Source organism: Micromonospora sp. MW-13, from assembly GCF_003434305.1.
Lineage (GTDB): Bacteria > Actinomycetota > Actinomycetes > Mycobacteriales > Micromonosporaceae > Micromonospora.
In genome coordinates this window covers 57,672-171,300 of sequence record NZ_QKKX01000017.1, presented here as the reverse complement: position 1 = coordinate 171,300, position 113,629 = coordinate 57,672, and the positions used below count along the sequence as shown (strand labels likewise).

Genomic DNA, 113,629 nt, shown 5'->3' with positions numbered 1-113,629 from the left:
GCGCGGGCCGGGTCCGGGGTGGACAGGGCCCGCCGCCAGGACAGCGACCGGCTGACCTTGGCCACGGTGACCGCGAGGCCGGCCGCCTCCCGCAGGTCGGTCAGGTCGTGCCGGTCGGTCCAGGCGTCGAGGTACGCGTCCCGCAGCCGGGCCAGCATCGGGTCACCGGCCGGCAGCTCGAAGGTGCCCGCCACCGAGTTCAGCGTCACCAGGAGGGTGCCGAAGGGGTGGGCCACCGAGGCGTCGCCCCAGTCGAAGACGCGGTGGTCGGCCGCGAAGACGTTGCCGTCGTGCAGGTCGTCGTGCTGCACGCCGGCCGGGACGCCGAACGAGGCGAGCCGGCGGCAGCGCGCCTCGAACTCCGGCAGGAACGCCCGCAGCCGCTCGTACGTCTGCGGGGTCAGACCGTCCGGGGCGCCGACGCGCATCGCCTCGCGGTCGTCGAGCAGCTCGGCGAGCAGGCCCGGCATCGCCTCCGGGCGGTGGTCCGGCACGCCGAGGGCCAGCAGCTCGCCGGCCCGGGGCACGGTCGCGCGCTGGAGCGCGGCGTACCCGGTCAGGACCCGTTCCCAGGCGGCCGGGTCGCGCTCCCGGGCCAGGCTGTCCCGCAGGGACTCCCCACCGTCGGGCAGCAGCGTCCAGCCCCGCTCGGCGTCCACCGCCACCGGCTCGGGCACGCGCCCCGGGGCGATCCGGGCCAGCGCGCCGAGCAGCCCCGCCTCGAAGCGGGTGCCGGCGTTGACTGCCTTGAACCAGTACGGGCCGGCGTCGGTGGGCAGCCGCCAGACCAGCGACCAGGGCCGCAGCCGGCTCTGCACCGGGCCGGTGATCCGGCGGCCGGCCCTGCCGAGGTGGTCGGCGGCCCAGTCGTGGGCCAGATCCTGCCACCGCTGGTCGGACCAGTCGGCGAGCGGCGTCGAGGAGGCGGTCACAGTGGGCAGACTATGAGCCGCGCTGGCGCGGGGCGAGGGGGTTTCCGCCGCCCGACCGGGTCGGAGGGCCGCAAGCCCGGTGCCGGCCGGCGGCCCGGTGGGCAGGACGCTTCCGGCCGGCGGGGACGGTCAGAGCAGCTCGACGATGGTGGCGTTGGCCATGCCGCCGCCCTCGCACATGGTCTGGAGGCCGTAGCGGATGCCGTTGTCCCGCATGTGCTGGAGCATCGTGGTCATGATCCGGGCTCCGGAGGCGCCGAGCGGGTGCCCCAGGGCGATCGCGCCGCCGCGCGGGTTCAGCCGCTCCGGGTCGGCCTCCGTCTCGGCCAGCCAGGCCAGCGGGACCGGGGCGAACGCCTCGTTCACCTCGTACACGCCGATCTCCTCGATGCCCAGCCCCGCGCGGCGCAGCGCCTTCGCGGTGGCCGGGATGGGGGCGGTGAGCATGGCGACCGGGTCGTCGGCGGCGACCACGGCGGTGTGCACCCGGGCCAACGGACGCAGGCCGTGCCGGCCGGCCCACTCGGCGGTGGTGACGGCGAGCGCGGCGGCGCCGTCGGAGATCTGGGACGCCGAGCCGGCGGTGACCACGCCGTCGGACCGGAACGGGGTCTTCAGCTCGCCGAGCTTCGCCAGCGTGGTGTCCCGGCGGATGCCCTCGTCGGCGGCGAACTTGCCGCCGTCGGGCAGGACCACCGGGGCCAACTCGGGATCGAACGCCCCGGCGTCCTGCGCGGCGGCGGCCTTCTCGTGGCTGGCCAGGGCGAACTCGTCGAGCTGGGCGCGGGAGAAGCGCCAGCGGGCGGCGATCAGCTCGGCGCCGGCGCCCTGGTTGAACGGCAGCGGGGAGTCGTCGGCGAAGCCCTCGACCCCCCGGTAGCGGTCGCGGATCTGGTCGCTGAACGGTGAGCCGTCGCCGACGCTGGAGCCCATCGGCACCCGGGTCATCGACTCGACGCCGCCGGCCACCACCAGTTCGGCCTGGCCGGACGCGACGGCGGCGGCGGCGAAGTGCAGGGCCTGCTGGCTGGACCCGCACTGCCGGTCCAGCGTGGTGCCGGGAACCGACTCCGGCCAGCCGGCGGCGAGCACGCCGTTGCGGGCGACGTTCCACGACTGCTCGCCGACCTGGGACACGCAGCCCCAGACGACGTCGTCGACCTGCTCGGGGTCGATCCCGGTGCGCTCGGCCAGCGCGCGCAGCACGTGGGCCGAGAGGTCGACCGGGTGCACGGTGGCCAGGCTGCCCTTGCGCCGCCCGACCGGGGTCCGTACCGCACCGACGATGACCGCGTCACTCATATTTACTCCCCGGTAACCTGGCAGGCCTCGATACTACGTCCTGTCCCGGCCGGCCGTCCCCCACGTCGGCCGGTGGCGGCAGGCCGGAGCGGTCCCGGCAGGGCATGCTGTACGCATGCGGCCAGAGCGGAGCCCGGAGTCGTCGGCGGCGGTGCGGCAGTGGCGGGTGCCCACCGGGGTGCCGGTGGTCAAGCTGGTCGGCGCGGCGGCGCTGGTCGGGCTCGGGCTGGTCTTCGTCGACGGCGACCGGGTGCGGCTGGTGCTGGCCGTGGCGACCGCCGTCGGGCTGGCCGGGTGGGCGGCGCGCGACCTGCTGGTGCCGGTGCGGCTCGCCGTCGACCCGGCGGGGATCACGGTGGTCCGGGGCCTCGCCGGCCGGCGCCGGCTCCCCTGGGACGCCGTCGAGGCGATCACGGTCGACCGCCGGCCCCGGCTCGGGCTGGCCACCGAGATCCTGGAGATCGACGCGGGCGACTCGCTGCACCTGTTCGGCCGGTACGACCTGGACGCCCCGCCCGCCGAGGTGGCCGAGACGCTGCGCGCCGCCCGGACCGAGCCGTCCTGACTGACTGCACGCCACGGGCACCGAGCCACCGTCGGGGCGGCACGGTGTACGACACGACGCGGCTTCCCGCCGTCGTGAGGCCACCTTGTACCGCACCCAAAGCCGATCATGGGCGGGCCCCGACCGGCCCGGCGGGGGTCAGCCCGCGAGCGTCGCCGTACGGACGACCGCGAGCCCGATCAGCGCCACCAGCACCAGCACGGTGCCGGCGGCCTGGAACAGCCCGCGCCGGGACCGGGGCGCGTACGCCAGCAGCAGGGCCATCGCCCCGCCGGTCACCAGCCCGCCGAGGTGGCCCGGGATGGAGATGCCCGGCACGGTCAGGGTGAAGACCAGGTTGATCACCAGGACCGGGAGCACCGAGGAGATGTCCCGCCCCATCCGGCGTTCGATCACGATCAACGCGGCGAACAGGCCGAAGATCGCGGTGGACGCGCCGGCGGTGGTGGCGTTCTCGGCGCTGAACAGGTAGGCGGCCACGTTCCCGCCGAGCCCGGCGACCAGGTAGAGGGAGAGGAAGCGCAGCGGCCCGAGGTTGGCCTCCAGCGACCGGCCGAGCACCCACAGCGCCCACATGTTCAGCAGCAGGTGCAGCACGCCGTAGTGCAGGAACATCGCGGTGACCAGCCGGTACCACTCGCCCTGGGCGATGCCGTGCACGCTGCCGTCGGCGAACAGGGCCTGGCCGAGCACCGAGCCCCAGTCGGTCAGTGGCGTGCTGCCGCCCATCAGGCCGCCGAAGCCGGAACCGCCCGCCACCGCGTCCCCGCCCCGGTCGGAGGCGATGGACAGGACCATGAGCAGCACGTTCAGCGCGAGGATGGCCTTGGTGACGTAGCCGTGGCGGCCGACGGTACCGCCGCCGAAGGCGGTACGCGCCGGCCGCACGCTACGGCGTCCCTCGTTCACGCACTCGGGGCACTGGTGCCCGACCGAGGCGGCCCGCATACAGTCCGGGCAGATCGGCCGGTCGCAACGGGTGCACCGGACGTACGTCTCCCGGCCGGGGTGCCGGTAGCAGATCGGGGTGGTCGGCGGGGACTCACTCACGGCTGCTGCCTCCCGGTGCCGGCGGGGCGCTCAGTCATGCGAGCAAAGGTACCTCGCGCCCGGGTCAGGCCGGGGTGCGCTCGATCTCGACCCGCTCGATGACCACGTCGGAGAGCGGGCGGTCGCTCGGGCCGGTCGGGGTGTTGGCGATCGAGTCGACGACCTTCGCCGACGCCTCGTCGGCCACCTGGCCGAAGATGGTGTGCCGGTTGTTCAGGTGCGGGGTCGGCCCGACGGTGATGAAGAACTGCGAGCCGTTGGTGCCCGGCCCGGCGTTGGCCATGGCGAGCAGGTAGGGCCGGTCGAAACGCAGCTCGGGGTGAAACTCGTCACCGAACTTGTAGCCCGGGCCGCCGCGCCCGGTGCCGGTCGGGTCGCCCATCTGGACCATGAAGCCGCTGATCACCCGGTGCGAGATCGTGCCGTCGTAGTACGGCCCGCTGCCCGGCTGACCCGTACGCGGGTCGGTGTATTCCTTGTTGCCCTCGGCCAGGTCCACGAAGTTGCGGACCGTCTTCGGAGCGTGGTTGGGGAAGAGCTCCAGCCGGATCGGGCCAGCGTTGGTGTGCAAGGTGGCGTAGACAGCCTCGGCCACGGGTACTCCTCACTCGTTGGTCAGTTCCATGCGGATCCTCCCATGTGCCCGATCTGGCAGTGCGGAGGCATCCGAAGGTGGAGGATGACGAAGGAACAACTCCCAGGAGGTGGGACCGTGTTTGGAATCGGGCGGCGTAGGACCCAGGGACAGTTGGCCAAGGTCGAGCTGAACCAGGGCATCGGTCACCTGAAGCAGGCCGCCACGCACGCGGCGAGGGGCGCCGGCGCCACGGTGGGCCCGCGGGTCCAGGCGGCCCGGGGCGCCGTCGCACCGACCGCCCTCGTGGTGCGGGACCGGGCGGCGAGCGGTCTCGCGTCGACGGCCGCAGCCCTGGCGCCGCTGGCCCTGGCCGTGCGCAACGTGCAGGCCGAGGCGGCCGGCAAGGCCATCGCCGGCAGCAAGGCCGCCGCCGGGCGGAAGGCCGCCGCCGGGCGGAAGGCCGCGCTGAGCAAGAAGGCCAGGGCGAAGAACCTGAAGGCCGCGCGGCGGAAGCAGAAGAAGACGTCGGGCGGGATGATGGTCGGCCTGCTGGCCGCCGGCACCGTCGCCGGCCTGGCCGGCGCGATGGCCCTGCGCCGCCGCCGGGAGCAGCAGGAGTGGACCGAGTACGAGCCGGCCCAGACCGTGGAGCCGGCGCGCGACGAGGTGGACACCCTGATCGTGGAGACCCCTTCGGCGAACGGCGCGAAGCCGACCGACTCGTCCACCCGGCCCGGCGGGCCGACCGGGGCCGACGGCAACAGCGCCGCCACCAGCGCCCCGGGCACCCAGCCGGTGATCCAGCCGAACGACAAGGTGCCCTCGGTCGCCGAGGGCGCCCGGGACGTCTCGGGCCGGCCCGCCGACGACCTCACCACGGCCCTCGGCAAGGAGAAGACCGCGCGGTCCGGCAGCCGTCGCTGACCCCGCCTGCCCTCGCCCGCGGCGCGGCGACGACCCCCGTCGTCCCGCGCCTCGGGCGTTCCGGCGCCGTCCGGTCCGCCGACCCCGCAGCCGCGACGGGCGGCGCCGGCGGGCGACGGGGCGGCGTCGGCGGGCGACGGGGCGGCGTCGGCGGGCGACGGGGCTCAGAGCCAGCCGTTGCGGCGGAACCAGCGGTACAGGGCCAGCGAGACGACCAGCATCAGGGCGAGCACGACCGGGTAGCCGTACGTCATTTTCAGCTCGGGCATGATCTCGAAGTTCATGCCGTAGATGCCGGCGATCGCGGTCCAGACCGCGGCGATGCCGGCCCATGCGGCGATCTTGCGCATGTCGTTGTTCTGGTCGACCGTGACCTGGGCCAGCCGCGCCTGGAGGATCGAGTTGAGCAGGTCGTCGTACGAGTTGACCTGCTCGACGGTGCGGCTGAGGTGGTCCTGCACGTCCCGGAAGTAGCGCCGCACCTCCTGCGGCACCTCCCGGTTGACCTGGGCGGTGAGGGTCATCAGCGGCCGTTGCAGCGGCGCCACCGCCCGCTTGAACTCGACCAGTTCCCGCTTCATCTGGTAGATCCGCTGGATCCGGCCGCTGCCCTGGCGGTCGAAGACGTCGGCCTCCAGCACGTCCAGGTCGTCCTCCAGCCGGTCGGCCACCTCCAGGTAGACGTCCACCACCCGGTCGGTGATCGCGTACGCGACGGCCCAGGGGCCATGCGCCAGCAGTTCGTGCCTGGCCTCCAGGTCGGCGCGGACCGGGGCGAGCCGGCAGGCGTCCCCGTGCCGGACGCTGATCACGAAGTTCGGGCCGATGAACAGCATCACCTGCCCGGTCTCGACGACCTCCGAGTTCTCGGTCAGCTCGTCGTGCTCGCAGTACCGGGCGGTGCGCAGCACCAGGAACGCGACCTCGCCGAAGCGTTCGAGCTTGGGCCGCTGCTGGGCCTTCACCGCGTCCTCGACGGCCAGTTCGTGCAGGCCGAAGGTGTCGGCGATGGCGGACATCTCGGCCAGCTCGGGCTCGTGCAGGCCGACCCAGACGAACCCGCGCTCGCGGCGGGCCGCGGCCAGCGCCTCAGCGTAGTGCCACTCACCGGGCTGCCGCCTGCCGTCGACGTAGAGCCCGCAGTCCATCACCGCGCTGCGCCCCGGCCCGGCCGGCTCGGGGACGCGCTGGCTGCCGTCGGCGTTGAGGATCCGGGTCATCGCCCGCACCGGGGCCCAGGCCCGCGGCTTGATCGCCCGCCCGCCGTCCGGCGACGTGGCCCGGCTCCGCTCCGCCCGGTCCGACATGGCGACCCCCTCCCCACGCTGTCGCGGCAGCCGCATGCCGTCGCGGGTTGCAGGGTACGCCGGCCCGGCGCGGGCCGGCCGGTGTCGGCCGCCGCCCCGGCGGGTGGCCGGTGGGCGTCCCGGGCGCGGGATGGGGGCGGCGCCGGGTGGGCCGGGCCGCGTCAGGGGGGTGAGGGGGCGACACGGCCCACCCGGCGCCCTTGGGGGCGGGGGTTGTGCTGCGTGCGCCACCGGTCGGGCGTCGAGGCCCGCATCGGGGCAGGTCGACCGGTCGACGTGAATGGCGCTCGCAGCATTGTGGGCCGTGGACCGGCCGGGCGGGAGTCCCGACCCGGCCGGCATCGCGCTTCTGTCAGAAATCTGACAGAAGATCAGCCTCGGACGGCCGCCACCGCCTCCGCGAGGCGACGAACACCCTCGTCGATGCGGTCCGCGGTGACCGCCGAGAACGCCAGCCGCAGCGCGTGCTGCCCACCGTCGAGCACGAAGTCGCTGCCCTTGACCACCGCCACGCCCCGCTCCGCCGCCGCCGGGGCGAGCCGGTCCACCAGCACGTCCTCCGGCAGCTCCACCCAGAGGAAGTAACCGCCGTCCGGCTCCACGAACCGCGCCTCGGGGAGGTGCCGGCGCAGCGACTCGGCGAGCACCCGGGCCCGCTCGCCCAGCGCGGTGCTGACCGTCCCGATCGAGCGGGTGATGTCGCCGGAGACGCAGAACTGGTGCACGATCGCCTCGGACACCATGCCGGGCGAGATGTAGAGGCTGGTCGCCTTCTTCGCGATGTCGGCGATCAGGTCCGCCGCCCCGATCAGGTAGCCGACCCGCACCCCCGGGCAGACCGTCTTGGTGAAGCTGGAGGCGTGCACCACCACGCCCCGGGTGTCCAGCGAGAGCATCGACGGCAGCGGCTCGCCCCGGAACCGGATGTCGGCGTACGGGTCGTCCTCGAAGATGATGAAGCCGTACTCGGCCGCCAGGTCGAGCAGCTCCCGCCGCTTCTCCAGCGACAGGGTGACCCCGGCCGGGTTCTGGTAGTTCGGGATGACGTGCGCGAGCTTCGGGCGGACCCCGGCCTCCAGCAGCTTGCGCAGCTCGGCGGTGTCCAGGCCGTCCGGCTGGATCGTCACGCCGTGGATCTCGCCACCCATCCGCTGGAGGTTGAGCAGCGTCCGGTCGTACGTCGGGCGCTCGACCACGACCGCGTCGCCGGGGCGGACCAGGTGGTCGAACAGGAACGCGTCGGCCTGGAGCGAGCCGTTGGTGACCAGCACCTGGTCGGCCTCGACGCCGTGCTTCTCGGCGATCCACCTGCGCAGGGGCGGGTAGCCGACGGAGGTGCCGTAGGCGGTGACCCCGGCGGGATCGGCGTCGAAGGCACGGACGGCGGCGGCCTTGAGCCCCTCGACATCAACGATGTCCAGCGAGGGAGCCCCACGGGCGAAGGAGATCAGCTGCTCGGCGGTCATGCGGACGAGCCTAGGGCCTGGCCCGGGCGGTCCGACCGGCATACACGCCAAGTTCAACATGCGGGCAGCGGACCGGCGGCGGAACGGCCGACGCGGAAGCGGCCGGTGGTGCGCGAGACTCAGGTGTCGATTATCGGACCGGTCCCTGGCCGCATGCCCGCGACCGCCGAAGGATGGGCCTCCGCGCGGCGCCGACGGGCGGCACCGGCACCCGAGGAGTGGTGAGGTTCACGTGACCGAGGACGGTACGGGTCGGCTCGACGACCAGGCCTTCGCGGAGTGGCTGGCCGACGCGGCCGGTGCGGCGCTGACCGCGCTGCGCGCGGAGCAGGGCTTCGCCGATCCGGCGGCGCTCAAGGACGCCGGCGACAAGGTCTCCCACGACCTGATGTCGACCGCTCTGGCCCGGTGGCGGCCCGCCGACGCGGTGCTCTCCGAGGAGCAGGCCGACAGCCGGCGCGCCTGGGCCGGCGACCCGACCGCCGGGGCCCGTCCCGCGCGGCTGGAGGCGGACCGGGTGTGGATCATCGACCCGCTCGACGGCACCCGCGAGTTCTCCGAGTCCGGGCGCGACGACTGGGCGGTGCACGTGGCGCTCTGGCAGCGCTCCGCCGGCCCGGACGGCGCGCTGGTGGCCGGCGCGGTCGGCATGCCGGCCCGTACCGCACCGGACGGCAGGCCGCTGGTCCTCGGCACCGCCGTTCCCGCCGCGCCCGCCGTGGCCGGGCCGCTGCGGATCGCGGTGAGCCGCAGCCGGCCGCCCGCGTTCGTGGGCGAGCTGGTGGAGGGCATCGGCGCCCGGGCGGTGCCGATGGGCTCAGCCGGCGTGAAGGTCTGCGCGGTGGTGACCGGCGAGGTCGACGCGTACCTGCACGCCGGGGGCCAGTACGAGTGGGACTCGGCGGCCCCGGTCGCGGTCGCCCTCGGCGCCGGCATGCACGCGTCCCGGATCGACGGCTCGCCCCTGCGCTACAACCGGGACGACCCGCGCCTGCCCGACCTGCTGGTCTGCCGGCCGGAGCACGCGGAGCCCCTGCTGGCCGCCATCGACCGTCACCGTTGACCGGCGGCCCTGCCGCCGCCCGACGGGCGCGTTCGTGGTGCTCCCGCCCGGCCCCACCGACACCGCCGCCCCGAGGAGGGTCATGAGCCCCGGCCCCACCACCGCACCCGCCCCGCCCCCCACCCCGACGGAGCCCGACGGCCCGCGCCGCCGGCTCGGCCGCTGGCTGCTGCTCCCGCTGGCCGCCGGCGCGGTCGCGCTGGGCACCACGGTCGCCCTGGCCACCAACGGGGACCTGCCCGGGGGGCCGGCCCCGACGGTCACCGACGCCGGGTCCGAGGGCGCGGGCCTCGGCCCGGCCGCCCGGCCGACGCCGGGCGGCGACGAGGGCTTCGGCAGCAGCCCGAGGTCCGTCTCGCCGAGCCCGGGCGCCAGCGACGGGGCGACGGCCGGCGCGTTCCCGGGCGGCCGGAACACCCTCCCGGGGGCGAGCATCCACCTCCAGGGCGGGGAGAGCTTCGCCGCCGGGCTGGCCCGGTCCGACCGCAGCTACGGTCCGCTGCGCATGGTCCGGGTCTTCTACCCCGGCCTGCCGCCGGCCTGGTCCGGCAGCCGCGCCGACGTCGCCGACCGGACCGTGGTGGTCTCCTTCAAGGCGCCGCCCGGCGAGGTGGCCGCCGGCCGGCACGACTCCCGGCTCGCCGCCTGGTTCCGCTCCGTCCCCGGCAACTTGGACGTCTACTGGTCGTACTTCCACGAGCCGGAGGACGACATCGCCCGGGGCTCGTACACCGCCGCCCAGTACCGGGCCGCGTGGCAGCGGCTCGCCGGCCTCGCCGACCGGGCCGGCAACGCCCGGCTGCGGGCCACGCTGATCCTGATGTGCTGGACGCTCAACCCGAGCTCGCACCGCACCTTCGAGGACTACTGGCCGGGCGGCGACGCGATCGACGTGCTCGGCTGGGACTGCTACAACAGCGGCGGCAAGTTCAACCGGTACACGGACCCGGCGCAGGTCTTCTCCCCGATGATCGCCAAGTCGAAGGCGCTGGGCAAGCCGTGGGGGCTCGCCGAGACCGGCAGCGTCCGGATCGCCGGCGACAGCGGCGCCGGGCGGGCCGCCTGGATCCGGGCCATGAGCCGGTACCTCGACGGTCAGCGCCCGCTGTGGGTGGCGTACTACGACTACCAGGTCGCCGGGGGCGACTTCCGGCTCACCGACGCGCCGAGCCGGGAGGCGTGGCGGGCCTGGTGCGCCGCCTGACGCTCAGATCCCCCGGCCGCGTTTGTGCAGCGTACGCAGGACGCGGTCGGGGTCGACGGCCCGGCTGGCCACGGCGAGGGCCAGGTACGCGCGCGGCTCCCGGGGGTTGCGGGACAGCGTGCGTCGGGCCCAGCGGACCGCCTCGCCCCGGTTGCCCAGCGCCGCCTGGGCGAAGGCGATCTGCCCGCTGACCCGGGCCTCGCCGGCCGGCACGGTGGCGAACTCCGGGTACCGGCCGAGCAGCCACTGCAGCGCCGTGGCGATGGTCTCCCAGCGCTGGGCGAAGTACGACCGCTTGTGCCAGCGCACCGTCACGTACGGCTCGACGACGTTCACCAGCGGGGCGTGCCGGGCGGCCCGGAGCAGGAACTCGTAGTCCTCCGCGTAGCTGCCCGGGATCTCCTCGTCGACCAGCCCGATCCCGTCGAGCAGCGCGCCCCGGCGGATCAGGAACGTCGACGGGTGCAGCTCGGTGTGCCGGTCCCGCAGCAGGGCCGCCAGCGGCACCCGGTCCACCGGGAGCACCCGGTCGACCGGGGGGCGGCCGTCGTAGTCGACCCGGATGCCGCAGCTCACGAACGCCCCGTCGGGGGCGGCGCGCAGGGCGGCCACCTGGGCGGCGAGCTTGCCGGGCAGCCACTCGTCGTCGTCGTCGCAGAACGCCACCAGGTCGCCGGTGGCGGCCAGGATGCCGGTGTTGCGGGCACCAGCCAGGCCCGGGGTGCGCTCGTTTACCAGCACCGTCACCCGGGGATCGTCGGCCAGCGAGCGGTCCGGCTCGGACTGGTCGTAGACGACCACCACCTCGACCGGGCCCGGGTGGTCCTGGCCGAGAATCGCGTCGAGGGCCTTGCGCAGCAGTTCGGGGCGGTCCCGGGTGGGGACCACCGCGGTCACCGACGGGTGCTCGTTCAGCGACTGGGTCATGGTGCCTCCGTGGGGCCCGGGCGGCCGAGGCCGACGTATCCGTACCGCAGCCGCAGCGGCAGCGTCGCGGCGCTCACCACCGCCCGGCTGCGCGAGGGCAGGGCCGTGCGCCAGGCGTCGTCCTGCCGGACCCGCAGCGGCCCCGCGTTGAACCGCAGCGGGTTGCCGGCGATGCTGTGCGCCCTGACCAGCGGCGTGGGCGACGGGTCGAGCACCCGCAGCGCCTCCGGGGTGTCCGCCAGGCCGGCGAAGCGGCGGACCCGGGCGACGGTGCCGCGCGGGTCGGCGGTGAAGTCCTCGTAGCGCAGCCGGACCACCGGCGCCCGCGTGGCGAGCAGGTGGAACGCGGCGTTCTGCGCCGTCCACAGCTTGCTCACCGTGAACGGCGAGAAGGTCGGCATGTACGCCTCGGCGTCCACCACCTCGGGCCGGCGCACCTGCTTCGCCCACGAGTACGCCACCGCCCGGCTGTCCCGGACCAGGTGCAGCACCCGCAGGTCGAGGTCGTCGGCCCAGCGCAGCGCGAACGCCGTCGAGGCGTGCTTGCTGGAGTCCACCACGAGCTGTGCCCCGGTCACCGCCATCGCGGCGGCGTAGATCCGGGTGTAGAGGTCGGCGTAGCGGCGCACCTGCGCCAGCTCGGCGGCGGGCAGGTCGCCCCTGGCCAGCCGGGGGATGTGCCGGGTCCGGTCGACGGTGGCCTTGAGCGCGAGCACGTCGGCACGGTCGACGGCCGACCAGCCGCCGAACGCGTGCTCGCCGACCCGCTGCCAGAAGTCGCAGGCGGTGAACCGCTCCCCGCAGCCGCACCGCTCGTCGCCGCCGAGGGCCCGCTCCCACAGGTGGACGACCTCGCCGACGGCGCAGACGTCGGGGTGCTGGGCGAGGATCAGCTCCAGCAGCGTGGAGCCGCTGCGGCCGAGGCCGCCGACGAACAGCACCCGGGCGCTCACCGCCACCACCTGCGCCGACCCGGCTCCCGGCTGGTCCGGACCAGGTCCTCGACGATCCGGCCCACCGCCGTGGCGGCGGCGACCCGGGAGTCGGGCCGGCCCGGGTCGGCCGACAGCGCGTACACCCGCGGGTCGGCCACCCCCCGGTCCAGGGCCGCGACCAGGTCGGCCTCGGACTCGACCAGCCGGACCATCCCGGCCGCGCCGAGCCGGCGGGCGAAGAGCTGCTGGTGGTCGTCGACGTGCTCGTCCCGGGTCGGGTCCCGGGGCACCACGATCGGCAGGTGCCCGTGCCGGCGCGCCTCGGTGATGGTGGCCGGCCCGCCGTGGCAGACCACCAGGTCGGCCTCGGTCATCGCCCGCTGGAGCTCGTCGTGGGCCAGGAACGGGGCCGCGTCGGGCAGCCGGGGCGCGCGGCTGCGCCCGTGCTGGACGACGAGACGGACCTCGGGGGCGAGGCCGTCGCGGCCGGCGTGCCAGCGCTCCAGCCACTCGACCAGCCGGTCGAACCGGTGCACGTCGGTGCCGACCATGGCCAGCACGGTACGCCGGAATGGTGAGTTGGTGCGCTGGCGGGGGACCGGCAGGCTCACAGCAGGTTTCCCACCACGGTCGCCTTCGGGTAGAGCCGGCGCTGTTCCTCCCACTGCACGAGCATCGCGGAGAGGAACGGCCGGCACAGCCGGGCCGACAGCGTCGGGGTGTCGATCCGGTCGTACACCTCGATGTAGACGGTGGGGATGCGGCGCAGCCGGGCCACCACCACGAACGGCACGGCGACGCCGGCTCCGGTGGTGACCACCGCCGCGACGTCCCGACCGCGGAACACCCGGACGGCGAGCCACATGTTGCGGGCCAGGTTCCGCACGTTGCGGGTGGTCGGGTGGTGCGCCCAGACCACGTCCTCGCCGTCGAGCAGCGACCGGGCGTCCGGGGTGTCGAACGTGACCCAGGAACGGGACCGGTCGCGGTACCACGGTTGCAGCGCCACCAACTGCGCGAGGTGCCCGCCGCTGGATCCGACGAGCATGACTTCACCAGACTCCACGCCACCCGCCTCCCACGGCCCGGCCGCGCCCCGGGACGCGCCCGACGAGGGCGGTCGACCGGACGGCGCGGCGCCGCCACAATGTATCGGCCACCCCACAGAGAACATAAGTGGCTTCCACCACCATCGGACCTGTCGGATGGTTGGCTGCGGCCCTTCCGCCAATGCCTCACTCCGCCGTCCCGTGCCTAGACTGCCGCTGACAGCCACCGGGGCGAGAGGATCGCGGATGACCGACACGGCCGAGGCGGCGCAGGGCAGCGGCACCCGGGCGGTCCCCGACCCGGTCACCGTCCTCTACGTCTGCGGGATGCCGCGCAGCGGCTCGACCCTGCTCGACCTGATGCTCGGCCAGTTCGTCGGGCACTGCGACGTCGGCGAGCTGTTCTACCTGTGGCAGTCCGGCGTCGAGCGGAACTTCCGCTGCGCCTGCGGGGAGCACTTCGACGCCTGCCCGTTCTGGGGCGAGGTCGGCCAGCGGGCGTACGGCGGGTGGTCCCGGGTCGACGTAGCCGAGGTGCTGGCGCTGCAACGCCGGGTCGACGCGACCGGCCGGCTGCCGCTGATCGTGGGCCCCCGGATGTCCCCGGCGTTCCGGCGCGACCTCGACCGCTACACGGAGTTGCTCACGAAGCTCTACCGGGCGGTGGCCGAGGTGTCCAGGGCGAAGGTGGTGGTGGACTCGACCAAGCGCCCCTCGCTGGCGTACATCCTGGCCCGGGCCCCGCAGATCGACCTGCGGCTGGTGCACGTGCTGCGCGACCCGCGCGGGGTGGCGTACTCCTGGAGCCAGGTCGTCGAGCTGCCCGAGGGCACCTCCACCAAGGGTCGGATGAACCAGCGCTCGGCCCGGCTGACCGCCCGGCGCTGGGTCACCGTCAACGCGATGGTGGCCGCGCTGGCCCGCCGCGGCGTCCCCCGGGTCACGGTCCGGTACGAGGACCTGGTCCGCGACCCGCGCGCCGAGCTGGGCCGGATCGCCGCGCTCACCGCCGACGTGACCGGCGTCGTGGACCCGCTGGAGTTCCTGCGGGACAACGAGTTCGAGCAGGCCGGATCGCACGCGGTCGCCGGCGGCCGGATCCGGATGCGCAGCGGCTCGATCACCCTGGCGCTGGACGAGAGGTGGCGCCGGGAGTACGCCCCGGGTCACCGCCGGCTGGTCGGCGCGCTGACCTGGCCGCTGCGCCGCCGCTACGGCTACCGCTGACCGGTCCGCCGCGCCGCTCAGGAGCGGGCGGCGGCGGCCAGGTGGGCGTCCAGGGTGTCCAGCAGCTCCGGGGCGCGCTCGTAGTCGAACTTGCGGGCGAAGTGCGCCCCGCTGGCCAGCGCCCTGGGCAGGTCCTCGGCGGTCAGCGACTTCGGGTGGTTGAAGGTGCTGCCCCGGAAGTCGAAGTACCGCTTGCAGTCCGGCACCAGGTCGAACCGCCCGGAGCTGCACACGATGGTCTGGAAGACGGCCTCCACCGGGGAAAGGCAGCGTCGGAAGTACGACACCACGTCCGGCCGCCGGTCGAAGTACTCCCGCAGGTACGCCACCACCGGCCAGCTCAGCGAGGTGAACGCCGACCCGCCGTGCAGGCGCAGGTCGGGCCCGAACGGGGTACGGGCCCGGCGGCCCACCGCCAGCCCGTACGACACGTGCACCCGGACCAGCGGCTGCACCCGGTTGACCGCCTGGAGCGGGCGGAGCAGCTTCTTGCCCCGGGGGGTGAGCGGGAGCAGCCGGCGGTGCTGGAAGTGGTAGCGGGACCGGACCCGGCGGCTCGGCCAGTGGCTGTCCGGGCCGAACGCGTCCCAGTACTCCATGAACCCGTCCGCGCCCGAGCCGACCAGCTCCGCCTCGCACTCGCCGAGCGGCCGCAGGGGGTAGTCCTGGCCGGTGATGTTCGCCAGCCAGTCGACCCGCACCCCCTCGTCGTTCAGCCAGTCCACGGCGGCCATGTAGCGGTCGACATGACTGAAGTCACCGTAGCCGCCCTCGTGCGTCTGCACGACGACGTCGGGCAGCGAGCGCAGCTCGGCGAGGTCCAGCGGGGGGCCGTTGACGTCGTGGCTGATGTGCACCACGCTGTCTGGGCTGTACCGCTTCACGGCGTGGACCAGCCGGTTCATCTGCTCGGGCGACCGGTGGCTCTGGATGTGGTAGCAAAACCGCACCCACCCATCCTGCCCCCGCGCCCCGCCGGGTGAGAAGCGCACCTTCGTCGGCTTCCCCTCGTCGCCCGGATCAGGGAGACTCAGGGTTCCGCCGTGGTGCCGCCCGCCACGGCCGACTGGCCGGTCCCGGTCCAAAGGAAGCGACACAGCCCGATGCCCTCGCCTCACCACACCGATCTGCGCGACTCAGACGGCCCCACGCTGATGACCTACCTTGAGTGGCTGCGCCGCCGGTGGTGGATCCTCGTGGTGGCCGCGCTGCTGGGCGCGGGCGCCGGCATGCTGGTCAGCCAGGTGCAGACCCGCACGTACGTGTCGACCACGTCGCTGCTGGTCCGCCAGGTCGGCCCGGACGCCAACCAGGGCACCAAGGTCAACCTGGACACCGAGGCCCAGGTGGTCCGCTCCCTGGTGGTGGCCGAGCGGGCCCGGGCCCTGCTGAAGACGACCATCCCGCCGGAGGACCTGGTCCGCTCGCTGTCGGTCACCGTGCCGCCGAACAGCCAGGTGCTCCAGATCGTGTACGAGGCGCAGAGCCCCGCGGCGGCGCAGGCCGGTTCGCACTCCTTCGCCCAGGCGTACCTGGACCTGCGGCTGGCCACCGCCACCCGGTCGCTGGAGAACGAGACGACCGCGCTCAAGCAGCAGATCGCCGAGACCAACAAGCAGCTCGCCGCAGTCGCCGGAAAGATCGCCGGGACCCCGTCCAACTCGGTCGAGCGGGCCCGCGCCGAGGCCGACCGGAACGTGCTGACCAACCAGCTCGCCAGCCTCAACAGCCGGCTGAGCCCGCTGCTGAGCACCGCGCTCGACCCCGGCGAGATCATCTCCGACGCGGCGCTGCCCCGGAAGCCCAGCTCCCCGAACACCACCCTCAACCTGGCCAGCGGTCTCGGCGCCGGGCTGCTCTTCGGCATCGTGGTCGCCCTGGTGCTGGACCGGCTGGACACCCGGGTCCGGCGCGGCCGGGACGTGGCCGACCGGCTCGGCCTGCCGATGCTGCTGGAGCTGCCCGCCCGGTCGACCGGGCTGACCGTCCTGCCGGCGGCGCACGAGGTCTCCCGGGAACTCGGCCGGCTGCGCAACGTGCTGCTGTCCACCATGCCCGAGCCGCAGCCCGGGCGGGGCCGTCTGCTGCTGCTCACCGACACCTCCCCCGGCCCGGCCGCCGGCTTCGTCGTCGGCAACCTCGCCGCGGCGTACGCCCGCACCGGGGCCCAGGTCGCGGTGGTCACCACCAAGCCGGACTCCCCGCTGGGCGGGATGCTCGGCGGGGTCCGGCCCCGGCACACCCTCGCCGACGTGCTGCGCCACGACGTCTCGGCGCTCACCGCGCTGACCCCGGCCCCCGGCCTGAACCAGCTCCGGGTGCTGCTCCCGGGCAACCTCGACACCGAGGTGGAGCTGCCGGTCGCCACCATGCTGGAGATCCTCGCCGAGTTGGCCGCCCGCTTCGACCACGTGCTGATCGAGACGGCCCAGCCGACGGCTGCGGTGGAGGCGCAGGCACTGGCCCGGCACGTGGACGGCGTGATCCTGGTGGTCGAGGGCGGGCAGACCCGCAGCAGCGAGATCACCGCCGCGATGCGGCAGTTCGAGCAGGTCGACGCGCCGGTCCTCGGCGCGGTGCTGGCCCCCCGGCTGGCCGACCGGGGCCCGGCGGTCCGGCCTGCCCCGCCCACCCCGCCGGCCCGCCGGCTGGGCCCGCCGTCGCCCCGCCCGCGGCCGACGCCCGCCGGGCGGCCCCAGCCGGGCATGCCCAACATCGAGACCACGATGATCCTGCCCCGCGCCGGCGCCGGCGCCCGGGACACCGCCGCCAAGCCGGCCCCCGCCCGGACCGGGGTGGCCAAGCCGCCGCCGGTGCAGCCCCCGCCGCCCCCGCCGCCCGGGTCGCCGAAGCCGGCAGCCCAGCAGAAGCCGGCCGGCAAGTCCACCGTCTACCGCTCCGCCCGGGACGCCGACGGCCCAGACCCCGACCGGTACACCATGGCCTTCAACCCGCTTGAGGACCGGGAGTGAACCGCCGGCGGGCGCTGGGCACGACGCTCGCGGCCGTGCTCGTCGCCGCGCTCGGCGCCGGCTGCGCCGAGGAGCAGGCGCCCGGCGCGGCGAACGTGGTGGACCCGGGCTCCCCTGCGCCCCGGCCCAGCCCCACCCCGAGCCTGCCGGCCGCGCCGCTGTCCGGAAAGCCGGTCGCGGCGGCGACGGCCGCCCGGCAGGCCGTGGTGGTGCCGCTGCGGGTGACCGCCGGCACCAGCCCGGCCGGACTGGCCGAGGCCGACCTGGTCTACCAGGAGTTCGCCGAGTCGGAGAGCCTGCACCTGACCGCGGTCTACCAGTCCCGCGACGCCGCCCGGGTGGGCCCGGTCGCCGAGATCCGGCCGGTGGACATCCGTACGGTCGGCGTGCTGCACCCGTTCGTCGGCTACGCCGGCGGGCCCACCGGGTTCCTCCGCCAGTTCGAGGCGGCGGAACTGCCGGGGGTGACCCCGGCGCAACGCTCGGCCGCGTTCCCGTCCGGCCAGGCGTCCGTCGCCGCGCTGAGGCAGGCGGCCCCGAAGGGCGGCGCCGCGCCGACCCAGGTCTTCGACCACGCCACCCCGGGGGCCCCGCTGGCCAGCCAGGGCGTGACCCCCGCCGGCAAGCTGACCGTCACCGCGCCCGGCCATCCCGCCCAGACCTGGGCGTACGACGCGGCCAGCTCGTTGTGGCGCGGCCGGGTCGGCAAGGCCACGGTGAGCGTCGCCGCGGTGGTCGTGCTGACGATGGAGTACCGCACGATCGACGTCCGCAAGCCCAGTCCCCGCTCACTGCCGGGAGCGAACGTGTACGGGTCCGGGGCCGCGGTGGTGGTGTCCGGGCCGTCCAGCGCGAGGGCGCAGTGGAGCAAGCCCGGCCAGAAGCTGGTCTGCAACGTCACCGACGCGGCCGGCTACCAGGTCCGCCCGCAGCCCGGTCCGGCCTGGGTGATCTACGCCCCGAAGACCGCCAAGGTCAGCGTGACATGACCACGGCCGCCCCGCTGCGGTCCGTTCCCGGGCCGGAGCCGGCACCGGCGGGCCGCCATCCGGCCGACCCGCCGCAGAGCCCGCCGCCCGGCGCGACCCGCCGCTGGTCGCTGCGGCTGCCCGTCGCCTGGCCGGTGACCGCCCTCTTCGTGCTGTACCCGCTGTGGTGGGCGCTCGGCCTACCCTCGTTCATCTTCGCCATCCTGGCCGTCCCGATGGCCTTCCAGCTCTACCGGCGCGGCACCGTGAAGGTGCCGCCGGGCTTCGGGATCTGGCTGATCCTGCTGGCCTGGGTGGTGCTGTCCGGGCTGATGCTCGACATCACCGCGCCCAACACGCTCACCCCGAACGGGTTCGGCCGGTACATCGGCTGGGGCATCCGGGTGATGAACTACACCGCGCTGACCGTGACGATGCTGTACGTGCTCAACCTCAGCGAGCGCGAGCTGCCACGCAAGCGGCTGGTGAAGCTGTTCGGCTTCATGGCCGTGATCACCGTCGTCGGCGGGTATGTCGGCGCGCTGTTTCCCCAGCTCAAGTTCGTCGCGCCACTGAACTACATCCTCCCCGCCGCCATCGCCAAGGAACCGTTCGTCAACCGGCTGATGCACGTCGAGGTCGCCCAGGTGCAGGAGGTGCTCGCCGGGGAAGCCAGTTCGCCCCGCCCGGCCGCCCCCTTCGAGTACACCAACACCTGGGGCGAGAACATGGCCATCCTGCTGATCTGGTTCATCGTCGGCTGGGTGGTCCTCGGCCGGGGGCCGCGCAAGCTCACCGGGTACCTGGTGGTGGCCGCCGCCATCTTCCCGATCGTCTACTCGCTCAACCGGGGGCTGTGGATCGGCCTGGTGGTCGGCGCGGTGTACGTCGCGGTGCGGATGGCGCTGCGCGGCCGGATCGTCGTCCTGGTCGGGCTGGCGCTGGCCACCGGCCTGGTCGGGGTGGCGGTGCTCGCCTCGCCGCTGGGCACCCTGCTCAACGAGCGGATGGCGAACGGGCACAGCGACGACATCCGGGCCACCCTGTCCAACGGGGCGGTGGAGGCGGCGAACCACTCGCCGGTGCTCGGCTACGGCGGCAACCGGGCGCTGATCGGCAGCAACCGGTCCATCGCGATCGGCAAGTCGGCCGACTGCAAGCAGTGCGGCAACCGGGAGCTGGGCAGCAACGGCCAGGTGTGGAACCTGCTGGTCGGCCAGGGGTGGGTGGGCGCGTTCTGCTACAGCGCGTTCTTCCTCTGGTGCCTGTGGCGGTTCCGGCACGACCACACCCCGATCGGCATCGCCGGCAGCCTGGTGCTGATCCTGATGCTGTTCTTCCAGTTCCTCTACGGCTCGCTGAACACCACCCTGGCGTACGGGCTGATCAGCGTGGCGCTGCTCGCCCGCAACGACCTGCACCTGCGCGAACTGCGCCGCGAGGCCCGGTTCGCCGCACCGGAGACGACGGCCCCGCGCGCGGGGCCGGAACGGTGGTCCCGCTGATGCTCATCCCACCCCCGGGCGCGGACGCGCGCGGCGCGTACCTGCCCGAGCTGGCCGGCGTGGTCTGGCCGGAACCGGCCCAGCCGGCGCTGCGGCGCGGCGGCCGGGCCGGGTTCGCGGTGGTGCCGTCGGCCGCGCGACCCCGGCTGCTGGTCCCGGCCGGCTCCCGGCGGGCGGCGGCGGGCGCGGTCCGGCACTCCACCGAGGCGCAGGGGGCGAAGGCCCGGCTGCGCCGCGCCGTGCTGGCGACGGCGTTCCGCACCGGGCTGGGCCGGCTCGCGTTCCGGGACCGACTGGTGGTCGACGCCGCCGCCGACGGGCTCGACGCGCACCTCGCCGCCGTGCTGGGCCGCCCGGCGCTGCTGAGCATCCACATCGGCCCGGCCCGGGCCAACCGCAAGCCGGTGGTTCAGCTCCTCGACGCCGCCGGCACCCCGATCGGGTACGCCAAGCTCGGCGTCGACCCGCTCACCCGGGCGCTGGTAGCGGCCGAGGCGGCGGCGCTGGGCCGGCTGGCGACGCTCGACCTGCCCGGGATCGGAGTGGCCGAGGTGCTGCACCACGGCGCCTGGGGCGGGCACGCCCTGCTGGTGCAGAGCGCCCTGCCGGTGGGGCTGCCCCGGGCCGCCCCCGCGCGGGCCGCCGAGGCCGAGCGGGCCGCCATGGTCGCGGTGAGCCGCTGCGCCGGCATCGACCGCCGGTCGTACGCCGACAGCCCCCACGCCCGGCGGCTCGCCGACGAGCTGGCGGCGCTCGGCGACCGGCCGGAGGCGGCCCGGCTGCGCGCCGTGCTGGCCGAGGTCCGGCGGGCCGACCCGGTGCTCGACCTCGGTGCCTGGCACGGCGACTGGAACGGCGGCAACAGCGCGGCCCTGGCCGACGGCCGGGTGCTGGTCTGGGACTGGGAGCGGTTCGCCGACGACGTGCCGGTCGGCTTCGACGCCCTGCACCGTCGGGTGCAGACGGCGATCACCCGGGCCGGCGTGGAGCCGCGCGCGGCGGCCGGGCGGCTCATCGTCGACGCGGCCGGGACGCTGACGGAGTTCGGGCAGCCGGCCCGGGCGGCCGACCTGGTGGCGGTGCTCTACCTGGTCGAGCTGGCGGCGCGGTACCTGCGCGACCGGCAGGCCGAGGCGGGCGCCCGGCTGGGACACGTGGCCGACTGGCTGTTGCCGGCGGTGGAGGATCACCTGGCCGGTCGGCCTGGTGCGGGAGGAGTGGCGAAGTGACGCTGGTCAAGGCACAGGCGCGGCGCGCGGTGCGGTCGGTGAGCCGGACGTACGGCCGGTGGACCGCCGGGTCGCGGCTCGCCCCCGACTTCCTCATCGTGGGCGCCCAGCGGTGCGGCACGACGTCGCTGTTCAAGACCCTCTCGCAGCACCCGGCGGTGCTGCCGGCGGTCTACCACAAGGGCGTGCACTACTTCGACACCGGCTACGACCGGGGGATGGACTGGTACCTGGGGCACTTCCCGACGGTGCGCCGGGCCGAGGCGGTCCGGGAGCGGGCCGGGGTGCGCGGGGTGACCGGCGAGTCGAGCCCGTACTACATGTTCCACCCGCTGGCCGGCGAGCGGATCGCGCGGGACCTGCCGGACGTGCGGCTGCTGGTGCTGCTGCGCGACCCGGTGGAGCGGGCGTACTCGGCGCACTCGCACGAGGCGGCCCGGGGCTTCGAGCCGGAGGGCTTCGAGCGGGCCCTGGAGCTGGAGGAGGAGCGGATCGCCGGGGAGCGGGAGCGACTGCTCGCCGACCCGACCGCGCACAGCCACCACTACCAGCACAACGCCTACCTGACCCGGGGTCGCTACGTCGAGCAGCTCGAACGACTGGAGTCGATCTTCGGCCGGGACCGGCTGCACGTGGTCGACGCGGACGACTTCTTCGCCGACCCCCGGCCGGCGTTCGACGCGGTCTGCGACTTCCTCGGCCTGCCGCGCTGGGCGGAGATCTCGTTCGGCAAGCACAACGCCCGATCCCGCTCGCCCATGGACCCGACGCTGCGGGCCCGGCTGGAGGAGCACTTCGCCCCGTACGACGAGCGGTTGAGCACCTGGTGGGGACGCGTGCCGTCGTGGCGACGGTAACGCCGGCCCGGTCCCCGGCCGGCGAGCTGGGCGGGGCAGCCCGGCACGGGGTCGCGAACCTGCTCGGGGTGGCGGTCGCGGCGGTCGCCGGATTCGGCCTGAACATCGTCGTCACCCGGGCCTGGTCCATGGCGGACGCGGGCCTCTTCTTCGCCGCCACCAGCGCCTTCATGATCGCGTACGCGGCGGCCCGGCTGGGCACCGGCGTCGGCTCGGTCTACTTCCTCAGCCGCTACCGCACCCTCGGCCAGCCGGAGCGCATCCGCGCGTCGGTGCTGGTCGGGCTGCTGCCGGTGGTGCTGTTCGGCACGCTGATCGCGCTGGCCGGCTGGTGGGCCGCCCCGCGGATCGTGGCGCTGACCTTCGACGAGCCGGCGCCCGGGGCGGTGCGGGCCCTGCGGGTGCTGCTGGTCTTCGTGCCGGTGGCCGCGCTCTGCGACTTCGCGTTGGCCGCCTGCCGGGGGTTCGGCAAGATGCGCCCGCTGCTACTGGTCGAGCGGCTCGGCCGGACCGGGCTGCAACTGCTCGGGGTGGGCCTGGCCGCCCTGTTCGGGCTCTCCGCCACCACCGCCCTGCCGCTGGCCTGGGCGCTGCCCTACCTGCCCGCCGCGCTGCTCGGCACCGTATGGCTGGCCCGGCTGGTCCGGCGGGCCGAGCGGGGCGCGCAGGCCCCGCCGGTGTCGCTGCGCGACGAGTTCTGGCCGTACTGGCGCTACAGCGGCCCCCGGGCGCTGAGCGGGCTGGCCCAGATGGCGGTGCAGCGGCTCGACATCGTGCTGCTCGGCGCGCTGCGCGGGCTGTCGGAGGCGGCGCTCTACACGGCGGCCACCCGGTTCCTGGCCCTCGGGCAGCTCTCCGGGCAGGCGCTGTCCACCGCCGTGCAGCACCGGCTGGCCGAGCACCTGGTCCGCGACGACCGGGCCGCCGCCGGCCGGCTCTACCAGGCCGCCACCGGGTGGCTGGTGCTGCTGGCCTGGCCGGCGTACCTGCTCTTCGCGATCTTCGCCGAGCCGATGCTGCACCTGTTCGGCGACGGGTACGCCGCCGGCCGGCGGGTGACCGTGTTCCTGGCGCTGACCATGCTGGTGGCCACCGGCTGCGGCATGGTCGACACGGTGCTCAACATGGCCGGCCGGACGTCCTGGACGTTCTACAACGCGCTGGCCGGCACGGTGGTCAACGTGGTGCTCAACGTGCTGCTCATCCCGCGCTTCGGCATCATGGGTGCGGCGGTCGCCTGGTCGGCGTCCATCCTGATCACCAACCTGGTGCCGCTGCTCCAGTTGCACCACGCGTACCGGCTGCACCCGTTCGGCCGGGGCACGCTCGCCGCCGCCGGGCTGGCGGTGGCCTGCTTCGGCGTGCCGGCGCTGCTGGCCCGCACCGTGGCCGACGCCGGGCCGGTCACGCTGGCGGTGTTGGCCGTGCTCGGCGCCGCCGGGTACGCCGCCGGGATGTGGCGGCTGCGCCGGGTGCTCCAGCTCGACGCGCTGCGGGCGCTGCGCCGGGGCCGGCGGCGCTGAGGTCCCTGCCACGGGCCCGTCCACGAAACGTCCACCACCGGCGCGCCGGTGGCCTCAGCACGAGGAAGGTGCGGCAACGATGAAGCGGTTCCAGACGGCGGTGGTGCTCCTGCTCGGGTCGGCGCTGGCCGTGTCGGCGTGCTCCGAGGCGGCTCCGGACTTCGTGCCGCCACCGGCCGCGCCGACCGCCACCGCGCAGGCCACGAGCCCTGGCGCGGCGGACGGCCTGCGCACCACCGGTCGGGGCCCGGAGCTGCCCGAGAAGGGTGTCTGGCTGGGTGCCTGGGTGAAGCCGGATTGGCAGACCCCGGAGGGCCGGGTCGAGGCGCTGACCGCGTTCGCGGACCAGACCCGGGGCGAGGTCGTCCTGGCGCACATGTTCCACGCCTGGGAGGACGACTTCCCCGGCCCCACCGAGCACGCGTTCCAGGCGGCCGGGAAGCTCCAGATGATCTCCTGGTCCGGCGCCGACACCCGGTCCATCCGGGACGGGGTGTACGACCAGCTGATCCGGCAGCGGGCCGAGAAGATCAAGCAGTTCGGGGTGCCGCTGCTGCTGCGCTGGCGGTGGGAGATGGACCGCCCCAACCTGACCCAGAGCGTGCACTCCCCGGAGGACTACGTCGCCGCCTGGAAGCGGATCCGAGGCATCTTCACCGAGGTGGGGGCCACCAACGCCGGCTTCGTCTGGTGCCCGCACGTGCAGGGTTTCGTCGACGAGAAGCGCAACGCCGCCGCGTACTACCCGGGCGACGACCAGGTCGACTGGCTCTGCACCGACGTGTACCCGGGCAGGGAGTTCGACGGCTTCGCCGAGCAGATGGACACCTTCATGGCGTTCGCCGCCCAGCACCCCCGGCCGGTGATGATCGGCGAGTTCGGGGTGACGTACCCGGGCGGGCCCGGCCAGCGCGCCGCCTGGCTGAGCGAGGCCCGCGACTACGTCAAGCAGCACCCGCAGATCAAGGCGGTGGTCTACTTCGCCGCGAAGCAGACCACGAAGCCCGTGTACGACAGCACGTTCGACGAGGACCCGGCGGGGTTGGCCGCGTTCCGGGAGCTGACCGCCGACCCGTGGTTCGCCGCGCCGCCCCCGCCGGTTCCGGCGCACGGTCCACGTACCCGGTGACCTCGTCTCCGCGTACGACCGGCCCGGCCGGCGGGGGGCGGATAGACCGAATGGACGGACAGAACGGGCACCCCGGGGTAGACGCCGCGCGCCGCATGCGCCATCGTGGTGCAGAGACTTGTGTCCCGGTCGTCGCCTCCCGGCCGGGGATCACCAGGATCACCGACCGGCCGGGCCGGTCGGGTGGAGGCGCCCGCATCGTTCTCTCCGCCGTTCATCCGGAGTTGCCCGTGGCCCGTATTCCGGCACTCAGTCGCCGACCACTCGCGGTCCTAACCGCCGCCGCACTCACCGTCACCGGTGCCCTCGTCGCCAGCCCGGCGCCCGCCGCCGCCCCAGGCCACGCCACCGTGGTGGGCGCGGTGCCGTCCACCCTCACACCGGACATCGTGGACGGCACCGTCTTCGCCATCCACGACGCCGGGAGCAAGGTCGTCGTCGGCGGCTCGTTCACCGGGGTGGAGAACCGCGGCTCGGACGTGAAGATCCCGCGCAATTTCGTGCTGGCCTTCGACAAGGCCACCGGCCAGGTGGACACCGCGTTCGCCCCGGTGGTCGACAACGAGGTGCTGGACATTCTCGCCGGCCCCACCGCCGGCACCGTCTACCTCGCCGGCAAGTTCAACACCGTCAACGGGACGAACCGCCGCAAGCTCGCCCTGGTCAACCTGTCCAACGGCAGTCTGGTCGCGAGCTTCCCGAACCTGGCGTTCAACGGCCTGGTCAACGACATCGCCAAGGTCGGCAACCGGCTGCTGGTGGGCGGCATCTTCACCACCGCCGCCACCAAGCCGCGCGGCGGCCTCGTCTCGCTCGACGCCACCACCGGCGCCGTGGACGAGTACCTGACCGCCACGCTGACCGAGCACCACAACTACGACGGGGTGAGCGGCGCTAGCGCGGGCGTCGGGGCCGAGAAGCTGGCCGTCTCGCCCGACGGCACCCAGCTCGTGGTGATCGGCAACTTCAAGAAGGCCAACGGGGCGCTGCACGACCAGGTGGTCCGGCTCACCCTCGGCACGAGCGCGGCGACCGTCTCAAGTTGGAACACCAACCGCTACGAGCCGCGCTGCAACGCGAAGGCGTTCGACTCCTACGTGCGGGACGTCAGCTTCTCGCCGGACGGCCGGTACTTCGTCGTCGCCACCACCGGCAGCCCGTACAACGGGACGCTCTGCGACGCGGTCGCCCGCTGGGACACCTCCTCCACCGGCACGGCCGTCCAGCCGACCTGGGTCAACTACAGCGGCGGCGACACGTTCCTCTCCGTCGGCATCACTGAGCAGGCGGTCTACGTCGGCGGCCACTTCCGCTGGGTGAACAACACCTCCGCCACCAACTCGGCGTACCCGGGCGCCGTCGCCCGGCCCAGCATCGCCGCGCTCGACCCGCTCAGCGGCCTGCCGCTGGCCTGGAACCCGGGCCGGCACCCGCGCGGCTACGGCGTGGCCGAGCTGCTGGTCACCGCGCAGGGCCTGTGGCTGGGCTCCGACCAGGAGTGGATCGGCAACTTCCAGCACCGCCGGGAGCGGATCGCGTTCTTCCCGCTCACCGGCGGCGCGGCCCCGCACTCCACCGCCACCACCACCCTGCCGGGCAACGTCTACTTCGCCGGGCCCGGCGCGACGAACACGATGCGCACCCGGGCGTACGACGGCATCCTCGGGGTGAGCAGCTCCGCGCCGGTCGCCAGCCCCGACGGCACCGCGTGGTCGGCCGTCCGGGGTGCCTTCTGGGTGGGCGGCACCCTCTTCTACGGGGTGCAGGGCGCGCTGTGGCGGCGCACCTTCGACGGTGCCGCCTTCGGCACCCCGAAGCTGGTCGACCCGTACCACGACCCGCTGTGGGACAAGGTGGTGACCGACTCCGGGCCGGAGGGTCAGACGTACGCCGGCAACACGGTGAACTTCTACCCGGAGCTTCCGAACGTGACCGGCGCGTTCTACACCAACGGCCGGCTCTACTACACGCTGACCGGCCAGAGCGGCCTGTTCTGGCGCTGGTTCAGCCCGGACAGCGGCACCGTGGGCGCGGACAGGTTCACCGTGGCCGGCGCCACCGGCTTCGCCGACGCCGGTGGGATGTTCGTCTCCGGATCCAGCATCTACCTGGTCAGCCGCAGCACCGGCAACCTCTCGTCGGCCGACTGGGTCGGCGGGGCGCCGACGGGCGGCTGGACGACGCGCAGCGGCCCCCAGGTCGACACGATCGACTGGCGGGCCGCGGCGGTCTTCACCGGCCCCGACAGCCCGACCCCGCTGCCGACCAAGCGGATTCCGGTCAAGCGGACGCTCAGGCAGAGCCGCTGACCCCGAGCCCACGGCCCGGTCCCCGCCCGGGGGCCGGGCCGTGGGCGTTCCCGCCAGCAGCGTCCCTGGTCACCGGGCATCGCCCTACGGGGCCTCGGCTCGCTACTGTCGACGGGTGTCCACCGAGCCTCTCCGCTGCGCCGGCGCCCTGATCGTCGACGACGACGGCCGCATCTTCATCCAGCGCCGGTCCCCGCAGCGGGTCCTGTTCCCCGACACCTGGGACATCGTCGGTGGCCACCTGGAACCGGGCGAGGAGATCGAGGACGCGCTGCGCCGGGAGGTCACCGAGGAGACCGGCTGGACCGTGTCGCACATCCTCGGCCCGGTCGGCGAGTACCGCTGGACCGGCGCCGACGGGCTGGACCGGATCGAGAGCGACTTCCTGGTCCGGGTCGACGGCGACCTGGGCCGCCCCCGGCTGGAGGTGGGCAAGCACACGGAGTACCGCTGGCTGGCCGAGCAGGACGTCGCCCTGCTGGACGAGCACCGCGACGTCAACGACGGGCTGATCCGGCGGATCGCCGAGGACGCCTTCGCGGCCCTGCACTCGATCGGTCTGTGAGCGAAGAGGTCGAGCTCGCGCCGCACCGGTTCGCCGGGCTGGTCGCCCCGGCGGTCGACCGGGTCTTCGTCGCCGGCATCCTCGCCGGCCACGACGGGGGCGGCGAGGAGCTGAGCCAGCGGTACGGCGGGCCGGCGGCCACCAGCTCCCTGGTCGAGTTCCGCACCCGGCTGGCCGCGCCGGGCGGGACCGTCGACCCGGCAGGCTTCGCCGCAGTGACCCGGTACCGGGACCCGGGGTCCTGCCAGCGGGCGCTGGACAAGCAGGTCGCCTACGGCATGCTGCACCGCCGCACCGACGGCTGCTTCTCCGCCACGGAACGCGGGCACACCTTCCTCGCCGAGATCTACCAGGTGCACGCCGAGGTGACCGAGGAACTGTGGGCCGGGCACCACGACCGGGTGCTCCGGCTGGTCGAGGCGCTCGGCCGGCTGCTCGCGTTCGCGCTGGTCGCGGCCGAGGAGGAACCGGGCTCGGCCGGCGAGGCGTTCGCCGTGATGGCGCCCCCGCACGAGCCCGACGGCGCCCCGCCGGGGCTGCTGCTGCTCAACCGGCTGGGCACGCTGCGCTACCACCGGGCCGACGCGCACGAGGCGGCGTGGACGGCGGCCGGGCACACCACGCTCAGCATCACCGAGCTGCCGGCCGGCCCGGAGCGGCTGGCCATCGAGCAGGAGACGGACCGGCGGGCGGCGGGCCCGTACGCGGTGCTGACCGCCGAGGAGCGGCTGGCCATGCTCGCGGACCTGGCCGCGCTGCCGGGGTGAACCCCTGGTTGACGGCGGGCGTGATCCGTCCCGGCGCTATCCTCCACCGGTGACCCGGAGTCGTACGAGGGAGGCGGTCGCATGATCGGGATGGTGCTCGCGGCCGGTGCGGGGCGCCGACTGCGCCCGTACACCGACACCCTGCCCAAGGCGCTGGTGCCGGTGGACGGTGAGACCACCATCCTGGACATCGCGCTACGCAACCTCGCCGAGGTCGGGCTGACCGAGGTGGTGGTCGTCGTCGGGTACGCCGCGGACGCGGTCGTCTCCCGCCAGGCGGAGCTGGAGAAGCGCCACGGCGTGCGGCTCACCCTCGTGCACAACGACAAGGCCGAGGAGTGGAACAACGCGTACTCGCTCTGGCTGGCCCGGGAGCACTTCGCCCGGGGGGTCCTGCTGGTCAACGGCGACACCGTGCACCCGGTGAGCGTGGAGAAGACCCTGCTGGCCGAGCGCGGCCCGGGCATCCTGCTCGCGGTGGACACCATCAAGCCGCTGGCCGAGGAGGAGATGAAGACCACCTTCGACGCCGCCGGTCAGCTCACCCGGATCACCAAGCTGATGGACCCGGGCGAGGCGTACGGGGAGTACATCGGCGCGACGCTGATCGAGCCGCAGGTGGCCGACGCGCTCGCCGACGCCCTGGAGACGACCTGGCGACGGGACCCGAACCTCTACTACGAGGACGGCTACCAGGAGTTCGCCGACCGGGGCGGGGAGGTGCGGGCGGCGCCGATCGGCGACGTCTCCTGGGTCGAGGTCGACAACCACGACGACCTGGCCCGGGCGTGGGAGATCGCGTGCCGCTACTAGCCCGGACGGTGCTCACCCCGCTGCACATCGACGTGCGGCGGGGGGCCGTGGCCGACCTCGCCGCGATCCTCGCCGACGGCCGGATCTCCTCCGGCGGCGACGTGGCGGTGGTGGTCGGCCCGGGCCAGGGTGCGCAGATCGCCGAGCTGATCCGGCCGTCGCTGCGCTCCGCGGACGTGTTCACCGTGGCCGGTGGCACCCTGGAGGCCGCCGACGACCTGGGCGGCAAGCTCCGCGCCCGCTCGTACGACGCCGTGGTCGGCATCGGCGGCGGCAAGACGATAGACGTCGCCAAGTACGCGTCCACCCGGCGCGGGCTGCCGATGGTGACCGTGGCGACCAGCCTGGCCAACGACGGCATCGCCTCCCCGGTGGCCAGCCTCGTCAGCGAGGGGATCAAGGGCTCCTACGGGGTGCACATTCCGATCGCGGTCATCGTCGACCTGGACTTCGTGGAGGCCGGCCCGGAGCGGCACAACCGGGCGGGCATCGGCGACGTGGTGAGCAACATCAGCGCGCTGGCCGACTGGGAGCTGGCCCGTCAGGTCCGGGGGGAGCCCGTCGACGGGCTGGCCGCCTCGCTGGCCCGGATGGGTGCCGAGGCCGTCCTCGCCCATCCCGGCGACATGACCGACGACGCGTTCGTCATCGTGCTCGCCGAGGCGCTGATCTCCAGCGGGCTGGCGATGGCGGTCTGCGGCACCAGCCGGCCGGCCAGCGGCGGCTGTCACGAGATCATGCACGCGGTCGACGCCCTCTTCCCCGGCACTGCCTCGCACGGTGAGCTGGCAGGGCTCGGGGCGCTGTTCTGCACCTGGCTGCGCGGGGACCGGCGGCGCTTCGGGGAGATGTCGGCCTGCCTGGCCCGGCACGGCCTGCCCCGGCTGCCGGCCGACGTGGCGCTCGACGACGACCAGTTCGTCGAGGCGGTGCAGTTCGCCCCGGCGACCCGGCCGGACCGGTACACCATCCTGGAGCACCTGGCGATGTCGCCTTCCGAGACGCGGGAGCGGCTGGCAGACTACGCCGGTGCACTCCGCGACCTTGGCTGAGCCGTCCCGCCCCTCCGTAGCCGACTTCCACCGGGTCAACCGGGGCGGCGGCCTGTTCAGCGAGTCGGTCAGCCAGTGGCTGGGCGCGGTGTTCGCGCTGGTCGCCCAGCGGCTCGGGCTGCGCCCCACGGCGCTGACCATCGCCAACCTGGTGCTCGGCCTGGCCGCCTCGGTGACCGTGGTGGCCCTCGCCGGCCGGGTCGCCGCCGGGGACGTACCGGCCTGGGTGGTCGGCCTGGCCGCGCTGGTCGGCTGGCAGGTCGCGTACGCCCTGGACTGCGCCGACGGGCAGCTCGCCCGGGTGACGGGGCAGGGCAGCGCGGCCGGCGCCCGGGTGGACGTGCTCTGCGACGTGGCCGCCCAGATCGCCCTGGTGGCCGCCCTGTCCGCCACCGCCGTGGCGCAGCGCCCGGAGACGCCGAGCTGGCTGGTCGCGGTCTTCGCGGGCACCTGGATGGTCAACCTGGTGACCTCGGTGATGCAGGCCGGCCCGAACGCGGCCAGCATGATCACCTCGACCTCGCTGCCGGTCCGGCTGGCGAAGCTGGTCCGCGACTACGGCGCGGTGATCTTCGTGGCCGGGCTGGTGCTGGCGTTCGCCCCGGCCCTCGTCTTCTGGGTGATCGTGGCGTTCACGATCGTCAACGGCGGCTTCCTGCTGGCCAGCATCGCCTTCTCGGCCCGCGCCTCGCTCCGCTGAGCCGCCGGGACCTGTCTCGTCACATCCGGCTGCCAAGCTTCGACTGATCGCTCAAAGAGGAAACGTGCCCCGGCTCCGAAGATGGGAGCCGGGGCACTTCACTGCCTCATCGCTCGTGTCCGGTGCCCGGCGCCCCGTCCCTACGGGGCCGGGTCATCGGTCCGTCAGGGGCACTCACCGCCCGCACGCCCGCCGCTTCGGGGCGCAGACCCCTTCAGCCTTGTCTCAGGGCATCACCGTGTGCCAGTTCTTCTCGCAGTGGATGATCTTTCCGGCCGAGTTCGCGTGGCAGGCTCGGGAGTTCAGGTTCCCGATCGGATACGAGCTGTAGAAGTACGCCTTGGCCGTGCCGGCACCGTTGGTGGAGCAGTCCAGCACAGGGACGGTGCGGAAGTGCCAGTGGTCACTCTGCCATCCGCCGTGCGTGTAGGCGATCTCGATCGTCGCGCAGTAGCCGTCGGTGGCGGTGTCCTCCACGTACGCCTGGATCGCGGAATATTCGACGGAGGTGGTCCACTCGTCCACCTCTTGATATACGCCGCCAGCAGTGCTGCGCGCGTCCCCGGAGTATCTGTACCCGTAGCCGCCGGGGGAGTTGGTGTCGTAGAACCAGTCGTCGGTGCTGTGTGCGCTTGCCGCGCTGGGGACGGCGATCACCAGGCCCAACACTGCAACGAGCACGAGCGACATGCGTTTCACAGCTCTCTTCTCGTGTCTGGCCAGTCCGGCTGTGGACAGCAGTCTGGTGAGTCTCCGTACCATGGCGGGTTCCCTTCTCTGGAGCGAGAATCGGTCGTCGTTGCTGAGACCACCATCAGACCGTCGGGTATCGGCTGTCACCTTGCTTCGGTCTGAGCCGAAAGGCCACCATCAATGGGCGTTTGAGGAGAGTTGCTGTTGGTTCTGGATGGGAAGGGTCACGGGTGGTCTACCGGATTCACTTCACGGCAGAGGACCTGGGACGCACCCGGCTGATGGGGTCGCCGTCGCCGCTGGTGGAGACCATGCGGGTGGTCCGTGGCTTGTGGAAGCCCTCGTTGATGCGGCATGTCCCCTGGACGGAGCCGGTGGTTCCACGTCTGCCGGCCGAAACCCGCTTGGTCCTCGATCTGGCGCCGGCTCGTGGCTACTCGCCGAACTTCCTGTCCCTGGCACGGCTCGGCGGCGCGCAGGAGTGCCTGGAGCAGGTCCGGTCCACACCCCGATCGCTGATCCGCCGGGAGATGACGCGCTTCGCCGAGGAACGGCCAGTGCCGGGCTGGGCACGCCGACTCGACGACGACCCGCAGGCCCTCCAACTCCTCGCTGATGCCCTCGGCCAGCTACACGCCACGCTGATCGCCCCATACTGGGACCAGGTGACCGCCTGGGTCGCCGCCGACCGGGCCGCCCGGGCCCGGGACCTGGTCGACCACGGGATCGACCACCTGTTACGCCATCTGTGTCCGCCCCAGATCCGCTGGAACCCGCCCGTCCTGGAGATCCATACCGGGCTCACCGGCGAGTTGCATCTCAGCGGCCGCGGGCTGCTGCTGATTCCCTCGGTGTTCGGCTTCGGCAGGCCCAGCGTCGACTGCGACGCCGAACCCCAACCCTGGCTGAGCTTTCCCATCCCCCACAACGGGCAGCGCTTTCCCGGCACGCCGACGCCAGCGGAGTCGGAAGCGGCACCTCGGCAGATGGTCGCGCTGCTGGGCCGTACCCGCGCGACCGTCCTGCACGTCATCGCCCAGCAGCCCGGTTGCACCACCGGTGAACTTGCCGCCACCGCCCGCATCAGCGCCAGCAGCGCCAGCGAACACGCCACCGTGCTCCGGGCCGCCGGACTCATCACCACCACCCGCCGCAGACAAAGCGTCCTCCACGTCCTCACCCCAACCGGCCGGTCTCTCCTCGACACGGGCCAGACCCGCGTTACTTCGGCTGGCCGGCGGTGAACCACACCGCAGCGAGGACGAGCAGGAACTGGCCGAGAGGCTAGCCCGCCCCGCCCCGGTGATCATGAAGTTATCGCCATCCGCTCCGGCGTTTTCTGCCGCTAACTTCATGATCACCGGCGGTCCCGGTCCGCCCCGCTCTCCTAGTCGCTCAACTCTCCGGCAGCGGTGGTTCGTCCGCTCCCCGGGCCTTCCACGGCTGATGTTCGGTGATCCAGGCTTCCACGTCCTCCACCAGCCAGACCGCCCCACCAGCCAACCGGTCGAAGGGCTCCGGGAAATCGGGTCGGCTGGTGAGCTGAACGACCCGGACGCGCGACACGCCCAGGCGCTCCTGAAGCTCCGCGCTCCTCAACTCCGTCCGGGACACCGCCGCCCCTGCGAGCGAGGTGGCTTAGCGGGGCGGGGCGGTAGCCGAGACGCCCGCGTACACGTCGATCAACTGGCGGGTGACCACGTCGGGGTGAAGGTGCGCTCGTAGCGGGCCCGGGCGGCCGGGGCGAGCCGCGCCGTGCCCGCGCGGGCCACCGGCAGGGCGGCGGCCATGGCGGCCGGCTCCGGGGGCCACCACCCAGCCCGCCTCGCCGGCCTGCACCCCGACCGGCAGGGCGACGTGGCCCGCCCCGGGGTGGCCGTGGCGACGGCGGCCGGGCCGGTGCCGGCGGGCTCGCGCGGGGCGTCCGCGCCGAGGAGGTACGGGATACCGTCGAGGGCGGTGCCGAGCACCGGACGGCCGCTGGCCAGCGCCTCGATGATCACCGTGGGCAGCAGCCAGACCGCCCCGCCCGCCAACCGGTCGAAAGGCTCCCGGAAATCGGGTCGGCTGGTGAGCTGGACGACTCGGACGCGCGACATGCCCAAGCGCTCCTGAAGCTCCGCACTCCCGTACAGCGCAGCGGAAGTGCAGGCAGCGAACGACGAACTGTCGTAGCCGAACGGACCGGGCCCGGCGGTTTCCCGCCGGGCCCGGTCGATGGTGGTACGTGTCGTCGAGGATCAGCTGTAGACGCCCCAGTACTGGCCCGAGTTGGGGCCCAACTGCCCAACGTGGCCGCCGTTCACCGGGGTGGCGTCCAGGCGGCTCAGCCGCAGGCCGCTCTTGTGGTTCTTACGCAGGTAGCCCTCCTGGGACCAGCCTTGCTCCAACGCACCGTAGACACAGGTCACCTGGACGGCGTGGGCGCCCGCCGCGATGCTGCCGCCCTCGATCGAGAGGCATTTGCCGCTCTTGGCGTTGACGAGCTGAGCGGATCCGTCCCAGTCCCAGCGCTGCTCGGCGCCACCATTACAGGTCGCGACGATGACGTGGGCGCCATTGGCCACACTGGCGCCGGCGACCGCCAGGCACAGGTCGTAACCAGTGGGACGAAGCGTGAAGCCGCTGAGGACGGCGGCCTGCGCCGGTGCGGCCGTGGACAGCAGAACAAGGGCGGCGGCGGCGAGGCCGGTCGCCACCCTACGGCTCTTCTTGAACACAGTTGCCTTTCGATAGACGGGCCGCGCCGGGACAGCCGACACGGGTCGCGCCTCGAGACTTCTGGCCAGCACGGAGGCATTCATGCCACCCCTCGGACTGGCTGGTTGGCAGCGGCCTTTTCGGACCGAACCATGATCAATATAGCGCCGGGGGGGAAAAGCCGGGCAACGTTGTTTCCAGCTCGACAGACACCGTCTGCACCACCAGCCCGCCGTGTTTGTGTGCGGTCCGCAACACCCAGGGCGAGCGCAGCGGGTACGGGTTGTGCAGGTGCAGCACGTCCGGCCGGTGCTCGGTGATCAGCCAGCTCAACGCCGAGGCCAAGTGACGTTGGAGCACTGAGGGCGGCACCTGGCTGGGTGGGTCTGGCGGCACCCCTGATGTTGCGCAGGGTGGACCTATTTCCTACCGCCGAAGACCTTTGAGCGTGCCAGCCTGCGGTCCGGTAGTTACGCCCGGAGCAGCTCCACCAGGACGACAACGGCCCCGGCTACCTCGTGCGCGTCGACGACCTCGCCGAGCGGATCCCACCGCCGAGTGGCAGCAGCACAGCTGCTGGCGGCTGCCCAGCAGCCCGACGCCGACCCGGAGATCATCACGTTGACCGTCGCCGAGATCCGCCGACTCCTCAACGCCTTCGTCCTCGCCACACCCCTACCACCAGAGCACACCCTGCACTGGTCGATCTGGCGACGAACATTCCAAGCCCGAGCCCGACAATCCCACTACCAGCGCAGACTCGCTCACGACGTGTGGCCTCGTTTCGGGTAGGGCAGGGCGATTGCGAAGTCGGGCGGGAGCGCTTCGATCAGGAGGTCTCGGGGGTCCTGGCGTGGGCGCCGCTCCACGGCAGGTATGCGTCCCGGCGCCTGTGGAGCTGAGTCGGATACGACATCAGCCATGCCCGCCGCGATCGGCGACCGCAAGCGACGACCCGACGGGGCGGTGGGTAACGCGACGGCGGTGGGCAACGCGACGGCGGTGGGCAACGCGACGGCGGTGGGCAACGCGACGGCGGTGGGCAACGCGACGGCGGTGGCCCGACCGGCGGTGATGACGTAAACGACTCAGCTCCATAGGCGCAGCCCACGGCATCGACCGCCTCGCCCACAGCTCCGCCCCGGCCACGGCCCCCCGGGCCAACCAGGGACGTGCTTGCCTGCCGCCGGAGACGTGGCCGTGCGTCTCCCGCCTCGACACACGCCCTGGCTAGGCGTCCTCGGCCTCGCTGAGGTCCTCCACCCGCACCGGCCGGTCCCGGTCGAACGTGACGATGATCCCGTACGGGTCGCAGATCGGCATGCTGTCCTCCGCGAACCGCAGATCCCACTCGTCGCCGGTGCGGAACGTCAGTTCCGGCTCCGACAGCGGTAGACCGTGCGGCTCCAACCCCTCGTACGCCGTTACGTGGTCCACGCTCAGCCCGAAGAGCCCCGGGTCCGCCAGCAGCGAGGCCCGCAGGTAGGCGAGCGCAGCGTGCACGTACCCGTCGAGGTTCTGCACGACGCCGCGGATCAGGCCGAGATCGATGCCCTCCGGGAAGTCCGGACCGCCGCGCTCACGCACCACGTAGACGCGCACGCCCCGCCCGCCGGCCCAGCGCACCGCCGGCTCCGCTGAGCGGTCAACCGAGAGAGGCGTACACGTCGATGAGCTGCCGCGTGACCACGTCGGGGTGGAAGGTGCGCTCGTAGCGGGCCCGGGCCGCCGGGGCGAGCAGCGCCGCGCCGGCCATGGCCACCGGCAGGGCGGCGGCCATGGCAGCCGGCTCCGGGGGCACCACCCAACCCGCCTCGCCCGCCTGCACCCCGGCGGGCAGCGCGACGCGGCCCTCCCCCGGCGCGGCGGTGGCGACGGCGGCCGGGCCGGTGCCAGCGGGTTCGCGCGGGCCGTCCGCGCCGAGCAGGTACGGGATGCCGCCGAGGGCGGTGCCGAGCACCGGACGTCCGCTCGCCAGCGCCTCGATGATCACCGTGGGCAACACGTCGTGCCAGGTGGACGCAGCGATGATCACCGCGCTGGCCTCGATCGCCGCGCGCACCCCGGCACGGTCCAGCGGGCCGAGGTAGGTGACGTCGGCGCGCTCGGCGGCGGCGGCCTCGGCCAGCGGGCGCAGCTCGCCGTCACCGGCGATGCGCAGCGGGCCGAGCGAGCCGTCCGGGTGTCGCCGCCAGGCGTCCAGCAGCAGGCCCAGCCCCTTCTCCGGGGAGAGCCGGGCCATGTACAGGAAGCCGTCGCCGAGCGGCGCGGGTGCCCCCGGATCGGGGATGCCGTTCGGCTTCACCACGATCCGGTCCGCCGGGACACCGTAGTCGCGCAGGTGGTCGGCAACCGCCGAGGTGAGCGCGACGAACCGGTCCACCGACTTCCAGGTGCCCCGGTGCACCGCCAGCGTGGTGGCCATCAGCGCGCTCTGCGCCCGCGAACCCCGGTAGCAGCGGTGCACGATCGCCGGCACGCCGAGCGCCCGGCCCCGGCAGTCCTGGCAGATCATGCCGTCTCGGAAGTACAGCCCGGAGGAGCAGACCTGCCGGTAGTTGTGCACCGTCTGCACCACCGGCACGCCGTGCTTGTGCGCGGTCCGCACCACCCAGGGCGAGAGCAGCGGGTACGGGTTGTGCAGGTGCAGCACGTCCGGCCGGTGCTCGGTGATCAGCCGGCTCAGCTCCTGCTGGGCCCGGGGGGCGTAGATCGGGGAGACCGGCAGCAGCGCCTTGGCCGACTTCGGCATGGTCGGGATCTCGTCGGAGCTGCGCAGGAACGGCAGCACCTCGACCCCGGCCGCCGTGAGCTGGGCGATCTCCGCGTCGACGATCGTGTTCTCGCCGGAGGGTTGGGCTTCCCGGTACCGGTTGTGCGCCACCACGATTCTCACGGGAAAGAAGGCTACCGTTGGCTGATGCCTGAACTTCCCGAGGTGGAAGCGCTCGCCGGCTACCTGCGGGAGCGCGCCGTGGGGCGGCGCGTCGACCGGGTCGAGGTCGCCGCGATCAGCGCCCTGAAGACGTACGAGCCGGCGCCGGCCGCCGTGTCGGGCCGTACGGTGACCGACGCCCGGCGACACGGCAAGTTCCTGGACGTGGTGTTCGGCGACGACCTGCACCTGGTGGTGCACCTGGCCCGGGCGGGCTGGCTGCACTACCGGGAGTCGTTCTCCTCCGGTGGGCCGTTGCGCCCCGGCAAGGGGCCGATCGCCCTGCGGGTCCGGCTCGACGACGGCTCCGGCTTCGACCTGACCGAGGCGGGCACCCAGAAGAAGCTGGCCGCTTACCTGGTCACCGACCCGGCGGCGGTGCCCGGGGTGGCGAAGCTCGGCCCGGACGCGCTCGCCGCCGACCTGGCCACCTTCGCCGAGCGGATCCGTAGCCGCCGCGGCCAGGTCAAGGGGGTGCTGACCGACCAGACGGTGCTGGCCGGGGTGGGCAACGCGTACTCGGACGAGATCCTGCACGCCGCGAAGCTGTCCCCGTTCGCGCTGTCCGACCGGCTGACCGACGAGCAGGTCGCCGCCCTGCACGAGGCGACCCGCCGGGTGCTGGGCGACGCGGTATCCCGCTCACTGGGACAGAAGGCGGCGGAGTTGAAGGGCGAGAAGCGTTCCGGGCTGACCGTGCACGCCCGGGCCGGCCTACCGTGTCCGACCTGCGGTGACACGGTCCGGGAGGTCTCGTTCGCCGATTCCAGCCTCCAGTACTGCCCCACCTGCCAGACCGGCGGCAAGCCGCTCGCTGACCGTCGGTTGTCCAGACTCGTACGGTGAGTGACGACACAGGGTGGTTACGGAGTGGAATCGCCGGCCGAGCGCCGATCCTCCCGGTCCGCACCTCTACCGGGGCCGCCATCCATCGGTATAGTGGCTCGGTCCCCGGCTTTCGCACCTGAGGTGGAGCCGGCCGGATCCCACGCGGCACACCGGGCGAGAAGTCCCTCGGGTCTACATCCGGTGCGGGCCCCGCGTGGGAAACTGAACGGTGGGCGACCCGTGCCCTCACTGCGAGTGAGCGGCGCGCGTCATGCGGGAGGACATGGGTGAGGTGACGACAAGCCTCCAGCGCCCGGTAACCAGCGAAGGCCGGAGCGAACTCGTGCGGCACGTCGACAGCTTCGAGATCCAGCCGCCGACGCCGCCGTCACACAACGGCGTGCCTCGGTCGGCCTGGGCCCGGGCACGTCGGCGGGTGTCACGCTGGCACCGGCCCTACACCACCGCCCTGCTGCTGCTCGACTTCGGGGCGGCGGCGCTGGCGAGCTTTCTCGCCATCCAGATCTTCGACCAGGCGGCCTCCGGCTTCTACGGCGTGGAGGAGGATCCCACCTGGTTCTACACGGTCGCCTTCGTCCTGCTGCCGCTCGGCTGGGTGGTGATCCTGTGGGGCAACCGGGCGTACGACCGCCGCTACCTGGGCCTGGGCCCGGACGAGTTCAAGCGGGTGATCCGGGGCGGCGTCGCGGTCGCCGCGACGGTCTCCTTCCTCGCCTTCGCCACCGTGACGCAGCTCTCCCGGTGGACGGTCGGCTTCGCGCTGCTCGGGGCGTTGCTGCTGATCCTGTTCGGCCGCATCCTGGCCCGGTCCACGCTGCACGCGCTCCGCCGCCGGGTCGGCCAGGCCGGGCACCGGATGGTGCTGGTGGGCACGCTCCCGGAGTGCCTGGAGGTCTACACCGCAGTCACCCGCAACCCGAGCGCCGGGCTGGTGCCGGTGGCCATCCACATCACCGACGGGTACGCCGCCGCCCGGGGCATGCAGACCCCGGTCCCGGTGTACGCCGGCCGGGACGTCCTCGCCCTGGTCCGGGAGGTCGGCGGCGACACGATCGCGGTCTGCGGCTCGGCCAGCGCCGAGCCGGGCGAGTTGCGCCGGCTGGCCTGGCAGCTGGAGGGCTCCGGCGTCGACCTGGTGGTGGCCCCGCAGCTCACCGACATCGCCGGCCCCCGGGTGCACATCCGCCCGATCGAGGGGCTGCCGCTGCTGCACGTCGAGGAGCCGACCCTGTCGGGCCCGGCGCTGCTGGTCAAGAACCTGATGGACCGGGTCGCCGCCGGCGTCGGCCTGCTGCTGCTCGTCCCGGCCTTCCTGGCCATCGGCGTGGCGATCCGGCTCTCCGATCCCGGCCCGGTCTTCTTCCGCCAGCCCCGGGTCGGCCACGAGGGCCGCACGTTCCGGGTGTGGAAGTTCCGCACCATGTACGTCGACGCCGAGGACCGGCTGGCCGGCCTGGTCGACCAGAACGAGACCGACGGCATGCTGTTCAAGATTAAGGAGGACCCCCGGGTCTTCCCGGTGGGCCGCTTCCTGCGGGCCTCCTCGCTCGACGAGCTGCCCCAGTTGATCAACGTGCTCTGGGGCGAGATGTCGCTGGTCGGGCCGCGTCCGCTGCCCGCCGACGACGGCGACTTCCTCGGCGACGTGCGCCGCCGGCTGCTGGTCCGGCCGGGCATGACCGGGCTGTGGCAGGTCTCCGGCCGCTCCGACCTGTCCTGGGACGAGGCGGTCCGGCTGGACCTCTACTACGTCGACAACTGGTCGCTGGCGTACGACCTGAGCATCCTGTGGCGCACGGTGGGCGTGGTGTTGGCGAGCAAGGGCGCGTACTGACGGTCTTGGCGTAGCGGCCGGGACACGCCAGGATCGCTGCGTGGGTGGCAACGTCTCCGCCGTGGTCGGCGTGGTCTCGCTGGTGACCGCGCTGGCCGCGGCGCTGTACGCGGTGGTCCGGCTGCGCGCCCGACGGGGCATCGCCACCGCCACCCAGCGGGCCACCTACGAGGTGCTGCACACCGCCGGGCTGGCCGCCGAGTCGCTGCGGGCCGGCCTGAGCACGGCAGGCGCGGCGAAGGCCGTACGCCACCTGCGGGCCCTGGTCGGGGCGGCCGGGCTGGCCCTGACCGACCGGGACACCCTGCTCGCCCTCGACGGGCGCGGGACGCACCACACCGGCCAGCTCGTCGCGGCGGCCCGGCGGGCGGTCTCCGGCGGGCGGTCGACCGTGCTGGGGGAGCCGGAGCTGCACTGCGACCGGGTCGACTGCCCGGTCCGGGGCGCGGTGGTCGCCCCGTTGCGCGCCGACGGCCGGGTGGTCGGGGCGCTGGTCGCGGTCGCCGACGGCCCGCCCGCGCCGGGGCTGGTGCAGGCCACCCTGGAGACCGCGCACTGGGCCGGCAACCAGCTCGCCCTGGCCGAGCTGGACGCCTCCCGGGAGCGGCTGGCCCGGGCCGAGGTGCGCGCGCTGCGCGCCCAGATCAGCCCGCACTTCATCTACAACGCGCTGACCGCGATCGGGTCGTTCGTCCGGACCGATCCGGAGCGGGCCCGGGAGCTGATCCTGGAGTTCGCCGAGTTCACCCGGTACTCGTTCCGCGCGCACGGCGAGTTCACCACCCTGGCCGAGGAGCTGCGCTCGATCGACCGGTACCTGACCATCGAGCGGGCCCGGTTCGGCGACCGGCTCCAGGTGCGGTTGCAGATCGCCCCGGAGGTGCTGCCGGTGACGCTGCCGTTCCTCTGCCTCCAGCCGTTGGTGGAGAACGCCGTCCGCCACGGGTTGTCCCGCAAGCCCGGCACCGGCATGGTGAGCATCGAGGCCCGGGACGCGGGTGCCGAGTGCCACATCACGGTGGAGGACGACGGAGTGGGCATGGACCCGACGACGCTGACCGCCGGGATCGCCGAGCTGGCCGGGGCCGGCAGCGACCCGACCGACGACCCGGGCCAGCACGTCGGCCTCTCCAACGTCGACGAGCGGCTCCGCTCGGCCTTCGGGGACCGGTTCGGCCTGGTCGTCGAGACCGGCCTCGGCTCGGGTACGAAGGTGAGCATGCGGGTGCCGAAGTTCCACCCCGGCGTGCGGGCGGGCTCGTGACCGAGCGGTCCGGCCCCGCCGGGCTGGCCACCGGCGCCTTCCTGCGGGTGCTGGCGGTCGACGACGAGCCGCCGGCGCTGGACGAGCTGGCGTACCACCTGCGGGCCGACCCCCGGGTGGCCCGGCTGCACACGGCGGGGGACGCCACCGAGGCGCTGCGGGTGCTCCGCGACGGCGACGTGGACGTGGTCTTCCTGGACATCCGGATGCCCGGGCTGGACGGCATGGAGCTGGCCCGGGTGCTGCGCCGGTTCGCCCGGCCCCCGGCGATCGTCTTCGTCACCGCGTACGACGACGGCGCGGTGGACGCCTTCGACCTGGGCGCGACGGACTACGTGCGCAAGCCGGTACGGGCCGAGCGGCTGGCCGAGTCGCTGCGCCGGGTCGTCGGCGCCCGGGTGGTGCCGACGCACCCGGCGGCGCTGGCCCGGGCGGAGGAGGACCCGACGATCCCGGTCGAGCTGGCCGGCACCACCCGGATGCTGCCCCGCTCGGCGGTGCGCTGGGTGGAGGCGCAGGGCGACTACGCCCGGCTGCACACCGCCGACGGTTCGCACCTGGTCCGGGTCTCGCTGGCCACCCTCGCCGAGCGCTGGGCGGACGCGGGATTCGTGCGCATCCACCGGTCGTACCTGGTGCAGTTGAAGCTGATCGCCGAGCTGCGCCTGGTCAACTCCGGCTACGTCGTGGTGCTCGACGGCACGGAGCTGCCGGTCAGCCGGCGGCACACCAGGGAGCTGAAGGACAAGCTGGTCCGCGCCGCCAAGCAGGACTGGAACCGCTGAGCCGGGAACAGCCGGAACGCCGCCGTACGTTGTACGGTAGACGTCCGACTCCCGGGAGGCCACCGTGACCGTCATGGACCGCACCACCGACCCAGACCGCACCACCGACCTGGACCGCACCGGCGTCATCGAAACCGGCGTCATCGAAACCGGCGGCTTCGACCCCGGCGTCGAGTTCGACCGGCAGGTCGCCAACCTCGTCCGCCTCGGCTACCCGGCCCTCGCCGGCTGGACCGTCGACCGGTTCACCGAACTGGTCGCGCCGCTGCGGGCCGCCGCCGTGGCCGGCGCGGCCGAGCTGCCGCCGCCCACCGAGGCGCGGGTGCCGTTCCTGCTGGTGGTCACCCGCGACCTGGTGCCCGTGCCGGACCGCCTCGCCCTGACCACCCTCGCCGGCAAGCGCAAGCCCGGCTTCCTCGACAGGAACTTCCCCCTCGACGACCTGCCGAAGTTCGAGCCGATCAGGGAGTTGGAGCTGCCGGCCGGGCCGGCCTACCTGCTGTTCGACGTCAACCGGGGGGAGGAGTTCCGCAACCTGACGCCCGCCGCCGCCGTCGAGGCGATGACGCCCGTCGGCCGGCTGCCGATCAGCATCGACGAAGGGATCGCCTTCGTCACCCACTTCCCGGCCGCGCTGGCCCCGAACAAGTGCTTCTCGCTGGTCGGGTCGCGGTGCGGGGACCGCCGGGTGCCGGCACTGTGGATCAGCCAGGGCGCGCCGAAGCTCGGCTGGTGCTGGCACGGCAACCCGCACACCTGGCTCGGCTCCGCCTCCGCCCGCCCCGAACGGATCGGCCTGGACTGAACCTACGGGGACCTTCGTCCCGTTCGTCCACGGCGACCTTGCCCGAAGGCTGGCTCACCCGCGTTGTCCACCGGGTTATCCACAGGTGTGGAGAGTTCTCCACAGGTTGTTCACAACGTGCCCCACCGATCTCCACGGCCCCTGCCTACAGTCACCTCCCATGAGGGAACGCAGGGTGCTGGTGGTCGAGGACGAGCGGACGATCGCCGAGTCGGTCGCCACCCGGCTACGGGCCGAGGGCTTCACGGTGGAGATCGCCGGGGACGGGCCCAGCGCCGTGGACCGGTTCCGGACCTGGCAGCCCGATCTCGTCGTCCTCGACGTCATGCTGCCGGGCTTCGACGGCCTGGAGGTGTGCCGGCGGATCCAGGGCGACCGGCCGGTGCCCGTCCTCATGCTGACCGCCCGCGACGACGAGACCGACCTGCTCGTGGGGCTGGCCGTCGGGGCGGACGACTACCTCACCAAGCCGTTCTCGATGCGGGAGCTGGCCGCCCGGGTGCACGTGCTGCTACGCCGGGTCGAGCGGGCGGCGGCCGGCGGACCCGCGACGCTCACGGTCGGCGACGTCGAGATCAACCAGGCCGAGCGCCGGGTGCTGCGGGACGGCGTCGAGGTGCACCTGACCCCCACCGAGTTCGACCTGCTGGTGCACCTCGCCGGCCGGCCGCGTGCGGTGCTGCCCCGGGAGCGGCTGCTCGCCGACGTGTGGGGCTGGGCGGAAGGCGCCGGCACCCGGACGGTGGACAGCCACGTGAAGGCGCTGCGCCGCAAGCTCGGCGCGGACCTGATCCGCACCGTGCACGGCGTGGGCTACGCGCTGGAGGCTCAGCCGTGACCACCGACCGGCTGGTGACCTGGCTGAACCGGGTGCTGCCCCGGCCGCTCGACCCGGTCCGCTCGATCAAGGTGAAGCTGGGCGTCCTGCTGGTCACCTCGGGCGCAGCCGGCCTGGCCTACTTCTGGCACGCCATCGGCTGGCTGCCCCCGATGACCTCGGCGACGGCGATCGGCCTGGCCCTGCTCACCTCGCAGGTGCTCGCGCACGGGATGACCTCCCCGCTGCGGGAGATGACCGCGGCGGCCGGGGCGATGGCCCGGGGCGACTACTCCCGGCGGGTCCGGGCCACCTCCCGCGACGAGGTCGGCGAGCTGGCCCACGCGTTCAACAAGATGGCCGCCGACCTCGCCGCGGCCGACCAGCGCCGGCGGGAGCTGATCGCGAACGTCTCGCACGAACTGCGTACACCGATCACCGCGCTGCGGGGGGTGCTGGAGAACCTGGTCGACGGCGTCGCCCCGACCGAACCGGCCGCACTGCGCACCGCACTGGCCCAGACCGAGCGGCTCAGCCACCTCGTCGCCGACCTGCTCGACCTGTCCCGGCTGGACGCCGGGGTGGTGCCGCTGCGCCGCACACAGATCGACGTCGCCGACTTCCTTGACGAGGCCGTGGAGCACGCGGCGGCGACCGCCGCCGGGGTCGGGCGGGACGTCCGCTTCCGGCTCGACCCGCTGCCGGCCCCGCTGACCGTGTACGCGGACCCGTCGCGGCTGCACCAGGTCTTCGCCAATCTGCTGGACAACGCCGCCCGGCACAGCCCGGCGGGCGGAACGGTGCTGGTCGGCGCGGAGGAGCAGGACGGCCACCTGCACTTCGAGGTCACCGACGAGGGCGAGGGCATCCCGGTCGCCGAGCGCTCCCGGGTCTTCGAGCGGTTCACCCGGGGCGACCGGTCGGGGGGCGGCGGGACCGGACTGGGCCTGGCGATCGCGCGCTGGGTGGTGGAGCTGCACGGCGGCGCCATCGCCGTCCTGGACCCCCACCCACCCCACCCAGGCGCCCACCCCGGCTGCCGCATCCGCGTGTCCCTCCCCCACCCCACCCACCCCTAACCTCCCTCCCCTCCCTCCCCTCCCTCCCTCCCCTCCCCCTTCCCCTCGGCGTCGATCAAGGAGTTGTGGTGCCCGACAAGAGCGACAAATCAGCAGACGTACCCCAGCACGAGTCCATGATCGAGGGGGGAGTGGCGGTCGCGAGCGGGCAGCAGGTGGTGGCGGGCGGTGGGGGGCAGGTGGCCTCCGGGGTGCCCCGGCCGGGGGTGCCGCCGCGGCCACCGTCCTTCTTCGAGCGGCGGTGGCCTGGGCCGAACGGGCCGGCCCGGCCCGTGGTGCTCGGCGCGGTGGCCGTGGCCGCCGTGGTGGCGGCGTTCTCCGTCCCCTTCGACCGACCCGGGCTCGGCTGGCTGGTGGCGGTGCTCGCCGCGACCGCCGCGCTCGTCCCGGCCGGCACGGGACACCGGAACCCCGCACCGGACGGCTCGACGCACGGCCCGGTGCCCGATCCACCGCCCGGCCCGATCAGCTCCCCTGAGACGACGGTCCGAACCGCCGCCCGTCCCGACGCCACGGGGGCACCGGGGCGGGCGGCGGGGCGGGCCCCGGGCCGAGCACGGCTGGTCTGGGCGACCGCCACCATCGCCCTCGTCTCGGTCGGGTACGTCCGGGCGGCCGGCTGGCTCTTCGTGCTCTGCCTGCTCGCCGCCGTGGTCACCGGCGTCCTCGCCGTGGCGGGTGGCCGGACACCGCTGGGCATGCTCACGGCCGCTTCGATCACCCCGGCGGCCCCGTTCCGGGCGCTCCTCTGGGCGGGACGCGGGCTGCCCCGGTCCGGCCCCGGCGGATCGACGGTCGGGCGCGGCCTCGCCACCGTCGCCGCGTCGGTGGCGCTGCTGCTCGTCTTCGGCCTGCTCTTCTCCTCGGCCGACGCGGTCTTCGCCGACCTGGTGACGGACCTGCTGCCCGAGGTGTCGGTGGGCGCGACGGTCGGCTGGCTGTTCCGCTGCGCGCTGATCGGCGCCGGCCTGCTCGGCGCGGCGTACCTGCTGGCGGCGCCGGCCGACCTGGACGGGCTGCGGGCCGCCCCGGCCCGGCCCGTGCGCCGGCTGGAGTGGGTGGTGCCGCTGGCCCTGCTCGACGCGCTGTTCGCCGCGTTCGTGCTGGTGCAGCTCACCGTGTTGTTCGGCGGCTCCGCCCACGTGCTGCGCACCGCCGGCCTCAGCTACGCCCAGTACGCCCGGGGCGGCTTCTGGCAACTGCTGGCGGTCTCCGCCCTCACCCTGCTGGTGATCGCCGGGACCGCCCGGTGGGCACCCCGGACCACCCGAGCCGACCGGCTCCTGTTCCGGCTCCTGCTCGGCACGCTCACCGCGCTCAGCCTCGTCGTGGTCGCCTCCGCGCTGTACCGGATGCAGGTGTACGCCGACGCGTACGGAGCGACCCGGCTACGGCTGGTGGTGGCCGCCGTCGAGCTGTGGCTCGGGGCGCTGTTCGTCCTGGTCGGCGTGGCCGTGGTGCGACTGCGGGCCGGCTGGCTGCCGCCGCTGGTGGTGGGTACGGCGGTGCTCGCCCTGCTCGGGCTGGCGGCCGTCAACCCGGACCGGCTGATCGCCGAGCGCAACGTCGACCGGTACCGGCTGACCGGAATGATCGACGTGGAGTACGTCTCCCGGCTCTCCGCCGACGCGGTGCCGGCGCTGGACCGGCTGCCCGAGCCGCTGCGCTCCTGTGCGCTGCGGGACATCGCCTTCGAGCTGCCGATCGACCACGTCCGGACGGCGAACCTGGGCCGGGCGGCGGCCCGCGAACTGCTGGGATCGGCGCCGACAGGGGCGACGGCCCTGACCTGCCCCACCCCCCGCTACCGGTGAGGCCCGGCACGCGGACGGCCGGCACGGACCCGGCACCGCGCGGTGGACGGCCACCGCACGGGCGCCCTTGACAATCCCGCCGTTCGGGCGAGACTGCCGGGGTGGCCGCACCCGACGATCCCGTACCGCCACCCCGGGCCCCAGGCCCGGCCGGGTCACCGGACGCCCCGAGCCGGACGCCGGTGGCCCGAGGCGAAACGCCGGGCCGGACGCCGGTGGCCCGAGGCGAAACGCCGGGCCGGACGCCGGTGGCCCGAAGCGAAACGCCGGGCCGGACGCCGAAGGCCCCCGGCGGGACGCCCGGCCGGGTCCCATCGCCCCGCAGCGGAACACCCGGCCGGCCGCCGGTGACCGTGACCGGGCCGTCGGGTCGGGTGCCGGTCGTGCCGGGCCGGACCCGGATCGTGCTGGCGGAGGTGTCCCGCCGGGAGCCCGGCGCGGACCGGGCCCGGGCCGAGCTGGCCCAGCAGACCCGGGTGGGCGAGGCGCTGGTCCGGGGGCTGGTCCGGGCCCAGCTCGCGTTGGCGCTGCGGCTGAGCCTGGTGGTGCTGATCGGGCTGGGCGGCCTGCCCTGGCTGTTCGCCATCGCACCGGCGGTGGGCCGGGTCACCGTGTTCGGGGTGAACCTGCCCTGGCTGCTGTTGGGGGTGGTCTCCTTCCCGTTCCTGATCGCGGTCGGCTGGGCGTACGTGCGGCTGGCGGAGCGCAACGAGCAGGACTTCACCGACCTGGTCCAGCGGCCGGAGCGCTGAGATGGCCAACGGGTACGTCGTTCCGGCGATCGTCGCGGTCACCCTGGTCACCGTCGGGATCGGCTTCTACGGGCTGCGGCTGGCCCGCACCACCTCCGACTTCCTGGTCGCCTCCCGCTCGGTCAGCCCGACCTGGAACGCCGCCGCGATCGGTGGCGAGTACCTGTCGGCGGCGAGCTTCCTCGGCGTGGCCGGGCTGATCCTCAAGTACGGCGTGGACGTGCTCTGGTACCCGGTCGGCTTCGCCGCCGGCTACCTGGCGCTGCTGCTGTTCGTGGCCGCGCCGCTGCGCCGCTCCGGCGCGTTCACCCTGCCGGACTTCTGCGAGCTGCGGCTCGGCTCGCGCCGGCTGCGCACCCTGGCCACCGTGTTCGTGATCTTCATCGGCTGGCTGTACCTGGTGCCGCAGCTCCAGGGGGCGGGGCTGACCCTGGCCACGCTGACCGGGGCTGCCTACCCGGTCGGAGCGGTGCTGGTGGCGGTGGTGGTCACCGCGAACGTCGCGCTGGGCGGGATGCGGGCGATCACCTTCGTCCAGGCGTTCCAGTACTGGCTGAAGCTCACCGCGCTCGCCGTACCCGCGATCTTCCTGGTGTTGCAGTGGCAGGCCGACGCCCGCCCGGCGGTGACCCCGCCCGACGGGCCGGCGTTCCGGACCGCGACCACCGTCGTGGTCGAGCACCGCGCGACCCTCACCTTCCCCGACGGCGACGCCCGGGAGGTACGCCCCGGCGACCGTCTCGACTTCGCGGCCGGCGACCCGGTGCCGCAGGTCTCCGGCACGGCCATCGACGCCGCCGACTGGCTGCTGCCGGACACCGCCGGGGACGACGACCGGGGGCTGTTCGCCACCTACTCGCTGATCCTGGCCACGTTCCTGGGCACCATGGGGCTGCCGCACGTGCTCGTCCGGTTCTACACCAACCCGGACGGCGCGGCGGCCCGGCGCACCACCCTGGTGGTGCTGGCCCTGGTGGGCGCGTTCTACCTGCTGCCCACCCTGTACGGGGTGCTGGGCCGGATCTACACTCCGCAACTGCTTGTCACCGGGCAGACCGACGCGGTGGTGGTGCTGCTGCCCGGGGCGGCGCTCGGGGACGGCACGACCGGCCGGCTGCTCGCCGCGCTGGTCGCCGCCGGGGCGTTCGCCGCGTTCCTGTCCACCTCTTCCGGGCTGCTCACCAGCGTGGCCGGGGTGATCTCCACGGACGTGCTGGGGCGCGGCTCGGTACGCGGCTTCCGGCTGGCCACGGTGATCGCGGGCGGGGTGCCGGCGCTGCTCGCGCTGAACGTCTCGGGGCTGGAGGTCTCCCAGGTGGTCGGCTTGGCCTTCGCGGTCGCCGCGTCCAGTTTCTGCCCGCTGCTGGTGCTGGGCATCTGGTGGCGCGGCCTGACCGACGTGGGCGCCGCCGCCGGGGTGCTGGTCGGCGGCGGCGCGGCCGTCGGGGCGGTGCTGGTGACGGTGCTCGGGCCGCCACTGTCCGGCTGGCCGGCCACGCTCACCACGCAGCCGGCCGCCTGGACGGTCCCGCTCGCCTTCACGGTCATGGTCGCGGTGTCGGCGGCGACCCGCCGCCGGCTCCCCGCCGACATCGCCGGCACCATGCTCCGCCTGCACTCCCCCGAGGCGCTGCGCGCCGAGGGAAGGGCCCCTTCCTGACGCCCGCCGTAGCGGGAGGAGGGCGTGCTGCCCCTGGACGGCCTGGTCAGCCGCGCGCCGGACCCAGCCTCCTGCCAGAGGAGGAGGCCGGGCTCGTCCCGTGGCGGGAGCGGTCGCTCGTCCCGGCCGGATACCGTCGGAGCATGACTGATCAGCACCCCGCGCTCGCGCTGCGTGGCCTCGCCAAGCGGTTCGACGGCAAGGTGGCGGTGGCCGGCGTCGACCTCGACGTCCCGGCCGGCTCGTTCTACGGGCTGCTCGGCCCGAACGGCGCCGGCAAGACCACCACCCTGTCCATGGCGGTCGGGCTGCTCCGCCCGGACGCGGGCGGGGCGTGGGTGCTCGGGCACGACGTGTGGACCGACCCGGTCCGGGCAAAGCAACTCTTCGGCGTGATGCCGGACGGCGTGCGCCTGTTCGACCGGCTCAGCGGGGCGGAGCTGCTGGCGTACCACGGCCTGCTGCGCGGCATGGACCCGGCGGTGGTCGACCAGCGGGCGGCGGAGCTGCTCGACGTGCTCGCCCTCGGCGACGCCGGCCGGACCCTGGTGGTGGACTACTCCGCCGGCATGAAGAAGAAGATCGGCCTGGCCTGCGCGCTGCTGCACGGGCCCCGGCTGCTGGTGCTCGACGAGCCGTTCGAGGCGGTCGACCCGGTGTCGGCGGCGCTGATCCGCGACATCCTGCACCGGTACGTCGTCGGCGGCGGGACGGTGGTCTTCTCCAGCCACGTGATGGAGGTCGTGGAGCGGCTCTGCTCGCACGTCGCGATCCTCGCCGAGGGGACGATCAAGCAGGTCGGCACCCTCGACCAGGTGCGCGGCGACCGCTCGTTGGAGGACGTGTTCGTCGAGGTGGTCGGCGGGCGCACCGCGACGGGCGAGGAGCTGGCATGGCTGTCCCGGTGACCGCGCCCGCCGAACGGTCCCGACCGGTCTCGGCCCGGCACTTCGTCCGGCTCAAGCTGCGGGTGATGGGCAACAACTTCCGCGGCCAGGGCTGGCGGATCGCGATGTTCGTGGGCGGCGTGATCGCCGGGCTCTGGTTCGCCGCCACCGGGTTCTTCCTGTTGGCGGCCCCCGGGCTGGCCGGCGAGCCGAAGTACGCGCTGATGGTCGCCGCGTTCGGCGGGGGCCTGCTGGTGCTCGGCTGGCTGCTGCTGCCGCTGGTCTTCTTCGGCGTGGACGAGACGCTCGACCCGGCCCGGTTCGCCCTGCTGCCGCTGACGCGACGCACCCTGGTCACCGGGCTGCTCGCCGCCGCGCTGGTCAGCGTCCCGACGGTGGCGGTGCTGATCGCGACCCTCGGTCTGGTGCTCACCGCCGGCATGCTGGGCGGGTGGGCGGCGGCGCTGGTCGCGGCCGTCGGGGTGGCCGCCGGGCTGGTCCTCTGCGTCGCCGCGAGCCGGGCGGTGACCAGCGCGTTCGCCACCATGTTGCGGTCCCGCCGGGTACGTGACCTGGCAGCCGTGCTGCTCGCGGTGCTCGCCGCGCTGCTGGGCCCGTTGCAGCTCGTGGGGCTGGCCGCCCTGCGGCAGGCCGACTGGGACCGGCTGGCCGGGGTGGCCCGCGTCGTCGGCTGGACCCCGTTCGGCGCCCCGTGGACGGTCGGCATCGACGTGGCCGAGGGGCGGGCGTGGGCGGCCCCGCTGAAGCTGCTGATCACGGCGGCGGGCATCGGGGCGCTGCTGTGGTGGTGGTCCCGGTCGCTGGAGTCGGCGATGGTGGGGGCGGCCAGCGGGGGCACGGCGAAGGCCCGCGGCGGCCCGGTCGGCGGCGCGGTGACGCAGCTCTTCCCCCGGGCTCTCGGCTGGGCCCGGCGGGACCGGTTCGGCGCGCTGGTCGCGCGGGAGTGCCGCTACTGGTGGCGGGACGCCCGGCGGCGGGCCAACCTGATCACGCTCGCGGTGATCGGGATCTTCGTGCCGGTGATGGTCAACTTCGGCGGGACGAGCTTCTCGACGGAGAGCGGGATGGAGTTCGCCGCCCCGAGCTCCTCCCCGGTGCTGGCCAGCCTCTCGGTCCTCTTCGTCGGGGTGCTCGCCTCGGTCACCCTGGCCAACCAGTTCGGTTTCGACGGCAGCGCGTACGCGGCGAACGTCGTCGCCGGGGTGCCGGGCCGGCTGGAGCTGCGCGCCCGGGCGACGGCGTTCTCGGTGTACGTGCTGCCGATCCTGGCCGTCGTCGCGGTCGTCCTGGTGGTGGTGCTGGGCCGGCCGGCGTGGCTGGGCCTGCTGGCCGGCACCCTGCTCGCCTCGTACGGGGTGGGGCTGGCGATCAACTCGCTCGTCTCGGTGCTCGGGGCGTACTCGCTGCCGGAGACGAGCAACCCGTTCGCGATGAACAGCGGGGCCGGGCTGGCGAAGGGCCTCCTCACCGTGCTGTCGATGATCGGCTCGGCAGCCGCCGCGGTGCCGATGGTGGTCGCGGCGGCGCTGCTCGGCGACGCCTGGCTCTGGCTGGCCCTGCCGCTGGGCCTCGCGTACGGGCTGGGCGCGGCGCTGCTCGGGACGTACCTCGCCGGGGACGTGCTCGACCGGCGGGCCTCGGAGCTGCTGACGGCCGTGACCCCGCGCCGCTGACGCCCCTCGCCGACGGCGGCGTGCGGGCCACGGGTCAGCGGCGGCGTAGGAACGCGTAGAAGAGCGGGTTCCCGTCGGTGACGTTGACCAGCTCCCACCCGAACTGGCACAGGTACTCGACGCCCTCCATCAGCTGGGTGACGCCGCTGTGCGTCAGGCCGGGGCGGGCGACCAGGACGAGGTGCCGGTGCGGGTAGGTCCGCAGGTCCACCTCGTTGCGGGCCAGGGCGTTGACGTCGAGGATGCGGGTCTGGGCGAGCTTCTGCGGCGTCATTGGGGTCATGCCCGGCACGATAAGGCCCCCGCGCACCCGCCGCCGGCCGTCCTCCTGCGCGGGTTGGCGGGCGGCGGCACAATGGGCCGATGCCCGTCGTCGAGTCGCTGGTCACCGTCCCGGTGCCGCCCGAGCTGGCCTTCGCGGTGTCGCAGACCGTCGCCCCGGTCCGCTACCGCTGGGACCCGTTCGTCCGCGAGCAGCACTTCACCGACGGGGCCACCCGGCCGGGCAAAGGGGTGCGCACCTTCACCCGGTCCCGGCACGGCCTGACCATGGTCAGCGAGTACGTCTCCTTCGCGCCGCCGAGCCACGTCGGGATGAAGATGGTTCGGGGCCCGTGGTTCTTCGAGATGTTCGCGGGCGGCTGGCGGTTCGCGCCGGGCCCGGAGCCGGGCACGTCGGTCGCCACCTGGCGGTACAGCTTCCGCTGCCGACCGGCGCTCCTGCGCCCGCTCGCCGACCGGGTCGGGGTGTGGCTGCTGGGCCGGGACATCCGCCGCCGGATCGCCGGGTACGCCGCCGGCTGCGCCGACCCGGAGGTGCTGGCCGCCGCCCGCCGCTCCCTCACCACCGACGAGTGACGTTTCCTCGATCGTCTGTCGAAAAACGACAAGAACACGGCGTGTCGTTCTCCATTACGTGCAAACGATCATTGGTGCTAGGACTTCGCCCGGTGGATGAAGCTGCGCCAGGCGTCGGGTGGAGTACCGAGGAAACCGGACGGCGCTGCTGGTTTACCTGGGACACCTGATGGCGGAGGCGGGCGACCAGCTCGCGCAGCTCGGAGGCCACGAGCGCCGGGCCGGCCTGCACGAGCGGTTCCTGGGCTGGGCACGCGCCCGGGGCGGCACAATGTTTCACGTGAATCATCAGCCGGGTGCCGAGATCCACCACACCGACCCGTTCGCCGTGCCCGCCGGGCAGAGGTCCCCGGCCCGTCGGCTGCGGGGCCGCCTCGCGGCTCCGGTGACGCTCTGGACCGCGCCCGGGCCGGCCGGCCTGACCGTGTCGTCCACGCTGGTCGCCGAGGGCGAGCCGGACCGGCTGCTCGGCCTGGTCGACCCGGAGTCGGACCTGTGGGCGGCGGTCGAGGAGGCGGGACGGTTCGCGGTCACGCCGCTGGGCCCGGCGCACCGGCAGCTGGCCGACCGGTTCGCCGGCCTGTTCCCGTCGCCGGGCGGCCTGTTCGCCACCGGCGGGTGGACCGACACGGAGTACGGCCCGGTCCCCGCCGACGCCGGCGGCTGGACCGGCTGCCGGCTCGACACCGCCCGCGAGTACGGCTGGGCGCTGCTGGTCGAGGCCACCATCGAGGCCGTCACCCTGGCCGAGGAGACCACCCCCCTCCTGCACTACCGGGGCCGGTACCACGAGCTGACCTGAGCGGTTGGACCAGGTCGGCGACGCGGGCGGGGGAGGCCGCCACCTCGCCGACGTGGGGACTCTCACCGGCCACCGGTCACCGGAGTGACGTGTGTCACTCGGCGCAGACAGGCGACCGTTCGGCGCAGTGGTCGACCGGGGTCGATCCATGCCTTCCCGGCTGAGGGGCGCGGTTCCTACCGTGCGCGAAACTCCCCACGCCTGTGAAGGTGGTGATCCACAGATGTCCACGGACACACCCGCGCCGGACGCGCCGTCGCCGGCCGCGCCGGAGACGGCGTCCGCCGCTGACCGGTACCTCGCCGTGCAGCGGTCGGACGAGTTCGCCGGCCTGCGTCGCGCGCTGCGCGGCTTCGTCTTCCCGATGACCGTCGCGTTCTTCCTCTGGTACGCGCTCTACGTGATCCTCTCCGCGTACGCGCGGGACTTCATGGGCACGCGGCTGTTCGGCAGCCACATCAACGTCGCCCTGGTCTTCGGCCTGCTCCAGTTCGTCTCCACGTTCCTCATCGCCTGGCTCTACTCCCGGTTCGCCGACCGGAAGATCGATCCGGTCGCCGACCGGATCCGCGCCGAGATCGGGGAGGTGCACCGTGAACACGGTCCTCGCGGCTGAGGCGGGCGGCGGCACCGCCCGTAACCTGACCATCACCCTGTTCCTGGTCTTCGTGGCGATCACCCTGGCCATCACCGTGTGGGCCAGCCGGCAGACCAAGACCGCCACCGACTTCTACGCGGGCGGCCGGTCCTTCTCCGGCTTCCAGAACGGCATGGCGATCGGCGGCGACTACATGTCGGCGGCGTCCTTCCTCGGCATCGCCGGCATCATCGCCCTCTACGGCTACGACGGCTTCCTCTACTCCATCGGGTTCCTGGTCGCCTGGCTGGTGGCGCTGCTGCTCGTCGCCGAACTGCTGCGCAACTCCGGCCGGTACACGATGGCGGACGTGCTGGCGTTCCGGATGCGCCAGCGCCCGGTCCGGACGGCGGCGGCGGTCTCCACCATCACCGTGTCGATCTTCTACCTGCTGGCCCAGATGGTCGGCGCGGGCGCGCTGGTGGCGCTGCTGCTCGGCATCCGGCCGGGCACGACGTTCCTCGGCATGGACGCCGACACCGCCAAGGTCGCCACGATCATCATGGTCGGCGCGCTGATGATCATCTACGTCACCGTGGGCGGCATGAAGGGCACCACGTACGTCCAGATCGTCAAGGCGTTCCTGCTGATGACCGGCGCGCTGGTGATGACGCTGCTGGTGCTGGCGAAGTACAGGTTCAACCTGTCGTCGCTGCTCGGCGACGCCGCCGCCGCCTCCGGCAAGGGCAGCGCCTTCCTGGAACCGGGCCTGCGGTACGGCGTCGAGGTGGCCGGCGACGCGACGCAGACGTTCTACAACAAGGTCGACCTGCTCTCGCTCGGCATCGCGCTGGTGCTCGGCACGGCCGGCCTGCCGCACATCCTGATCCGCTTCTACACCGTGCCGACGGCCAAGGCGGCCCGCAAGAGCGTGCTCTGGGCGATCGGCATCATCGGCGCGTTCTACCTGCTCACCCTGGCCCTGGGCTTCGGCGCGGCGGCGCTGGTCGGCGGCAAGGACATCGTCGCCCAGGACAAGGCCGGCAACACGGCCGCGCCACAGCTAGCCGAGGCCCTCGGCAGGGACTTCTTCGGCGGCGACCTCGGCGGCGCGACCCTGCTGGCGATCATCGCGGCGGTCGCCTTCGCCACCATCCTGGCGGTGGTCGCCGGACTGACCCTGGCCTCCTCGTCCAGCCTGGCGCACGACTTCTACGCCAACGTGATCAAGAAGGGGCAGGCGTCGGAACGCCAGGAGGTCCGGGTCGCCCGGCTCTCGGCCCTGGTCATCGGCGCGGTGTCGATCGCGCTGTCGATCTACGCACAGAGCCTGAACGTGGCCTTCCTGGTGGCGCTCGCGTTCGCGGTGGCCGCCTCGGGCAACCTGCCGGCGATTCTCTACAGCCTGTTCTGGAGGCGGTTCAACACCTCCGGCGCGGTCTGGTCGATCTACGGCGGCCTGCTCGCCGCGGTGGTCCTGGTGTTCTTCTCGCCGGTGGTCTCCGGGGCACCGAACTCGATGTTCCCGGACCACGACTGGCAGTGGTTCCCGCTGTCCAACCCGGGCATCCTCTCCATCCCGTTCGGCTTCCTGTGCGGGTGGATCGGCACCATGATCTCGAATGAGCACGACGAGAAGAAGTACGCGGAACTGGAGGTGCGCGCGCTCACCGGTGCCGGCGCGCACTGAGTCGGACCCGCTCGGCACCGCACCGGCCGAGCTGTCGAGGGGCCCCCTGCCACGCCGAGGCGTTGGCAGGGGGCCCCTCCTCACCTCTGTAGGCTGGCCGCATGAAGGTCGCTCCGCGCTTCGGCTCCGGTCACCGTGTCCTCGTCACCGGCGGTGCCGGCTTCGTGCCGTCGCACCTGGTGGACTCCCTCGTCGCCCGCGGCTGCATGGTGGTGGTGCTGGACAACTTCGTCACCGGCTCCAAGGACAACGTCGCCCACCTGCTGGAGAAGCCGACCTTCACGCTGGTCGAGGCGGACATCTCCGACGGGCTGCCGACCCACCACCCGGCGCTGGCCGAGCGGTTCGACGCGATCCTGCACATGGCCTCGCCGGCCAGCCCCACGGACTTCGCCACCCTGCCGGTGGAGATCCTCCGGGTCGGCTCGGTGGGCACCCTGCACCTGCTGGACCGCGCGGTCGCCGACGGGGCCCGGTTCCTGATGGCCTCCACCTCCGAGGCGTACGGGGACCCGAAGGAGCACCCGCAGCGCGAGACGTACTGGGGCAACGTCAACCCGATCGGCGTGCGCAGCGTCTACGACGAGGCGAAGCGGTTCTCCGAGGCGGCCACGATGGCGTACCACCGGTACCGGGGGCTGGACGCCGCGATCGTGCGGATCTTCAACACGTACGGCCCTCGGATGCGGCCGGACGACGGCCGGGCCATCCCGACGTTCATCTCGCAGGCGCTGCGCGGCGAGCCGATCACGGTGCACGGCACGGGCAACCAGACCCGGTCGATCTGCTACGTCGAGGACCTGGTGCGCGGCATCCTGCTGCTGCTCGACTCGACCGAGACCGGCCCGGTCAACTGCGGCACCGAGCACGAGCTGACCATGCGGCAACTTGCCGAGTTGGTCGTGTCACTCTCCGGAAGCACGTCACAGGTGACGTACGTCACCCGGGCCGCCGACGACCCGGAGATGCGCCGACCGGACCTCACCCTCGCCCGTGAACTGCTCGGCTACGAGCCGTCGGTGGCGCCCGAAGACGGCCTCCGGCGCACCATCGAGTACTTCCGCGAGCGGCTAGGGTAGCCGCCCGGCGAAGGTCGCCCCGCCGGGCGACCTGCACTTCGCGGCGGCGCTCGACGGAGCTACGTACCCTCGGGTACATGTCAGCGACCACTCCCGCCGGCGTCCCGCTCCCGCACCTGCTTCGCAGCGCCGGACGCGCCTCGGTCCCCGGCCCCGGCCAGGGCTCCCCGGGACGCGCCCGCGTGCCCGACGCCCAGCGGTACCCCTCGCCCGGCGACCGGTCGCCGGGCGGTGGCTTCGGCGGGCCGGGCGGCCCCGGCGGCCCCACCGGTCCCCGCGGGCCGGGGCGGCCGGGCGGGCGCGGGCCGCGCCCGCAGTGGCGCCGGATCGGCCTGGTGGCCGGCGTGGCGGTGCTGGTGCTCGCGCTGCTCGGCGGGGCGGGCGCCTGGCTCTACACCCGCAACCTGAACAACGACCTGGCCCGCACCGACCCGTTCTCGGAGTTGACGGGCGGTCGCCCGGCCAAGGCGGTGGACGGCGCGCTGAACATCCTGCTGGTCGGCAGCGACTCGCGGGACCCGGACGCCCCGGTGGACCAGCAGAGCCAGTGGCGGGCGGACACGATCATCGTCATGCACATCCCGGCCGACCACAAGTCCGCCTACCTGGTCTCCATCCCCCGCGACCTGTACGTGCCGATCCCCGAGAACGCCCAGTCGGAGTGCGGCTCGGGCCAGCGGGCGAAGATCAATGCGGCGTTCGCGTTCGGTGGCCTGCCGCTGGCCGTGAAGACGGTGGAGTGCTTCACCGACGTGCGGATCGACCACGTGCTGGCGATCGACTTCGCCGGGTTCAAGCAGGTCACCGACGCCCTCGGCGGGGTCGACCTGAAGGTGGAGCGGTCGGTCACGTCGATCCACAAGCCGTTCCGGAAGTTCACCAAGGGCACCATGCACATGAACGGCGCCGAGGCGCTGGACTGGATCCGGCAGCGCAAGCAGTTCCCCGACGGCGACTTCGCGCGGATGCGCCACCAGCAGGAATTCCTGAAGGCGCTGATGGACAAGGCGGCCAGCACGGGGACGCTGACCAAACCGAAGAAGCTGAACGCCTTCCTCCAGTCGGTGACCGACGCGGTCACGGTGGACCAGGGATTCTCGCTGGTCGACATGGCATTGCAGTTCCGCAGCCTGCGCGGGGAGAACCTGATCTTCGTCACCAGCCCGAACTCGGGCAGCGAGACGATCAATGGGGAGTCGGTGGTGGTCTCCGACCGGGAGAAGGCCCTGACCATGTACCAGGCCATGTCGGCGGACACGATGGCCGACTGGGTGAAGGCCAACCAGCCGGCCGACGGCACGGGTAACGGGAACTGACACAGACACCCGTTACTTCGACGGACGTCATCGCCGGTCGGCGGTCGAACCCCCTTCACCGGGGGCCAAACCGCCGACCGGTTGCATCGACCTGGACGTTCGGGCAATTCCCACAAGAGACGGCCGGGAGAACGACAAATAACCGCGTGACGAACTCGCCATGACGGGAAGCGGTACGTACAGTGGTCCCGCCCCCGCCCCCCGAAAACGCGAGCTGGAGCACGCATGCCGGTTCAAGCCAGCCGTCGCCCCCCGTCGCTGGAGCCCGTCGGCGCAGCCGCACGGATCCCGTCGGTCGTCTCCTCGCAGCCCCGCCGCGGCGGCAAGCGCCCCGGTGGCGGCCCCGCGAAGAAGCGGACCCGCCGCAAGGATCCCCTGTGGGCGCGCCTCACCGTGGCCTTCGGCGCGGTGCTGATGATGACCAGCGGCATCGCCATCGTGGGCAGCAAGGCGCTCATCGGCCAGGCCACCGGCAACATCGCCCAGCGCAACCTGCTCGGCGACGCCGGCAAGTCCGACGCCGAGGGCGGCGCGAACCTGGAGGGCCCGATCGACATGCTGCTGCTCGGCGTGGACGCCCGGGAGCGCTGGGCCGCCGACGACGTCCGGGCGGACACCATCATCGTGCTGCACATCCCCGCCTCGCACGACCAGGCGTACCTGATCTCGATCCCCCGCGACACCGAGGCGGAGATCCCGGGCCACGGCCTGGACAAGATCAACTCTGCGTTCCAGTTCGGCGCCCAGAACGGGGGCGGCTGGGAGGGTGGCGCGCAGCTCATGGCGAAGACGATCAAGAAGATGACCGGCATCAGCTTCGACGGTGCGTCGATCATCAACTTCGGCGGATTCAAGGGCGTCATCGACGCCCTGGGCACCGTGCGGATCTGCGTGAGCCACGAGGTCAAGTCGCACCACATGTCGTACGTCGACGGCAAGCCGATGTGGAACGCCGACGCCAAGAAGACCGGCAGGACGATGACCCCGGTGGTGCACAAGAAGGGCTGCCGGGAGATGAAGGGCTGGGCCGCCCTCGACTACGCCCGGCAGCGCTACGGCCTGCCGAACAGCGACTACGATCGGCAGCAGAACCAGCAGCAGCTCATCAAGGCGATGGCGAAGAAGGCGACCGAGAACGGCACCCTGACCAACCCGGTGAAGCTCAACGGGCTGATCAAGGCGGCCGGCAAGGCGTTCGTCCTGGACACCGGCGGGGTACCCGTCATCGACCTCATCTACACGATGCGCGGTGTCACCGGCAACGACCTGACCATGCTGCGGACCAACGGCGGCACCTTCCACGCCAACGCTTCGGGCACCAAGGAGTCGCTGAGCCCGCAGACCATGGAGATGTTCCAGGCGATCAAGGAAGACAAGCTCGCCGAGTTCGTGTACGCCAACCCGGGCGTGCTGTCGACCCGCAAGTAGCCGTCCGACCTGAGCGAAAGCCACCCGCCGGCCAAGCCGCCCCCCGTAGCCTGATGTGAGCGAGTTTCACGTACGGCGACGGGGGGCGTCACGGTCAGGTCAGGGCGAACCGGACAGGGGCGGCGCGGGCCGACCCGCCGGGGCGTACCCCGGTGGAGCCGGGCCCTGCTCGGGGCCGGCCTGGCCCTGGCCCTGCTGGCCGCCGCCGCGGTGGCCGGGATCAAGATCCTGAGCCACCGGTACGAGCGCACGGTGACCCGGGAGCAGCTGCTCGACCCGGCTGCCCGGCGGGACCGGACCCACCTCGACGACGCGCTGAACTACCTGCTGGTCGGCTCGGACCAGCGGCCCGGCGCCACCGGGGACGACCAGCGGTCGGACACCGTCCTCGTGGTGCACGTGCCGGCCGGCACGAAACGGGCGTACCTGATCTCCATTCCGCGCGACCTGCTGGTGGCCATCCCGCCCGCGCCGAACGGCTGGGCCGGCGGCAGCGACAAGATCAATTCCGCGTACGAGCACGGGGGCGGCGGCGAGGCCGGGGTCCGGCTGCTCTCGGCCACCCTCGCCCGGCTCACCGGCCTGCGCTTCGACGGGGCCGCGCTGATCGACTTCGCCGGGCTGCGGCAGGTCGTCGACCTGCTCGGCGGGATCCGGATGTGCGTCGACACCGAGGTCCGCTCGATCCACACCAGGACCCTGTTCCCCGTCGGCTGCCAGCAGATGGACGGCGCCCGGGCGCTGGACTACGTCCGCCAGCGGTACGACCTGCCCGGCGGCGACTACGACCGGCAGCGCCACCAGCAGCAACTCCTGCGGGCGATGCTGGACCGGGCCGGCGAGACGAACCTGCGACGCGACCCGGTGCGGCTGGACCGGCTGATCCGGGCGGTCGGCGCGTCGCTGACCATCGACACCAACGGGGTGCCCCTGGAGGAGTTGGCGCTCGCCCTGCGCGACCTGCCCCCGGACGCGCTGACCGGCGTCCAGGTCCCCTCCCACCCGGAGACCATCGACGAGGTCTCCTACGTGGTGCTCGACGGCGGGGGGAACGACCTGTTCGACGCCGCCCGGCGGGAGCGGATGCCCGACTGGGCCCAGGCCAACCCCCGGTGGATCACCCGGCTCTGACCGCGCCACGGGCCGGGTCGCACGGCGCGCCGACCTCTTCCGCACGTCGCCCGCCGCTCCGGTCCGGTGAGGATCTAGGCTTGGTGACCGTGTTCGGACCCCAGGTTCCCACCGTGCCCGTGACCGAGATCACCGACGACACCTACCTGCTCGACGTCCGGGAGGACGACGAGTGGACCGCCGGGCACGCGCCCGGCGCCCACCACCTGCCGATGATGGAGCTGCCGGCCCGGCTGGCCGAGGTCCCGACCGATCGCGAGGTGGCGGTGATCTGCCGCTCCGGCGGCCGTTCGGCGCAGGTGGTGGCCTACCTGATGAACAACGGCTGGGACCAGGTGCGCAACGCCGACGGCGGAATGCGCCAGTGGGCCGCCGTCGGGCGACCTGTGGTCGATACGGGCGGGCGGCCGGGCCAGGTCATCTGAGAGCGACGGGCATGGGTCCCCTCGTCTTCGCCCACCGCGGCTCCTCGGCCGACCTGCCGGAGCACACCCTCGCCGCGTACCTGCGGGCCCTCGACGAGGGCGCCGACGGGCTGGAGTGCGATGTCCGGCTGACCCGGGACGGTCACCTGGTCTGCGTGCACGACCGGCGGCTGGACCGGACCAGCAACGGCACCGGCCTGGTCAGCGCCCGCACGCTCGCCGAGCTGGAGGCGCTGGACTTCGGCTCCTGGCACCCGGGCTGCGCCCCGCCGGACGGCGACGAGCCGCCCGACGAGTCGCACACCCGGCTGCTCACCCTGGAACGGCTGCTGGACGCCGTGCTGGCCGCCGGCCGGCCGGTCCGGCTGCTGGTCGAGACGAAGCACCCCTCCCGGTACGGCCGGGACGTCGAGCGCCGCCTGGTGGCCCTGCTGCGCCGGTACGGCCTGGCGGAGCCGGGGGCGGGCAGCCCGGTCGGGGTCACCGTGATGTCCTTCTCCCCGCTCGCCGTGCGCCGCGTCCACGACCTGGCGCCCGGCCTGCCCACGGTGCTGCTGCTGGACGTGCTGCCGCGCTGGCTGCCACCCGGGCGGCTGCCGCCCGGCACCCGGATCGCCGGGCCGGGGATCGGGCTGGTGCGGGCCCGACCGCGGCTGGTGCCCGCGCTACGCGCCGCCGGCAACCAGGTGTACGTCTGGACCGTCAACGAACCCGCCGACCTGGAGCTGGTTCTCGACGCCGGGGTCGACGGGATCATCACCGACCGGCCGGCCCACGCGCTGGCCCGGCTGGGCCGATGAGTCCCCGGGGCGGAATGACCCGCTGGCTCGGCGGCCCGGCCCGGGTGACCGAGCAGCCAGGGGTGTCGATGTACGGGTCAGCACGGCACACTCGGGACATGCCGGAGCGCACCGACCTCGCCGCTCTCATCGCCGGCCATGGCAGGGTGATCGAGATGATCAACTCTGGCGAGGCCGGGCTGCCGGTCCTGAACCGGCTGCTCCAGGTGGTGCAGCCGACCGTCGGGGCGGTCAGCACGGCGTTCGTGGAGTTCGCGCCCGCGGGCGGCCGGGTGATCGCCGCGACCGGGGGCGCCGAGTGGGCCGTCGGCCGCCCGGTGTCGCCCACCGACCCCGCCACCGTCTGCCTGCTCTCCGGTGCCCGCGTCCGCGACATCCGAGTGGACCGGATCCCCGGCCCGATCGGCGAGGAGCTGACCGACCGGGGGCTGCGTCGGATGGTGGTCGCGCGGGCCGAGATCGGCGGGCTCACCGTCGGCAGCCTGCACGCCTTCTACCTCGACCACGACGACTCGACGGCCGACCGGCAGCACGAGGTGATGGCGTACATCGCCGCCTGCATCGCGCACATGTACGGCGACCAGAGCGGCCTGCCGGTGCACGGCGACGGCCCGGTGGTGGCGGCGCTGGCCGACGGGCTGGCCGTGGTCGACCGGGGCGGCCACGTCCGGCTGTGGAACCCGGCCGCCGCCGAGGTGACCGGCCTCTCGGTCGCCGAGGCGCTGAACCGTCCGCTGCCGTTCCCGCTCCCCCCGTCCGGTCAGGTCCTCGATCACCGGCTGCCGGACGGCCGCTGGCTGAAGATCACCTCGGGTGAGCTGCCCGGCCCCGGCGCGCTGCGGGTGGTCACCTTCCGGGACATCACCGACCAGCAGCTACGCGACCAGGACCGGGACCTCTTCGTCGCGGTCACCAGCCACGAGCTGCGCACGCCGGTAACCGTCATCAAGGGGTACGCGGACACCCTCACCGACCACTGGGACTCGCTGACCGATGTCGACCGGCGGCAGGCCGCCCAGGTCATCGGGCAGCGGGCCAACGAGCTGGCCCGGCTGGTCGACCGGCTACTCGCCTCCGCCACCGAGGGACGCCCCGGTGAGCCGCCGGCCCAGTTCGACCTCGGCGACGCGCTCCGGTCGGCGGTGGCGGACCTGCCCGCCGACCTGCGCCGCCGGATCGTGCTGAACGTGCCGGCCGGCCTGCCGAAGGCGGTCGGCGACCGGCAGAGCCTGACCACGGTGCTGACCGAGCTGGGCACCAACGCCGACAAGTACTCCCCGCCCGACTCCCCGATCGAGATCGCCGCCACCGGCAACGACCAGACCGTGTCGTTCCGGGTCAGCGACCGGGGCATCGGCATCCGGCCGGAGCACGTGGAGCGGGCCTTCGACCGGTTCTGGCAGGGCGAGTCCGGCGACCGCCGGGGCTACCCGGGCGCCGGGCTCGGCCTGTACCTGGTCCGCCGGATCGTCGAGCAGCAGAATGGATGGGTATCCCTCCGGCCGAGGGCAGGTGGCGGTACGGTCGCGGAGGTGCGGCTGCCGCGCGCGTGAGCGCGGCCGGGCCGCCACCCGGAGGGCGTGAAGGAGCGCGGTGACTTCAGGGTCGGTCGAGCGGTCGTGGTGCGTGGTGGTGCCGCACCACCCCACCGGCGCGCGCCTGGCCCGGCACCGGCTCGCCGACGAGCTGACCGGTCTCGTCCCCACGGTGCTCCTGGCCGACCTGGTAGCCGTCCTGGCCGAGCTGGTCGGCAACGCGATCCGGCACGCCGACCCGCTCCCCGGCAGGGTGGTGCGGGTGGCCTGGCGGCTGAGCCCGGTCCCCGGCGACGGGCACCTCGTCCAGCTCCGGGTCACCGACGGCGGGGCGGGCACCGGGCCCCGGATGCGGGCCGCCAGCCCGGACGCCGTCGACGGTCGGGGCCTGCACATCGTCTCCGGCCTGGCCACCCGGTGGGGCGTCGACCGGGACGGCCTCGGGCAGAGCGTCTGGGCCGAGTTCGACCCCGCCGGCACCCCCCGCCCGGACCTCGTCGCCGCCGGCTGACCCGGTCCCGCCCCGAGCGGGTCGGGGCGTTCCGCGAGGCGGGCCGGGTCCGTGGCCGGTCGGGGCGTTCCGCGAGGCGGGCCGGGTCCGTGGCCGGTCGGGGCGTTCCGCGAGGCGGGCCGGGTCCGCCGCCTCCGGCGGGGCCTCTAGGCTGGTTCGCCGTGAGCAAGCGTCGAAAGAGCCAGCGGCCCGCCGAAGCCACCCCCAAGCGGGAGAAGGTGCGGGACATCTTCGTCCCCCGACCGTTCGAGGGGCTGACCGACGAGCCGGAGTGGATCGCGCTGCGCGAGCTGGTCCCGGCCGCGTCCGCGCCGCTGCGGCTCGCCCCCGAGCTGGTCGAGGAGCACGGCGACCGGCCGGTCACCCTGGCCACCGTGCTGCCCATGGCGGCCCCGGCGATCGCGAAGGCCGACGGCCGGGTCCTCGTCGGTCTCCAGCGTCACCAGCAGTCCGGTGACGTCTCCCGGGACCTGGCCGAGGCGCTGCTCTGCGCGCTGCGCGCCGAGCCCGGCAAGCCGGTCGCGGTGCCGCCGCTGCCGGGACCCGGACCCCGGCTCCAGGACATCCTGGTCGACGGGCCGCTGGACGTCACCATGCACGAGGGCTTCGAGTTCTGGCTCGACCCGGGGGCGGCCGACGACCCCACCGTCCAGGCCTCGCTGGAGCGGGCCAACGCCGCGATCTACCCGACCGTGCGGCTCGCCGCGGCCCGGGCCGCGTACTGGTGCCAGGTGCCGGAGAAGGCGCACGTGCGCTGGGTGCTCCCCGACGACGAGGACGCCGCCCTGGACGCGCTGGCCCGGCTGAGCGCGGCGGGCACGCTGCCCCTCGGCGGGAACACGAAGTTCGCCGGCATGTTCCGCGCGCACGGCCGCCTCGTGCCCGTCTGGGACCTGCCCGAGGACGTCCCGGCCGCCGAGTGGGAGGAGCCGGTGACCGAGTTCGCCAAGCGCTACGCCGAGGCGCTGGAGACCGGGGAGCCGCTGGACGCGGCGGGCCGCCGGGCCCGGCACGGCCTGCTCGGCCGTCAGCTCACCCTCCGCTGAGCCGCCCGTCCCGGGCCGGCGGGCCCCTGCCGACGCCTGGCGTCGGCAGGGGCTTCCACCCCCCTACCGGTTCAGGGGCTCGCGGACCAGGGGGCAGGACATGCACCTCGGGCCGCCCCGGCCGGAGCCCAGCTCGGAGCCGGCGATCGGGATGACCTCGATGCCGGCCCGTTCGAGCTGGGCGTTGGTGCCGGTGTTGCGTTCGTAGCCGACGCACAGCCGGGGGGCCAGGGCGAGGGTGTTGTTGCCGTCGTCCCACTGTTCCCGCTCGGCGGTGACCGGGTCGAGGCCGGTGTCGATGACCCGGAGCTGGTCGAGGTCCATCGCGTCGGCGGCGGCGCGCAGGAACGGCGCGGGCCCGTCCACCCGCAGCTCGCCGTCCGGCCCGGCCACCACCGTGTACGCGGCCAGGGTGCTCGCCACGTTCGCGTACATCAGCACGGCGTCGGCGTCGACCATCGTGCAGATCGTGTCCAGGTGCATGGTGGCCCGTTCCTGGGCGATCGGGACGACCAGGATGGTGTGCGCCAGCCCGGCGGCGAAGACCTGCCGGCCGAGCCGCTCCGCCCCGGCGGGCGTGGTCCGCTCGCCCACCCCGACCGCCAGCACCCCGGGGGCCAGCAGCAGCACGTCGCCGCCCTCCAGGTGCTCCAGCCCGGGGTGGTAGACGAACTCCGTGCCGACGAAGCGCGGGTGGTGCCGGTAGATCGCGTCGGTGATGGTGGTCTCCCGGCGCCGGGCCGGCATGGCCAGGCTGGTCACCCCGACCCGGTCCCCGATCCACAGTGAGGAGTCCCGGGTGAACAGCAGGTTGGGCAGCGGGTCGATGACGAAGTCGTGCCGGTCCATCAGGGCGTAGACCAGCCCGCCCGGCCGCTCCTGGCTGATCCGCAGCTCCTCGTGGGCGAGCCCGGCGATGAGCACGTCGGCGAGGGCGGCCGGGTCGAGGTAGGCGAGGTGGTCGGCGACCCGGCGGCGCAGGGTGTCGCCGAGCCGGGGCGAGCTGAGCACCTGCTCGGTCAGCTCGGCGCGGGCCTCGCCGACGGCCAGCGTCTCGGCCAGTAGGCTGGCGAGGTGGAGCACCTCCACCCCGCGCTCGCGCAGCGCGGCGGCGAACCCGTCGTGCTCCTCCTGCGCCCTTCCCACCCATGGGATAGCGTCGAAGAGGAGCGAGTCGTTGTTGCGCGGGGTGAGTCGGGCCAGTTCCGGGCCGGGTCGGTGCAGCAGCACCGTGCCGAGGCGGCCGACTTCGCTGTCCACGTAGTGGGTCACTCGGCCTAGGGTAGGGCAGGGTTTGGCGGCATCCGGTAAAACGTCTGTGGATGAATATGGCATTCATCCACACTCACTCCGGCGCTCCGACTTGCCGGGTACCCGGTACGACGACGTAGGGTAGTGAGGACATAACTTCGAGGGACCTTTTGCCGGAGGTCGCGATGACTGTCTTTCCCGCACGTCGAGCCGCACCCACCTCGCGGGCACTGCCGCCCGTCTCGGTGCCGCACCCCCGCGCCGAGGCGTCGGGGGCGCTCGAGCCGGTCCGTCCGAGCCCCCTGGAGTGGGCTCGCCGCCGGCGCGCCGAGCGCGGCGCCCGCCGGTTGGAGGCGGCCGGGGCACGCGCCCTCGGCCGGCTCGACCACCTCGGGCCGGCCTGGCACGTCATCGAGTGGCCCCGCACGGACACATCGGACCTCCTCCTCGACCAGGGGCAGGACGACCGGGCCGGCTTCCTCGCGATCGGCCCGAGCGGCCTGTTCGCGGTGACCATCGCCGACCACGGCCGGGCCCGGGTGCTGGTGGCGGGGGATGTCGTCCAGATCAACGGCAAGCGTCCGCCCTACGTGGCCGAGACCCGTCGGGACGCCAAGCGGGCGAGCAAGGCGCTCTCCGAGGCGGTAGGGCTGCCGATCCCGGTGACGCCGGTGCTGACCTTCGTCGGTTCCGGCGTCATCAGCGTGTACGGCCTGCCGAAGGACTGCCTGATGGCCACCCACCGCGAGCTGGACCGCCTGCTCGTGGCCGGGGGCAACCGGATCAGCCCCGCCACCGCCGACAAGCTGGCCCGGGTCGCGCAGCACCCTGGCACCTGGATGAACGGCACGTACCGTCCCGCCGCCGACTACCGGTGGTATGACGACGGCCGAACGGCGGCTGACAAGCCGGCCAACCGCCGGTAACGTCTCCGGCGACGCCACGCGGTCCGGTCACCACCCGGAGCACCGGCCGCGCCGTCGTCGGCCGCCCGAGTCGGAACAACTGATCACCGGCGGCCCGGTGGCTGGAGCGCGGTCGGCGGTCCCGCGACGACCGGTTAGCGTGGACAGACCGTCGGTGTACATAGGAGGCGCGGTGGCCCACGTCGAACTCTCGCTCTCGGAAGCGTTCGTGCCCGTCGCCGGGACGCCGCTGGAGCAGGAGTCCGACAATTTCGGCCAGTGGTCCGCCACCGTGTCCCACGCCTCCGAGCCCTGCCTGCTGATCGATGCCGACACCCGCGTCGTCGCGGTCTCCACGGCCGGCTGCGAGTTGCTCTGCCTGGGCCGCCCCGAGGATGTGATCGGCCTCCCGCTGCTCGACGGGTGCCTGCGCCTGCTCGACTTCACCGCCAACCGGGGCGAGCTGACCGAGCAGGAGACCGACAAGATCCCACCGCTGCTCGCCGTGCACTCCGGGCGCCTCGCCCGGGGGCTGCTCCGGGTCCAGGCCTCGGCGGCGGGCCGGTCGGACGCCACGGTGGACGCCATCTCCACGCCGGTGCTGACCCACGGCAAGGTGGCCGGCTCTCTCACGTTCTTCTCCGAGATCTGATCCGCCCATCTCCGGCCTGAACTGCGCGAATGTGGCGCTCGCCGCACCCTTTGACGCTGGGTCGGGCCCGCCTCCAGGCCGTAGGGTGCCCTCATGCTCGATGTCGTTCTGCTGCCGGGGGAGTACGCAGTGTGCCGGCTGGCCGCCGGTTCCGCCCTGCGGCCCGCCCTCTGGAGCGACCTGGGCGACGGCGAGGTGGTCAGCGTGAGCTGGTCCTCCGACGGGGTCTCGGTCATCTGCCCCGCGTCCCGCGCCCCGGCCGAGGTCGAGACCGACTGGCGGTGTCTGCGGATCGTCGGTCCCCTCGGCCAGCCGGTGACCGGCACCCTGACCGCGCTGGTCGCCCCGCTGGCCGAGGCGCGGGTCAACGTGGTGGCGTTCTCCACCTATGACACGGACCACGTGCTGGTCCCGGCCGTTCGGCTGGACGAGGCGACCGCCACGTTGCGCCGGGCCGGCCACCGCATCCTCGACTGAGGATCCGTTTGCCGGCCTTCACCGGGGCGTCGGTGGCTCCTACGATGGGCTCGGCCACCCGGCCGTCACGACGTCCTCCGATGCAAGGATCGGCTCGTGCCGCCCACCGCACCGCACCGCGCCGCAGCCCGCCGGCCGCCCCGCCCGGCCGTGCTGCTCGCCGTCGCGTCCCTCGCCCTCGCGTCCGCCGGCTGCGGCACGCCGCCGGAGCTGCGCCGACCGGTCCCGGTGCCGACCACCTCCGCCGGCCCGACCGCGACCGCCACCCCGACCGTCCCACCGGCCCCGGTCTCCCCGCCGCCGGCTGTCCCGTCGCCCACCGCCGGCTCCGACCTGGTCGCCACCACCTGCCGCGAGGGCCCGTCCGGGGACCGGGTGATCATGCTGCTGCGGGGCTCGGCCGACGTGCTGCCCCGGTCGGTCGGGGTGCGGGTGCGCACCGGCCCGCTCTGCGCCGGGGAGTGGCAGTACACCGTGCTCCGGGTGACCGGGCACGAGGAGCTCCAGGTGGTCACCCGGAACCGGTCGGGCGCGCTGGAGCTGGTCACCGCCGGCACCGACGTCTGCACCATCGAGGTACGGGTGGCCGGGCCGACCGGCATCCGGACACTCGCCTGCGACGCCGTCCCGGGGGGCGTACCGGGTGCGTAGGCTGGGCGACATGCCCGGAACACCGCCCACCCGCTTCGTCTACCTCGGCCCCGAGGGCACCTTCGCCGAGCAGGCGCTGCGCACCGTGCCCGCCGCCGAACGCGGCACCCGCACGCCCGCCCGCAGCGTCGGTGAGGCGCTGGAGAGCGTCCGGGCGGGGGACGCCGACGCGGCCCTGGTGCCGCTGGAGAACTCGATCGGCGGCGCGGTCGGGGTGACCCTGGACGAGCTGGCCGAGGGCGAGCCCCTGGTGATCACGCGGGAGGTGATCCTGCCGGTCGAGTTCGTGCTCGGCGCCCGCCAGGGGACGTCCCTGGCGTCGGTGCGGTCGGTGGCCGCCCACCCACAGGCGTCCACCCAGTGCCGGGGGTGGCTGCGCACGTACCTGCCGGACGCCGTCGTGGTCGACGTGCTCTCCAACGGGGCCGCCGCGGCCGGCGCTGCGGGTGGCGAGTACGACGCGGCGATCTGCGCCCCGATCGGGGCCGTCCGGCACCGGCTCGCCGTGCTGGCCGACAAGATCGCCGACCACGCCGACGCGGTGACCCGGTTCGCCCTGCTGTCCCGCCCCGGCCCGCCGCCGCCCCCCACCGGGGACGACGTGACGTCGTTGGCCGTCTACATCGCCCACGACCGGGTGGGCGCCCTGCTGTCGGTGCTGATGGAACTGGCGGTGCGCGGGGTCAACCTGACCCGGATCGAGTCCCGCCCGACCGGCGAGGCGCTGGGCCGGTACGTCTTCTTCCTCGACTGCACCGGTCACGTGGCCGACGTCCGGCTCGGGGAGGCGTTGCGGGGGCTGCGCCGGGTCTGCGCGGACGTCCGCTTCCTCGGGTCGTACCCCCGGCACCGCTGGGTCGACGGGGCGGGCGAGCGGCCGGTCCCCGCGCCGGCCGGCCTCTCGGACGCCGACTACGCCGACGCGGCGGCCTGGCTGGCCCGGCTGCGCGCCGGCGAACTGAGCTGAGACCGGGGCAGCCGGTTGCCCGGACACCCCGCCCCGGACCTCCCGCCCCCGGTCAGCTCAGCAGGCCGCCGAGCAGGCCGCCCTGCTGCTCCTGGGCGCCGCTGCCGGCGACCGGCGGCTCCTCGGAGGGCTGCACCACCACGAAGCCCTGCCCGGCGAAGCTCATCGTGAACGCCTCGCCGGTGGTGCGACCCAGCAGCGAGCCCAGGCCGAACTGCTCGGCCCGGTGGTAGCCGGTCTGGAGGTTGGCCGACCAGCAGACGGCGGCCTGCGGGTCGACGTACGTCGGGGCGTCGACGTTGAGCACCACCGGGGTGCCCTTCGTGGTGATCGCGATCCGGCCGTGGCCGGTGAAGACACAGTTGAACAGGCCGGACGAGGAGGCCATCCCGGCACCGCCCACCATCCGGATGTCGTACTGGAGGGTGGAGTCGAAGGCCAGCACGCTGGAGCCGTTGATGGACAGGGAGTCGCCCGGCTCCAGGTCGATGATGTGCACGTCCTTGGCCAGCTCGGCGAGGAAGACGTCACCCCGGCCGCTGAGCTTCATCAGCGGGACGCCCTCGCCGGTGAGCTTCTGCTTGAGGAACTTGCCCAGGCCGCCGGAGCCGAGCGCCTGGAACTGCACCTGACCCTGGTAGGCGACCATCGACCCGACCCGGGCCATCGCCTCGCCGTTGAGCTCGATCTTCAACATCTTGGAGTTCTGCAGCCGCATGCCGGGCTGGGCGGACTCCTTCTCCAGGTTCTCCGCAGAGAACAGCGCGCTGCGCATGGAAGTGCCTCCTGATTCGGGGTACCTGCCCGGAGGGTAGGTGGCCGGCGCAACCGGCGGCGGCCCGGCGGGGCCGCCAGGCGATGGGCCAGCCGGGTGACGTTCGACCCGGTGCAGGCGCGTCTCAGCCCCAGCCGAGGTCGTGCAGCCGGTCGTCGTCGATGCCGAAGTGGTGGGCGATCTCGTGCACCACGGTCACCGCCACCTCGTCGACGACGTCCTCCTCGCTGTCGCAGATCCGCAGGATGGGCCGGCGGTAGATGAGGATCCGGTCCGGCAGGACGCCGGAGTAGTCCCAGCCCCGGTCGGTGAGCGCGTGCCCCTCGTAGAGGCCGAGCAGGTCACCGTCGCCCGGGGGCGGGTCGTCCTCGACCAGGATCACCACGTTGCTCATCAGCCCGAGCAGTTCCTCGGGCACCTCGTCGAGGGCGTCGCCGACCAGCTCCTCGAAGCGCTCCCGACTCATCTCCACCGCCACGCCCCCCATTCTTCCCGAGCCGCCCCGCCCGCCGAACCCAAGATCCGGCCCGGGCGCGGAGGCCCCATCGGGTCGGGCCTTCGCGTCCGGGCGGGCGCGGTGCGCCGGGGTCAGGAGGCGAGGCGGGCGGTGAGGCTGATCTGGGCCCCCGGGGAGAGCAGTCGCGAGATGGGGCAGTTCTCCTTGGCGGTCTTGGCCAGCTTGGTGAACTGGGCCTCGTCGAGGCCCGGCGCCTGGCCGACCGTCTCCAGGTCGATCCGGGTGACGGTCATCCCCGCGTCGGTCTTGTCGAAGTGCACCTTGGCGGTGGTCTCCACCGAGGTGCCGGTGACGCCGGCGTCGGCGAGCTGCTTGGAGAGGGCCATCGAGAAGCAGGAGGCGTGGGCGGCGCCGATCAGCTCCTCGGGGTTGGTCCCCTCGCCCTCCTCGAAGCGCGACTTGAAGGAGTAGTTCCCCTGGAGGCCGCCCTTGCCGGTGCGGACCGTGCCGGAACCCTCGGTGAGATCGCCCTGCCAACGTGCGGATGCGGTACGGATAGGCATGCACCGACGCTAACCGAAAGCCGGGCGGCGGGCGAGCGACTGCGTCCGATCGGACCCGGTCCCGGGCGACCCCGCGCACTGGCGGGCCTCGGCGTGGCACCGACCGCCGGTCGTCCCGCCACGGGACCGGGCGGATCCGGTTCCCGGGCGCGCGGTGTCGGCTGTGTCATGATTCGGCTCTGGCCCGCGAACGGCGGAGAGGTGGCCGATGTCCCAGGATCTCCCCATCCCCCGGCAGGACACCCGGTCCGACGGCGTCGCCGTCGTGGAGTGGGGTGGGCCCGAACCCACGCCTCCCGGGCGGGCCGGCCGGTCGCTGGCGGGGCTGGGGCGGGACCGGCGGCTGCCGCTGCTGCCGGCCGGCCTCGGCGTGGCGGCGGCCTTCGCCTCCCTGGTCGGTGAGTGGCTGGTGATGACCGTGCCCAACGGCGGCCCCGAGGGCAACGCCACGCTGCGGGTGCCGGGCGGGGTGTCCGACGTCGGCGGGTTCGGGGTGGGTTACCTGGTGGGACTCTTCGCGCTGGCCGCGGCGGTGGCCCTGGCCCTGCGGGGCACACCCGCCGTACGGCACAACGCGCGGGTGGCCGGCCTCGCCCTGGCGGCGGCCCTGCTCGGCGTCCTGGTCGCCACGGCGTTCTCGCTCGACGACTCCGGCCAGCGCACCTTCTTCTACTCCCCCGAGGACGGCTTCCGGATCGAGTACGGCCGGGGCCTGGTGATGGCCTTCGTGGCCTGCGCGCTGCTGGCGGCGGCGCTGCACCTCGCCGGGCGGGTGCCGGTCCCGGGCCCGACCGGCCGGGAAAGCGCCCCGGTCGACGGGGCCGGGCCGGCGGACCCGGAGGCCGAGCCGGAGCCGGGCCACTGGGGCTGGCGGGGCGGCCCGCCCCGGTCGGGCCGCGACGCCGACCTGCCGGCCGCGCCGGCGGACCTCACCGTCCAACCCACGGTGCCGTTCGCCCGCCCCGAACCACCCGCCTGACGGCCGTCACAGCGCCCCCGCCAGCCCCGCCCGGCACGGCTGCACCACGCCGCTCACGGCCGGCTGGTCGGACACCGGGTGGCCGCCCGTCGTTGCCGGCCGGTTCGTCGGGAAGCAATGGCTGCGACCTGCTCGGCGAGGTACGGTTGCTGCCCGCCGTCACTCCCGGTCGAGGCACCGACGACCCAACGAACGGGCCGGCGCGACGGCGGCGGGCGAAGGAGGAACGATGACCCGCCCGGGACTGCCCAAGCTGGTCGCCACCGACCTCGACGGAACCCTGGTCCGCAGCGACGAGACGGTCTCCGCGTACACGCACGAGGTGCTCGACCGGGTACGGGCCGCCGGCATCCCCGTGGTCGGCGCGACCGGCCGCGGGCCACGACTGACCGAGCTGACCCGCAACGACATCCGCGCCGCCGACTTCCTGGTGATGGCCGGCGGGGGCCGGGTGGTCGACCAGAGCGACCCGGCCGGCCCGCTGGTGCTGCGCGACGAGCGACTTCCCGGCGAGGTGCTGGCCCGACTGGTCGCCGACCTGGAGACCGCGGTCGGCCCGCTCACGGTGATGGTCGAGGCGTCCGACGAGCACGACGCCCCGCTCTGGGGCGACTACCACCCGAGCTGGCCGTACCCGGACCGGTTCGAGGCCCGGACCCGGGACGAGTGCCTCTCCGGCGACGTGATCAAGGCGTTCGCCCGGACCGCCGACCACCACGTGGACACGCTGCTGGAGGCCGCCCGCCGGATCGTCCCGGCGGAGGTCGCCTCGCTGACCCAGGCCGGGCTCGGCTTCATCGAGATCTGCCCGCCCGGGGTGGACAAGGCGTCCGGGCTGACCGTGGTGGCGCAGCGGCTCGGGGTGGACCCGGCCGAGGTGCTGGTCTTCGGCGACATGCCCAACGACCTGCCGATGTTCGCGTGGGCCGGGTGGGCCCGGGTGGCCGTCTCCAACGCCCACCCGACGGTCCGCACCGCCGCCGACGAGGTGACCCTGCGCAACGACGACGACGGAGTCGCGGTCTACCTGGACCGACTACTCTCCCGGTGATGGGAGAGACACCTCGGCTGGTCGCCACCGACATCGACGGCACGCTGCTCGGCGACGACCGCGCGATCAGCCCGCGTACCCGGGACGTGCTGGCCCGGATGTCCGCGCGGGGCACGCCGGTCGTGCTGGTCACCGGCCGTCCGATCCGCTGGCTCTCCCTGGTGTACGAGCAGCTCGCCGAGCCGCTGCCGGCGATCTGCGCCAACGGCGCCGTGGTGTACGACCCGGTGACCGACGAGGTGCTCCGGGCCGACCCGCTCGCCCCGGAGTTGCTCGCCGAGGTGGCCCGCCGGCTGCGCGCCGAGGTGCCCGGGGTGAGCTTCGCCGTGGAGATCGTCGACAGCCGCGAGATGCGGCACGAGGCGGGTTACCCGCTGCGCTGGGACGCCGACGCCGAGGCGATCCGGGCGGTCACCTCGCCCGAGGAGCTGCACTCGGTGCCGGCGGTGAAGCTGCTGGCCCGGGCCGGTGAGCAGGACCCGGACGTGTTCGTCCAGGTGGTCGCCGGGGCGCTGCGCGGGCTGGCCGAGGCGACCCACTCGTCGTACACCGGGCTGGTGGAGGTCTCGGCGGCCGGGGTGACCAAGGCCGCCGGCCTGGCCTGGTACTGCGCCCGCTCGGGCATCGACCAGCGGGACGTGCTGGCCTTCGGCGACATGCCCAACGACGTGCCGATGCTGACCTGGGCGGGCCGGGGGGTGGCGGTCGCCAACGCGCACCCCGCCGTCCTGGAGATCGCCGACGAGGTCACCTCGGCGAACTCGGAGGACGGCGTGGCCGCGTACCTGGAGAAGGTGTTCGGGGTGGGGTGAGCCGCGCCGGGCCGCGGACGGCCCGGCGCGCGGCGGTCAGAGGTACTGGCCGGTGCTGTGCCCCTCGCCGCCCTGCGGCTGGCCCATGCCCGGCATGCCCGGCACCAGCCCGGCCGGGCCGCTGGGCAGCGCCTGCCGGCCGGAGCGCATCTGCTCCAACTGCACCCGGGCGGCCATCTGCTGGGCCACCAGGGCCGCCTGGATGCCGTGGAAGAGCCCTTCCAGCCAGCCGACGAGCTGGGCATGGGCGATCCGCAGCTCGCCCTCGCTGGGCGCCTTGTCCTCGGCGAAGGGCAGCGAGATCCGCTCCAGCTCCTCGCGCAGCTCGGGGGCCAGGCCCTCCTTCAACTCGACGATCGAGCGCTCGTGGATCTCCCGCATCCGGTGCCGGCTCGCGTCGTCGAGGGGGGCGGCCTTGACCTCCTCCAACAGCTGCTTGATCATGCTGCCGATCCGCATCACCTTGGCCGGCTGCTCCACCAGTCGCGTCGGGTCCTCCCCGGCGGCCTCGTCGGTCTGCACGGTGCCGACCGGCCGGCCGTCCGGGCCGACCACCACCACCGTGCCGGCGCCCCCGGCGCCCTCGTGATCCGGCTCGTCGTTCTGTTCAGTGGAGTGCGCTTCGGTCATGCGTCCCATCTTCACCCAGCCGACGGGGGGCACGCTCGCCGGGACCGATCCCGGCCGGCGGTTTCCGCGCTACCGTCGCCGGCATGCCCGCCGACCCCCGTGCCGTGCTCGACCGCCCCGCCCCCGCCCCGGACGCCACCGTCGCCTACGGCGGACATCCGGACCAGGTCGCCGACCTGCGCCGCCCGGCGGGGAACGGCCCGCCCCGGCCGCTGGTCGTCGTGGTGCACGGCGGCTTCTGGCGGGCGGAGTACGACCGGGCCCACACCGGTCCGCTGGCGGCGGCCCTGGCCGGGCTCGGTCACCCCGTGGCCCAGCTGGAGTACCGGCGGACCGGGCAGCCGGGGGGCGGCTGGCCGGGCACCCTGACCGACGTGCTGGCCGGGGTGGCGGCGCTGCCGGGGCTGGCCGGGCCGGTGCTGGGCGAGCGGCTGAGCCCCGGTCCGCCGCTGCTGGTCGGCCACTCGGCCGGCGGCCACCTCGCGCTGCACGCCGCCGCGTCCGCCCCGGACACGGTGGCCGGAGTGCTGGCGCTGGCGCCGGTGGCCGACCTCGCCGAGGCGTACCGGCTGGACCTGGACTCGGGCGCGGTGGCGGCGCTGCTCGGCGGCGGCCCGGCGGAGCGCCCCGAGCGGTACGCGGACGCCGACCCGGCGGCTCGGGTACCGCCACCGACACCGACCGTAGTCGTGCACGGCGCGCTGGACCAGCAGGTGCCGGTGGCGATGAGCCGGTCCTACGTCGCCGCCGCGCGGGCGGCGGGAGGCCGGGTCCGACTGATCGAGCTTTCCGAATGCGAGCATTTCGGGCTCATCGATCCGGAGTCGCCCGCCTGGCCGGAAGTGGCCCGTGCGCTGCGTTCCTTGCAGGTTGATTACTGATCATTGACGCAGCGTCGCGGAGGGGGTAGAACGCCGAGGGGGCGGTATCGGCCCTGCTCAGCTCCCGGAAGGAACTCGGTGTCCCAGATGAACCGTAGGCGGGCGCTCCAACTGTTGGCCGCTCTCGGTACCACCGGCCTCACCGCCGCCTGCGCCACGGAGGACGAGGACTCCTCGGCCCCCACCGGCGCCCCCGTCAAGATCGGCCTCATCGCGCCACAGTCCGGCGGCCTCAAGGCCATCGGCGACGAGGTCGTCAACGGCTTCCAGCTCTACCTCACCCTGCACGACCAGCTACTCGGCGGCCATCCGGTGACCCTGCTGACCGCCGACGAGGGCGACAGCGCCAAGACCGGAAATGCGGCCGTGGACAACCTGCTCAAGCAGGGCGCGCTGGCGCTGACCGGGGTGGTCAACTCGACGGTCATGGCCGGCATCCGGGACACCGTGGAGAAGGCCCGGGTCCCGCTGATCGGTTCCAACGCCTCCCCGAAGAGCCTGCAGAGCGTCGTCTACATCTGGCGCACCTCGTACGTGCTGGACGAGCCGGGCCGGGCGCTCGGTCCGTACATGGCGCAGCGGCTGCCCGCCGGCAGCCGGGTCGCCCTGATCGCACCGGACAACCTGGGCTCCCGGGACGTGATCCAGGGCCTCCAGGCCCAGTTCAGCACGGCCGGGTCGGCGGACCCGCGGATCTCCGACCCGGTGATCTGGACCGACCCCACCAGCACCCCGGGGAGCACCACATACGCCGCCGACATCCGCCGGGCGCTGGGCCGCGACCCGGACGCGGTCTTCTGCCACTTCGCCGGGCCGTCCGCCGTGCAGTTCATCAAGCAGCTCCACCGGGAGGGGTACACCGGCCCGATCTACGCCCCCGGGTTCCTCACCGAGGGCACGGTGCTCAGCGAGGTGCAGGAGGTGGAGTCGCGCAACATCGTGACCGCGCTGAACTACTCCGCCGACCTCAACAACACCGCGAACCGCACCTTCGCCTCGGCGTACCGCAAGACGCACGGCGCGTCGCCCACCACCTACGCGATGGCCTCGTACGACGCGGCGCAGGTGCTGGACAAGGCGATCCGGCAGGCCGGGCCCAACCCGACCTCGCAGCAGGTCAACCTGGCGCTGGGCAAGATCGGCCAGATCGACAGCCCGCGTGGGGCGTGGCAGTTCAACCAGCCGCGTACCCCGCAGCAGAAGTGGTACCTGCGCAAGGTCCAACGGGACGGCCGGCTGCTGTCCAACGTGCTGATCAACGAGCTGGCCACGCTCGGCTGAGCGGGCCGCGCCGCCGCCGGCAGGTGGCGAGCGGCGCGGCGCACGCGTGGACGGGCCGGTCTCCCCCCAGGTGAGACCGGCCCGGGTCGTCGGTACGCCCGTGCGGTGCTGCGGCCGTCGGGCGCCGCCGCGGTCAGTGGCGCAGCTCGGCGACGCAGCACTTCACGCTGCCGCCACCCTTCTTCAGCTCGGACAGCTCGACCGGAACCGGCGTGTAGCCGGCGGCCTTGAGCCGGCCGGCGAGCCGGGTCGCGTCCCCGTTGAGCACGACGTTCGCGCCGTCGCTGACCAGGTTCAGCCCGAAGGCCAGGGTGTCGGCGTCGTCGGCGAGCACCGCGTCCGGGAAGAGCTGGGCGAGGACCTTCTGGCTGGCTGCCGAGAAGGCGCCCGGGTAGTAGGCGATGTTGCCGTCGTCGATCGAGGCCAGCGCCACGTCCAGGTGGTAGAAGCGCGGGTCGACCAGGTGCAGCGACACCACCGGACGGCCGAGTGCCTCCTGCGCCTCGGCGTGCGCGGGCAGCTCGGTGCGGAAGCCGTGGCCGGCGAGGATCAGCCCGCCGTACGCGTCCGGCAGGTACGCGAAGTCGCCCTCACCCTCGTTGGTCTCGCCGGGGGCGATGAACCGCCAGCCCTGGGACTCGTAGAAGGCCCGGTGCAGGGCGGCCTCGGCGGCCCGCTGCTCGTGCTTGAACCGGGCGCCGTACACCGTCCCGTCGACCACGAACGCGCCGTTGGCGGCGAACACCATGTCGGGCAGGCCGGGCTCGGGAGTGAGCAGGTGCACCTCGTGGCCGAGGGCGACCAGGGTCTCCCGCAGGCGGCCCCACTGCTTGACCGCCAGTTCCACGTCGACGGGGGTGGTGACGTCCATCCACGGGTTGATCGCGTACTCGACGGCGAAGCGCTCGGGCGAGCACAAGAGGTATGTCCGCTTTCGCGGGACTCGCTGCTGGTTCACGGTGACCAAGAGTAGGTACCGTACAACTTTGGTAACAGCCACAACCATTGCTTCCCGAAGGCGGAACGTTGCAGATAGACGCCGTGGACCAGCGAATCATTGCGTTACTGGTGGCAGACGCCCGCGCGTCGTACGCCGACATCGGCACCCGGGTGTCACTATCCGCCCCCGCCGTCAAGCGCCGGGTCGACCGGATGCGGGCCGCCGGGGTGATCAGAGGGTTCACGGCCGTCGTCGACCCGGCCGCCGTCGGCTGGACGACGGAGGCGTTCGTCGAGCTGTTCTGCGCCGGGCGGACCACCCCCGCCCAGATCGGCGTGGCCGTCCGCCGACACCCCGAGGTGGTCGGCGCGTACACCGTCTCCGGGGAGGCGGACGCGCTGGTGCACCTGCGCGCCGCGGACATCGGCCACCTGGAGGAGGCCCTGGAGCGGCTGCGCGCCGAGTCCTTCGTCACCTCGACCCGGAGCACCATCGTGCTGTCCCGCCTGGTCGAGTCCCCCGGCGTCGGGCCCTCCGCGTAGCGGCTCGGGGCCTTCAGGGTGGCTCCAACCCACGACGGGGCCGGGAACCGGAGCCGGACATGCGGCGTCGAAGCGGGCATGACTCGGGGACACCTCACCGCCGCGGCCGGCACGCTGGTCGCGCTGGCCCTGCTGGCCGGGAGCGCCGCCGCCCTCCCACACCGCGAACCGGAACCGTCGCCGGGCCCGCTCCGGCTGGTCTCCTTCGACACCTGCGCCGAGGCGCTGACCCGCCTGCGCGCCGCGGCCTCCGCCTCGGTCGGGCCGTGGGGCTTCCAGCCCGGCTGGCGCAGCGGCATGGCGCCGGGCGGGCTCGCCGAGCCGGCGATGGTGCCCAAGACGGCGGACGGCGCGCGGGCGGCCGGCGCGGCGGCGGAACACTCCGGCACCAACAACCACGAGCCGGGCGCCGACGAGCCGGACCTGGTGAAGACCGACGGCCGGCGGATCGTCACGGTCACCGGGGGCGTGCTGCGGGTGGTGGACCCGGCGACCCGGCGGGCCACCGGGCAGCTCGACCTGACCGGCGGCGGCCGGTTCGGCTGGTCGCCGGACAGCCTGCTGCTGCACGGGGACCGGGCGCTGGTCCTCGCGCGGTCGGCGGCGGTCCGCCCGACCCCCGGCCTGCCGGGTGTCCGGCGCCCGGCCACCGCGCCTCCGGCCGACGTGCCGGCCGGGCCCCGGCTGCTCCTGGTGGACCTGGCCGGGCGGCCCACGCTGACCGGGACGTACCGGGTCGACGGGAGCCTGCTCGACGCTCGGCTCACCGGCCCGACGGCCCGGGTGGTGGTCCGCTCGCAGCCCCGGCTGGGCTTCCCCGTCCTCGGCGAGGACGCCACCGACGCGCAGCGGCTGGCGGCGAACCGGGCGGTCATCGCCCGCGCCGGCCTGGACGCCTGGCTACCGACGTACGACTGGACCGAGGGTGGCCGAAGCGGCGACGGCCAGGTCGGCTGCGACCGGCTGAGCGCGACGGCCGACAGCACCGGCACCGTCGTGCTCACCGTGCTGAGCTTCGACCTGGCCGCAGGCCGGCTCGGGGACGGGGACCCGGTGAGCGTGGCCGGCGACGCGGACACCGTCTACGGCACCGCCGGCAGCCTCTACCTCGCCGGACAGCGGCAGCGGCCGGGCCAACTCCGGCCGCGGGGCTGGCTCGGGTCCGGCGACCCGACCACCGTGATCCACCAGTTCGACACCGGCGCCCCGGGCCGGCCCCGCTACCTGGCCAGCGGCGCGGTGCCGGGCACGCTGATCAACCAGTACGCCCTGTCGGAGTGGCAGGGCCACCTGCGGGTGGCCACCACCAGCGGCGACGAGCGCGGGGCGCGGCCGGCGACCGAGTCCGCCGTGTACGTGCTGACCCGCCGGGACGGCGCCCTGACCCGCATCGGGGCGGTCAGCGGGCTCGGCCGGGGCGAGCGGATCCACTCGGTTCGCTACCTCGGCCCCACCGGGTACGTGGTGACCTTCCGACGCACCGACCCGCTCTACTCGCTCGACCTGACCGACCCGGCGGCCCCCCGGGTCACCGGCGAGCTGAAGATCACCGGGTACTCGGCGTACCTGCACCCGGCCGGCGAGGGGCGGCTGATCGGAGTGGGGCAGGAGGCCGACACCAACGGACGGGTGCAGGGCCTCCAGGTCTCCCTGTTCGACGTGGCCGACCCGGCCCGGCCCACCCGGCTGGCCCAGTACCACCTGCCGAGGGCCGGCGCGGCGGCGGAGTTCGACCCGCACGCCTTCCTCTACGACCCCCGGACCGGCCTGGTGGCGCTCCCCGTCCACGACGGCTCCGTACTGCTGCTGCGGGTCACCGACGGGACCGTCACGCGGGCCGGCGCGATCGCCCACCCGGGCCGCGCCCCGGTCGCCCGGTCGGTGCTGGTCGGCAGCACCCTCTGGACCGTCTCCCACGCCGGCCTGCGGGCCAGCGAACCGTCCGGCGGCACCGCACTGGCCTGGCTGCCGGCGACCTGAGCCGCCTCCCCGCCGACGGGTGGGACCCGGGCCGCCCGGGTCCCACCCGCCCCTGACCTCATCCCCGGTTGCGGCGACCCACCCGCCGTCAGAGGTACATGCCGGTGCGGTGCTCGTCCTGCTCCCGCCGGCCGGGCTTGTCGCCCTCGCCGAAGAAGCGCTTCCCGCCGAACTCGCCGTGCAGCCGGTCGTCCAGTTCGTCGGCGAGACCGGTCATCACCTGCACGGCGAGCATCAGGTGGGTGGCCTGGAAGTTGCGGCCGAAGACCGGGATGGACGCCCACACCGTGTCGTCGGCGCAGTAGAGCCGCCCGATCGGCATCCGGTTGGTCAGCTCGGAGAGCTTCACGTAGAGCCGCTCGGTCGGCTCGACCTCGGTGAGCACCGGCGAGAAGACGTCGACCAGGGGCGGGTTGTCGCGGACCCGGACGAAGACCATCGCCGAACCGGCCCGGATGTTGATGTCCCCGTCCGAGTCGACCTGCAACTGGTCGGAGTTGGACTTGAGCATGGTGGAGACGACGGTGCGGACCCGCTCCGCCAGGTCCAGCACGTCACCCTCGGCCGCCTGGGCGCTGGCGGCGGCCAACGCCTCGTCCAGGTCGGCCTCGACGTCCTGGTCCGGGCCGAACTCGCTACGCGCGGTGCCCAGCGGGTCCACCGGCACGGGCTCGCCCCCGGCGTCGTGCACCAGGTAGACCAGGAACGCCGGGTGCGGCGCGCCGTAGACGTCCCGCAGGGTACGGGAGAGCAGCGCGGCAAGCCGGGTCGCCTCCGCGGTGTCGCCCTCCAGGCCGAAGTGCTCGCCGGAGCCCGGGACCACCCCGGGTGGGGACCAGCCGAGCGCGACCATGTCGGCGACGGCGGACCGGTCCAGCCGGTAGCCCTGTGGGAGGGTCGCGTTGCCGACGGCCCGCGCCGAGAGCCGGCCCTCGGCGGTGAGGTCCGCGCTGATCGAGTAGACGGCGTCCCCGGTGCCGGAGGCGGTGGGGTCGAGGGTCAGCTCGACGTGCGTCCCGACGGGCAGCTCGCGCAGCCGTTCGGCCAGGGCCCGGGCGAACTCACGCCATGCCTCGGTCACCTTCGCCCGCAGGTCAGCCGTGGTCGGCTCGTCGAGCAGGATCGACTCGTGCTGCTCGGGCGTGCCGCCGGGCGGTTCTCCGGCCGAGGGGTGGCCTACCGTCATGATCGCCTCCGTCCGTCACGGTCACCCTACCCAGGACGGGCCGGGGGCGAATCAGGCCGACCAGGATCGGACACCGGCCGTGGCCGACGCCGGACAGCGGCCACGCCCGATGGTGGGCGGGGAGCGGGCCGGGAAGGCTCAGGCGGGAGGCTGGTCGCCCAGCTCCACCGGCCAGGTGCCGGCGAGCGCGCTCAGCCGGCCGGCCGTCGCGGCCGGGTCGGCCCCGCGCCCCACGGCCAGGCCGAGCAGGTACGCGCTGACCGGCGCGCCCGGGCGCAGCACCTGGTGGGCGACGTCCTTCGCCAGGTCGAGCACGACCGGCACGGGCACCTGGTCCGGATCGAGGCCCAGCTCCGCGCAGGCCGCCGTGACCCAGTCGTCCAGCACCGTCATCGCGTCCACTCCTCCGCCCGGCGTACGTCCTCGTCAGTGTCGCAGTCGAACCAGGGCGGCGGGCCCGTCCCCGACCAGGGCAGGTCGCGCACGACCAGGCCGGCGAGCAGCGCCCGCACGGCCGCGCCGTCGAGCGTCCCGCCCCGGGCGGCGGCGAGCCGGTCGAGGGCGGCCCGCAGCGGCGCGACCCGCCACACCCCGCACAGCGGCTGCCGCCGGCCGTCGGGGTCGGCGAGGCAAGCGCCGTCCACCGTCGGGTCGGCGAGCTGGTCGCGCAGCACCCGCACCGCCGCCCGGGTGAGCAGCGGCAGATCGGCGGCGAGCAGGGCGACGGTCGGCGTACCGGCGGGCAGCAGGGACAGGCCCGCGGCCGTGGCGGCGACCGGACCACCGCCCGGCGGGCTCTCCCGGGTCAGCCGGACCCCCGGCGGCACCGGGCCGGCCGGGCCGACCAGGACCCGGACGTCGGCGTCGGCCACGGCGGCCAGCACCCGGTCGCGCATCGGCCGGCCGCCGACCAGCCGGGCTGGCTTGTCCACGCCACCCATCCGGCGCGCCGATCCACCCGCCAACACGACCGCCGCCCAGCCCGCCACGCGGTCACCGTACCGCCCGCCCGCGCCCGGGGGCGCATGTCGCGGAGTCGACAGCCAGGACGGGTGCGGACTCCTCCGGACGGGTCTGTAAATCTTGTTAATTCCTTCATAGGGTGACGACTCAGGAACGCTCCGTCCGAAGCCTCGTGGCGCCCGTGGCCGAGCCGGTCCGCAGCGCTTCGGGGCCGGGGCGCCACGCTCTTCGACGTTGGACGGAGGGACAGGTGCACATGCCAGCAGGAGAGCATCCGGAACTGCCCACCCTGGTCGGCCGGGACCGGGAACGCGCCCTCCTGCACGAGGCGCTGGCCCAGGCCCGGCGGGGCTGCGGCGGCACGATCTTCCTGGTCGGCGGCGACGGCATGGGCAAGTCCCGGTTGACGTTGGAGGCGACCCACCAGGGCCGGCGGTCCGGGATGGGCGTGCTGCTCGGCCGGGCGGGCTCGACCTTCCGGGCGGTGGCCCTGCGCCCCCTGACCGAGGCGCTGGCCCTGCTGTTCCGCACCGAACCGATCCTGGAGCACGCCAGCCTGCGGCCCTACCGGTCCGCCCTCGGCGATCTCATCCCGGAGTACCGGTCGGCGGAGACCGCGGCGACCGCGCCGCCCCCCGTGCTGCTCGCCGAGGCGGTGCTGCGGCTGCTCTCGGTAACCGGCACCGGCCGGGGCTGCCTGCTCGCGCTGGAGGACCTGCACGACACCGACCCGGCGACGCTGGCGGTGGTCGAGTACCTGGCCGACAACATCGCCGACCAGGGCACCCTGCTGCTGGCCACCCTCCGGCCCGAGCTTGGGCCGGCGTGGGACCTGGCGCAGGCGCTAGGCCGGCGGTGCAGCGGCACCATCCTGCGGCTGGAGCCACTGGGCCGCCGGGCCGTGCACCTGCTGGCGGCGTCCCGGCTGGGCCTGGAACCGGAGCGGATACCGGAGCCGGTCCTGGACCGGCTCTGCCGCGACAGCGCCGGCAACCCCTTCCTGGCCACGGAGCTGCTGCGCGCCATGCGCGACAGCGGCACGCTGGTGGTGGAGTCCGGCGGGTGCCGCCTGGTCGACGAGGTGCACACCGAGATTCCGCCGACCGTGCGGCACAGTGTCACCGACCAGGCCGACCGGCTCGGTCCCGCCGGCCGGCACCTGCTCACCGCCGCGGCCGTGATCGGCGAGCGGTTCCCGATCTCCGTGCTCGGCCGGGCGCTGCGGATGGAACAGGACGACCTGCTCGGGCACCTGCGCGCCGCCGTCGCCGCCGGCCTGCTCGCCGCCGAGGGGCACGACCACGACTGGTACGCCTTCCGCACCATGACGACAGCCGTCGCGCTGCTCGGCCAGCTCACCCCCACCGACCAGGCCGCGCTCGCCTACCAGTCGGTCGACGCGGTGAACGAGCTGCACCCGGGCCTGCCCGGGGAGTGGTGCCGGTTCACCGCCCGGCTCACCCAGCTCGCCGGTGACGTGCGGGGCGCCGTACGGCTGCTCGCCCTGGCCGGGCGCCGGGACCTCAACGCCGGGCGGCTCCGGGCGGCGACCGAGACCCTCGACCAGGCGTGGCGGCTGGCGCAGGCGTCGGCCGACAGCCCGCTCCGCGCCGACGTGCTGCACGAGCTGCTCTGCGCACTGGTGGAGAGCGGCGAGGCCCGGCGCGGGTTACGGCTGCTCGACAACCTCGACGACCTCTGCCATCCGGCCGTCCCGCCCGAGCGGCTGGCGGCGGTGCACGTCCTGTTCGCCCGGCTCGCTCTCCTCGCCGGCCGCCGCGCCGACGCCGCCACGCAGCTCGACGCCGCCCGTACGGTGCTCGGCCCCGGCGCCCACGAGCGGCAGACCGCGGCCGTCGACGCCGTCGCCGCCGCCCACCTCGGCCCGGACGCGCCGGAGCGGGCCGCCCGGCTCGCCGCGCACGCCGTGCAGAAGGCCGAGCGCGCCGGGCTGCCGGGCGTCGCCTGCCTCGGCTGGCAGGTGCGCGGGGTGCTGGCCCGCCGGCAGGGCGCGGACGAGGCCCAGTCCTGCTTCGCCCGGATGAACCGGCTCGCCGAGCGGCACCACCTGCCGCTGTGGCGCAACCGGGCCGCGGTGCTGCTCGCCGAGCAGCGGTGGCTGCTCACCGGGGACACCGACGCGCTGCTGCGCGCCACCGAGCGGGCCCGACGGACGGGCGCCTCGGCCGTGCGGCACGCGGTCGACGTCCGGCTCGCCTGGGACCACGCGCTGCGGGCCGAGTACACCGAGGCCGAGCGGCTCGTCCAGGAGAGCGCGGCCGAGGCGCACCGGCTCGGGCTGGGCGACAGCGCGCCGCTGCTGGCGCTGGTCCGCGCCGTGTGCGCCGGACACCGGGGGCGGCGGCACGAGCTGGACGCGGTACTGGCCGGCCTCGCGGACGACGGAGAGTGCCAGCCGTTCGCCGCCCTCGCCCACGGCATGGCCGCCGCGGTGTGCGCCCTGCTGGAGGAGGACCCGGGGCGGGCCCGCCGAGAGCTGGACCGGGCGGCGGCGTACGACGCCGAGCGACCGGCGCCCTACCCGCTCACCGGCCACCAGGGACTCGGCCTGCTGCTCGGGGTGCTGGACGGCGACGCCGACTGGCGCCGGTGCTGCGAGGTCGGGGCGGCGCCGGCCGGGCGGCTGCACTGGAACCGGCAGTTCGTGCTGCTGGCGAAGGCGGTGCTGCTCGGCCGGCAGGGCGAGCGGGAGGCGGCCGGGGCGACGGTGACGGCGGTGCGGCGGGCCCAGGCCCACCCGGTGGCGGTCCACCTCGGCCTGCGACTCGTCGCGCCGGCGGCCCACGCGGACCGGTGGGGGGACCCGGTCGACTGGCTGCGCGGCGCCGAGGAGTACTTCTGTCGGGCGGGGCTGCCGGCCCCGGCCCGCGCCTGCCGGGCCCACCTGCGCCGCCTCGGCGTGGTGGTGCCGTACCGCCGCACCACGAGCCGGGTGCCGCAGCCGCTGCGGATGATCGGGGTCACCGAGCGGGAGTACGAGGTGCTCCAACTCATGGCGGACTGGTCCGACAACCGCAGCATCGCCAGCGAGCTGTTCATCTCGCCGCGTACCGTCGAGAAGCACGTGGCGAGCCTGATCGCCAAGACCGAGCAGGCGAACCGGGCGGCGCTCAGCCGTTACGCCGCCCGGGTCCGGGACGAGGTCACGCCGGACTGACCGTCCGGTAGCGGCCACCGAGGAAGAGGGCCGGGTCCGCGTCGTCCCCGGCCTCGCACCAGTACGGGGAGCCGAGCACCAGCATGTGGTCGGCGGCGCCGATGAGCTGGGTCACCGCGCACACCGCCACCGCCATGGCCCCGTCGAGCAGGGGCAGCCCGTCGACCGTGCGGTGCGCCACCCCGGCGAAGCGGTCCCCGGTGGCGGTCGCGAAACGGTCGGCCAGGTCCCGCTGCCGGCGGTCCAGCAGGTTCACCGCGAAGCCTCCCTCGGCGGTGATCGCGGTCAACGTGCGGCTCGTACGGGCCAGCGAGACGAGCAGCAGCGGCGGGCGCAGCGAGACCGAGGTGAACGCGTTCACCGTGCAGCCGACCGGCCGCCCGGCCAGCCGGCTGGTGACCACCGCCACGCCGGTGGCCCAGTTGCGCATGAACTCCCGCAGCTCGGGGCCACTGACCGGGGCCGCCCGCGCCGGCTCGGGGCGGCCGGCCGGGGCGGAGCGGGTCGGCCCTGAGCCGCCGGAGGGGGCGCTCCGGGCCGGCTCGGCCCCGGGGGACGGCGGCGCGGCCGGGGCGGGGTCCGCCGGTGGGACCCGGACGGCCCCCGCCCCGGCGCGCCGGGAGGCCGTGGTGGTCATCGCGCGCCGGCCAGGTTCGGCTGCCCAGCACCGGCCGCCCGGTCGGCCAGGTTCGGCTGCCCGGCGCCGGCCGCCCGGTCGGCCTGGGAGGCCTCGGCGTCGCCGAGTTCGGCGTGGCAGCGGGCGCGCCGGCTGAACAGTTCCTCCCGGTCCGCGCCGGGCACCTCCAACGCCCGGCTGTAGTCCGCGACCGCCTCGGCCCACCGGCCCGCCGCCTCGTGGACGAACCCGCGGTTGTACAGCAGGTCCGGGTTGTCCGCGTCCACGGCGAGGGCGGCCGTCAGGTCGGCCACGGCCCGCTCGTGGTCCCCGCCGTCGAAGGCCAGGGCGGCCCGGCTGGCCAGCGCGGCGACCAGTTCCGGGTCGGCCGCCAACGCCTCGTCGAGGTACCGCCGGGCGTCCGCCTCCGCGCCGTCCGTCACCGCCAGCACGCCGCGCAGGTGCAGCAGCCGGGCGTCGCCGGGGTGGCGGAGCAGTCCCTCCTCGACGTGCGGCCGGGCGGCGTCGACCGATCCCTCGTCGAGCAGCAGGCTGATCAGGTTCACCCGGGCGTCGAGCTGGTCGGGTTCCAGCTCGACCACGTAGCCGAAGTCGGCGATCGCCCCGGCCAGGTCGCCCAGCTCGGCCTTGAGGTCGGCCCGGTTGTAGTACAGCTCGAAGAAGGGCGGCGACAGGCTGATCGCCGTGTCGCAGTCGGCGACCGCGCCGGTCAGGTCGCCCAGCCGCCGCCGCACGTCGGCCCGGTCGAAGTAGTAGTCGGCGTAGTTCGGGTCCAGCTCGATGACGTTGGTCAGGTCCGTCAGCGCCTCGTCCAGCCGGCCCAGGGCGAGGTACGCCTTGCCCCGGTTGTGCACCAGCACCGAGCGGTGCAGCCGGTGCTTGTCGCCGGGCAGTTCCCGGTCGAGCCGGTTGAGCCCGTCGTCGACCAGGCGCAGCGCCGCCGGCAGCCGGCCCAGCCGCATCTCGATCAGCGCCAGGCCGTTGTTCTGGAACACGGAGTGGAAGGCGCGTTTCTGCGGGTCGGGCAGCAGCGAGGCGATCGCGATGGAGTTGTTGATGTAGCCCCGGGCCAGGTGGTGGTCCCTCAGCTCCGCCGGGTGGAAGCGGGTGTAGAGCATGGCCAGCGCGTAGCCGGTGGACATCTGCAGCTCCGGCTCCGCGTACCGGCTGCGCAGGTCGAGGTAGGTCGGCTCCGCCTCGACGGTGCGGCCGAGCACCACCATCGCCGAACTCGCCCGCGTGCTGAGCAGCCAGAACCGCTCCATCTGCGTGTCGGGATCGACGATGGCCCGGCCACGGGTCCCGTAGTCGATCACCGCGTGGTAGTACCCCAGCGCACCGCAGTGCCGCGCCGCCTCGTACAGCGCCTCCGCGCCGGCCCCGGCGGGATCGCTGCCGCGTTCCAGGTGCCAGGGGATCGCGCCGAGCTCCAGGCTCCACTCGCCCCGCCCGCGCAACAGCGCGGCGCGGGCGTCGTGCAGCGCCACCCGCGCCTGCGGGTCGGCCTGCCGGTACGCGGCCAGCTCGGCCGGGTCCGTGGAGGTGCCGTCCGCGTCGACGTACGCCCGGAGCAGTTCCGCCGGGCCGCGTCCGGGCCGGCCGGCGACCCGGGTCAGCTCCGGCAGCCGCCCCGCGTACCGGTCGAGGGCCGCGGTCAGCTCGGGCTCCAGCGCACCGCCGTCGGTGCCGATCAGCATCCGCACCACGTCCGGCCGCACCCGGCGCAGGAAGATGGCGAGGAACTCCTGGTCGGTGGGGTCCGCCTGGTCCACCCGGTCGAACGCGAGCCGCAGCGGGAGGCGGCCGGCGCGGGCGGCGTACCCGGCGAGGAACTCCGTCGCGCCGTGCGCCAGGCGGCGGGTGCGGTTGGCGGGGTAGATCCGGGTCCGCTCCTCGGGCACCGCCAGGGAGGTGAGCGTCTCGGGCGCCGCGTCGATCGCCCCGCGCAGCTCCGGGGCGGCGGACAGGATCTCGGTCAGGTGCCGCTGGACGAGGTCCGGCCAGCGTCCGTTCGCCTCAGGTACGACCAGCCGCAGCAGGCTGCCCAGACCGGTGTAGGGACCGCGCAGCCCCCGGTGACAGTCGACCGCGATATCGACCTGCTCGCCGTCGACCGGCGCCGGCCCGATCCGCCATTGGTGTGCAGTCATGCCTTGCTCCTCCGTTGGGATGGACCTTGCGTCGCGGTGGGTGTCGGGGGTGGCCGGGCGGGGCGCCGTCAGCCCGCCGGCGCCGGGTCCGGTGCGGGGGCGGCCCGCCGCCGGGAGCGGCCGGCGAGCAGCGGCAGCAGCACGATCTCGAAGGCGACCAGCAGCAGCGACCCGATCGAGTCCCAGAAGCCGGGGCCGGTGGGGGAGCCGTTCACCAGGGCGGAGACGACCCGGGAGGCGAACTCCAGCACCAGCGGAGCGGTCCACAGCGTGACGGTCACCAGCAGCGCCACGACCCCGCCGCAGGTGATCAGCGCGAACCAGGGCGCGAGCTGCCGGTCGCGCGGGGACCAGTCGTCCGGGGGCTCGTCGGACGGGCGCACCCAGGGCAGCCAGGCGAACCGGTCGCGCAGCCAGGCCCGGCTCACCTCGTGCAGGTTGGTGCAGCCCAGTGCCGTGGTCGCCACGTAGTACAGGTCGGTGCGCAGGAAGACGTAGAACTGCCAGGACATCCGCAGCAGGACGGTGTACGCCACCGCCAGCGCCAGCCGTCCCGGCCAGGACAGGCCGTCGGACAGGCCGGCCCAGGCGACGAGCACCAGCGCGCCGAAGAGCACCGCGTCGGCCAGCAGCCCGGCCAGCATCGGCAGGTAGCGCTGCCGGGCGGGAACGGTGAGCAGGGCGTCCAGCTCGGTCTCCACCACCGCGTAGTAGAGCCGGCGGCCGACCCGCATCCGGGTGGGCAGGCCGAGCCTGCGGGCGGCGAGCAGGTGGTACCACTCGTGCCACAGGATGCCCGGCGACTGGCACAGGGCCAGCCCGAGCTGCACGGCGAGCAGTGACGGGACGAAGAAGACGTTCCGGGCGTGCGGACGCAGCTCCGGCCGGCTCACCATGGCCACGGCGGCGGCGATCACGATCAGCGCGTACGCCGCCCAGGCCAGCGGGGAGAAGGCCGCGCGGCCGAGCCGCCGGAAGCGGACCTCGGGCGGCCGGGCCGGTGGTTCCCCGTCGGCCCGGATGAAGCCGAGTTCGCGCAGCGTGTCGACGAAGTCGGCCATGTCGACGGGCTCCCCGAAGGTGCGCCGGTACCACTGCTCCGCCTCGCCGACCGGCATCCCGTCGGCGAGGCGGCGCAGCAGCGCGACCCCGTCCTCGGGCAGCACGGCGAAGGACGCGGCGTCGATCCGGCCGACCGTGACCCCGTCCCGCTCCGTCACGTAGGTGAGCGGATGGAACTCCAGGCGGGTGGTTGACATGGTTCCTCCAGGGCGTGGGCCCGGCGACGGCCGTCCCGGCACGCAGACGCGCCGGGACGGCCGGACCGGTCAGCAGCAGTCCGTGCAGTACAGCGGCGCCGACGTGGTGAGCTTGATGGAGCCCGTCTTGCGGATCGTGATCTTCTTCATGCCGTTCACCTCCTCGGCCGGCGGGTCGTGGGGGCGGCCGGCTGAGGACGAACCTGCCAGCCGGACGCCCCGGGCGGCATGGGGAACAGCCCCCAAACTCCCGCCCTGGAGGCGCGGCGAAGATGGGGTCGTTCCCCCATGTCCGCGGCGTCCCGCCGCCGGAACGCTGTCCGCATGCGAGACGACGCGCTTTCGGTCATCATCTGCGGCTCCAGCGCCGCGATGGCGGCCTCCGGGTACCTGTCCTGGCTGCGCCAGGAGATCGATCTGCCGTTACGGGTGCTGCTCACCGCCAGCGCCGAGCGGTTCGTGCAGCCCCAGGTGGCCGCGTGGTACGCGGACGAGGTGTTCGCCAGCGGCGATCCCGCGCTGAACCCCACCGAGTTCGCCAAGCGCTCGCTCGGCATCGTCGTGCTGCCGGCGACCGCCGGCACGATCGCCGCGGCGGCGCTCGGACTGGCCGGCACCCCCGCGCAGACCGTCCTGCTGGCCAGCGAACGGCCGGCGATCTTCTTCCCGAGCATGAACAAGTCGATGTGGACGAAGCGGATCACCCAACGCCACGTGGAGACGCTGCGCGACGAGGGCCACACCGTCGTCGAGCCGCAGGAGCGGGTGATCTTCGAACTGTGGCAGCGCGAGAACGCCGTCGGCATCGCCATGCCCCCGCCCGACGCGGTCACGGAACTCGTGGTGAGCTGGCTGGAGAGCAGCCTGTCCGGCGAGGCCGAGGAGCCCGCCGGCCCGGCCGCCACCTCCTGACCGCCGGACCAGCCGGGACCTCCTGACCCCGCCGGACCGGCCGACACCTGCCGACCCGTCCGGCCGACGCCACGGGTGGACACGTGGTCCCGTCCGGGCCGTTGCGGCAGGATGGCGGGATGGGACGGGCCACTGACCGGCGCAGCGTGCTGCGGATCGACCTCGAAGCGGCCGACCCGGCCCGGGGTGCGGTACGCCGGCCGGACAGCCTCTCCGTGGAGGAGCCGCTGGAGATCCGGGTCGGGCCGGGTGGCCCCGGCCGGCGGCGACCGCTGGCGGTGACCATGCGCACCCCTGGCGACGACCTGGACCTGGCGATCGGGTTCCTGCTGACCGAGGGACTGATCCGGTCCGCCGCCGACGTGCACACCGCCCAGCTCTGCGCGGGCGCGGACACGCCGAACACGTACAACGTGGTGGACGTGGTGCTCGCCCCCGGCGTGCCGGAACCGGCCGCCGACCAGACCCGCAACTTCTACACCACCAGCTCCTGCGGGGTGTGCGGGAAGGCCAGCATCGACGCCGTGCGGACCCGCTCCCGGTTCGCTGTCGCGGACGACCCGCTGAGCGTCCCGGCCGGGCTGTTGGCCGAGCTGCCGGACCGGCTGCGGGCGGCGCAGCGCAACTTCGACCGCACCGGTGGCCTGCACGCGGCCGGGCTGTTCACCGGCGCCGGGGAGCTGGTGGTGCTTCGCGAGGACGTCGGCCGGCACAACGCCGTCGACAAGGTGGTCGGCTGGGCGGTGCGGGAGCACCGCCTGCCCCTGGCCGGGCACCTGCTGCTGGTCTCCGGCCGGGCCAGCTTCGAGCTGACGCAGAAGGCGTGGATGGCCGGGGTGCCGCTGCTCGCGGCGGTCTCCGCCCCCAGCACCCTGGCCGCCGACCTGGCCGAGGAGGCGGGGATGACCCTGGTCGGCTTCCTGCGCGGCCGGACCATGAACGTCTACACGGGGCCACACCGGATCGACCGCTGACTACGCGTCGACATGCTACTCACTGGTCGCGCGGATCGGGTTCCGGGCCGACCCGGTGACGTCCTCGACGAGCACCAGCCGGCCGTCAGGCTCTCGTTCGATGACGGCGAACGCCTGCGGCCCGCTCCGGATGTGACCGAGACACACGATCTCCGTGGGCCCGATGGCCCCCCGGTGCCGGTCGTGCATGTGCCCGCAGAAGTGCCACCGCGGCCGGAGGCGTTCGCACAACGTACGCAGCTCGGCCCGGCCGACCGGGCCGTTCCGGCGCGGCCCGGTGAGCCCGGCCGGCCAGTCGTGGGTGAGCAGGACGTCGACCGCGCCCGCACGACGGGCCGCCCGACTCACCTGGTGCACTTCCTCGGCCGTGTAGTAGGTGCGCTCCCTGGCGGTGTCCCGCCGCGCCCTGGGGACGTCGGTGATGCGGGGCGAGTGGATGCCGGACAGGAACGCCACCCGCAGGCCGGCGACCTCGGTTACCCCCGCGCGGCCCAGGAAGTGGACGCCCTCGCTCCACCGGCCGGGGCCGGCCGCGTCCAACGCGGGCCAGGGCTCGTGGTTGCCGCCGATGAAGTGCAGCGGGGCACCCAGGTCGAGCAGCCCCTCCACGAGCAGCGGGAAGTCGCCGACCCTGCGGTACTTCGCCGGCCCGTGCACCCCTGCCGCGTCGGTCTCGTCGCGGTTGGGCTCGACGTCGCCGACGGCGAGAATGGCGTCGAGCGGGCCGAGCGACTCACGGACAGCCGCCGACCACCCGGCGAGCAGCTCGAACTCGCCGTGGACATCACCGACCACGAGGACCCGGGCGGGCCCCGTGTTCGCCGGACGTCCGCGTGTCACGACCCACGTCCTTTCCTGTCCTGCTGCTCCTGACGACGTCATACCACCGAGACGACGCGTCCACCTCCGCCGTTGTCGACCATCGCCGTTGTCGACCACCCGGCCAGCCGTCAGTTCGAAGTCGGTGGCCTCGACGGGATCACGCATGCGCCCCGTTCACTGACGCGTCGGGCAACGGCAGGTCGACGCGTCGTCCCAGGCCCATCTCTTCGGCATCGTCTCTGGTGACCATGGCGAAGGCGCCGGCAGGCACACCGTCGAGCGCAGCCACCCGGGAGGCCGCCGCGAGCAGTACGTCCTCGTCCGCTCCGGCAATGAAGAAGACGTAGTTGTCGTCGTACTGCTCGCCGTCGTCCGGCACCTCGACCTGTCCCTCCTCATCAAGGCCAACCAGGAAGTCCTCGATCCGCTCGATCCAGGGAAATGGATAGCCGTCCACCGGCAGACCCGGGGTCGGCACCAGCGGTACGTGGATCTCGACGACATCTGCCACGCCGACATGATCTATCAGCTGCACACTGCACACGGGTGAATATCGGGAGCGGCCGACGCCGAGGGCATTGCATCCATCCTCAGCCCCACACACACGCTCGCTGCGTATGATCGTTTGTCGATAACGGACACTCCGCACGGCGTGTCGTCTCCCTCAAGTGCAGACGATCAATGAGGTTGTGCGGCTCGCCCCAGAGTTGCCGCCAGTTGCAGCGGATGCGGCCCCGGTCAAGAGGCGCTGTCCGCGAGCACGTGCCCAGTAGATGAAGCGATCGGTCAGGTCACCCGGCGGCCGGCCGGGGCGCAGCTCGGTCAGCTGCACGGTCGCCTCCTCCTTCAGCGTGGCCAGGTAGATCAGTAGGGCGGTCCGGTTGCCCCGGTACTCGACCAGCAGCGACAGCCGTGCCTCGCCGCAGGGCCACGGGTGGCCGCAGACGCGGCACAGCCAGATCGGGCGGACCGGCAGGTGCGGGCGGGCGGCGCGGGACATCAGCACACCCGCGGCGCGATCGCCCGCGCCTCGTCCTCGTTCAGCGGCACGAACCACAGGAAACGCCGGACGATCTCCGGGGGCGTCGGGCCGCCCGGTCGACCGCGAAGGTCGCGGACGGCCTGCTGCGCCATCCGCAGGAACCCCGGCAGCAGCGCGGTCCGGAGCCGGCCGTCCAGCGGAAAACCGGTCCAGGTCGGGCAGGGGTACGGCCGCCCGCAGCGTCGGCAGATCCAGCCGGTGCGGGGCTGGGCCAGGATTCGGTGACGCTGCACCTTCGCCGCCGCGAAGCTGGCGGCCCGTTCGACCGTTACGTAGAGCACTTTGAGGCGCTTTGGGCAGACGCCCAACCAGCACAACCTGAGCAAGCCTGACCTACCGCATGTGAACGCGGGGAGCAGCCATTCTGACCTGCGGTACTAGAAATCGACTTTCGATTTTCCTTCACTTTACAGTGCAAGATCGGCTCCTGGGTGACGGCTGCTGGGCGGTTCGCAGGTCTGGCAGAGCGTAAGGCGGAGGCGGAGCCGAAGGGGAGATCCGGAAGCGCCACGTCCACCCTCCCCCGGCCAACCGGCTCGTCAGTCGCGGCGTCGGCGGGGGCGGAGCACGCCGGGCGCGCCGGTCGTCGGCCAGCCGTCGAGCTGGGACGGGGGAACCCCGCGGCGCAGCAGGTCGTCGAGGAGCAGGGCGAGCGAGTAGTCCGGGTGCGCCTCCAGCACCCGTTCCAGTGCCACCGCCGCGAGCGCCCCCTGCCCGGCCCGCCAGGCGGCGAAGGCCAGCAGGGAACCCGGCGCGGCGATCAGGTCCCGCTCGGCGCGGCGCAGGACGTCGGTCCAGAGGGCGAGGTCCCGCTCCCGCCCGTCGGTGCGTTCCCAGGCGTGGTCGCGGACCGGCAGGTGGGTGAGGAGCAGGGTCAGCCAGGCCACCTCGTCGTCGGTGAGTCGCTCGCCCCGCCGGCGCCGGCGCAGGGCGGCGCGGACGGCGTCCACGCCGGCCCGGCGCAGCGCCCGACCGCCGAGCAGGTCGGCCTCGGACGCCCCGACCAGCAGAGCCGCCAGCCGGCGTTCGGCACGGTCGACCGCCCGGCGCATCGCCACCCGGGCCGGGCCACCGAACGGGGCCACCTGCGCGGTCAGGGCCGCCCGGTCGGGCAGGGCCACCTGACCGGCGAAGACCGCCGCCGCGCTGACCTCGCTGGCCCCGGTGTCGTACGGGGTGCCCTCGGGCGGGCAGCAGGTCGGCTCGTCGCACAGGTAGGACCAGTAGCGGTCGTCGGTGACCCGCAGGGCGTCCAGCACGGTCAGCCCGGCGGCGGCCAGCGACCCGCGTACCGCGTCGACGGCCGGGGTGACCCGGGAGGCGTCGCCGTAGCCGAGCACGGTGGCGGACTCCGCGCCCTGCCGGGCGATGACGCCGGCCAGGTGGGCGGCCGGGTCGAGCGGGTCGTCACCCGGGCCCGGCAGGTCCGCCCGGGCGGCGAAGACGATCCGCCGGCCCCGCATCGCGACCACCACCACGCTGTCGGCGGGATGGAACCCGAGCAGGTACGGCACGGCCGCGATGAGGTCGGCGGGCGAGCGGACGGTGAGCCGGGGGCGGTCGGTGCGGGTCATGGAGGGAGCCTCGGCCGCGTCCGGGCGCCTCGGCGGGCCCTGTGGACGACACGCGGGTTGTCCACAGCCACGGAGAGTATCGGCGCAGCTCAGCCCCGGTCCCCCTGCTGGGGCCGCTGACCGTGCGTCGACCGGACGCCCGGGCATCGAACCGCTTCTCCACCCGGCCGGTGGGGGACCGGCGCCGGAACGGGCCGGCGCGTCCCGCTGACGCCGGACCACGCCGGAGACCCCCACGGGAAGCGCCCCGAGCGGCTACCTTGCGCTCATGGACCTGGCGTACCTCCGGGCGCATCCGGAACACCTGCCGACCTTCCTCACCCACCAGCGGATCCGGGAGACGCCGGTCGCCGGCGGGGACGTCTGCGCGGCGTCCCGACTGACCCTGGACGACGGGCACTCCGTCTTCGCCAAGACCTGGCCGGAGGACCGGGCCGGGCGGCCGGCGCCGGAGGGCTTCTTCGCCGCCGAGGCGGCCGGGCTGCGCTGGCTGCGGGAGGCCGGCGGGGCCCTCGTACCGGAGGTGGTGGTGGCGCTGCCCGGGTTGCTGGCGCTCGACTGGGTCGACGCCGGCGAGCCGACGCCCGAGGCCGCCGAGCGGTTCGGCCGCGACCTGGCCGCCACGCACCGGGCCGGGGCCGCCGCCTTCGGCGCGGACTGGCCCGGCTTCATCGCCGCGCTCCCCCAGGACAACACGCCGGACCCGGGCCCGTGGCCGGACTGGTTCGCGCGCCGGCGGCTCGCCCCGTACCTGCGGACGTCGGTCGACGGCGGCGCGCTCACCAGCGTCGAGGCCGCGCTGGTGGAGGCGGTCCTCGACCGGATCGGCGAGTTCGGCGGGGACGAGCCGCCGGCCCGGGTGCACGGCGACCTGTGGCCGGGCAACGTGCTCTGGGGGACCGACGGGCGGGCCTGGCTGATCGACCCGGCGGCGCACGGCGGGCACCGGGAGACCGACCTGGCCCAGTTGGCGCTGTTCGGCGGGCCGCCGCACCACGACCGGATCATGGGCGCCTACCGGGAGGCGTGGCCGCTGACCGACGGGTGGCCCGAGCGGATACCACTGCACCAGCTCCACCTGCTGCTGGTGCACGCCGCCCTGTTCGGCGGGGCGTACCGCGAGGCGGTCGGCGAGGCCGCCCGCGCCGCGTTGCGCGGGGCCGGGCGCGCTACGGTCGAGGGGTGACCGCCGCCCCACCGACCGACGGCGTCCTCGTCGACCGGTACGGCCGCGTCGCCCGGGACCTGCGCGTCTCGCTGACCGACAAGTGCAACCTGCGCTGCACGTACTGCATGCCGGCCGAGGGACTGCCCTGGCTGGCCGGTCCGCAGTTGCTGACCGACGACGAGATCGTCCGGCTGGTCCGGCTGGCCGTGCGGCACCTCGGGGTGACCGAGGTGCGGTTCACCGGCGGGGAGCCGCTGATCCGCCCCGGCCTGGTCGGCATCGTCGCGGCGGTGGCCGCGCTGGAGCCCCGGCCCCGGATCTCGCTGACCACGAACGGCCTCGGGCTGGACCGGCTGGCCCCCGCCCTGCGGGCCGCCGGGCTGGACCGGGTGAACGTGTCGCTGGACACCCTCGACGCCGCCCGGTTCGCTCGGCTGACCCGGCGGGACCGGCTCGCGGACGTCCTCGCCGGGCTGGCCGGGGCGGTCGCCGCCGGGCTCAGCCCGGTCAAGATCAATACCGTGCTGATGCGCGGGGTCAACGACGACGAGGCCCCCGCGCTGCTCCGCTTCGCCCTGGCCCACGGCTACGAGCTGCGGTTCATCGAGCAGATGCCGCTGGACGCCCAGCACGGCTGGGACCGGTCGACCATGGTCACCGCCGCCGAGATCCTCGCCGCGCTGCGTACCGGCTTCGATTTGTCCCCGGACCCGGCCCGGCGGGGCGCCGCCCCGGCCGAGACCTGGCTGGTCGACGGCGGCCCGGCCCTGGTCGGGGTGATCGGAAGCGTGACCCGGCCGTTCTGCGGCGACTGCGACCGCACCCGGCTCACCGCGGACGGCCAGGTCCGCGCCTGCCTGTTCGCCACCGAGGAGTCCGACCTGCGCGGGGCGCTGCGCGCCGGGGCGGACGACGAGGAGTTGGCCCGGCGCTGGCGCACCGCGATGTGGGGCAAGCGGGCCGGGCACGGCATCGACGACCCGGCCTTCCTCCAGCCGGCCCGGCCGATGTCCGCGATCGGCGGGTGACCGGTGCGTCCGGACACGCCCGACCGCCCGACCGGGCGGCTGACCGTCCGCTACTTCGCCGGGGCGCGGGCCGCCGCCGGCACCGCCGAGGAGACCGCGTCCGCCGGGCGGTCCCTGGACGAACTCGCCGGCGAGCTGGCCGAGCGGCACGGCGAGCGGCTGGCCGCCGTGCTGACCGTGGCGAGTTTTCTGGTCGACGGGGTGACCTGTCATGATCGTCGGACACCGCTGCCGGCCGGGGTGACGATCGACGTGCTGCCCCCGTTCGCGGGCGGCTGAGGAGGCTCCGTGTTGGCGACCCTGACGTTCGTGGGCTTCGCGGCGCTCGTCGTCGGCCTGCTCCACTTCTACCTGTGGAAGCGGCTCGTCAAGGACACCACCGGACCGGGGCGGTGGCGGCGGACCGGGGCCGTCGCCGCGCTGGTGCTGGCGCTGCTCGTCCCGGCCACGATGATCGGCACCCGGGCCGGCCTGTTCTGGCTGGCCTGGCCGGGCTATCTGTGGCTCGCGGTGATGTTCTACCTGCTGGTGGCGCTGCTCGTGCTGGAGGTGCCGATGCTGGTCGCCCGGCTGGTGCTGCGCCGCCGGGTGGTCGCCGCCGAACCGACCGCCGCCGCTCCCGAGCCGGTGCTGGTGGGCGCGTCCGGCGGTGCGGACCCGCCGGCCGCCGCAGCCGTCGACCAGCCCGACCACGACCCGGCCCGCCGGCTGCTGCTGGCCCGGGGCGCGGCGATCTTCGCGGGCCTCACGGCCACCGGGGTCACCGGCTACGGGGTACGCAACGCGATGGGGCCACCGCGCCTGGACCGGGTGCGGATCCCGCTGGCCAAGCTGCCGCGCGGCATGGACGGGCTGCGCATCGCCACCGTCTCGGACATCCACCTCGGGCCGCTGCGCGGCCGGGCGCACACCGAGCGGATCGTGGCGATGATCAACCGGCTGGACGCCGACCTGGTCGCGGTCGTCGGCGACCTGGTCGACGGCTCGGTCGCCGAGCTGGGCGAGGCGGCGGCGCCGCTGCGCGGCCTGCGCTCCCGGTACGGCAGCTTCTTCGTCACCGGCAACCACGAGTACTACTCCGGAGTGGAGGAGTGGGTGCCGGAGGTGGACCGGCTCGGCCTGCGGGTGCTCCAGAACACCCGGCAGGAGATCCGGACCCCGGGCGGGGTGCTGGACCTGGCCGGGGTGAACGACGTCAGCGCCGCCGGGACCGGGCTGGCCGCCCCCGCCGACTACGCCGCCGCGCTCGGCGACCGGGACCCGGGCCGCCCGGTGGTGCTGCTCGCCCACCAGCCGGTGGCGGCCGTCGAGGCGGCGAAGTTCGGCGTCGACCTGCAACTGTCCGGGCACACCCACGGCGGCCAGATCGTGCCGTTCAACCTGCTGGTGAACCTCGAACAGCCGGTGGTCTCCGGCCTGGGCGAGGTCGACGGCACGAAGGTGTACGTCACCAACGGCGCGGGCTTCTGGGGCCCGCCGGTCCGCGTCGGCGCGGACCCCCAGATCACCCTGGTGGAACTCCGCACCCCCTGATCCGAGGTGGACGCGGACGCCTAGCGCGCGGCGGGCGGGGTGTCCAGGGAAGGATGCTCAGGTCACGCGTACGCGTGGCGGGGAGCGGCCGTCGGGGCGGGCGTGACAGGATGCGGCGTGCCTCCGTTCAGCGCCGCACCCTCCGGTGGCCCCTCGCCGTTCGTCGCGGACCTGCACATCCACTCGAAGTACTCGCGGGCGTGCAGCCAAAACCTGACCCTGCCGAACCTCGGCTGGTGGGCCCGACGCAAGGGCATCAGCGTGCTCGGCACCGGCGACTTCACCCACCCCGCCTGGTCCGACCACCTGCGCGAGACGCTGCACCCGGCCGAGCCCGGGCTGTACCGGCTCAGCCCCGAGGCGGAGCGGGACATCGCCCGCCGGCTGCCGCCCCGGCTGGCCAGCGAGGCGGAGGCGGACCCGGTCCGGTTCATGCTCAGTGTGGAGATCTCCACGATCTACAAGCGGGACGACCGGACCCGCAAGGTGCACCACCTGATCTACCTGCCCGACCTGGACGCCGTGCAGCGGTTCAACACCACTCTCGGCCGGATCGGCAACATCGCCTCGGACGGCCGGCCGATCCTCGGCCTGGACTCCCGGGACCTGCTGGAGATCACCCTGGAGGCGAGTCCGGACGGCTACCTCGTCCCGGCGCACATCTGGACGCCGTGGTTCTCGGCGCTGGGCTCGAAGTCCGGCTTCGATGCGATCGCCGACTGCTACGCCGACCTGGCCGGGCACGTCTTCGCCGTGGAGACCGGGCTGTCGTCCGACCCGGAGATGAACTGGCGGGTCGGCAGCCTGGACCGCTACCGGCTGGTGTCCAACTCGGACGCCCACTCCCTGCCCGCCCTGGGCCGGGAGGCCACGGTGTTCGCCTCCGGCCGGGACTACTTCGCCATCCGGGAGGCGCTGCGCACCGGCGACGGCCTCGCCGGCACCATCGAGTTCTTCCCCGAGGAGGGCAAGTACCACGCCGACGGGCACCGGGTGTGCGGGGTCACCTGGTCCCCGGAGCGGACCCGGGCCGCCGGCGGGCTCTGCCCGGAGTGCGGCAGGCCGCTCACCATCGGGGTGCTCAGCCGCATCGAGGAGCTGGCCGATCGCCCCGAGGGGCACCGTCCCGACCACGCCCGGGACGTCACCCACCTGGTGCCGCTGGCCGAGATCCTCGGCGAGCTGAACGGCGTGGGCCCGAAGTCCAAGAAGGTCGAGGGGAAGCTCAACAAGCTGGTCGCCGCGCTCGGCCCGGAGCTGGAGATCCTGACCCGCGCCCCGCTCGACGAGATCGGCCGGGTCGGCGGGGAGCTGCTCGCCGAGGGGATCGGCCGGCTGCGCCGGGGCGACGTGCACCGGGTGCCCGGCTACGACGGCGACTACGGGGTGATCACCCTGTTCGACCCGGCTGAGCTGGGCGGGAAGACGACGGGGGCGCAGGCGGAGACGCTGTTCGACGTACCGGTGCCCGCGCAGCGGATGCCCGCGGAACCGGCGGCGAAGGCGAGGGCGAAGAAGCCGGCGACAGCGAAGGCCGAGCCGAAGCGGAGGCCGGCCACGCCGCCCCCGCCCCCGCCGATTCCGCCGCAGCCCTCCCCGCACGAGCCGTTCGAGCCGATGCTCGCCGGCATGGAGGAGGTCGGCACCGGCCTGCTGGACCGGCTGGACGCGATGCAGCGGGTGGCCGCCTCCGCGCCGGGCGGGCCGCTGCTGATCGTGGCCGGCCCCGGCACGGGCAAGACCCGGACGCTGACCCACCGGATCGCGTACCTCTGTGCCGAGCTGAACGTGTTCCCGGAGCGCTGCCTCGCGATCACCTTCACCCGGCGGGCCGCCGAGGAGCTGCGGCACCGCCTGGACGGGCTGCTCGGGCCGGTGGCCGAGGACGTCACCGTCGGCACGTTCCACTCGCTGGGGCTGTCCATCCTGCGGGAGAACGCCGGTGCCGCCGGGCTCCCGGGCGACTTCCGGATCGCCGACGACGCCGACCGGACGGCGGCGAGGGCGGAGGCCGGCGAGGACCTGGCGGCGTACACCGCGCTGCTGCGCAAGCGGGACCTGGTCGACCTGGACGAGCTGCTCACCCTGCCGGTGGAGCTGCTTCGTGCCGAGAAGAAGCTGGTGCAGCGGTACCGGGACCGCTGGCAGTGGATCTTCGTGGACGAGTACCAGGACGTCGACGCGGTGCAGTACGAGCTGCTGCGGCTGCTCAGCCCGGCCGACGGCAACCTGTGCGCGATCGGCGACCCGGACCAGGCGATCTACTCGTTCCGGGGCGCGGACGTCGGCTACTTCCTGCGCTTCTCGCAGGACTTCACCGACGCCCGGCTGGTCCGGCTGAACCGCAACTACCGCTCGTCGGCGCCGATCCTGGCCGCCGCTGTGCAGGCCATCGCGCCGTCGTCGCTGGTCCGGGGCCGCCGGCTCGACCCGGCCCGGCTCGACCCGGAGGCCCCGCTGGTCGGCCGGTACGCCGCCGCGTCCGTCGCCGACGAGGCCGACTTCGTGGTACGCACTGTCGACGACCTGGTCGGCGGCCTGTCCCACCGGTCGCTGGACTCGGGCCGGATCGACGGCCGGTCGACGAACCTGTCGTTCTCCGACATCGCCGTGCTGTACCGGACCGACGCGCAGGCCGCGCCGATCGTGGACGCCCTGGTCCGGGCGAACGTCCCGGTGCAGAAGCGCTCGCACGACCGGCTGCGGGACCGTCCCGGGGTGAACGCGATCGCCCGGGAGCTGCGGCACGCCGACGGCCTGGCCGGCGGCCTGCCGGCCCGGGTCCGGCTCGCCGGGCAGATGGTCGCCGACCGCTTCGCCGCCCCCACCCTCGACGGGTCCGGCGCGGCCCGCCCCGAGGAGGTCCGCGCGGCGGTGGACCTGCTCACCCCACTGGCCCGGCGATGCGGCGACGATCTGGAGCTGTTCCTGTCCCAGCTCGCCGGCGGCGTCGAGGTGGACGCCCTCGACCCGCGCGCCGAGGCGGTCACGCTGCTCACCCTGCACGCCGCGAAGGGCCTGGAGTTCCCCGTGGTCTTCCTGGTCGGCTGCGAGGACGGCCTGCTCCCGCTGCGCTGGCCCGGCTCCACCCCGGACGAGGACGCGGTCGCCGAGGAGCGGCGGCTGTTCTTCGTCGGCCTGACCCGGGCCCAGGACCGCCTCTACGTCAGCCACGCCGCCCGGCGCGCCCGGCACGGATCGGAGCGGGACTGCCGCCCGTCGCCGTTCCTCGACGTGATCGACCCGGGCCTGTTCGAGCGCCTCGGCGAGGCCGAGCCCCGCCGCCCCAAGGACCGCCAGCTCCGCCTGCTGTGAGGGTAGGTGTCCTGCTCGTGGCAGGGCTCCTGCGCACCGGCGCTGGCGTGGCGCCGGGTTCAGGTGAACAGAACGGCGAGCCACGCGCCGGCGAGCAGGGCCGGCCCGAGCGGCAGCAGGGTGTCCCGGCGGACCCGGCGGGCGGCCAGCAGGCCGAGCACGGCCAGCCCGTGCAGCACGTGCGGCAGGACCAGCCCGGCCAGCAGCGTCGGCCAGCCCAGCCAGCCGAGCGGCAGCCCCAGCACGGCGGCGAGCTTGACGTCGCCGAAGCCGAGCCGGGAGCCGGGCAGCAGGGCCAGCAGCGCGTACCCGGTGAACGCCAGCGCGGCACCGGCCAGTGGGCCGAGCAGCCGGCCCGGCCGGCCCTCGACCGCCGCCGCCGCGACCAGCCCGGCGACCGCGCCGAACGCCGCCGCGCCGACCAGCGGGTCGGGCAGCCGCAGGCAGGCCAGGTCGACCACGGCGAGCAGCAGCCCGACCGTGGCCACCGCGAGGAACGCCGGCAGCGCCGGCCCGACGCCCGGGGCGACGCCGAGCCCGCCGAAGACGACCGCCCCGACCATCGCGCCGGTCGTCGCCCGCCACCGGGCGGACTGGAGCAGGCGGGGCGACCCCACGCCCGACCCGGCCGCACCCCCGACACCCGGTCCGGCGGCTACGGGGCTGCCCGCCGGGCGCGCGGTGGTGAAGCGGCCGGCCAGCCAGGGTACGGCGGCGCCGGTCGCCGCGCCGAGGGCCGCGAGGACGGTCGGCGGGGCGGCGGACACCGGCCGGACGTTACCGCCGGGTCGCCCGGTCCGCCGCCCCGGTCCGCCGTCCGGGGCGTTCCGTGCTCACCACCAACGCCACGCCGGCGACGATCACCGCGCCGCCGAGCAGCACCGGGGCGGTGACCGGCTCGGCGGCCAGCAGCGCGCCGAGCGCGACCGCGACGACGGGGTTCACGTACGCGTACGTGGACACCAGCGAGATCGGCGCGTGGTGCAGCAGCCAGACGTACGCGGTGAAGGCGACCAGCGAGCCGGCGACCATCAGGTACGCCAGGGCGAGCCAGGACCTGCCGGTGACCCGCCCGGGGTCGAAGTCGCGCAGTTCGCCCCGGGCGGCGGCGAGCACGGCCAGCGCCACGGCACCGGCGAGCATCTCGTACACCGTGGCGACGAACGGGTCGGCCGGCATCGTCAAGCGGCCCGACAGGAACGAGCCGACCGACCAGCAGGTGGCCGCCGCGACCACGGTCAGCGCCCCGGCCAGCGGCACCGCCGCCGACTCGCCGGTCGGCAGCACCAGCAGGACCAGGCCGAGGAAACCGAGGCTCACCCCGACGAAGGTCCAGAACCGGGGCCGGTCCCCGGTCGTCGTCCGGAGCAGGACGACCAGCAGCGGGACGGTGGCGACCAGCAGGGCGGCCACCCCGGAGGGCACGGCCGTCCCGGGCGGGCCGGATTCGGCGAGCACCACCAGGCCGTTGCCGGCGGCCAGCAGCAGCACGCCGACCAGCGCGGCCGAGCCGAGCTGACGCCGGTTGACGCGCAGGGCGCCGGCTCCCCGGCGTACCCGCAGGACGAGCGCGAGCACGGCGGCGGCTGCGGCGAACCGGAGGCCGGCCGAGGTGAGCGCCGGCAGCGACTCCACCGCGACCCGGATCCCGAGGTAGGTGGAGCCCCACAGGACGTAGACGACGAGCAGCGCCGTCCAGATCAGGGCCGGTCGGGCCGGCGGCGCGGCGGAACCGCCGGGCGGGGCGGGCCCGGTCGGGCCGGCGGGCACGGGTGATCCGGTCGGAGCTGCGGCACGTGGAGGAGGTGTTGTCATCGGTTGGCCACGCTACGGTGACCAACGACGTCGGTGCCCTGGTGGGTGGCCGGCCTCACCGCTCGGGTAGGAGGGTGCGCATGTCGAACTACGGACCACCGGGTGAGGACCCCAGCGGGCCGTGGCCCGGACGACGACCGGGCGACGGGTACGGCACGCCGGACGAGCGGTGGGCGGGCGGCGGGTACGGCACGCCGGACGAGCGGTGGGCGGGCGGCGGGTACGGCACGCCGGACGAGCCGTGGGCGGGCGGCGGGCGGCGGGAGCCGGACCGGCCGTGGCCACCCCGCCAGCCGGGGCACCCGGAGCCGGTCCACCGCCCCGACCAGGCGCCCTGGCCCGGCGAGCCGGCCCGGTACGCGCCCCCGTCCCGCGAGCCGCAGCCCGGCCCGTGGGGCCCGCCCGACCCATGGGCGCCCGACCCCGGCCACCCGGAGGTGTACCGGCCGGGCGGGGCGGGGCCGGCGTACCCGGCGGCTCGGCAGCCCGCCGACCCGTACGCCGCCGGGCCGTACCCGGGTCCCGGGCCGGGCCAGCCCACGTACACCCGGCAGCCGGCACCGGCACCGGGCCGGGGGCGCGGCCGGGGCCCGCTGATCGCCGTGCTGGCCACCCTCGTGGTGCTGCTGCTCGGCGGCGGCTCGCTGGTGTGGTACCTGCTCGACCGGGACGAGCCGCCGCCCGCCGCCGACCCGACCCGGTCGACCGCCGAGCCGGCCCCGGAGGAACCGGCCTCCCCCACGCCGCCCGCCCCGACCGCACCGGCCCCCGAGTCATCGGCCGACCCCCGCTTCGTCAAGGCCGGGCAGTGCGTCCGCAACGTGGGGCCGGCGGGCGGCAAGCCCAAGCTGCTGATCGCCCCGTGCGGCCCGAAGACGTACGAGGTGCTGCGCCGCTTCGACGGGCAGACCAGCGGCGAGAAGGACGCCGAGACGAAGTGCGCCAAGGTGACCGGCTACACCAACTGGTACTTCTTCGACAGTCAGCTGGACACCCTCGACTTCGTGCTCTGCCTGAAGGCCCGCTGACCCGGCTCCCCCGACCAGTCCATCCTTCGCTCCCGACCAGCCCCGCCGCCAGCGCGTCGACCAGCGGCTGCCGGCGTCGCCCGACGATCCGCCCGGTCGGCGGTCCGCCCCTTGCGGACGCGCTGCCGACCGCCACACCCCTGGGGAAGAGATGTCATCCTTCGGACCACCCGGCTCCGGTTCACCCGACGACCCGTACGCCCGGCCGCCCGGCGACCCGACCCCGCCCCAGTGGGGACCACCGCCCGGCGGCGACGCGGAGCCGCCGACCACCCCGCTGTGGAACCAGCCGCCGGGCGGCGGGTACCCACCGCCCCCCGCCCCCGGCGGCGGCCAGCCCGGCGGGTATCCCCCGCCCGGGCCCGGTGCCGGTCAGCCCGGCGGGTACCCGCCGCCGGGGCCCTACCCCCCGCCGCCCGGTCACCCACCTGCGGCCGGCCAGCCCCCGACGGTCCCGTCGCCCGGCGGGTACCCGCCCCCGGGTCAACCGGCCGGCTCGTTCCCGCCCGCCGGGCAGCCCGGGCCGTGGGGCCAGCCGGCCCCGGAGTACGGGCCCGGGCCCGTCGGTCCGCCGCCCAAGCGCGGCGGCCGGACGGTCGGCCTGGTCATCGCCCTGGTGGTCGTGCTGCTGCTCTGTCCCTGCCTCGGCCTGGCCGGCTGGGGGATCTGGAAGGCGGCCGACGAGGGCGGCGACGTGACGCCTACGGTGACCACCTCCGCGGCGCCGACCGACGGGCCCAGCGAGGAGCCGACCGCGGCCCCGACGACCGCCGAGCCGAGCCCCTCCGACGACGAGCCGGAGCTCACCAGGGGCGACTGCGTGGTCAACGACGGCACCAACGCCAACGCCGACCTGCGGAAGGTGCCCTGCGGGCCGGACACGTACGAGATCCTGCTGCGCATCCCGGGCACCTCGGACGGCAGCCGGTGCAAGACCCTGGCCCCGAGGTCGACCGCGAACTACGTCAACGACAACCCGCTGGACTCCCTCGACTACGTGCTCTGCCTGAGGAAGCGCACGAGCTGAGGCCGGTAGCCGAAACTAGGGCTGTCTAGCGTGGACGCTAGACAGCCCTAGTTTTGTCTCGACGGCCGGCGACACGCCGGTAGCCTCCTCTACGGATGTCTAGGCTCCCAGCTAGACGGCCCGATACTGTGCGATTCGTGGATCCGGTCCGCAACCCGTACGCCCCGGGCGCCGGCCAGCGCCCGCCCGAGTTGGCCGGGCGGGGGCGGGAGCTGGACGTCTTCGACGTGGTGCTGGAGCGCATCGCGCGGGGCCGCCCCGAGCGCAGCCTGATGCTCACCGGCCTGCGCGGCGTCGGCAAGACCGTGCTGCTCAACACCCTCCGCTCGCAGGCCATCAACCACCTCTGGGGCAGCGGCAAGATCGAGGCCCGGCCGGACCAGTCGCTGCGCCGCCCGGTCGCCGCCGCCCTGCACATGGCGGTCCGGGAGCTCGCGCCCCGGCACCGCGCCCCGGACCGGATCGACGCGTTCCTCGGGGTGCTCAAGGCGTTCGCCCAGCGCTCCGCGCCCGCCGCCGGCCGGGGCGGCGCGGCACCGAGGCTGCGCGACCGCTGGCAGCCCGGCATCGACGTGCCCGCGGCCACCGGACGGGCCGACTCCGGAGACATCGAGATCGACCTGGTCGAGCTGCTCAGCGACGCCGCCGCGGTGGCCGCCGACGTCGGCACCGGCATCGCGATCTTCATCGACGAGATGCAGGACGTCGGCGCCGATGACGTTTCCGCGCTCTGCGCCGCCTGCCACGAGCTGTCCCAGCTCGGCGCACCGCTGATCGTGGTCGGTGCCGGGCTGCCGCACCTGCCGGCCGTGCTCAGCGCAGCCAAGTCGTACTCGGAGCGGCTGTTCCGCTACCAGCGCATCGACCGGCTCGACCGGATCGCCGCCGACCAGGCGCTCTGCGCGCCGGCCGAGCGCGAGGACGTCGAGTACGAGCCGAAGGCCCTCGACCTGCTCTACGAGAAGTCCGGCGGCTACCCGTACTTCGTCCAGGCGTACGGCAAGGCCACCTGGGACCATGCGCCGCGCTCGCCGATCACGGCGGCGGACGTCCGGGTGGCCGCGCCCGAGGCGGAGGCCGAGCTGGCCGTCGGTTTCTTCGGCTCCCGGTTCGAGCGGGCCACCCCGGCCGAGCGCGAGTACATGCGGGCGATGGCGACGCTGTCCCTGGTCGAGAGCGACGCCGGCGGCCGGGACGACATGGACGCGGCGGTGCCCACCGCCGAGATCGCCCGCGCGCTGGGACGCAAGCCGGCCAGCCTCTCCCCGGCCCGGGACGCGCTGATCAAGAAGGGGCTGATCTACTCCGGGGAGCGCGGCACGGTGGCGTTCACCGTGCCGCACTTCGGCCGCTACCTGCGCACCCAGCCCGCCTGACCGCCGGCGGGGCGACGACGAGGCGGGGCGGGGGCGGCGGTCAGACCCTGGACCAGGGCGGCGGGAAGAACACCTCGCCACGGGGCACCGGGCCGTCCCCGTTGGTGCTGGGCGGCAGGACCAGCGCCTGCCAGGGGTCGCCCAGGCCGGACCACGGGCTGGTCAGCCCCATCCGGTCGGCCCTGGTGAAGCCGAACCGCCGGTAGAAGGCCGGGTCGCCGAGCACCAGCACGAGCCGCTCGCCCAGCTCGGTGGCGGCGTCCAGGGCGGCCTGCACCACGGCCGAGCCGTGGCCGACCCGCTGCCGGTGCGGCGCGACGGCGACCGGGCCGAGGGCCAGCGCCGGGGCGGTGCCGCCGTCCGCGCGGACCCGGACCCGGGTCAGCAGGGCGTACCCGACCACCTCGCCGCCGTACTCGGCGACCATGGCCAGCTCGGGCACCCAGGCGTCGGTGCCACGCAACTCGTCGACCAGCCCCACCTCGGGCGGGGTCGACACGTCGGGGCGGGCGAAGGCCGCGGCCAGCACCCGGCGGATCGGGCCGGTGTCGGCCGGGCCCTCGGGTCGGAGCCGCAGCGTGGTCACCCGGGCGAGGTTACCGGCCGGAGCCCGTCCACCAGCGACGGTCGCCCCGATCGGCGTGGCGGTCCGGATCATGGGTACCCACGGTGTCCACGCCGACCGATCGGATCGGGCCGTTGCAGGGGTAGCCGCCGCCGCGACGGGGTATGACTGATCCATGAAACCCGTGCGCTCCCTCGCCCGCGTCATGTTGAGCGGCATCTTCGTGGTCAGCGGCGCCCGCAGCTTCCAGAACCCGGGACGGCTGGTGCCGACGGCGAAGCCGGTGACCGACCGGGTCGCCCCGCTGATGCAGCAGGTCTCCCCCCGCATCCCCGCCGACCCCGAGGCGCTGGTCCGGGTCAACGGGGCCACCCAGCTCATCGGCGGCCTGATGCTGGCCACCGGGAGGTTCACCCGCCCGGCCGCGCTGGTGCTCGCCGGCACGCTGGTCCCGACCACCATCGCCGGTCATCCCTTCTGGAAGGGCGACCCGGCCGAGCGGGCGCAGAACCAGATCCACTTCATGAAGAATCTCGGCCTCCTCGGCGGGCTGTTGCTCGCCGCCGCCGACACCGAGGGGAAGCCGGGTCTACGGTGGCGGGCGGGGCACCGGATCGGCCACTCGCGACGGTCGGTGCGGCGGGCCGTCCGGACCGCCCGCCGGGAGGCCCGGATCGCCGTACGATCGGCCGCCACCGCGCGCCGACTTCCCGGCTGACCTGCGGCGCGACGCCCCTCCCGCAGCCCGCCCCCGGTCAACGCCGCGAATTACCTGAACCACCCGGTACGCGTTAACGCGGTGGAAATGTAAAAAACCAGTGTGGGATCGGACACGGTCGCATAACGCGGGAGGCATCAACGTGAGGCGCCGTTCTAGGCTCCGTGCTGGACCTGGACGGGTAGGACGACCTTGGTATGGGGGTGGCCACGCCATGCCGGCGACCGTCGGACGACGGATGGACCGCCTCGCCCCGGTTCGCCGCGTGACCCGGGCGACCCGTGGGGTCGACCGCAGGACCGTGGTGCGGGCCGGCGTCGTGGCCGCCGTCGCGTACGCCGCCTGGTTCGCCATCGGCGCCTTCGGGCGGCCGTACAACTTCTTCGACATGAAGATCTACCACGGCGCGGTGGTGTGGTGGGCGAACGGCAACGAGCTGTACGACTTCATCGCCCCCTCCACGACGCTCGGCTTCACGTACCCGCCCTTCGGTGGGCTGGTCATGCTCCCGATGGCGTTGGTGCCGGTGGAGGTCGCCGGCTGGCTGAACGCGCTGGCCAGCATCGCCGCCCTCGCCCTCGTCCTGGCCGGCCTGCTGCGGCCGGTCGTGGACCGGCTCGGCTGGCCGCTCTGGTTCACCGTCGGCATCGCGACGCCGATGGCGGTGGCCATCGAGCCGGGCCGGGAGACCCTCGGCTTCGGCCAGGTCAACCTGCTGCTCTTCGCGCTGATCATGGCCGACCTGATCGGGCTGCGCTGGCGGGCGAAGCGGGGCACCCGGTTCGACCCCGCCGACGGGCCGCTGCGGCGCTTCGTGTTCAGCGGGGCCTGGGCCGGGGTCGGCATCGGCCTGGCCACCGCCGTCAAGCTGACCCCCGCGCTGTTCATCGTCTACCTCATGATCACCCGCCAGTGGCGGGCGGCGGCCACGGCGGTCGGCACCGCGATCGGGGTGACCCTCGCCGGCTTCGCGCTCGTCGGCACCGAGTCCCGGGCGTACTTCGGCGGCGTGCTGTGGCAGACCGAGCGGGTGGGCGCGGCCGACATGACGCCCAACCAGTCCCTCGCCGGCCTGCTGGCCCGGCTCTACGACTCGATCGAGACGCCCGGCCTGCTCTGGCTGTCGTTCTCGGTGCTGGTCCTGGCCCTCGGGCTGTCCCGGGCCGTCAGCGCCCGCGGCGACGGCGACGAGCTGACGGCGTTCACCCTGGTCGGGCTCACCGCCAACGTGATCAGCCCGATCTCCTGGTCGCACCACCTGGTCTGGGTCATTCCGGCGATCATCGTCCTGGCCGACGCGGCGGTGCGCCGGCGGGAGGCGAGCCGGGGGTTGGTGCAGCGCCCGGGCCAGGCGTCGTCGTACAGCGGGCTGCCCGGGGTGAACGGGCTGCGCCCGCCGATCTGGTATCCGACGCTCACCGGCCTGCGGCACGGTGTGGCGGCGGTCGGCCTCTACCTGCTGTTCCTGATCTCGCCGATCTGGCCGTACGAGCACCAACTCCCCGAGGTGTCGCACTACCAGGACGGCCTGTTCGGGGCACTGATGGAGAACTCCCTCGCCGTGGCCCTGATCGTGCTGGTCGCCGCGCTGCCGTGGCGGCCCGGCGCCGAGCCGGCCTTCTACGCCGACCGGTTCGGCCGCGCCGCCCTGGTCAACGGCCGCCGCTGACGCTCCACCGCCGCCACCGGTCCAGGTGTGCCCGGCGGCGTCAGGGGCAGTTGACCCATTCCTCGGTGCCGTCGGCGAACACCTGCCGCTTCCAGATCGGCAGCCGCGCCTTCACCTCGTCCACCAGCCGGGCGCAGGCGGCGAACGCGGCGGCCCGGTGGGCCGTGCTGACCGCCGCGACCAGGGCCACGTCACCGATGTCGAGCGGGCCGACCCGGTGCGACACCGCGACCGCGTACACGTCCGGGTCGGCGGCCACCTCGGCGGCGACCTGCCGGAGCACCACGGCGGCGCTCGGATGGCCCTCGTACTCCAGGCTGGTCACCCCGCGGCCGTGGTCGTGGTCACGGACCACGCCCTGGAACGACACCACCGCCCCGGCCCGCCGGTCGGCGACCGCCGCCTCGTGCGCGGCCAGGTCCAGCGGGTCGGTGGTCACCGTACCGAAGACCGCGGACTGCTCGATCATCACCAGGACCGCTCCCCGGGGAGCAGGGGCAGCGGCACGACCGGCACCCGCGCGCCCGGCTCGCCGCTGGTGCCCGGCCGGATGACCGCGAACCCGTCCGCGCCGGCCAGGCCGCGCAGCATCGCCGAGCCGACGTGCCGGACCGGGTGGGCGGTGCCCGCCGCCCGGTCCAGCCGGACCAGGGCCAGATGGGTGAAGCCGCCGCGCCCCGGCACCGGCTCGGCCAGCGTGGCGTGCGGCAGCGCCGGCATCGGCCGCCCCTGCAACCCGGCCAGCAGCGGCGCGACCAGCGAGACGAGCGCGATGATCGCGGACTGCGGGTTGCCGGGCAGGCCGGCGACGAACCGGACCCGGCCGTCCGGGTCGGCCAGCCGGGCCAGCAGCATCGGGAAGCCGGGGCGGACCGCGACCGTGTTGACCACGTAGTCCGCGCCGAGCACCGCCAGGGCGGGGTGCAGGTGGTCGACGGGGCCGTGCATCGTCCCGCCGGTCGTGCAGACCAGGTCCGCGGTGGCCAGCGCCGCGCGCAGGGCCGCCACGTGCGCCGGCAGGGTGTCGGCCACCGGGCCCACCACGTCGGCCGGGCGTACCTGGCAGCCGTACCGGCGCAGCCAGGCCGGCACGGCCGGGCCGAGGGCGTCGCGGACCCGGCCGGCGCCCGGCGGGCCCGCGGTCAGCAGCTCGTCGCCGAAGACCAGCAGCGCGGCACGCGGCGGCCGGCGCACCAGCAGGGTGTCGTGCCCGCAGGAGGCGGCCAGGCCGATCAGCGCCGGGTCGACCGGGGTACCGGCCGGGAGCAGTTCCTCACCCGAGTACGCCTCCTCACCCGGCCGGCGCCACTCCGGGTCCCGCCGTGGGGCGCCGGCGACCCGGCCGTCGGCCGTCCGGGTGGACTCCTCGACCCGGACGATCGCGGTGACGCCCTCGGGCACCATCGCGCCGGTGGCGATCTCGACGGTGGTGCCGTCCTCGGCCAGCGGGGGCGGGTCGCCGCCGGCCAACACCCGGCCGACGATCCGCCACGGCCCGTCCCCGCGCACCGCCCAGCCGTCCACGCTGGAGGTGGGGAAGGCCGGCAGGTCGGTGCGGGTGGCGAGCGGCTCGGCGAGGGTGTGCCCGTCGGCGTCGGCGAGCGGCCGGCGCACGGCGGGCAGCGCGGCGGCCAGGCCGGCGGCGTACACCCGGGAGCGGGCCTCCGCCCAGCCGGCCGGCGGCGGTACGGCGACCTGCTCCGCGGCGGACGCGGTTTCCGTGCTCACCGGCCGAGCCTATCCTCGGGCGGTCCGGCCCACCCCGCCAGTGCCCACGCACGCCGGTCGGCCGACCGGCGCACGCCGGCCCCAGGGCCGCGACCGCCCCGCCCGCCGGAACCGGCGGTGCTCGGACCCTGGCCGGACCGTCAGTGGTCGCCGCCGCGCAACTGGTCGACGGCGTGGGCCAGGATCGGGCCGAGCACGGCGAGGCCGTCGCGGGCGCCGCCGGTGGAGCCGGGCAGGTTGACCACCAGCATCCGGCCGACCACCCCGGCGACGCCCCGGGAGAGCGCCGCCGCAGGCACCTTGTCCCGGCTGTGCGCGCGGATCGCCTCGGCGATACCGGGGATCTCGTGGTCGAGCAACGCGCGGGTCACGTCCGGCGTCCGGTCGGTGGGGGTGATCCCGGTGCCGCCGCTGGTCAGCACGACGTCGACACCGTCGGCGAGCGCGGCCCGCAGCGCCTCGCCGACCGGCTCGCCGTCGGGCACCACCACCGGCTCGTCGACCTGGCAGCCCAGCTCGCGCAGCCCGGCGGCGAGCAGCGGGCCGCTGGTGTCGGCGTAGACGCCGGCCGAGGCGCGGTTGGAGGCGACCACCACCCGGGCGCGGATCACGGCCGGTCCTCCGGCCGCAGCCAACGGCCGGTCTTGCCGCCCTCCTTGCACAGCACCCGCACCGCGTCCACCGACGCCGCCGGGTCGACCGCCTTGACCATGTCGATGAGGGCCAGTCCGGCGACCGCGACCGCGGTCAGCGCCTCCATCTCCACCCCGGTGCGGTCGGCGGTCCGCGCCGTGGCGGTGATCTCGACGGTGTCGTCGGCCAGGGTGAGGTCGACCGTCACCCCGTGCAGCGCGATCGGGTGGCAGAGCGGGATCAGGTCGGGGGTCCGCTTCGCGCCCATGATGCCGGCGAGCCGGCCCACGGCGAGCGCGTCGCCCTTGGGTAGCCCGTCGCGGCGCAGCAGGTCGACCACCTCGGGCGTGGTCCGCAGCCGACCGGCGGCCACCGCGAGCCGGCCGGTCACCGCCTTGGCGGAGACGTCGACCATGCGGGCCGCGCCCGCCGCGTCGACGTGGGTGAGCTGGGCGGGATCGGTCACGGTGGGGAGCCTATCTTCCGGTACGCCCCGGGCCCTGGCCCGGCCGGAGGTCGGGCCACGCCGGAGTTCGGGCCACACCGGAGGTCTGGTCCGCCGGGAGAGCCGGATCCGCGAAACAAACCGGGCCGGTCGTACGCGCGGTAATGGGAGCCGCCGTGGGACGGGACGAATGGCGAGCGCCCGAGAATTGATTGCCGCAGGTCCGGCCACGCATATGTATACAAACTTAAACAAAGCATTGCAAAAAGTGCGACAGACTCCGTACACCGAACGGACACCGTACTGTCACCACAATTCACCGCACCGCCGATCGACCGCACCACGGGGTACCGACACCAGCACAAACGGCTATTGGACGGACCGGGGAGAGACGAGACGGAAGCCCG

General features: G+C 74.2%; 113 protein-coding genes and 1 pseudogene (1 of these 114 running past the window's edge). 71 read left to right on the top strand and 43 right to left on the bottom strand.

Annotated elements, in window-relative coordinates; all coding sequences use genetic code 11:
- Positions 1-932, bottom strand: partial view of an aminoglycoside phosphotransferase family protein gene (locus tag C5N14_RS12535; RefSeq protein WP_243639493.1) — the 5' portion only. The gene continues 61 nt to the left of window position 1, outside the view; the window shows 932 of its 993 coding nt (coding positions 1-932); its start codon is at positions 930-932; the stop codon falls past the left edge of the window.
- Positions 933-1,061: 129 nt separating this feature from the next.
- Positions 1,062-2,234 carry an acetyl-CoA C-acyltransferase gene (locus tag C5N14_RS12530; protein ID WP_117668252.1) on the bottom strand — a complete coding sequence of 391 codons (1,173 nt, stop codon included), beginning with the start codon at positions 2,232-2,234 and terminating at the stop codon, positions 1,062-1,064.
- Between the two features lie 115 nt (positions 2,235-2,349).
- Between C5N14_RS12530 and C5N14_RS12525 the strand changes: the two genes are divergently transcribed.
- Positions 2,350-2,799, top strand: coding sequence for a PH domain-containing protein (locus C5N14_RS12525; RefSeq protein ID WP_117668251.1), 450 nt, complete (start codon positions 2,350-2,352; stop codon positions 2,797-2,799).
- Between the two features lie 138 nt (positions 2,800-2,937).
- On the opposite strand, the gene C5N14_RS12520 is transcribed toward C5N14_RS12525, so the two are convergent.
- Both C5N14_RS12520 and C5N14_RS12515 read right to left on the bottom strand, forming a co-directional pair.
- Positions 2,938-3,849 (bottom strand): rhomboid family intramembrane serine protease, encoded by a 912-nt coding sequence (locus C5N14_RS12520; protein ID WP_117668250.1) that lies wholly within the window; start codon positions 3,847-3,849, stop codon positions 2,938-2,940.
- Between the two features lie 64 nt (positions 3,850-3,913).
- Positions 3,914-4,444: a peptidylprolyl isomerase gene (locus tag C5N14_RS12515; protein ID WP_117668249.1), complete on the bottom strand. Its 531-nt coding sequence runs from the start codon at positions 4,442-4,444 to the stop codon at positions 3,914-3,916.
- Between the two features lie 84 nt (positions 4,445-4,528).
- Between C5N14_RS12515 and C5N14_RS12510 the strand changes: the two genes are divergently transcribed.
- Positions 4,529-5,350 (top strand): hypothetical protein, encoded by an 822-nt coding sequence (locus tag C5N14_RS12510; protein ID WP_117668248.1) that lies wholly within the window; start codon positions 4,529-4,531, stop codon positions 5,348-5,350.
- 164 nt (positions 5,351-5,514) lie between these two features.
- On the opposite strand, the gene corA is transcribed toward C5N14_RS12510, so the two are convergent.
- A complete protein-coding gene (corA, locus tag C5N14_RS12505; protein ID WP_117668247.1) occupies positions 5,515-6,657 on the bottom strand; it encodes a magnesium/cobalt transporter CorA in 1,143 nt (380 codons plus the stop codon).
- Positions 6,658-7,028: 371 nt separating this feature from the next.
- Complete coding sequence (locus C5N14_RS12500) at positions 7,029-8,123, bottom strand: PLP-dependent aminotransferase family protein (protein ID WP_117668246.1); 1,095 nt, start codon at positions 8,121-8,123, stop codon at positions 7,029-7,031.
- Between the two features lie 232 nt (positions 8,124-8,355).
- Here C5N14_RS12500 and C5N14_RS12495 point away from each other — a divergent pair, with 232 nt between their 5' ends.
- Together C5N14_RS12495 and C5N14_RS12490 are read left to right on the top strand one after the other, a co-directional pair.
- The gene (locus C5N14_RS12495; protein WP_117668245.1) at positions 8,356-9,186 is read left to right on the top strand and encodes a 3'(2'),5'-bisphosphate nucleotidase CysQ; all 831 of its coding nucleotides are present in this window, start codon (positions 8,356-8,358) and stop codon (positions 9,184-9,186) included.
- 82 nt (positions 9,187-9,268) lie between these two features.
- Positions 9,269-10,390 carry a hypothetical protein gene (locus C5N14_RS12490; RefSeq protein WP_117668244.1) on the top strand — a complete coding sequence of 374 codons (1,122 nt, stop codon included), beginning with the start codon at positions 9,269-9,271 and terminating at the stop codon, positions 10,388-10,390.
- A 3-nt stretch (positions 10,391-10,393) separates the two neighbouring features.
- Here the strand turns inward: C5N14_RS12490 and C5N14_RS12485 are convergent, their stop codons facing one another.
- From C5N14_RS12485 to C5N14_RS12470, 4 genes are read right to left on the bottom strand one after another with little or no spacing between them, the layout of a single operon-like run.
- A complete protein-coding gene (locus tag C5N14_RS12485) occupies positions 10,394-11,317 on the bottom strand; it encodes a glycosyltransferase family 2 protein (RefSeq protein WP_117668243.1) in 924 nt (307 codons plus the stop codon).
- Positions 11,314-12,279, bottom strand: a complete 966-nt coding sequence (locus C5N14_RS12480) for a sulfotransferase (RefSeq protein ID WP_117668242.1) — start codon at positions 12,277-12,279, stop codon at positions 11,314-11,316. The genes C5N14_RS12485 and C5N14_RS12480 overlap by 4 nt, the downstream gene beginning before the upstream one ends.
- Complete coding sequence (locus tag C5N14_RS12475; RefSeq protein ID WP_117668301.1) at positions 12,267-12,803, bottom strand: glycosyltransferase; 537 nt, start codon at positions 12,801-12,803, stop codon at positions 12,267-12,269. The genes C5N14_RS12480 and C5N14_RS12475 overlap by 13 nt, the downstream gene beginning before the upstream one ends.
- 56 nt (positions 12,804-12,859) lie before the next feature.
- A complete protein-coding gene (locus C5N14_RS12470; protein WP_117668241.1) occupies positions 12,860-13,300 on the bottom strand; it encodes a UDP-N-acetylglucosamine--LPS N-acetylglucosamine transferase in 441 nt (146 codons plus the stop codon).
- 247 nt (positions 13,301-13,547) lie between these two features.
- On the opposite strand from C5N14_RS12470, the gene C5N14_RS12465 reads away from it, so the two are divergent.
- Positions 13,548-14,528 (top strand): sulfotransferase, encoded by a 981-nt coding sequence (locus tag C5N14_RS12465; RefSeq protein ID WP_165878087.1) that lies wholly within the window; start codon positions 13,548-13,550, stop codon positions 14,526-14,528.
- Positions 14,529-14,545: 17 nt separating this feature from the next.
- On the opposite strand, the gene C5N14_RS12460 is transcribed toward C5N14_RS12465, so the two are convergent.
- A complete protein-coding gene (locus C5N14_RS12460; protein WP_117668239.1) occupies positions 14,546-15,478 on the bottom strand; it encodes an N-acetylglucosaminyltransferase in 933 nt (310 codons plus the stop codon).
- Positions 15,479-15,682: 204 nt separating this feature from the next.
- Here C5N14_RS12460 and C5N14_RS12455 point away from each other — a divergent pair, with 204 nt between their 5' ends.
- The 13 genes from C5N14_RS12455 (at position 15,683) to C5N14_RS12395 (ending at position 30,917) form a co-directional block, all read left to right on the top strand.
- Positions 15,683-17,500 carry a lipopolysaccharide biosynthesis protein gene (locus tag C5N14_RS12455; RefSeq protein WP_243639489.1) on the top strand — a complete coding sequence of 606 codons (1,818 nt, stop codon included), beginning with the start codon at positions 15,683-15,685 and terminating at the stop codon, positions 17,498-17,500.
- A complete protein-coding gene (locus C5N14_RS33040) occupies positions 17,497-18,489 on the top strand; it encodes a DUF3048 domain-containing protein (RefSeq protein ID WP_117668237.1) in 993 nt (330 codons plus the stop codon). Before C5N14_RS12455 ends, C5N14_RS33040 begins: the two co-directional genes overlap by 4 nt.
- Positions 18,486-19,973: an O-antigen ligase gene (locus C5N14_RS12445; RefSeq protein WP_117668236.1), complete on the top strand. Its 1,488-nt coding sequence runs from the start codon at positions 18,486-18,488 to the stop codon at positions 19,971-19,973. The genes C5N14_RS33040 and C5N14_RS12445 overlap by 4 nt, the downstream gene beginning before the upstream one ends.
- Positions 19,973-21,202 carry a hypothetical protein gene (locus C5N14_RS12440; RefSeq protein ID WP_243639487.1) on the top strand — a complete coding sequence of 410 codons (1,230 nt, stop codon included), beginning with the start codon at positions 19,973-19,975 and terminating at the stop codon, positions 21,200-21,202. Before C5N14_RS12445 ends, C5N14_RS12440 begins: the two co-directional genes overlap by 1 nt.
- A complete protein-coding gene (locus C5N14_RS12435; RefSeq protein WP_117668235.1) occupies positions 21,199-22,059 on the top strand; it encodes a sulfotransferase in 861 nt (286 codons plus the stop codon). Before C5N14_RS12440 ends, C5N14_RS12435 begins: the two co-directional genes overlap by 4 nt.
- A complete protein-coding gene (locus C5N14_RS12430) occupies positions 22,047-23,582 on the top strand; it encodes a lipopolysaccharide biosynthesis protein (protein WP_243639486.1) in 1,536 nt (511 codons plus the stop codon). The genes C5N14_RS12435 and C5N14_RS12430 overlap by 13 nt, the downstream gene beginning before the upstream one ends.
- Before the next feature lie 79 nt (positions 23,583-23,661).
- A complete protein-coding gene (locus C5N14_RS12425; protein ID WP_117668234.1) occupies positions 23,662-24,711 on the top strand; it encodes a glycoside hydrolase family 26 protein in 1,050 nt (349 codons plus the stop codon).
- Between the two features lie 230 nt (positions 24,712-24,941).
- Positions 24,942-27,020: a hypothetical protein gene (locus C5N14_RS12420; RefSeq protein ID WP_243639484.1), complete on the top strand. Its 2,079-nt coding sequence runs from the start codon at positions 24,942-24,944 to the stop codon at positions 27,018-27,020.
- Positions 27,021-27,135: 115 nt separating this feature from the next.
- Positions 27,136-27,585 carry an NUDIX hydrolase gene (locus C5N14_RS12415; protein WP_207892706.1) on the top strand — a complete coding sequence of 150 codons (450 nt, stop codon included), beginning with the start codon at positions 27,136-27,138 and terminating at the stop codon, positions 27,583-27,585.
- On the top strand, positions 27,582-28,352 hold the full coding sequence (locus C5N14_RS12410; RefSeq protein WP_117668232.1) for a hypothetical protein: 771 nt from the start codon (positions 27,582-27,584) through the stop codon (positions 28,350-28,352). The genes C5N14_RS12415 and C5N14_RS12410 overlap by 4 nt, the downstream gene beginning before the upstream one ends.
- A gap of 81 nt (positions 28,353-28,433) precedes the next feature.
- Complete coding sequence (locus C5N14_RS12405) at positions 28,434-29,165, top strand: sugar phosphate nucleotidyltransferase (RefSeq protein WP_117668231.1); 732 nt, start codon at positions 28,434-28,436, stop codon at positions 29,163-29,165.
- Positions 29,153-30,217, top strand: a complete 1,065-nt coding sequence (locus C5N14_RS12400; RefSeq protein WP_117668230.1) for an iron-containing alcohol dehydrogenase family protein — start codon at positions 29,153-29,155, stop codon at positions 30,215-30,217. The genes C5N14_RS12405 and C5N14_RS12400 overlap by 13 nt, the downstream gene beginning before the upstream one ends.
- Positions 30,195-30,917, top strand: coding sequence for a CDP-alcohol phosphatidyltransferase family protein (locus tag C5N14_RS12395; protein ID WP_117668229.1), 723 nt, complete (start codon positions 30,195-30,197; stop codon positions 30,915-30,917). The genes C5N14_RS12400 and C5N14_RS12395 overlap by 23 nt, the downstream gene beginning before the upstream one ends.
- Positions 30,918-31,142: 225 nt before the next feature.
- On the opposite strand, the gene C5N14_RS12390 is transcribed toward C5N14_RS12395, so the two are convergent.
- A complete protein-coding gene (locus tag C5N14_RS12390; protein ID WP_128763562.1) occupies positions 31,143-31,616 on the bottom strand; it encodes a hypothetical protein in 474 nt (157 codons plus the stop codon).
- Positions 31,617-31,840: 224 nt separating this feature from the next.
- Here C5N14_RS12390 and C5N14_RS12385 point away from each other — a divergent pair, with 224 nt between their 5' ends.
- Complete coding sequence (locus C5N14_RS12385) at positions 31,841-32,854, top strand: helix-turn-helix transcriptional regulator (protein ID WP_117668227.1); 1,014 nt, start codon at positions 31,841-31,843, stop codon at positions 32,852-32,854.
- A 151-nt stretch (positions 32,855-33,005) separates the two neighbouring features.
- On the opposite strand, the gene C5N14_RS12380 is transcribed toward C5N14_RS12385, so the two are convergent.
- From C5N14_RS12380 to C5N14_RS12365, 4 genes and pseudogenes are all read right to left on the bottom strand, one after another.
- Complete coding sequence (locus tag C5N14_RS12380) at positions 33,006-33,176, bottom strand: DNA-binding protein (RefSeq protein ID WP_371685836.1); 171 nt, start codon at positions 33,174-33,176, stop codon at positions 33,006-33,008.
- Between the two features lie 72 nt (positions 33,177-33,248).
- Positions 33,249-33,625: pseudogene (locus C5N14_RS12375) on the bottom strand (glycosyl transferase family 1); the annotation flags it as partial.
- Between the two features lie 225 nt (positions 33,626-33,850).
- Positions 33,851-34,414, bottom strand: coding sequence for an RICIN domain-containing protein (locus C5N14_RS12370; protein ID WP_117668226.1), 564 nt, complete (start codon positions 34,412-34,414; stop codon positions 33,851-33,853).
- 52 nt (positions 34,415-34,466) lie between these two features.
- The gene (locus C5N14_RS12365) at positions 34,467-34,670 is read right to left on the bottom strand and encodes a hypothetical protein (protein WP_117668225.1); all 204 of its coding nucleotides are present in this window, start codon (positions 34,668-34,670) and stop codon (positions 34,467-34,469) included.
- 198 nt (positions 34,671-34,868) lie between these two features.
- Here C5N14_RS12365 and C5N14_RS12360 point away from each other — a divergent pair, with 198 nt between their 5' ends.
- Together C5N14_RS12360 and C5N14_RS32100 are read left to right on the top strand one after the other, a co-directional pair.
- Positions 34,869-35,102 (top strand): hypothetical protein, encoded by a 234-nt coding sequence (locus C5N14_RS12360; protein ID WP_243639483.1) that lies wholly within the window; start codon positions 34,869-34,871, stop codon positions 35,100-35,102.
- A 129-nt stretch (positions 35,103-35,231) separates the two neighbouring features.
- On the top strand, positions 35,232-35,393 hold the full coding sequence (locus C5N14_RS32100) for a hypothetical protein (protein ID WP_165878086.1): 162 nt from the start codon (positions 35,232-35,234) through the stop codon (positions 35,391-35,393).
- A gap of 147 nt (positions 35,394-35,540) precedes the next feature.
- On the opposite strand, the gene C5N14_RS12355 is transcribed toward C5N14_RS32100, so the two are convergent.
- Positions 35,541-35,936: a hypothetical protein gene (locus C5N14_RS12355; RefSeq protein WP_117668224.1), complete on the bottom strand. Its 396-nt coding sequence runs from the start codon at positions 35,934-35,936 to the stop codon at positions 35,541-35,543.
- A 19-nt stretch (positions 35,937-35,955) separates the two neighbouring features.
- Positions 35,956-37,206, bottom strand: coding sequence for a glycosyltransferase (locus C5N14_RS12350; RefSeq protein ID WP_117668223.1), 1,251 nt, complete (start codon positions 37,204-37,206; stop codon positions 35,956-35,958).
- A 24-nt stretch (positions 37,207-37,230) separates the two neighbouring features.
- Here C5N14_RS12350 and C5N14_RS12345 point away from each other — a divergent pair, with 24 nt between their 5' ends.
- The 12 genes from C5N14_RS12345 (at position 37,231) to C5N14_RS12290 (ending at position 51,485) form a co-directional block, all read left to right on the top strand.
- Entirely contained in the window at positions 37,231-38,091 is an 861-nt protein-coding gene (locus tag C5N14_RS12345) for an Fpg/Nei family DNA glycosylase (protein ID WP_117668222.1), read from the top strand.
- Between the two features lie 265 nt (positions 38,092-38,356).
- Positions 38,357-39,928 carry a sugar transferase gene (locus C5N14_RS12340; RefSeq protein ID WP_207892714.1) on the top strand — a complete coding sequence of 524 codons (1,572 nt, stop codon included), beginning with the start codon at positions 38,357-38,359 and terminating at the stop codon, positions 39,926-39,928.
- Positions 39,929-39,968: 40 nt separating this feature from the next.
- On the top strand, positions 39,969-41,192 hold the full coding sequence (locus C5N14_RS12335; protein WP_117668220.1) for a sensor histidine kinase: 1,224 nt from the start codon (positions 39,969-39,971) through the stop codon (positions 41,190-41,192).
- A 23-nt stretch (positions 41,193-41,215) separates the two neighbouring features.
- Complete coding sequence (locus tag C5N14_RS12330) at positions 41,216-41,977, top strand: LytTR family DNA-binding domain-containing protein (RefSeq protein WP_117668296.1); 762 nt, start codon at positions 41,216-41,218, stop codon at positions 41,975-41,977.
- Positions 41,978-42,050: 73 nt separating this feature from the next.
- The gene (locus tag C5N14_RS12325) at positions 42,051-42,782 is read left to right on the top strand and encodes a DUF5701 family protein (RefSeq protein ID WP_243639481.1); all 732 of its coding nucleotides are present in this window, start codon (positions 42,051-42,053) and stop codon (positions 42,780-42,782) included.
- A gap of 160 nt (positions 42,783-42,942) precedes the next feature.
- Complete coding sequence (locus tag C5N14_RS12320; RefSeq protein WP_117668219.1) at positions 42,943-43,620, top strand: response regulator transcription factor; 678 nt, start codon at positions 42,943-42,945, stop codon at positions 43,618-43,620.
- Positions 43,617-44,678, top strand: coding sequence for an ATP-binding protein (locus C5N14_RS12315; protein ID WP_117668218.1), 1,062 nt, complete (start codon positions 43,617-43,619; stop codon positions 44,676-44,678). The genes C5N14_RS12320 and C5N14_RS12315 overlap by 4 nt, the downstream gene beginning before the upstream one ends.
- A gap of 68 nt (positions 44,679-44,746) precedes the next feature.
- Entirely contained in the window at positions 44,747-46,492 is a 1,746-nt protein-coding gene (locus C5N14_RS12310) for a DUF4153 domain-containing protein (protein ID WP_243639479.1), read from the top strand.
- A gap of 383 nt (positions 46,493-46,875) precedes the next feature.
- Complete coding sequence (locus tag C5N14_RS12305) at positions 46,876-47,244, top strand: hypothetical protein (protein ID WP_353962198.1); 369 nt, start codon at positions 46,876-46,878, stop codon at positions 47,242-47,244.
- A gap of 1 nt (position 47,245) precedes the next feature.
- Entirely contained in the window at positions 47,246-48,904 is a 1,659-nt protein-coding gene (locus tag C5N14_RS12300; protein WP_117668216.1) for a cation acetate symporter, read from the top strand.
- Between the two features lie 143 nt (positions 48,905-49,047).
- Entirely contained in the window at positions 49,048-49,812 is a 765-nt protein-coding gene (locus C5N14_RS12295; RefSeq protein WP_117668215.1) for an ABC transporter ATP-binding protein, read from the top strand.
- Entirely contained in the window at positions 49,797-51,485 is a 1,689-nt protein-coding gene (locus C5N14_RS12290; RefSeq protein ID WP_117668214.1) for an ABC transporter permease, read from the top strand. The genes C5N14_RS12295 and C5N14_RS12290 overlap by 16 nt, the downstream gene beginning before the upstream one ends.
- A gap of 34 nt (positions 51,486-51,519) precedes the next feature.
- On the opposite strand, the gene C5N14_RS12285 is transcribed toward C5N14_RS12290, so the two are convergent.
- The gene (locus tag C5N14_RS12285) at positions 51,520-51,768 is read right to left on the bottom strand and encodes a hypothetical protein (RefSeq protein ID WP_243639478.1); all 249 of its coding nucleotides are present in this window, start codon (positions 51,766-51,768) and stop codon (positions 51,520-51,522) included.
- Positions 51,769-51,848: 80 nt separating this feature from the next.
- Here C5N14_RS12285 and C5N14_RS12280 point away from each other — a divergent pair, with 80 nt between their 5' ends.
- From C5N14_RS12280 to C5N14_RS12220, 13 genes are all read left to right on the top strand, one after another.
- A complete protein-coding gene (locus C5N14_RS12280) occupies positions 51,849-52,343 on the top strand; it encodes an SRPBCC family protein (protein ID WP_117668212.1) in 495 nt (164 codons plus the stop codon).
- 118 nt (positions 52,344-52,461) lie between these two features.
- Complete coding sequence (locus C5N14_RS12275) at positions 52,462-53,145, top strand: flavin reductase family protein (protein ID WP_243639476.1); 684 nt, start codon at positions 52,462-52,464, stop codon at positions 53,143-53,145.
- A 223-nt stretch (positions 53,146-53,368) separates the two neighbouring features.
- Entirely contained in the window at positions 53,369-53,761 is a 393-nt protein-coding gene (locus tag C5N14_RS12270; protein ID WP_117668211.1) for a DUF485 domain-containing protein, read from the top strand.
- Positions 53,739-55,412: a cation acetate symporter gene (locus tag C5N14_RS12265; RefSeq protein ID WP_117668210.1), complete on the top strand. Its 1,674-nt coding sequence runs from the start codon at positions 53,739-53,741 to the stop codon at positions 55,410-55,412. The genes C5N14_RS12270 and C5N14_RS12265 overlap by 23 nt, the downstream gene beginning before the upstream one ends.
- Before the next feature lie 101 nt (positions 55,413-55,513).
- Positions 55,514-56,491 (top strand): NAD-dependent epimerase/dehydratase family protein, encoded by a 978-nt coding sequence (locus C5N14_RS12260; RefSeq protein ID WP_117668209.1) that lies wholly within the window; start codon positions 55,514-55,516, stop codon positions 56,489-56,491.
- Between the two features lie 77 nt (positions 56,492-56,568).
- Positions 56,569-57,807 carry an LCP family protein gene (locus C5N14_RS12255; protein WP_117668208.1) on the top strand — a complete coding sequence of 413 codons (1,239 nt, stop codon included), beginning with the start codon at positions 56,569-56,571 and terminating at the stop codon, positions 57,805-57,807.
- A gap of 225 nt (positions 57,808-58,032) precedes the next feature.
- Positions 58,033-59,235: an LCP family protein gene (locus tag C5N14_RS12250; RefSeq protein WP_117668207.1), complete on the top strand. Its 1,203-nt coding sequence runs from the start codon at positions 58,033-58,035 to the stop codon at positions 59,233-59,235.
- A 192-nt stretch (positions 59,236-59,427) separates the two neighbouring features.
- Positions 59,428-60,366: an LCP family protein gene (locus C5N14_RS12245; RefSeq protein WP_243639504.1), complete on the top strand. Its 939-nt coding sequence runs from the start codon at positions 59,428-59,430 to the stop codon at positions 60,364-60,366.
- Between the two features lie 89 nt (positions 60,367-60,455).
- Entirely contained in the window at positions 60,456-60,791 is a 336-nt protein-coding gene (locus C5N14_RS12240; protein WP_117668291.1) for a rhodanese-like domain-containing protein, read from the top strand.
- An 11-nt stretch (positions 60,792-60,802) separates the two neighbouring features.
- On the top strand, positions 60,803-61,591 hold the full coding sequence (locus tag C5N14_RS12235) for a glycerophosphodiester phosphodiesterase family protein (RefSeq protein ID WP_117668206.1): 789 nt from the start codon (positions 60,803-60,805) through the stop codon (positions 61,589-61,591).
- Positions 61,592-61,689: 98 nt separating this feature from the next.
- The gene (locus C5N14_RS12230; RefSeq protein ID WP_117668290.1) at positions 61,690-63,144 is read left to right on the top strand and encodes a PAS domain-containing sensor histidine kinase; all 1,455 of its coding nucleotides are present in this window, start codon (positions 61,690-61,692) and stop codon (positions 63,142-63,144) included.
- Between the two features lie 73 nt (positions 63,145-63,217).
- Positions 63,218-63,637 carry an ATP-binding protein gene (locus C5N14_RS12225; protein ID WP_207892712.1) on the top strand — a complete coding sequence of 140 codons (420 nt, stop codon included), beginning with the start codon at positions 63,218-63,220 and terminating at the stop codon, positions 63,635-63,637.
- Between the two features lie 161 nt (positions 63,638-63,798).
- The gene (locus C5N14_RS12220; RefSeq protein WP_117668204.1) at positions 63,799-64,683 is read left to right on the top strand and encodes a DUF5926 family protein; all 885 of its coding nucleotides are present in this window, start codon (positions 63,799-63,801) and stop codon (positions 64,681-64,683) included.
- A gap of 63 nt (positions 64,684-64,746) precedes the next feature.
- On the opposite strand, the gene C5N14_RS12215 is transcribed toward C5N14_RS12220, so the two are convergent.
- A complete protein-coding gene (locus tag C5N14_RS12215) occupies positions 64,747-65,955 on the bottom strand; it encodes an arginine deiminase (RefSeq protein WP_117668203.1) in 1,209 nt (402 codons plus the stop codon).
- 164 nt (positions 65,956-66,119) lie between these two features.
- Here C5N14_RS12215 and C5N14_RS12210 point away from each other — a divergent pair, with 164 nt between their 5' ends.
- The 5 genes from C5N14_RS12210 (at position 66,120) to pheA (ending at position 69,586) form a co-directional block, all read left to right on the top strand.
- On the top strand, positions 66,120-66,860 hold the full coding sequence (locus tag C5N14_RS12210) for a hypothetical protein (protein WP_117668202.1): 741 nt from the start codon (positions 66,120-66,122) through the stop codon (positions 66,858-66,860).
- 172 nt (positions 66,861-67,032) lie between these two features.
- Entirely contained in the window at positions 67,033-67,491 is a 459-nt protein-coding gene (locus C5N14_RS12205) for a PAS domain-containing protein (RefSeq protein ID WP_117668201.1), read from the top strand.
- A gap of 93 nt (positions 67,492-67,584) precedes the next feature.
- A complete protein-coding gene (locus tag C5N14_RS12200; protein WP_117668200.1) occupies positions 67,585-67,968 on the top strand; it encodes an ACT domain-containing protein in 384 nt (127 codons plus the stop codon).
- Between the two features lie 150 nt (positions 67,969-68,118).
- On the top strand, positions 68,119-68,619 hold the full coding sequence (locus C5N14_RS12195) for a hypothetical protein (RefSeq protein ID WP_117668289.1): 501 nt from the start codon (positions 68,119-68,121) through the stop codon (positions 68,617-68,619).
- Positions 68,620-68,629: 10 nt separating this feature from the next.
- Positions 68,630-69,586, top strand: coding sequence for a prephenate dehydratase (gene pheA / locus C5N14_RS12190; RefSeq protein ID WP_117668199.1), 957 nt, complete (start codon positions 68,630-68,632; stop codon positions 69,584-69,586).
- A gap of 52 nt (positions 69,587-69,638) precedes the next feature.
- On the opposite strand, the gene C5N14_RS12185 is transcribed toward pheA, so the two are convergent.
- From C5N14_RS12185 to C5N14_RS12175, 3 genes are all read right to left on the bottom strand, one after another.
- Positions 69,639-70,361 (bottom strand): AIM24 family protein, encoded by a 723-nt coding sequence (locus tag C5N14_RS12185; protein ID WP_117668198.1) that lies wholly within the window; start codon positions 70,359-70,361, stop codon positions 69,639-69,641.
- A 124-nt stretch (positions 70,362-70,485) separates the two neighbouring features.
- Positions 70,486-70,833 (bottom strand): metallopeptidase family protein, encoded by a 348-nt coding sequence (locus C5N14_RS12180; RefSeq protein WP_207892711.1) that lies wholly within the window; start codon positions 70,831-70,833, stop codon positions 70,486-70,488.
- Between the two features lie 116 nt (positions 70,834-70,949).
- Positions 70,950-71,381: an OsmC family protein gene (locus C5N14_RS12175; protein ID WP_117668197.1), complete on the bottom strand. Its 432-nt coding sequence runs from the start codon at positions 71,379-71,381 to the stop codon at positions 70,950-70,952.
- Between the two features lie 208 nt (positions 71,382-71,589).
- Here C5N14_RS12175 and C5N14_RS12170 point away from each other — a divergent pair, with 208 nt between their 5' ends.
- The 3 genes from C5N14_RS12170 to C5N14_RS12160 all read left to right on the top strand — a co-directional run bounded on the left by C5N14_RS12170 (position 71,590) and on the right by C5N14_RS12160 (position 74,223).
- On the top strand, positions 71,590-72,360 hold the full coding sequence (locus C5N14_RS12170) for a hypothetical protein (RefSeq protein WP_117668196.1): 771 nt from the start codon (positions 71,590-71,592) through the stop codon (positions 72,358-72,360).
- Between the two features lie 229 nt (positions 72,361-72,589).
- Positions 72,590-73,411, top strand: coding sequence for an HAD family hydrolase (locus C5N14_RS12165; RefSeq protein ID WP_117668195.1), 822 nt, complete (start codon positions 72,590-72,592; stop codon positions 73,409-73,411).
- A complete protein-coding gene (locus C5N14_RS12160; protein ID WP_117668194.1) occupies positions 73,411-74,223 on the top strand; it encodes an HAD family hydrolase in 813 nt (270 codons plus the stop codon). Before C5N14_RS12165 ends, C5N14_RS12160 begins: the two co-directional genes overlap by 1 nt.
- A gap of 36 nt (positions 74,224-74,259) precedes the next feature.
- Here C5N14_RS12160 and C5N14_RS12155 read toward each other — a convergent pair whose 3' ends face one another.
- Positions 74,260-74,862, bottom strand: a complete 603-nt coding sequence (locus C5N14_RS12155; protein WP_117668287.1) for a bacterial proteasome activator family protein — start codon at positions 74,860-74,862, stop codon at positions 74,260-74,262.
- A gap of 74 nt (positions 74,863-74,936) precedes the next feature.
- Here C5N14_RS12155 and C5N14_RS12150 point away from each other — a divergent pair, with 74 nt between their 5' ends.
- Both C5N14_RS12150 and C5N14_RS12145 read left to right on the top strand, forming a co-directional pair.
- On the top strand, positions 74,937-75,734 hold the full coding sequence (locus C5N14_RS12150) for a S9 family peptidase (protein WP_117668193.1): 798 nt from the start codon (positions 74,937-74,939) through the stop codon (positions 75,732-75,734).
- 78 nt (positions 75,735-75,812) lie between these two features.
- A complete protein-coding gene (locus C5N14_RS12145; RefSeq protein WP_117668192.1) occupies positions 75,813-77,015 on the top strand; it encodes an ABC transporter substrate-binding protein in 1,203 nt (400 codons plus the stop codon).
- A gap of 133 nt (positions 77,016-77,148) precedes the next feature.
- Here C5N14_RS12145 and ddaH read toward each other — a convergent pair whose 3' ends face one another.
- Positions 77,149-77,982, bottom strand: a complete 834-nt coding sequence (gene ddaH / locus C5N14_RS12140; protein ID WP_207892705.1) for a dimethylargininase — start codon at positions 77,980-77,982, stop codon at positions 77,149-77,151.
- A gap of 59 nt (positions 77,983-78,041) precedes the next feature.
- Here ddaH and C5N14_RS12135 point away from each other — a divergent pair, with 59 nt between their 5' ends.
- Positions 78,042-78,497, top strand: coding sequence for an Lrp/AsnC family transcriptional regulator (locus tag C5N14_RS12135; protein ID WP_117668190.1), 456 nt, complete (start codon positions 78,042-78,044; stop codon positions 78,495-78,497).
- Positions 78,498-78,575: 78 nt separating this feature from the next.
- On the top strand, positions 78,576-80,477 hold the full coding sequence (locus C5N14_RS12130; protein ID WP_117668189.1) for a beta-propeller domain-containing protein: 1,902 nt from the start codon (positions 78,576-78,578) through the stop codon (positions 80,475-80,477).
- Positions 80,478-80,565: 88 nt separating this feature from the next.
- On the opposite strand, the gene C5N14_RS12125 is transcribed toward C5N14_RS12130, so the two are convergent.
- The 3 genes from C5N14_RS12125 to C5N14_RS12115 form a co-directional block, all read right to left on the bottom strand.
- Positions 80,566-81,663 (bottom strand): hypothetical protein, encoded by a 1,098-nt coding sequence (locus tag C5N14_RS12125; RefSeq protein WP_117668188.1) that lies wholly within the window; start codon positions 81,661-81,663, stop codon positions 80,566-80,568.
- Between the two features lie 138 nt (positions 81,664-81,801).
- Entirely contained in the window at positions 81,802-82,056 is a 255-nt protein-coding gene (locus C5N14_RS12120; protein ID WP_128763561.1) for a DUF6457 domain-containing protein, read from the bottom strand.
- On the bottom strand, positions 82,053-82,745 hold the full coding sequence (locus tag C5N14_RS12115; RefSeq protein ID WP_117668186.1) for an NTP transferase domain-containing protein: 693 nt from the start codon (positions 82,743-82,745) through the stop codon (positions 82,053-82,055). Before C5N14_RS12115 ends, C5N14_RS12120 begins: the two co-directional genes overlap by 4 nt.
- Positions 82,746-82,882: 137 nt before the next feature.
- On the opposite strand from C5N14_RS12115, the gene C5N14_RS12110 reads away from it, so the two are divergent.
- Complete coding sequence (locus tag C5N14_RS12110) at positions 82,883-85,804, top strand: AAA family ATPase (protein WP_128763560.1); 2,922 nt, start codon at positions 82,883-82,885, stop codon at positions 85,802-85,804.
- Here the strand turns inward: C5N14_RS12110 and C5N14_RS12105 are convergent.
- The 3 genes from C5N14_RS12105 to C5N14_RS12095 form a co-directional block, all read right to left on the bottom strand.
- Positions 85,791-86,441, bottom strand: a complete 651-nt coding sequence (locus C5N14_RS12105) for a flavin reductase family protein (protein WP_117668184.1) — start codon at positions 86,439-86,441, stop codon at positions 85,791-85,793. The genes C5N14_RS12110 and C5N14_RS12105 overlap by 14 nt on opposite strands.
- Complete coding sequence (locus C5N14_RS12100) at positions 86,438-88,591, bottom strand: lipopolysaccharide assembly protein LapB (RefSeq protein ID WP_117668183.1); 2,154 nt, start codon at positions 88,589-88,591, stop codon at positions 86,438-86,440. Before C5N14_RS12100 ends, C5N14_RS12105 begins: the two co-directional genes overlap by 4 nt.
- A 68-nt stretch (positions 88,592-88,659) precedes the next feature.
- On the bottom strand, positions 88,660-89,850 hold the full coding sequence (locus tag C5N14_RS12095) for a hypothetical protein (protein WP_117668182.1): 1,191 nt from the start codon (positions 89,848-89,850) through the stop codon (positions 88,660-88,662).
- Positions 89,851-90,174: 324 nt separating this feature from the next.
- On the opposite strand from C5N14_RS12095, the gene C5N14_RS12090 reads away from it, so the two are divergent.
- Together C5N14_RS12090 and fdhD are read left to right on the top strand one after the other, a co-directional pair.
- The gene (locus C5N14_RS12090; protein WP_117668181.1) at positions 90,175-90,762 is read left to right on the top strand and encodes a flavoprotein; all 588 of its coding nucleotides are present in this window, start codon (positions 90,175-90,177) and stop codon (positions 90,760-90,762) included.
- A 119-nt stretch (positions 90,763-90,881) separates the two neighbouring features.
- Positions 90,882-91,736: a formate dehydrogenase accessory sulfurtransferase FdhD gene (fdhD, locus tag C5N14_RS12085; protein ID WP_117668180.1), complete on the top strand. Its 855-nt coding sequence runs from the start codon at positions 90,882-90,884 to the stop codon at positions 91,734-91,736.
- Between the two features lie 15 nt (positions 91,737-91,751).
- Here fdhD and C5N14_RS12080 read toward each other — a convergent pair whose 3' ends face one another.
- The 5 genes from C5N14_RS12080 to C5N14_RS12055 all read right to left on the bottom strand — a co-directional run bounded on the left by C5N14_RS12080 (position 91,752) and on the right by C5N14_RS12055 (position 95,174).
- Positions 91,752-92,576 carry a metallophosphoesterase gene (locus tag C5N14_RS12080; RefSeq protein ID WP_165878085.1) on the bottom strand — a complete coding sequence of 275 codons (825 nt, stop codon included), beginning with the start codon at positions 92,574-92,576 and terminating at the stop codon, positions 91,752-91,754.
- A 139-nt stretch (positions 92,577-92,715) separates the two neighbouring features.
- Complete coding sequence (locus C5N14_RS12075) at positions 92,716-93,069, bottom strand: hypothetical protein (RefSeq protein ID WP_117668286.1); 354 nt, start codon at positions 93,067-93,069, stop codon at positions 92,716-92,718.
- Between the two features lie 153 nt (positions 93,070-93,222).
- Positions 93,223-93,558: a flavin reductase gene (locus tag C5N14_RS12070; protein WP_243639474.1), complete on the bottom strand. Its 336-nt coding sequence runs from the start codon at positions 93,556-93,558 to the stop codon at positions 93,223-93,225.
- Complete coding sequence (locus C5N14_RS12065; RefSeq protein ID WP_243639472.1) at positions 93,558-93,881, bottom strand: hypothetical protein; 324 nt, start codon at positions 93,879-93,881, stop codon at positions 93,558-93,560. The genes C5N14_RS12070 and C5N14_RS12065 overlap by 1 nt, the downstream gene beginning before the upstream one ends.
- A gap of 258 nt (positions 93,882-94,139) precedes the next feature.
- Positions 94,140-95,174, bottom strand: a complete 1,035-nt coding sequence (locus C5N14_RS12055) for a DUF4192 domain-containing protein (protein WP_117668178.1) — start codon at positions 95,172-95,174, stop codon at positions 94,140-94,142.
- 268 nt (positions 95,175-95,442) lie between these two features.
- Here C5N14_RS12055 and C5N14_RS12050 point away from each other — a divergent pair, with 268 nt between their 5' ends.
- From C5N14_RS12050 to C5N14_RS12035, 5 genes are all read left to right on the top strand, one after another.
- A complete protein-coding gene (locus C5N14_RS12050; protein ID WP_117668177.1) occupies positions 95,443-96,360 on the top strand; it encodes a fructosamine kinase family protein in 918 nt (305 codons plus the stop codon).
- The gene (moaA, locus tag C5N14_RS12045) at positions 96,357-97,370 is read left to right on the top strand and encodes a GTP 3',8-cyclase MoaA (RefSeq protein WP_117668176.1); all 1,014 of its coding nucleotides are present in this window, start codon (positions 96,357-96,359) and stop codon (positions 97,368-97,370) included. Before C5N14_RS12050 ends, moaA begins: the two co-directional genes overlap by 4 nt.
- Before the next feature lie 3 nt (positions 97,371-97,373).
- Positions 97,374-97,649, top strand: a complete 276-nt coding sequence (locus tag C5N14_RS32095; protein ID WP_165878084.1) for a MoaD/ThiS family protein — start codon at positions 97,374-97,376, stop codon at positions 97,647-97,649.
- 9 nt (positions 97,650-97,658) lie between these two features.
- On the top strand, positions 97,659-98,903 hold the full coding sequence (locus tag C5N14_RS12040; protein WP_165878083.1) for a metallophosphoesterase: 1,245 nt from the start codon (positions 97,659-97,661) through the stop codon (positions 98,901-98,903).
- Positions 98,904-99,020: 117 nt separating this feature from the next.
- Positions 99,021-102,218 (top strand): UvrD-helicase domain-containing protein, encoded by a 3,198-nt coding sequence (locus C5N14_RS12035; protein WP_117668175.1) that lies wholly within the window; start codon positions 99,021-99,023, stop codon positions 102,216-102,218.
- A 59-nt stretch (positions 102,219-102,277) separates the two neighbouring features.
- On the opposite strand, the gene C5N14_RS12030 is transcribed toward C5N14_RS12035, so the two are convergent.
- Positions 102,278-102,985, bottom strand: a complete 708-nt coding sequence (locus tag C5N14_RS12030) for a prepilin peptidase (protein ID WP_243639470.1) — start codon at positions 102,983-102,985, stop codon at positions 102,278-102,280.
- A 10-nt stretch (positions 102,986-102,995) separates the two neighbouring features.
- Positions 102,996-103,988, bottom strand: a complete 993-nt coding sequence (locus tag C5N14_RS12025) for an EamA family transporter (protein ID WP_243639469.1) — start codon at positions 103,986-103,988, stop codon at positions 102,996-102,998.
- Positions 103,989-104,626: 638 nt separating this feature from the next.
- Here C5N14_RS12025 and C5N14_RS34155 point away from each other — a divergent pair.
- The 3 genes from C5N14_RS34155 to C5N14_RS12005 all read left to right on the top strand — a co-directional run bounded on the left by C5N14_RS34155 (position 104,627) and on the right by C5N14_RS12005 (position 107,464).
- Entirely contained in the window at positions 104,627-105,061 is a 435-nt protein-coding gene (locus C5N14_RS34155; RefSeq protein ID WP_371685837.1) for a hypothetical protein, read from the top strand.
- A gap of 601 nt (positions 105,062-105,662) precedes the next feature.
- Positions 105,663-106,088 carry a hypothetical protein gene (locus C5N14_RS34150; RefSeq protein ID WP_117668283.1) on the top strand — a complete coding sequence of 142 codons (426 nt, stop codon included), beginning with the start codon at positions 105,663-105,665 and terminating at the stop codon, positions 106,086-106,088.
- Positions 106,089-106,225: 137 nt separating this feature from the next.
- A complete protein-coding gene (locus C5N14_RS12005; RefSeq protein WP_117668282.1) occupies positions 106,226-107,464 on the top strand; it encodes an ATP-binding protein in 1,239 nt (412 codons plus the stop codon).
- 40 nt (positions 107,465-107,504) lie between these two features.
- Here the strand turns inward: C5N14_RS12005 and C5N14_RS12000 are convergent, their stop codons facing one another.
- Positions 107,505-108,050: a GNAT family N-acetyltransferase gene (locus tag C5N14_RS12000; RefSeq protein WP_117668281.1), complete on the bottom strand. Its 546-nt coding sequence runs from the start codon at positions 108,048-108,050 to the stop codon at positions 107,505-107,507.
- Positions 108,051-108,204: 154 nt separating this feature from the next.
- Between C5N14_RS12000 and C5N14_RS11995 the strand changes: the two genes are divergently transcribed.
- Positions 108,205-108,747: a DoxX family protein gene (locus C5N14_RS11995; protein WP_117668172.1), complete on the top strand. Its 543-nt coding sequence runs from the start codon at positions 108,205-108,207 to the stop codon at positions 108,745-108,747.
- 214 nt (positions 108,748-108,961) lie between these two features.
- Positions 108,962-110,416, top strand: a complete 1,455-nt coding sequence (locus C5N14_RS11990) for a glycosyltransferase 87 family protein (RefSeq protein ID WP_117668171.1) — start codon at positions 108,962-108,964, stop codon at positions 110,414-110,416.
- A 40-nt stretch (positions 110,417-110,456) separates the two neighbouring features.
- On the opposite strand, the gene C5N14_RS11985 is transcribed toward C5N14_RS11990, so the two are convergent.
- The 4 genes from C5N14_RS11985 to moaC all read right to left on the bottom strand — a co-directional run bounded on the left by C5N14_RS11985 (position 110,457) and on the right by moaC (position 113,243).
- Positions 110,457-110,885, bottom strand: a complete 429-nt coding sequence (locus tag C5N14_RS11985; protein ID WP_117668170.1) for a molybdenum cofactor biosynthesis protein MoaE — start codon at positions 110,883-110,885, stop codon at positions 110,457-110,459.
- On the bottom strand, positions 110,885-112,144 hold the full coding sequence (locus tag C5N14_RS11980; RefSeq protein WP_117668169.1) for a molybdopterin molybdotransferase MoeA: 1,260 nt from the start codon (positions 112,142-112,144) through the stop codon (positions 110,885-110,887). The genes C5N14_RS11985 and C5N14_RS11980 overlap by 1 nt, the downstream gene beginning before the upstream one ends.
- A 140-nt stretch (positions 112,145-112,284) precedes the next feature.
- The gene (locus C5N14_RS11975; protein ID WP_117668168.1) at positions 112,285-112,755 is read right to left on the bottom strand and encodes a molybdenum cofactor biosynthesis protein B; all 471 of its coding nucleotides are present in this window, start codon (positions 112,753-112,755) and stop codon (positions 112,285-112,287) included.
- Entirely contained in the window at positions 112,752-113,243 is a 492-nt protein-coding gene (moaC, locus tag C5N14_RS11970) for a cyclic pyranopterin monophosphate synthase MoaC (protein ID WP_117668167.1), read from the bottom strand. Before moaC ends, C5N14_RS11975 begins: the two co-directional genes overlap by 4 nt.
- Positions 113,244-113,629: the final 386 nt, after the last annotated feature.

Bases quoted from the DNA above. Each gene is read 5' to 3' on its own strand.
- C5N14_RS12530 (WP_117668252.1), bottom strand. From the start codon at position 2,234: ATGAGTGACGCGGTCATCGTCGGTGCGGTACGGACCCCGGTCGGGCGG.
- C5N14_RS12525 (WP_117668251.1), top strand. From the start codon at position 2,350: ATGCGGCCAGAGCGGAGCCCGGAGTCGTCGGCGGCGGTGCGGCAGTGG.
- C5N14_RS12510 (WP_117668248.1), top strand. From the start codon at position 4,529: ATGACGAAGGAACAACTCCCAGGAGGTGGGACCGTGTTTGGAATCGGG.
- corA (WP_117668247.1), bottom strand. From the start codon at position 6,657: ATGTCGGACCGGGCGGAGCGGAGCCGGGCCACGTCGCCGGACGGCGGG.
- C5N14_RS12500 (WP_117668246.1), bottom strand. From the start codon at position 8,123: ATGACCGCCGAGCAGCTGATCTCCTTCGCCCGTGGGGCTCCCTCGCTG.
- C5N14_RS12490 (WP_117668244.1), top strand. From the start codon at position 9,269: ATGAGCCCCGGCCCCACCACCGCACCCGCCCCGCCCCCCACCCCGACG.
- C5N14_RS12485 (WP_117668243.1), bottom strand. From the start codon at position 11,317: ATGACCCAGTCGCTGAACGAGCACCCGTCGGTGACCGCGGTGGTCCCC.
- C5N14_RS12475 (WP_117668301.1), bottom strand. From the start codon at position 12,803: ATGGTCGGCACCGACGTGCACCGGTTCGACCGGCTGGTCGAGTGGCTG.
- C5N14_RS12470 (WP_117668241.1), bottom strand. From the start codon at position 13,300: ATGCTCGTCGGATCCAGCGGCGGGCACCTCGCGCAGTTGGTGGCGCTG.
- C5N14_RS12465 (WP_165878087.1), top strand. From the start codon at position 13,548: ATGACCGACACGGCCGAGGCGGCGCAGGGCAGCGGCACCCGGGCGGTC.
- C5N14_RS12455 (WP_243639489.1), top strand. From the start codon at position 15,683: ATGACCTACCTTGAGTGGCTGCGCCGCCGGTGGTGGATCCTCGTGGTG.
- C5N14_RS12445 (WP_117668236.1), top strand. From the start codon at position 18,486: ATGACCACGGCCGCCCCGCTGCGGTCCGTTCCCGGGCCGGAGCCGGCA.
- C5N14_RS12440 (WP_243639487.1), top strand. From the start codon at position 19,973: ATGCTCATCCCACCCCCGGGCGCGGACGCGCGCGGCGCGTACCTGCCC.
- C5N14_RS12425 (WP_117668234.1), top strand. From the start codon at position 23,662: ATGAAGCGGTTCCAGACGGCGGTGGTGCTCCTGCTCGGGTCGGCGCTG.
- C5N14_RS12405 (WP_117668231.1), top strand. From the start codon at position 28,434: ATGATCGGGATGGTGCTCGCGGCCGGTGCGGGGCGCCGACTGCGCCCG.
- C5N14_RS12370 (WP_117668226.1), bottom strand. From the start codon at position 34,414: ATGAATGCCTCCGTGCTGGCCAGAAGTCTCGAGGCGCGACCCGTGTCG.
- C5N14_RS32100 (WP_165878086.1), top strand. From the start codon at position 35,232: ATGCCCGCCGCGATCGGCGACCGCAAGCGACGACCCGACGGGGCGGTG.
- C5N14_RS12345 (WP_117668222.1), top strand. From the start codon at position 37,231: ATGCCTGAACTTCCCGAGGTGGAAGCGCTCGCCGGCTACCTGCGGGAG.
- C5N14_RS12340 (WP_207892714.1), top strand. From the start codon at position 38,357: ATGGGTGAGGTGACGACAAGCCTCCAGCGCCCGGTAACCAGCGAAGGC.
- C5N14_RS12325 (WP_243639481.1), top strand. From the start codon at position 42,051: ATGGACCGCACCACCGACCCAGACCGCACCACCGACCTGGACCGCACC.
- C5N14_RS12320 (WP_117668219.1), top strand. From the start codon at position 42,943: ATGAGGGAACGCAGGGTGCTGGTGGTCGAGGACGAGCGGACGATCGCC.
- C5N14_RS12300 (WP_117668216.1), top strand. From the start codon at position 47,246: ATGGCCAACGGGTACGTCGTTCCGGCGATCGTCGCGGTCACCCTGGTC.
- C5N14_RS12295 (WP_117668215.1), top strand. From the start codon at position 49,048: ATGACTGATCAGCACCCCGCGCTCGCGCTGCGTGGCCTCGCCAAGCGG.
- C5N14_RS12290 (WP_117668214.1), top strand. From the start codon at position 49,797: ATGGCTGTCCCGGTGACCGCGCCCGCCGAACGGTCCCGACCGGTCTCG.
- C5N14_RS12285 (WP_243639478.1), bottom strand. From the start codon at position 51,768: ATGACCCCAATGACGCCGCAGAAGCTCGCCCAGACCCGCATCCTCGAC.
- C5N14_RS12280 (WP_117668212.1), top strand. From the start codon at position 51,849: ATGCCCGTCGTCGAGTCGCTGGTCACCGTCCCGGTGCCGCCCGAGCTG.
- C5N14_RS12270 (WP_117668211.1), top strand. From the start codon at position 53,369: ATGTCCACGGACACACCCGCGCCGGACGCGCCGTCGCCGGCCGCGCCG.
- C5N14_RS12260 (WP_117668209.1), top strand. From the start codon at position 55,514: ATGAAGGTCGCTCCGCGCTTCGGCTCCGGTCACCGTGTCCTCGTCACC.
- C5N14_RS12255 (WP_117668208.1), top strand. From the start codon at position 56,569: ATGTCAGCGACCACTCCCGCCGGCGTCCCGCTCCCGCACCTGCTTCGC.
- C5N14_RS12250 (WP_117668207.1), top strand. From the start codon at position 58,033: ATGCCGGTTCAAGCCAGCCGTCGCCCCCCGTCGCTGGAGCCCGTCGGC.
- C5N14_RS12235 (WP_117668206.1), top strand. From the start codon at position 60,803: ATGGGTCCCCTCGTCTTCGCCCACCGCGGCTCCTCGGCCGACCTGCCG.
- C5N14_RS12230 (WP_117668290.1), top strand. From the start codon at position 61,690: ATGCCGGAGCGCACCGACCTCGCCGCTCTCATCGCCGGCCATGGCAGG.
- C5N14_RS12210 (WP_117668202.1), top strand. From the start codon at position 66,120: ATGACTGTCTTTCCCGCACGTCGAGCCGCACCCACCTCGCGGGCACTG.
- C5N14_RS12200 (WP_117668200.1), top strand. From the start codon at position 67,585: ATGCTCGATGTCGTTCTGCTGCCGGGGGAGTACGCAGTGTGCCGGCTG.
- pheA (WP_117668199.1), top strand. From the start codon at position 68,630: ATGCCCGGAACACCGCCCACCCGCTTCGTCTACCTCGGCCCCGAGGGC.
- C5N14_RS12185 (WP_117668198.1), bottom strand. From the start codon at position 70,361: ATGCGCAGCGCGCTGTTCTCTGCGGAGAACCTGGAGAAGGAGTCCGCC.
- C5N14_RS12175 (WP_117668197.1), bottom strand. From the start codon at position 71,381: ATGCCTATCCGTACCGCATCCGCACGTTGGCAGGGCGATCTCACCGAG.
- C5N14_RS12170 (WP_117668196.1), top strand. From the start codon at position 71,590: ATGTCCCAGGATCTCCCCATCCCCCGGCAGGACACCCGGTCCGACGGC.
- C5N14_RS12165 (WP_117668195.1), top strand. From the start codon at position 72,590: ATGACCCGCCCGGGACTGCCCAAGCTGGTCGCCACCGACCTCGACGGA.
- C5N14_RS12160 (WP_117668194.1), top strand. From the start codon at position 73,411: ATGGGAGAGACACCTCGGCTGGTCGCCACCGACATCGACGGCACGCTG.
- C5N14_RS12155 (WP_117668287.1), bottom strand. From the start codon at position 74,862: ATGGGACGCATGACCGAAGCGCACTCCACTGAACAGAACGACGAGCCG.
- C5N14_RS12150 (WP_117668193.1), top strand. From the start codon at position 74,937: ATGCCCGCCGACCCCCGTGCCGTGCTCGACCGCCCCGCCCCCGCCCCG.
- C5N14_RS12130 (WP_117668189.1), top strand. From the start codon at position 78,576: ATGACTCGGGGACACCTCACCGCCGCGGCCGGCACGCTGGTCGCGCTG.
- C5N14_RS12125 (WP_117668188.1), bottom strand. From the start codon at position 81,663: ATGACGGTAGGCCACCCCTCGGCCGGAGAACCGCCCGGCGGCACGCCC.
- C5N14_RS12120 (WP_128763561.1), bottom strand. From the start codon at position 82,056: ATGACGGTGCTGGACGACTGGGTCACGGCGGCCTGCGCGGAGCTGGGC.
- C5N14_RS12110 (WP_128763560.1), top strand. From the start codon at position 82,883: ATGCCAGCAGGAGAGCATCCGGAACTGCCCACCCTGGTCGGCCGGGAC.
- C5N14_RS12105 (WP_117668184.1), bottom strand. From the start codon at position 86,441: ATGACCACCACGGCCTCCCGGCGCGCCGGGGCGGGGGCCGTCCGGGTC.
- C5N14_RS12100 (WP_117668183.1), bottom strand. From the start codon at position 88,591: ATGACTGCACACCAATGGCGGATCGGGCCGGCGCCGGTCGACGGCGAG.
- C5N14_RS12095 (WP_117668182.1), bottom strand. From the start codon at position 89,850: ATGTCAACCACCCGCCTGGAGTTCCATCCGCTCACCTACGTGACGGAG.
- C5N14_RS12090 (WP_117668181.1), top strand. From the start codon at position 90,175: ATGCGAGACGACGCGCTTTCGGTCATCATCTGCGGCTCCAGCGCCGCG.
- fdhD (WP_117668180.1), top strand. From the start codon at position 90,882: ATGGGACGGGCCACTGACCGGCGCAGCGTGCTGCGGATCGACCTCGAA.
- C5N14_RS12070 (WP_243639474.1), bottom strand. From the start codon at position 93,558: ATGTCCCGCGCCGCCCGCCCGCACCTGCCGGTCCGCCCGATCTGGCTG.
- C5N14_RS12055 (WP_117668178.1), bottom strand. From the start codon at position 95,174: ATGACCCGCACCGACCGCCCCCGGCTCACCGTCCGCTCGCCCGCCGAC.
- C5N14_RS12050 (WP_117668177.1), top strand. From the start codon at position 95,443: ATGGACCTGGCGTACCTCCGGGCGCATCCGGAACACCTGCCGACCTTC.
- C5N14_RS11995 (WP_117668172.1), top strand. From the start codon at position 108,205: ATGAAACCCGTGCGCTCCCTCGCCCGCGTCATGTTGAGCGGCATCTTC.
- C5N14_RS11990 (WP_117668171.1), top strand. From the start codon at position 108,962: ATGCCGGCGACCGTCGGACGACGGATGGACCGCCTCGCCCCGGTTCGC.
- C5N14_RS11985 (WP_117668170.1), bottom strand. From the start codon at position 110,885: ATGATCGAGCAGTCCGCGGTCTTCGGTACGGTGACCACCGACCCGCTG.